This is a genomic window from Mesorhizobium sp. M1050, from assembly GCF_040318715.1.
Lineage (GTDB): Bacteria > Pseudomonadota > Alphaproteobacteria > Rhizobiales > Rhizobiaceae > Mesorhizobium.
Window position 1 is genome coordinate 57,672 of sequence record NZ_JAMYMV010000007.1, and the last position, 112,342, is coordinate 170,013.

Consider the following 112,342-nt stretch of genomic DNA (forward strand, 5'->3'; position numbering starts at 1 on the left):
TGGCGGCATCTCCTTCGCCCACCGCGAATCGCATGTCATCGAGGACGAATGCGGCGCGCCGTCATATTTTTCCGGCGGTTCGCGCCTGCATGAGATCGACGGCGCGCTTGGCAAGGTCGACCCGCACAATCTGGAACGGACCATCGGCCGTTTTGCGCCCGAAATCGTCCATTGGGGACGGCCGATGGCTGTTTCGATCACCCAGTCGACCGAGGTCGGCACCGTCTACGGGCTGCATGAAATCGAGACGATCTCGGCGATCGCCAAACAACATTCGGTGCCCCTGCACATGGATGGCGCCCGCTTTGCCAACGCGCTGGTCGCGCTCGACACCACGCCTGCCGAGATGACTTGGAAACGCGGCGTCGACATCCTCTCCTTCGGCGGCACCAAGAACGGCTGCTGGTGCGCCGAGGCAATCGTGTTGTTCGATCCTGATCGCGCCAAGGAATTGGCCTTCCTGCGTAAACGCGCCGCCCAGCTGTTTTCGAAATCGCGCTTCGTCGCCGCGCAGTTCGAGGCCTATTTCAAGGACGGATTGTGGCTGGACACCGCCCGCCACGCCAACGCCATGGCCGCGCGCCTTGCTGCGGCGATCGAGGATTCGGCCACGGCCAAGCTGGCATGGTTGCCGCAGGCAAATGAGGTGTTCGCAGTGATCAAGAAAGCCGAGGCCGAAAGGCTGCAGGCAGCCGGCGCTGCCTTCTACGACTGGAACAGGCCACATGGCTTTGACGGCCACATCAGTGAGGACGAGCTGCTCTATCGCTTCGTCACCAGCTTCGCGACGACCGCGGAAGACGTCGACCGGTTTGGCCTCATGCTCGCCTGATAGGTTTCTCCCGAAAGAGCTCGGAGCCCGTTTCGAATTAGCCTGGGCTGTGATAGGCAGACATAATGGTTGGCAAGGGATCGGGTTTCGGGAGACCGCTACGCCGTGCGCTACACTGGACAGTGCGGCTACGGGCAGTGCTGGTCATGATATTTCTCGTTTCCAGCTTGCAAGGGGCTTGGTCCCAGAGCTGCTCCGTCACTGCCGTCAGCGGGTCGTACGGCGCTGTCGATATCCTAAGTGGTGCCGTCGACGACACGACTGCGACCTTCTCGATCAGCTGCTCGGGCGTGATCTTCTCGACCGTGCGCCTGTGCGTCGAACTTTCGCCCGGCCAGACCAACACGGCCGGCAATCGCCGGCTGGCGTCGGGCACCCAACGATTGGTGCATGAGCTCTACAGCGACGCGGCGCGAACGACGATCTGGGGATCCTGGGGCCTGGCCACGACGGCCTATGCCCTCCATCCCATCGGCACGACCTACGATCTCAACATGGGCTTCTCCGGCAGCGCCAATGCCACGCTGACGGTTTATGGCAGGGTGGCCGCGAACCAGACCACCGCCGGACCCGGATCGTACATCTGGACCATGACCTCCGCGCCGACGATTGGCTACGACTACGTGACGGCAACGGCCTGTCCGACAGGCAGCCGACAAGCCGTCTCAAGCGGCTCCACCTGGACCGCGACAATCAACGCGAACTGCAACGTCTCGGCCACCAACGTGAATTTTGGCTCCGTCGGGGTACTGGCGTCGAATGTCGATTCGACGGGTTCGGTCACCGTCCGCTGCACCAATTCGACGCCTTACTCTATCGGACTCAGTGCGGGAACGGGTTCCGGAGCTACAGTCGCCAGCAGGAAGATGACGAGCGGCATCAAGCTCGTCAGCTATTCGCTTTACCGCGACAGCGGCATGGCTACGGTTTGGGGGAACACGATCGGCACCGACACCGCCAGCGGCACCGGCACCGGGTTGGACCAGCCATACACCGTATATGCCGAGGCGCCCGCACAGACGACCCCCGCGCCAGGAACTTACACCGACACGGTCGTCGTCACTGTCACCTACTGACATCCGGCGACCGCCGGCATCAACGGCAGGAAATCTCGACGACCACTTGCGCGTTCGCCTTCGGCGTATAGGTGAGCGCAGCGCTGCACGTACCGCTGGCGGTTTCGGCCACGACAGTGTTCTTGCGCGCCAGCCCCTTGACATAGGCACGCCCGTCATAGCCGATGACGAAGTCCTGCTTGCCGTTGATCGTGCCGTGCGATCCCGCCATGAGCGGCTGTCCGTCCGGGCCTGACAGGACCAGGACTGCCGCGTCCACATTCGTGCGAATCCGGAAATCGGCCTGTACACCGGCCCGGTCGGCCGGTGCGATGACGTCCTGCGTTGTCGATACGTCGGCGTCGATCGGCAGGTTGGTGGTGTCGATCGCGATTCTGTTTTTCTGATAAGAGCGCAGGCCCGGCACCAGCAGCCGGCCCTTGCCATCCGTAACGCCCACCGGTCTATTCTCGTAGAACACGCCGACATCGGGCACGCCTGTTTCGACGACGGCGAAACTGTCGTCGATGCGGTCCGTCAGGAAGACGCCGGATCCCATCGTTGCGATTGCCCCATCGAACTGGGCTGTCGCCGTGGTGCCCGAGATTGAACGGCCGACGGCGGCATCGGCACGGCCATGGGAAGAGCGATAGGCGACCGCCGCGGAGCCCTCCGCTGATCCGCCCTGGCTAAGGCTTGTCCGCCAGCCAACGCTGCCCGGTTCCTCGCCGAGCGGCTTGCTCACGTCGGCAATCATGTCGAGCCCGTCCTTGCCGGCGGAGACAGCCGTCGATGCCATGGCGTCGCCGCCGATCGGCATCGACAGTCCGGCAAAGAGACCGGCGCTCCTTCGCCCGCCAAGCTCGGCGAAGGCCGTGGCGTTGAGGTAACCGAAAGGCAGCGTGCGCGAATAGGACGCGGTGACGACCCTGGAGCTCTCGCCGTCGGCCGATGTCAGGTCGATGTAGCTTGCGCTGACGCTGCCGCTGTCGAAGGACAGTGGCGTTCCGACGGAAATGCTGTTCACTCTCTTCGGCGGCCTGGATCTGGCCACCGCGTCCGTAGCTTCCGGATCGAACGACGATAGATTGAAGAACACGTGACTGGGCGCTTCGCTATCCTGAAGCCGGTCGGTCACCGAGGCGAGATCGTCATAGGAGCCGAGGGTCATCTGCGAGCTGGCATTGACGCTGATCGTCCCGATCCTGATCTCGTAGGAGGCATAGGCCTGCAGCCCATTGCCGGCCCGGCCATGGCTGCCGGCCAGCGCGAACGAGGCGACGCCAAGCGAGCCGGTTCGCATCGCCATGCCTATACCGCCATTGACCAGATCCTTGCCGGCCTCCGCGTGGCTCTCCAGCGTCAACCAGTCGTAGATGCCTTTTCTCAGGCTTGCCGACATGACGGGCTGATTGACGGCGTAGGCATCCGACGTCGTCGCATACCCGAGCCTTGGCATGCCAGCCTCCAGCGAAAAGTCGAAGAGGCCCGGTCTCAGCAAACTGGGTGAGGCGTAGAACGGTACGCTCGTGCGCGTTTCATGGCCGGCGGCATCGCGCAGGCTGCACTTGAAGCGATTCCGCGTGCGCCTGCGCACCGCCGAACAACAATGCTCCCATCAAAGCCAAAGTCAGCCTTGCCAAATTCATTTGCACCCCCCGGGCGTCGACCGTCGATGCGGCAGACCTAGTAAGTGACCGTGACCGTCACCGTATCTGTGTAAAGGGCTGGCGCAGGTGTTGATTGCGCTGGCACGCGTCCATGCACGGTAAAGCTTTGTGAAGATCCGGTACCCGTCGAAGAGACCGTATTGCTTCCTATTGTGTTTCCCCAGACGGTCGTTCTGCCGATGTCGCTGTAAAGAGAATAGGTGACAGTGGCGGCGCCATTGGTCATCTTGCGCGCGGCAACCGTCGCGCCCGATCCAGTGCCGGCGTCCAAACCAATATTATAGGGGGTCGTGTTCGTGCATTGAACCTGAACCGTCGATGTCTGGTCGACATTGGCTGCAATGAGGCCCGATGAGCCGAAGTTCAGCGTCGATGCGCTGCCAATGGTGCAGGATGCGGTGATTGTCATCTGCACGGTCATGTTTAATGTCGTCGTCGTCGCGCGTGCCTCGGCGCCGAGAAGCGCCAGGATCGCCAGGCACGCTGCCGTTTTTCTTCGCCACATTCGTCGAGAGTCCTTTTTCGATGGTTCCGGAGAGAAGGTGAAACGGGCGTTGGAGCCTCCGGGGCCTGTGGACTGGCCGAGCTAAATATGTTCGAACTTGGTTAAAAAGGGATTACTTATTTAGATAACGCTAAAGTAACAATCGCGCTCGTTTCCCGCGAAATCCTTTGGTCGCCCCATCCGGCGAGCGCGATCACCCTCAAGTCAAAGACTACGCAGTTCCGGCCTCTCGTCGAGCGAACTGATACAAAAAAAGGCGACGCCTTTCAGCGCCGCCTTTGCCTTGGGAGGCTGCAGGTTTAATTGGCGGTTTTGGCCTCGATCTGCTTGGCCTTGGCCGGAGCCGAGGTGATCGCGATCTTGCGGGGCTTCAGTTCCTCGGGAATGTTGCGCTTGAGATCGACGAAGAGCAGGCCGTTCTTCAGCGCGGCGCCGACGACTTCGACGTGATCGGCAAGCTGGAAGCGGCGCTCGAAAGCCCTCGAGGCGATACCGCGATAGAGCAGTTCGGACCCTTCGCCGGTGCCTTCGTCCTTGCGCTCACCCTTCACGGTCAACACATTCCGATGGGCTTCGATCGAGATTTCCTCGTCCGAGAAGCCGGCAACCGCCATCGAGATGCGATAGGAATCCTCGCCGGTACGCTCGATGTTATAGGGTGGATAGGTCTGCGCGCCATCCGGCTGCGCAAGCGAATCGAGCATGGTGAAGAGACGGTCGAAGCCGACGGTCGAACGATAAAGCGGGGAAAAATCAACGTGACGCATGGGGTGTTCTCCTGTTGAGCAACATGGTTTGCGTATGGCCGGTGCGAAACCCTTGAGCGGCATTTCGGCTGGACCAGCGACCCCAACATTGGCGGCCGCATCAGACATTTGGGGAGCAATCGAATGCATTTCAAGATTACATCCGGCGGCAAAAAACCGTGTGGCTGATACCTTGATGAACGGCAGATGAACCGGCGCTTCGGCGCGCGTTCAGACAGCCGGCGCTAAAGTGCATTCCAGGATCAAGGACTGGCGGCGCCGACAGGCACCGCGACGAGGCCGACCGGGTGTCAACGTCCCTTCCTCCCGGATCGACAGGGGCCGGAAGCATGCTTTCAAGCGGCTTCCGGCCTTCCCCGTTACAGCCTCCGTTGCCGTGAATTGCTTTGCTTTTGGCGCATGGGCGTCTATCACCTTAGCAGAGCCGGCCGGCACAGGCAGGCATGCGAGACGCCAAGCACGAAGCGCCGAATGACGGATCTTTTCAACGACAACCGCCTTTTTCACGAAATTGAGGGCAATCCGCGGCCGGAAAACGCCTCTGCCGGCTTCTTCACCACGCGCGACGGCAAGAAGATCCGCTACGGCCTGTTCGGCGCGGTCGCCCGCCCGATCAAGGGCACCGTGGTCCTGCTGTCTGGCCGCAACGAGTGCATCGAGAAATATTTCGAAACCATCCGCGACCTCGCCGATCGCGGCTTTGGCGTCGCCACCCTCGACTGGCGCGGCCAGGGCGGTTCCGACCGGCTGATCCGCGATCGCCAGCGCGGCTATGTCAAGCGCTTCCGCGACTATACCGCGGACCTCGAACAGTTTTTCGAGGAGATCGTGCTGCCCGATTGCCGAGGGCCGTACTACATCCTGGCGCATTCGGCAGGGGCGTTGATCACGCTGCTTGCCGCACGGTCAATGATGAACCGCGTGCGGCGCATGGTGCTGATCGCGCCATTCCTGACGCTGCCCGACCTGCCGGTCTCGATATCGACGGTTCGCCGCGTCTGTTCGTTATTCTGCGCTGTCGGCCTCGGCCGGCTCTATGCCGCCTGGGGCCCGCGGCCGAAGGTGACGGCCCCGTTCGAGACCAACAAGCTGACGAGCGACCCGGTGCGCTATCGGCGCAACACGCGGATCTACGAAGAGTACCCGCAACTGGCACTTGGTGGACCCACGATCCGTTGGCTGCGGGCAGCCGCGAAAGCCTCTGAAGCCGTCAGCGACCCCGACTTCATGGCTCGGATCCAGATTCCACTGCTGATAATCGCAGCCGGCGCCGACCAGGTCGTCTCGACCAAGGCCGTGGAAGCCTACGCCAGGCGTCTGCGGCTCGGTTCGCTGCTGATGATCGACGGTTCCCGTCACGAAATCCTGCAGGAAGCCGACATCTACCGTGAGCAGTTGCTCGCCGCCTTCGATGCCTTCATTCCCGGCAGCGACGACCCGAGTGCCTGAAGCGCCGATCGCTGGTTCAGGACGCGCTGAGGCAATTTCGAGAGTCGCGTGAAGCGGTCAGCCGCGTAAGGCGGCCATGGCCGCGGCATGGAGCTCCGGCGTCGCCGCTGCCAGCACATCGCCACCCTGTTCCGCCGGCCCGCCGTCGAATGTGGTGACGACGCCGCCTGCCTTCTCGATGATCGGGATCAGCGCGACGATGTCGTAAGGCTTCAAGCCCGGATCGGCGACGATGTCGACGCTTCCTGAGGCTATCATGGCAAAGGCGTAGCAATCGGCGCCGTAGCGAGCGAGTTGGATCTGCTTTTCGAACTGGTCGTAGCGATTGCGCGCCTCGCCTTTGAACAGTGCCGGCGTGGTTGTGAACAGCGTCGCCTCGGCCAGCTTCGTCGTCTTGCGGGTTGTCAGTTTTCGCGAGCCACCTGGACCCTCATAGTGAGAACCCGAGGCGTTGGCGTAGAACAGTTCACCGGTGAAGGGTTGAGACATCATGCCGGCAACGGCGTCTCCGTCGACGGTGAACCCGACCAGCGTCCCCCACACCGGCAGCCCGGAAATGAAGGCGCGCGTGCCATCGATCGGGTCGATCACCCAGACATGCCGGCTCGAAATGTTCTCGCTGCCGTGCTCCTCACCGAGAATGCCATGGTCGGGATATTGCGCCGATATCAGCGTCCGGATAGCGCGCTCGGCCTCGCGATCGGCCTCGGTGACCGGGTCGAAACTGCCCATTTCCTTGTTGGCGACAGCGCCTTGGCTGCGAAAGCGCGGCAAGGTCTCCGCCGCCGCCGCCTGCGCGATGCGGCGCATGAAATCGATGCTGATGTCCAACTGATTCTCCCGCATTGCGGCATGCCCGAGCCGTGCTCTGCCGACAATTTTGTCCCAAAACAAGGGTGTTCGATGATTTTTCCGCGACGACATCTGTTGCCCGGATGTCACACAAGCATCTTCGAAACGCAATTTCCACATCACGGTGAATTAAAAAAACCTGAAGGTCGCTTGACATTTGTGCAGCGCACAATACCCTTGTTCTCGGACAGCTTATCTGTCCATGCCCTCCTTGGGCGTTTCCTCCCTAGACTTCGACCGTATCGTGCAAACGATGCGGTCTTTTTTTACGCCGGGATTTCCGAGGCATGTCGCCCAAAAGCATGCCCACGGTCTGACCCGAGGTGCGCAGCGGCTTTGCGCCAATGACATGCACCAACAAGGCGAATTTCACTCCGCAGCCAGCGGCAGGTCGACGAAATGATGGTCGGGCATCGACATCAGGTCGGCTGAAAATCGCGTCAAATCGTCGGCCAGAGCGTCGAAGCCGGCGACCTTCTCGAATGTCCGCTCGTTCATGTAGAGCCCGCGATTGACCTCGATCTGCAGCGCATGCAGATGGCGCGCCGGGCGACCGTAGTGCTCGGTGATGAAGCCGCCGGCATACGGTTTGTTGTGAGCGACTGCATAGCCCATCGCCGTGAGCAGGCCGATCGCGGCCTCGGTCAAGGCCGTGGTGGCCGAGATGCCGAAACGATCGCCGATGATGAAGTCGGGCCGCAAGCCGTTGTCGCCGACACGAATGCTCGCCGGCATCGAATGACAATCGATCAGCACGGCAAAGCCGAAACGCGCATGGGTCCTGGTCAAAAGCCGCTTCAGCGTCTCATGATAAGGCTTGTAGACGGCCTCGATCCGGGCGACCGCCTCGGCCAGCGGCAAGCGGCCGGGATAGATGTCGAGCCCCTCGCCGACCAGTTTCGGCACGGTGCCAAGTCCGCCGGCCACTCGCGCCGAGCGGATGTTGCAGAAGGACGGCACCGGCTCGGCGAACATGCGCGGATCGAGTTCCCAAGGCTCGCGGTTGACGTCGAGATAGGCGCGCGGAAAATTCGCCGCCAGCATCGGTGCGCCGAGCGCGACGGCGCCGCCGAACAACTCATCGACGTAGCAGTCCTCCGACCGGCGGATGGCGTTGCGATCCAGTCTTGCCATGGCCAGGAAGCGTTCGGGATAGTAGCGGCCGCTATGCGGTGAGTTGAAGAGGAAGGGGACGCGCTGCTCGGCGCCCGACCGGATTTCGAAGGGCGGAAAGACCGAAAAATCCTCGGCTGCCGTCTTCAATTTGAACGAACCCGAAAACACCAGTGCATCATGATGTGAAAGTGCCACCTTGCTGGCCGCGTGTCCAGCATTTCAGGGGTCGAGCCGCCGGGCAAATATGGATCATCGCCGTCCGCGTTCACTTGATGTTTACCCTCACCTCCTCATATACAGGATGGTTAACGGGCTTGCCCAACGGCAATCTCGGGCGGGTGATTCGGACGGGACATCATGGCACGCATTCTTCTGGCGGAAGACGACGACGATATGCGTCGGTTCCTCGTCAAGGCGCTGGAGCGCGCCGGTTACCAGGTCAGCGATTTCGACAATGGCGCCAGCGCCTATGAGCGGCTGCGCGAGGAGCCGTTCTCGCTGCTGTTGACTGACATCGTCATGCCGGAGATGGACGGCATCGAGCTGGCACGCCGCGCTACCGAGATCGATCCTGATTTGAAAGTCATGTTCATCACCGGTTTCGCCGCCGTTGCGCTGAACCCGGATTCCAAGGCGCCGAAAGACGCCAAGGTGTTGTCGAAGCCATTCCATCTGCGCGATCTCGTCAACGAGGTCGAGAAGATGCTTCAGGCGGCCTGAGCCGCTTTCCAAGCGAGGCGCCGCACCTCTTCGCCACTGCGGCGAGACGACGCCTTCTTTCCTTTTTCCTGCTATTGACGCGCTGGATCAAAAATGGTGTATGCGCGGCTTCGGATGGGCGTGTAGCTCAGCGGGAGAGCACTGCATTGACATTGCAGGGGTCACAGGTTCAATCCCTGTCACGCCCACCATCCAATCCAGACATTGGCGAGCGTGAGCGCAATGCGCCCGTCCTGGCACTGACCAGAACGGGCCTGCGTGAGATGCCCGCGTTAGAAGCCAGGACATTGGTTCCGTGAGGGACCATCCAGCTCAGACGCCCGCAACGGCGCAGAGGCTTCTCATCCTGGCAACCGCTAGGTCTGGATCGGCCAGCAATCCCGCTTGGTCGGCAAGGCGGAACACATCGGCATAGTGACGGATGCCGCGCGCCGACTGCATGCCGCCGACCATCGCAAAATGGTCCTGATGGCCGTTCAGCCAGGCCATGAAGACGATGCCGGCCTTGTAATATTCGGTCGGCGCCTCGAAGATTTTTCGCGATAGCGGCACGGTCGGCGCCATCAAGGCGTCATAGCCCGCGCGATTCCCATCCGCCAGTTTCGCCAAGGCCGCATTGGCGACCGGCGCTATCGCATCGAAAATGCCGAGCAGCGCATGCGAATGCCTTTTCTCGTCGCCGGCGATCAGTTCGGGGTAGTTGAAGTCGTCACCGGTGAACATCACGACGCCGTCAGGCAGGCGGGTCCTGAGCGCGATCTCCTTGCCGGCATCGAGCAGCGAGATTTTTATCCCTGCCACCTTGTCGGCGTGGCGTTCGATGATGGCGATGACGGTATCGAGCGCGGCCTCGAAATCGCTGCTGCCCCAGTAGCCCTTGAGCGCCGGATCGAACATGTCGCCCAGCCAGTGCAGGATGACCTTGCCGGAGGCCTGGCCGAGAATGCGGTCGTAAACATGCACATAGTCATCCGGGCCCTTGGCTGTCGCCGCGAGCGCCCGGCTGGCCATCATGATCGCCTTGCCGCCCAGCCCTTCGATAAAACCGAACTGCTCCTCATAAGCGGTGATGACATCGTCGAGCGTCTTGGCAGCGGCCGGCGCCAGATGGTCGGTGCCAGCGCCCGAGGCCAGGTCGGCGCCATCGACGGTACGCGCCTCGGCGATCGAGCGGCGGATCAATTCCTGCGCGTTTGTCCAGTCGAAACCCATGCCACGCTGCGACGTGTCCATCGCCTCGGCGATGCGAAAGCCTAGCCGCCACAGATGGTGCCGGAACGCCATCGTCCTGTCCCAGTCGACCATCGGCCTGGACCACGGATCGGTCATCGCAAGCGGATCGGCAACGACGTGTGCGGCGGCATAGGCGATGCGCGTAAACCGCGCGCCGATCACCGGCTGCACCGGCTGGCCGGCAAGCGCGTAGCGGGCACTGCGGCCATCCTCGCCAGGCAAGGAAATGTCCATCGATCTCTCCCTTTCCCGCGCCTATAAATGGAACGTTCCAATAAATCAAGAACCTTTAGGATTCAGAGTTCATTCACAGGCAAATGCTGCATTGCATCAGACAAAGCCTTATACAATATGGCATTGGAGTACGTACGATCGATCGTTCCCGACCGGGAAAAAATCTGGGGTTGACTCAAGATCCAACCGATGATTAGAACGTTCCAATAAAACGCGATCATAAAGTTGGAAGGATGCATCTGGATGGCCAGCCGGGCCAAGGCGACGATATTCGACATTGCCCGTGAAGCAGGCGTGTCCAAATCGACGGTATCGCTCGTGCTCCAGGGCAGCGGGCTGATCCGGCCTGAGACAGCAAGCAAGGTTCGCAAGGCGATCGAAGATGTCGGTTACGTTTACAACCGCGGCGCCGCCAACCTGCGCAAGGCTCACTCCAACGTCATCGGCATGGTCATCAACGATCTCACCAATCCTTTCTTCGCAGAACTGGCGGTCGGCATGGAACGCGTCTTCCAGTCGGCCGGGATCGTGCCTTTCATCGCCAACACGGCTGAAAATCCGGTGCGCCAGGAAGAAGTACTGAAATCGCTGATGGAGCAAGGTGTCGCCGGTCTCATCGTGTCGCCGGCCCGCGGCACGACGCCGGGCGCCTTTCGGAGGATCGAAACGGCGGGCCTGCCTGTGGTCTTCGCCATGCGCCGGCTGCCGGAAAGCCGCATCCCAGTGATCGCGCCCGACAATCATCGCGGCGCCTATCTCGCCACCGCTCATCTGATCGGCAAGGGACATCGCCGGCTGGTCTTCTTCGGCGGCTCGTCCGATCTGGTGGTCTATCACGAGCGGCTTGGCGGATTTCGCGAAGCCTGTGAGGCGCAGGGCATCGCCGCCGGTGACGCGCTTGTCGTCGAAGGCGAGACCAGCCGCAGAGGTGGTATCGCGTGCCTGGAGACCGCTCTCGCGATGGCTGAACCGCCGACCGCGGCACTCTGCTTTAATGACGCCGTCGCCTTTGGCGCGATGCTGGCGCTGCGCAAGCGTGGGCTTGAGCCGGGCGCTGATTTCGCCATCGTCGGCTTCGACGACGTGGCCGAGGCCGAGCATCATATGCCGGCTCTGACCAGCGTCGCGGTGGACTCGGCGGGCCTGGGCGAACGTGCCGCGCATGTCATGCTGAAAATGATCCAGTCGCGCACCACGCGGGCCGAGGACCATATCGGCGCGGTCAATCTCGTGGTCAGGGAAAGCTGCGGCCCGGATCGCCGCACCCGAAACAGCCCCGCAGGTTCGAGGAGCGCGACATGAGCGTCAAATGGGGCTTGATCGGCGCCAGCACGATCGCCAGACAGTTCATGATCAACGCCATCCGCGCGCAAGGCGACGGCGAGGTCGCGGCAATAATGAGTTCCAGCCCCGAGCGCGCCACCGCCTATGCCGGGGAAAACAACATTCCGCTTGCCGTTTCGACGCTTGATGGCCTGCTCGGCGCCGATATCGACGCCGTCTACATCTCGACCACCAATGAATTGCACCTCGAGCAGGCGATCGCCGCCGTCAGGGCGGGAAAGCACGTGCTGTGTGAAAAGCCGCTGGCGCTGACCAGCAGCGACGCCCGCAAGATGGTTGCCGCCGCCAAGGCCGCCGGCGTCGTGCTCGGCACCAACCATCATCTGCGCAACGCCGGCGCGCACCGCACCATGCGCGAGGCGATCGCCGCCGGCCGCATCGGCAAGCCGATTGCCGCGCGCGTCTTCCATTCCGTCTATCTGCCTGAGAATCTGCAGGGCTGGCGCATCACCAAACCCAAAGCGGGCGGCGGCGTGGTGCTCGACATCACCGTGCATGATGCCGACACGCTGCGCTTCGTGCTCGGCGACGATCCGGTCGAGGTTTCCTGCTTCACGCAGTCGGCCGGCATGGCCGGCAGCGGGCTGGAGGATGGCGCCATGTGCATCTGGCGCTTCAAATCGGGCGTCATTGCGCAGTCGCATGAGGGCTTCACCACCAAATTCGCCGGCACCGGCTTCGAGGTGCACGGTTCGGAAGGGTCGCTGATCGCCAGCAACGTGATGACTCAGAAGCCGATCGGCTCGGTGCTGCTGCGCACGGCAGCAGGCGAAGAGGAATTGAGCTTCGACCGCGAGGATCTTTATGCGCGCTCCGTGCGCCAGTTCCACACCGCGATCCGTGGCGAGGGCCGGCCTGCCGCAACCGGAGAGGACGGCATCTGGTCGCTGACCGCTGCCGAAGCAGCGCTGCAATCGGCAAGTTCCGGCAAGGCCGTCAAGATCGACCCGAAACTCGGGAGCATGAATTGAGCAAGGTCGTTTCCGCAACTGAAGCCGCCGGCCTTATCAAGGACGGCATGGTCGTGTCGGTGTCCTCGTCGAGCGGCCTCGGCTGCCCTGACGCCGTGCTGGCCGCGATCGGCGAGCGCTTCGATGGGGAAGGCCATCCGAAGAACATCACCACGCTGCATCCGATCGCCGCGGGCGACATGTATGGCGTCAGGGGTATCGACCATCTGGCCAAGCCCGGCCTGCTGAAGCGGACTTTGTGCGGTTCCTATCCGTCCGGCCCCTCCTCTTCCGAACCGCCGCAGATCTGGAAGATGATCGGCGACAATTCGGTCGCCGCCTACAACGTGCCGTCCGGCATCCTGTTCGATATGCACCGCGAGGCTGCCGCCAAGCGGCCGGGCGTGCTGACCAAGGTCGGTCTCGACACCTTCGCCGATCCCCGCCACCAAGGCTGCGCCATGAACGCCGCCGCCAGCGAGCCGATCGTTTCCGTGCAGCAGTTCGACGGCGAGGAATGGCTCTATTTCCGCTCCATCGTGCCGGATGTCTCGATCATCCGCGCCACCACGGCGGACGAGCGCGGCAACCTCACCTACGAGCATGAGGGCGCCTATCTCGGCGGGCTGGAGCAGGCGCTTGCTGCCCGCAACAATGGCGGCATCGTCATCGCGCAGGTCAAGCGCGTCGTCGAGAACGGCACGCTGAAGCCGCATGACGTACGCGTGCCCGGCGTGCTGGTCGACCATATCGTCGTCGCGCCCGACCAGTTGCAGACGACGCTGACGCCTTACGATCCGGCAATCTCGGGCGAGATCTTCCGGCCGCTGTCGAGTTTCCGCAACGCGGAGATGAATATCCAGAAGGTGATCGCGCGCCGCGTCGCCATGGAATTGCGCGACGGCATGGCCGTCAACATCGGCTTCGGCATTTCCGCCAATGTGCCGCGTATCCTGCTCGAGGAAGGCCAGCATGGCAAGGTCACCTGGGTCATCGAACAGGGCGCGGTCGGCGGCGTACCGCTGCTCGATTTCAAGTTCGGCTGCTCGTCGAATGCCGACGCCTTCATGCCCTCGCCGCACCAGTTCATCTATTTCCAGGCCGGCGGCTTCGATGCGTCACTGCTGTCCTTCCTGCAGATCGACCGTCATGGCTCGGTCAACGTCTCGAAGCTTTCGGCGCGGCCGCATGTGACAGCCGGCGCAGGCGGCTTTGTCGACATCACCGCACGGGCGAAGAAGATTGTCTTCTCCGGCTTTTTCAACGCTGGCGCCAAGCTCTCATTGGCCGATGGCGGCATCCGCATCGACCAGGAGGGCAAGATCAAGAAGGTCGTCGCGGAGGTCGAGCACATCTCGTTTTCGGGCAAGCGCGCGGTCGCGCAGGGGCAGGACATCACCTATGTCACCGAGCGCTGCGTGATGAAGCTGACGCCGGAAGGTCTGGTCGTCACCGAACTCGCCCCGGGCATCGACCTGCAGCGCGATGTGTTGGCGCAGGCAGAGATCCCGCTCGGCGTCGCCAAGGACCTCAAGACGACACCAGAGGCGCTCTACCTGGACCAGCCGATGGGCCTGTCGCTGAATGGCGGCGCCTCGCTCGGAGGCGCGCATGGCTGAACGTCTCGTCACCTTCGAGCAGCATGGCGCCGTCGGCACCGTCACGTTGCGCCGGCCGGAGAAATTCAACGCGCTCGACATCCCGATGCTGCGCGCGCTGGAGACGGCACTCGACGCGGCCGAGTTGGCGGAGGGCGTGCGTGTCGTGCTGCTGCGCGGCGAGGGCAAGGGCTTTTGCGCCGGCGGCGATGTCGAGGCCTGGGCACAGATGAGCGCGGCCGATTTCCAGGTGCAATGGGTGCGCTACGGCCACCGTGTGTTCGACCGGCTGGCGCGGCTGCGGCAACCGACCATCGCCGTCCTGTCCGGCCATGCGCTGGGCGGCGGCCTGGAGCTGGCTGTGGCTTGTGATTTCCGCGTGGCGGAAACACAGGTGAAATTGGGCTTCCCGGAAACCTCGATTGGAGTGGTGCCCGGCTGGTCCGGCACGCAGCGCGCGGTGCGTCGTTTCGGTGCACAGACGGTGCGTCGCATGGCGCTGGGCGGCGAGATCTTGCTCGCGCCCGAAGCGAGGGCCCTGGGTGTGGTCGACCGGGTGGTCGAGACCGGCAAGGCCCACGACGAAGCCAGGATTTGGGCCGAAAAGATCGCCGAGCGCGGGCCGCTGGCGACGGAGGCCGCCAAGCTGATGATCGCTGTCGCCGAAGGCGAGGAAAGTGCGGCCGCTACCGAAGCGCTGGCCAGCGGCTTCATCGCCCTGACCGGCGATCTCAAGGCCGGTGTCGGCGCTTTCAAGGCCAAGCACAAGCCGGCCTTTTTGAGATCCTAGAGGAAACACATGAACGCACCTCTCAAGATTTCCATGCCGGCCGAGGCGTCCGCGGCGCCAAGGGCGTACAAGCTGCTGATCGACGGCAAGCATGTCGATGCCCGCGACGGCCGCACGATTGCGCGCCAGAGCCCCGGCCACGGCTTCACCGTCTCGCACTATGCGCAGGCCGGCGAGGCCGAAGTGGAAGCCGCTATGCAGGCTGCGCACAAAGCTTTCGAAACGGGCCCATGGCCGCGCATGAAGGCTGCTGAACGTGCCGCGATTCTGCTCAAGGCGGCCGACTTGATCGAGGCGCGGCTCGAAGACATCGCCCGGCTCGACGCGCTGGAATCCGGCAAGCCGATTGCTCAGGCGCGCGGCGAGATCGGCGGCGCCGTCGACATCTGGCGCTACGCCGCCTCGCTCGCCCGCACGCTGCATGGCGAATCCTACGCCAATCTCGGCGATACGATGCTGGGTGTCGTGTTGCGCGAGCCGATCGGCGTCGTCTCGATCATCACGCCGTGGAATTTCCCCTTCCTGATCGTCAGCCAGAAACTGCCCTTCGCGCTCGCCGCCGGCTGTACGGCGGTGGTCAAGCCGAGCGAAATGACCTCGGCTTCCACCTTCGTGCTCGGCGACATCCTGATGCAGGCCGGCCTTCCTGCCGGCGTCGTCAACATCCTCGCAGGGCTGGGAGCAGACGTCGGCGCCCCGATGGTCAGCCATCCCCTGGTCGAGATGGTGTCGTTCACCGGATCGACCCGCGTCGGCAGGATGACGATGGCCTCGGCCGCACAGTCGCTGAAGAAAGTCTCGATGGAACTCGGTGGCAAGAACGGCCAGATCGTCTTCCCCGACGCCGACCTCAAGGCGGCCGCCGACGCGGCGGTGTTCGGCGGCTTCTTCAATGCCGGCGAATGCTGCAATGCCGGCAGCCGGCTGATCGTGCACGAGGCTATCGCCGACGACTTTCTCGACGCCGTCAAGGAGCTCACCGCCAGGGTGACGGTCGGCGATCCGCTCGATGACCGAACCAAGGTCGGCGCGATGATTTCATCCGACCATTTGGCAAAGGTGACAGGTTACGTGGCAGCAGCCGCGGCCGAAGGCAGCAGCGTCTACAGCGGCGGCAATCAGCTGGCCTCCAATGCCGGCCAATACCTCGATCCCACCATCATCCGCGGCGTCACCGAGGATATGGCCATTGCGCGCGAGGAAGTGTTCGGCCCGGTGCTCTCGGTGCTGACTTTTGGATCGATTGAAAAGGCGTTGCACATCGCCAACGACACGCCCTATGGTTTGTCGGCGGGCGTGTGGAGCGCCAGCATCGACACTTGCATGTCGATAGCGCGTGGGGTGCGTTCGGGGACCGTCTGGGTGAACACATTCATGGAAGGTTATCCCGAGCTGCCTTTCGGAGGCTACAAGCAGTCCGGTCTCGGACGCGAACTCGGCAAACGCGCCGTCGAGGACTATACCGAGGAAAAGACAATCCAGTTTCATCGCGGCCAACGCACCGGATGGTGGGTCGGCTGAGTTGAGAAGAACCCGGTGGGCCTCCACCGGTCGTGTAATGAAACAAGGGAGGAAGTACATGTTGCGCAAACTGCTTATCGGAACGGCTCTCGCATCGGGTCTGGCTTTCGCGGCCCATGCCGCGGACGTCAAGGAAGTCCAGATGCTGCATTGGTGGACGTCGGGCGGCGAAGCGGCTGCTCTCAACGTCCTCAAGGGCGACCTGGCCAAGGAAGGCTATGCCTGGAAAGACGTGCCGGTGGCCGGTGGTGGCGGCGACGCTGCCATGACCGCGCTGAAGGCGATGGTTGCGGCCGGCAATTACCCGACTGCCTCGCAGATGCTCGGCTACACCGTGCTCGATTATGCGGCGGCCGGCGTCATGGGCGATCTGACCGAGACGGCGAAGAAGGAAGGCTGGGACAAGTCCGTTCCGGCAGCCCTGCAGAAGTTCTCGGTCTACGAAGGCAAATGGGTCGCGGCTCCGGTCAATGTCCACTCGGTCAACTGGCTGTGGATCAACAAGGCCGTCATGGACAAGATCGGCGGCACCGAGCCGAAGACCTTCGACGACTTCGTTGCCCTGCTTGACAAGGCCAAGGCAGCAGGCGTGATCCCGCTCGCTCTCGGCGGCCAGAACTGGCAGGAAGCCACCATGTTCGACTCGGTCGTGCTGTCGACCGGCGGACCTGAGTTCTACAAGAAGGCCTTCAACGACCTCGACGACGCTTCGCTCAAGTCCGACACGATGAAGAAATCGTTCGACAATCTCGCCAAGCTGGTCACCTATGTCGACCCGAACTTCTCGGGCCGCGACTGGAACCTTGCCACCGCCATGGTCATCAAGGGCGATGCCCTCGTGCAGGTCATGGGCGACTGGGCCAAGGGTGAGTTCCACGCAGCCAAAAAGACCCCGGGCACTGACTTCCTGTGCTACCGCTTCCCGGGCACCGACGGCTCGGTGATCTACAACTCCGACATGTTCGGCATGTTCAACGTTCCGGACGACCGCAAGGCCGCCCAGATCGCATTGGCCACCGCTACCCTGTCGAAGAGCTTCCAGTCGGCCTTCAACGTCGTCAAGGGTTCGGTTCCGGCTCGTACCGACGTTCCGGACACCGACTTCGACGCTTGCGGCAAGAAGGGCATCGCCGACCTGAAGGCTGCCAACGAAGGCGGCACGCTGTTCGGTTCGCTGGCCCAGGGCTATGGCGCGCCTCCAGCGGTCGCCAATGCCTATAAGGATGTCGTCTCCAAGTTCGTCCATGGTCAGATCAAGACCTCGGACGAGGCCGTGACCGAACTGGTCAAGGCCATCGACGACGCCAAGTAAGCGCAACACAAGAAAACGCCTTCCCCGCTCCGGTGGGGAAGGCTCCGATCCGCGAAACCGGTTGGTCGCGCGTCGACGGGAGGAGCTTCATGAGCACGGTAGCGACAAGCCAGATCAAGCTGACGCCGGAGCACGCACGCCCGCGCGCCTCGGTGCGCTCGCGCCTGCAGGACGCGCTGCCGAAGATCGTGCTGGCGCCGAGCTTCGCCATCACCATCGTCTTCGTCTACGGCTTCATCCTGTGGACGATCTATCTGTCCTTCACCAATTCCAAGACCTTCCCGTCCTATGCCATCACCGGCTCGCGTGCTTATCAGCGGCTGTGGGGCTGGACCTTCGACACCGACCCGCCATCGAGCTGGTACACGTCGATCACCAACATGGGCATTTTCGGTTTTCTCTACATCTTCATCTGCCTGGCGCTCGGCCTGTTCCTGGCCATCCTGCTCGATCAGAAGATCCGCGGCGAAGGCGTGCTGCGGCCGATCTATCTCTACCCGATGGCGCTGTCCTTCATCGTCACCGGGGTTGCCTGGAAATGGTTCCTCGATCCCGGCCTCGGCCTCGAGCAGACCTTGCATCAATGGGGCTGGACGAGCTTCCATTTCGACTGGATCAAGAACAAGGATTTCGTCATCTACACGGTGGTCATCGCCGGTGTCTGGCAGGCCTCTGGCTTCATAATGGCGATGTTCCTGGCCGGTCTGCGCGGCATCGACGGCGAGATCATGAAGGCGGCGCAGATCGATGGCGCCACCACCTTCCAGCTCTATCGCCGCATCGTCATCCCGCTGCTGAGGCCGATCTTCCTGTCGGCCTTCATCGTGCTCGCGCACCTCGCCATCAAGTCCTACGATCTGGTGGTGGCGCTGACCAGCGGCGGCCCCGGCGGCTCGGCCTGGCTGCCGTCCAACTTCATGTATGAGTACACCTTCAAGCGCAACGAGATGGCCGTCGGCTCGGCCAGCGCCGTGATCATGCTGATGACCATCATCGCCATCATCGTGCCCTATCTCTATTCGGAACTCAGGGAGAAGCCGCGATGAGCGCCGTCACCACTCCCGCCCGTCAGGCCTCAGGCGGCGTCAACGTCAAGCTCATCAACCGCGTCGTCATCTACGGGCTCTTGGCGCTGTTTGCGCTGTTCTACCTGATGCCGCTGTTCGTCATGCTGGTGACCTCGTTCAAGACCATGGAAGAGATCCAGAACGGCAACATGCTGGCGCTGCCGCAAGCGCCGACCTTCGACCCATGGATAAAGGCGTGGAGCGAAGTTTGCTCGGGCCTGACCTGCGTCGGCATGAAGGGCTATTTCTGGAACTCGATCAAGATGGTGGTTCCGGCAGTCATCATCTCGACCCTGCTCGGCGCGCTCAACGGCTATGTGCTGACAAAATGGCGCTTTCGCGGGGCGACGCTGGTGTTCGGGCTGATGCTGTTTGCCTGCTTCATCCCGTTCCAGTCGGTGCTGTTGCCGATGGCGACCATCCTTGGCAGCATCGGCCGTTTCGGCGTGACTTTGCAGAATGCGACCGGAACGAGCTTCGGCCTCGGTAATTCGACAGTCAACCTTGTCTTCGTCCACGTCGTCTACGGCATCGGCTTCACCACGCTGTTCTTCCGCAACTACTACGAGACGTTCCCAACCGAACTGGTCAAGGCGGCGCAGGTCGACGGGGCAAGCTTCTTCCAGATCTTCCGGCGCATCATGCTGCCCAACTCACTGCCGATCATCGTGGTGACGGTGATCTACCAGTTCACCAACATCTGGAACGACTTCCTGTTCGCCTCCGCCTATGCCGGCTCCGGCGACGTAATGCCGATGACGGTGGCGCTCAACAACGTCGTCAACACCTCGACAGGCGTCGTCGAATACAACGTCAACATGGCGGCCGCGATGATCGCCGCGCTGCCCACCCTTCTCGTCTATGTGCTCGCCGGCCGCTATTTCGTGCGCGGTCTGATGGCTGGCGCCGTCAAAGGATAATCTGATGGCTTTTCTGGAAATTGATGGTCTGCGAAAGCGCTTCGGCCAGGTCGAAATCCTCAAGGGGATAGATGTCGAGCTCGAGAAAGGCGGCTTCCTGGTGCTGGTCGGCCCGTCCGGCTGCGGCAAGTCCACGCTGCTCAACACCATCGCCGGGCTGGAGACGATCACCTCGGGCGAAATTCGCGTCGACGGCCGCCAGATCAACGATCTGCATCCCTCCAAGCGCGACATCGCCATGGTGTTCCAGAGCTACGCTCTCTACCCGAACATGACGGTGGCCGGAAACATCTCGTTTGGCATGGAGATGCGCGGCGTGCCGACGGCGGAGCGCCAGAAGGCGATCGACAAGGTAGCCAAGGTGCTGCAGATCGGTCACCTGCTGCAGCGCAAGCCGAGCCAGCTTTCCGGCGGCCAACGCCAGCGCGTCGCCATGGGCCGGGCCCTGGTGCGCGACCCCAAACTGTTCCTGTTCGATGAACCCTTGTCCAACCTCGACGCCAAGCTTCGCGTCGACATGCGCATCGAGATCAAGCGCCTGCACGCCACCACCGGCACCACCATCGTCTACGTCACCCACGACCAGATCGAGGCGATGACGCTGGCGACCAAGATCGCTGTCATGCGCGACGGCGAGGTACAGCAGTTCGGCACCCCGGCCGAAATCTACAACAACCCGACCAATCTTTTCGTTGCCGACTTCATGGGGTCGCCGGCAATGAACCTGATCCCGGCGACGATTGGCACCAACGGCAACGCGCTGTCCGTCGTGCTCCAGCGCGAGGCGCGCGCGCCGATCAACCTGCCGATGGCCAATGCACCGGCCGGCCTGTCGGCATTCCAGGGCAAGCCGATCATCTTCGGCGTCCGCCCTGAAGCGCTGACCGATCCGGAAGGCGCCGAACGCAACGCCTCGAACATAGCCACGGCCGACTGCCATATCGAGGTCGTCGAACCGGCGGGCTCCGATACCTTCGCAGTCACCAATCTCGGAGGCAAGGGCGTGGTGGCTCGGCTGCGTGCCGACGCCAACATCCAGCCGGGCACCAACACGCCGCTCGCCTTCAACCTGACAAAGGCAGTGTTCTTCGATCCGGCGACCGAGAGCCGCATTCGCTGACGGCCATGACAAATCCGGACATCGTCATCATCGGCTCCGGCATAGGCGGCGCAACGATCGCCTGCGGCGTTGCCGGAAGCGGCGCCTCGATCCTGATGTTGGAACGCGGTGTGCCGTTGCCGGCGACGCCGCATGCGCGTGACACGCGTTCGATCTTCGTCAACGGCCATTACCGGCCGAAGGAGATGTGGCGCGAAGCCGGAGGTGCTGCCTTCAATCCCGGCAACTACTACTATGTCGGCGGCAATTCGAAATTCTATGGCGCTGTGTTGATCCGCTACCGCAAGGAAGACTTTGCCCCCATGGAGCATTTCGGCGGCGTCTCGCCGGCCTGGCCGTTTTCCTATGAGGAGTTCGAGCCCTGGTATTCGAAAGCTGAACAGCTGTTTCGCGTCCGCGGTGCACTGGGCGAAGACCCGACAGAGCCGTTCCACTCGATCCCGTATGCCTACAAGCCAGTGCCCGACGAGGCACCGATCGCCCGCGCCCGCGCCGAACTCAAGAGCCTCGGCCTGCATCCGGCCTCGCTGCCGCTCGGCGTCGACATCGACAGCTGGCTGAAGGATGGCAGGACCGGTTGGGACGCGTTTCCCAATACCGGTCAGGGCAAGATCGACGCGGAGACCGGACCGCTGACTGCAGCACTCAAGGACAGCAACATCCGGCTCGAGACCAGCTGCTATGTCGAGTACCTAGAAGCGTCACCCGACGGCAAAAGCATCGCCGCCGTCCACTATCGCCAGAATGGCGAGGCGAAGAAGGTCACGCCGAAGCTGGTCATCCTCTCCGCCGGCGCGGTCAATTCCGCCGTCATCCTGCTGCGCTCGCCCTCGCCAGACGGCAAAGGCCTCGCCAACCGCTCCGACCAGGTCGGCCGCAATTTCATGAATCACAATTCGAGCGCCATGCTGGCGATCGACCCGCGCCGCCGCAACGATGCCGTCTACCAGAAAACGCTGATGCTGAACGACTATTATCTGTCCGACGGCAAGGGCGGCAAGCCACTCGGCAATGTCCAGCTTCTCGGCAAGATCGACGGCAACATGCTGAAGGCCAATATAAGGTTCGCGCCGAAATTCGCGCTCGACTTCATGGCCGGTCATGCGGTCGACTGGTACCTGATGTGCGAAGACCTGCCCGATCCCGAAAGCCGCATCATGGTCGACGGCAACGACATCGTCATGCAGTGGCGGCGTTCCAACATTCAGTCACTCGATGGATTGACCAAGGTGATGCGCGAAAACTTCCGCGCTTGCGGCTATCCAATTGTTCTGTCGCGGCCTTTCGACAAGCGCACCCCCTCGCACCAGTGCGGTACGGTGAAGATGGGCGACGATCCGGCGACCGCACCGCTCGACCCCTTCTGCCGGTCGTTCGACCACAGGAACCTGTTCGTCGTCGATGCCAGCTTCCTGCCCAACTCGGCTGCCGTGAACCCGGCCCTGTCGATCGCGGCTCAAGCGCTGCGGGTGGCTGATCATATCCGCAAGATGGAGTTGACCGCATGACCCGCCCGGCGGCCATCGTCACCGGCGGCGCGCGCGGCATCGGCCTTGCCTGCGCCGGGGCGCTCGCCGATGCCGGCTTCGATATTCTGGTCGCCGATCTTGCCGAACAAGCGCCAGATGGTCTTGCTACTGATATCGCCGGGCGTGGCGCAAAGTTCGCCTACTCCCCTTGCGACATCGCCTATCTCGCCAACCACACCACGCTTGTCGATGCCGCGACGCGCGCCTTCGGCCGCATCGACTGCCTGGTCAACAATGCCGGCGTCGGCGCTGCCGTGCGCGGTGACCTGCTCGACCTCAAACCGGAAAATTTCGACCGCACGCTGAACATCAATCTGCGCGGCACTGTCTTCCTCAGCCAGGCCGTCGCCAAGGCGATGCTGGCCGCACGTAGCGATCATCCGAAATCGATCATCACCATTACCTCGGTCAGTGCCGAAATGGCATCGCCCGAGCGGCCCGATTACTGCATCTCGAAGGCCGGGCTTTCGATGTGGGTGAAGAACCTGGCGCTGCGGCTGGCGCCCGAAAACATCGGCGTCTTCGAGGTGCGGCCCGGCATCATCCGCACCGACATGACATCCAACGTCGCCGCCAAATACGATGCGCTGATCGACGGAGGGCTGGTGCCCGCCAAACGCTGGGGCGAAGCCTCAGACATCGGTGCGGTGGTGGCGACGCTCGCCGGCGGCAAGCTCGGCTTTTCGACCGGCTCGATCATCAATGTCGACGGCGCGCTCTCCGTGCCGCGACTGTAAGTGGACAGTGTCATGACCGACTACATCATCGTGGGCGCCGGTCCGGCCGGCTGCGTTCTGGCCAACCGATTGAGCGAGGATCCGGGCAATTCGGTCCTGCTGCTGGAGGCCGGCGGCAAAGACTGGCATCCCTATATCCATATGCCGGCCGGCTTTGCCAAGATGACCAAGGGCATTGCCTCCTGGGGCTGGTCGACCGTACCGCAGAAGCACATGAAGGACCGCGTCTTCTGGTACACGCAGGCCAAGGTGGTCGGCGGCGGCTCGTCCATCAACGCCCAGATCTACACGCGCGGCAACGCCCGCGACTATGATGCCTGGGAGAAGGAGGAGGGCCTCGCCGGCTGGGGCTATCGCGATGTGCTGCCTTACTTCAAACGCGCCGAGAACAACCAGCGCTACGCCAACGACTTTCACGGCGACCAGGGCCCGCTTGGCGTGTCGAACCCGATTTCGCCGCTGCCGATCTGCGAGGCCTATTTTCGAGCCGGCCAGGAAATGGGCATCCCCTTCAACCCGGACTTCAATGGCGCCAGCCAGGAGGGCGTCGGCTACTACCAACTGACCCAGAAGGACGCCCGGCGCTCCTCCGCGTCGGTCGCCTATCTCAGACCGATCCGCTCCCGCAAGAACCTCACCGTCAGGACCGATGTGCTGGTGACGCGCATCGTCGTCGAGAAGGGCCGCGCCATCGGCGTCGAAATCGTCGACAGGCCAGGCGGCGAGAAGAAAATCCTGCGCGCCGAGCGCGAGGTGATCGTCTCCTCCGGCGCCATCGGCTCGCCGAAACTGTTGATGCAATCGGGCATCGGTCCGGCCGATCATCTGAAATCGGTCGGCGTCACGCCGGTGCATGACCTGCCAGGCGTCGGCTCCAACATGCAGGATCATCTCGATCTGTTCGTCATTGCCGAATGCACCGGCGACCACACCTATGACAACTACGCGAAGCTGCACCGCACGGCCTGGGCCGGCCTGCAATACCTGCTGCTAAAGAAGGGGCCGGTGGCCTCCAGCCTGTTCGAGACCGGCGGCTTCTGGTACGCCGACCCGACGGCCGCCTCGCCCGACATCCAGTTCCATCTCGGCTTGGGCTCCGGCATCGAGGCCGGCGTCGAGAAGCTGAAAAACCCGGGTGTCACCTTGAATTCGGCCTTCTTGCGGCCACGCTCGCGCGGCACGGTGCGGCTGAAAAGTGCCGATCCCGCCGACCACCCGCTGATCGATCCGAACTACTGGTCCGATCCCTATGACGGCGCCATGTCGATCAGGGGGCTGAGACTGGCGCGTGAGATCATGCGGCAGAAGGCGCTTGCCCCCTATGTGCTGCGCGAGGTGCTGCCCGGCCCATCGCTCGCCAGCGACGACGAGCTGTTCGACTACGCCTGCCGCAGTTCCAAGACCGACCATCACCCGGTCGGCACATGCCGCATGGGTCATGACGACATGGCTGTCGTAACACCGGATCTGCGTCTGCGCGGCGTCGAGGGGCTGCGCGTCTGCGACGCCTCGGTGATGCCGCGCATCCCCTCCTCCAACACCAATGCGCCGACCATCATGGTCGGCGAAAAGGGCGCCGACCTGATCCTCGGCCGCGAGCCGCTGCCGCCGGCCGTGTTTTCTGGAAACCGGGCGGCTTAGGAGCAATTCCAGGAAAAGTGTAAAACGGTTTTCCGTCCGGAATTGCTTACAACAAAGGGATAGAGCAAAAAATGATCAGGCACTGTGTGTTCGCTAGATTCCGCAACGATGTTCCCGTCGCCGAGCGCATGGCGATCCATGCCGACCTCGAGGCGCTGCGACAGGTTATCGACGGCATGGACGCAGTAAATTTCAGCGCCAATGTCAGCCCGGAGCCGTTCGCGCGCGGCTTCACCCACGGCTTCACCATCGACTTTCGCGATGCCTCCGCGCGCGACGCCTATTTGGTGCATGGGGCCCATCAGCGCGCCGGCGCAAGACTGGTCGCGGCGCTCGAAGGCGGCACGGACGGACTGATGGTCTTCGACCTTAGGATTGCTCCTTAAGACAAGATGCTCACCTTCAATCGAAAAATTGGGGCACATTTGTAGATGTGCTTAGTTTCGTCGCCCCATTGGTGAAATGGGTGATCGCGAGACGACACCTGGACTAACCGAGCCTGAGCGCAACGACACCGGCGACGATGCTGAGCGCGGCGGCACCGCGCCAGCCCGTCATCTTCTCGCCGAGCGCGAAGACCGAGATCATCATGGCAAACAGGATCGAGGTCTCGCGCAGCGACGCCACCGAGGCGATCGGCGCCTTGGTCATCGCCCACATCACGATCCAGTAGGCCGCGCCGCTGAGCACGCCGGTGAACAGTCCTGCCTTCCAGTCGCGCGCCAGCACCGGCAGCGCCTTCGGCCCACGGAAGATAAGGCACAGCACCAAGGCGCCAAAAGCATCGCAGATGAACAGCCAGGCGGCATAGCTCTGCGCCGTGGCGGCCAGCCGTGCGCCGCTGCCGTCCGACAGTGTGTAGCTGGCGATGAAAATCGAGGTGGCCAGCGCAAAGCCGACCGCGCGCAAGTTGAGCCTCTCCAGATGCGCACCGCCGCGAAACGACATCACCAGCGTGCCGGCCGACAACAGAAAGATACCCAGAATGGCAAGCGGGGCCGGAACCTCGGCGACGACGAACATGCCGCCAAGCGCCGCCAGCAGCGGTGCGGTGCCGCGCGCCAGCGGATAGGTCTGGGCGAAGTCGCCGGCCCTGTAGGCGCCGATCAGGAAAGTCCGGTAGCCCATGTGGAAAAACACGGAGGCGATGATGTAGGGCCACACTTGCGCTTTCGGCATTTCGACGAAGGGCAGCACCAGGAGGGCCGCGGCACCCATGCCCAGCGTCATCAGCGTGATCGACAGGAAGCGGTCGAGATGAACCTTGACCAGCGCGTTCCAGATCGCATGCATGGCGGCGGCCGCAAGCACTGCGAAGAAGACGAAAAGTGTCATGGGGCGAAGCCGGGTGTTTCCAGATCGATGTCGACCCGGAGCGGGAAATGGTCCGACGCAACCTCGCCGATGTCGGCGCTGATTGAACGCACGCGCCCGGCTAGCATGCCGCCGACGAAACAATGGTCGAGCCGCCGCCTTGCCACCTTGCCGTCGATGGTCTTCACATGGGTGTGGAAGTCCGGGACCGGCTCGCCGGCCACGGCAGCGGCATCGACGAAGCCGTCGAGATAAGCAGCACCGCGATGGTAGGGCGAGCTGCCGACGATGCGATGGTATTCGGCACTGCCCGGTTCCATGTTGAAATCGCCCATCCAGATCGCCGCCAGTGAATTTTCCGGCTCAGCTTCGCCGCTGGTCCAATTGCGTACGGGCTCGTCGTCGACACCACTCCACGGCCCGCCATCCGACGGTGCCCGCCGGTGCTCGGCCATGAGATAGTCGATCTGCTCCAAGCGCTCCTCGACCGCGATATGGGCGAGATGCAGCGACAACACCCGCACCGGGCCCGCTGGCGTGCGGATCATGCATTCGAGTGCCGCATTGCGCGTGTTGAGCGGCCGCAGCGTACGGCGCATCGGCAGCGCATGCAGTCGCGACCAGACGATCGGCAGCTTCGACAGCACCATGGTGCCGAACTGCCGGCGCCGGTTGACCAGGCGGCCGTCGCGCCGCTCGCTGGCATCCATGTCGAAAGCTGGGCCGTAAACCCAGTGATAGCCCGGCAGCAGGCGCGAAAGCAGTTCCGGCTGGTCGTCGAAATTGCTGCGCTGCCAGTGCCGCTCGACCTCCTGCAAGGCGATGATGTCGGCGCCGGCAACGATGCCTGCGGCGCGCGACAGATCATAGCGGCCGTCGCCGCCGAACCCGTACTGGATGTTGTAGCTGACCAGCTTCATTGCTTATCCGGCTCAATGTTGAATGGCAGTAGCGGTTCGGCAGATTGGTTGCAATGTACCGGGCGAGCGACGGGGCTGGGCCAGCGGCCAAAGTTTGATCTCGAAAAGTGGAACCCGGTTTTCGGAATAGATCATGCTCAAACAGGAATCAGAGCCTGCTTCATCTTGAGTCCATCGGATGGAGCAGGCTCTATGTCGTCAGCGGTTGGAACCGGCCTGGTGGCGACGCCGCCAGTTCGGTCCAATCGATCTCTTCCTCGAGGCGGTGATAGGCTTCGTCACCGATCGTGCCGTTGCGGCGCAGTTCCTCCAGCACGTCGCGCTGGCTCTTGATGGCATAGAGGCGCAAGCGGTCATATTCGGTGGCCGCCTGGGCATCGTCAGGATTTTTGGCGATCTTGCGTTGAGCGGCATATTGCTCGCGCACCGCAGCCGCCGCGTCCGATGTCTTGCGGCTCAATATGTCGAGGGCGGCCTGCATGACCAGAACGCGTGCCTGCGCAACCTCTCGGTCGACCGTTTCATCCGGGTCGAGGTCGAGCAGGCGCAGCAGCGGTTTCAAGCTCATGCCCTGGAGCACCAGCGTACCTAGCACGACCGTGAAGGCAGCGAGCACGATCGGGTCGCGGGCGGGGAATTCAGCCGGCAAGGCAAATGCCGCCGCAAGCGTCACCAGACCACGCATCCCGCACCAGCCGATGAGCATGCCGCCGCGCAACGATGGCGCGTCTCGCTGACGATCCGCATTGCCGAAACGGGCCAACCACCTGATGGCCGCGCCGCAGCCCAGCACCCAGGCCAGACGGGAAACGATGACGATGGCAAGTACGGTCCCGGCCAGCAAGAAGGCATCGGTCTGCTGCTCGCCGGCAAGCCTGCCGACAATCGAACGTGCCTGCAGGCCCATCAGCACGAAAGCCAGCACGTTGAGCACGAACACCGCCGTTTCCCACACCGAATAGGAACTGATGCGGTTTCTGGCCGGCATGCGGCGCGGCGCGGTGCGAGCGATTGTCATTGCATAGACCACGATGGTGATGATGGCAGAAAGGCCCAGCCTGTCGGCCAGGATCCAGACCCCGAATGTGCCGGCAAATTGCACCACAGTGCCGCTCGCCGGATCTTCGATACGGTCCAGTGTCATCAGAGACAGCCGGCCAAGCAGATAGCCGGCCGCAAGGCTGCCCAGGGTGGACAGCAGGATCATCGGAACGGCGCTGCTCAGCAGGATGGAGCCTGCTGCCGCCGAAACCGCCATCCGGTAAATCAGCAGCGCGGTGGCGTCGTTGAGCAGGCTCTCGCCTTGCAGGATGGCTGTGATTCGATGCGGCACCTTGAACTGGCCAAGCACGGCCGACGCCGCCACCGCATCGGGCGGCGCCACAATGGCGCCGAGGGCTATGGCCGCGGCGATCGGCAGGCCTGCCATCGTCCACCCGACCAGAGCCACGGTCGCCGTCGTGAAAAGGACAGCACCGAGTGCCAGCAGCACAAGCGGCACCTTGTAACGATTGAGGTCGCGCAAAGACGTATCATAGGCGGCATCGAGCAGCACCGGCGCGATGAACAGGGCAAGCGCCAGTTCCGGGTCGATCTCGATCGTCGGCACGCCAGGCACGAAGGCGATGCCCACCCCTGCCAGCGCCAGCAAGGAGGGATAGGGAACCTGCACGCGCCGTGACAGCGCCGTCAGCGCAACGGCGATCAACAGCAGAAGGAGTGTCAGTTCGAAGAGGGCCATGGCTTGTTTATAGCCGGGAAGCGGGATTGTCGGCAGTGGCAAAGCAGCTGGAAAACGCTTGGCCAGCAAGCTCAGGATGGCAGGCAATGTACCCCCACCAGCTTTTCTTCCACACTCTACTGGTTTCGGCGAGCGCATCGACCCAAGGTCGAAATCACCGCGCCGCCGTTGGAAGCCACGCGAATGGAAGCCCTGCCGGTTCTTCAGGCGGTGTTGCGTCCATTCATGGTGCGAGCCAGAGGGAGCGCTGTCACGCCTAGTGCAGCACCAGCATATCGCTCGACGAGAACGATATCTCGGCCTTTTCACCCACTGCAGGGGGCGGCGTTGCCGGGCTGTTGAACGTATCGAGCGAGACCGTGCTGCCGCCGATGCCGACCCGAACCCGTATCACCGATCCGAGGAAATGCACTTCGGAAATTTCTCCCGAAAGGCTGGAGTCACGGCCGGGCTGGCGGCCCAGCGAGATCGCCTCGGGCCGCAACGCCAGCGACAGCGTGTCGCCCGACTTGGAACCGTTGAGCTTGCCCTGCAGCGATATCTGTTCGGAATTGACCCGCACCGTGCCCGCAGCGGGATCGGTGACGGTTCCCTCGAGCACGTTCAGCGTGCCGACGAAATTGGCGACGAACTTGGTTGCCGGGCGGTTGTAGATCTCGAACGGCGTGCCGACCTGCTCGGCCTTGCCGCCATACATGACGGCGATTCGGTCGGAGATCGACAGCGCCTCTTCCTGGTCATGCGTGACGAAGATGGTGGTGATGCCGAGCTTCTTCTGGATCGAGCGGATTTCCTCGCGCAGCGACACGCGCACCTTGGCGTCGAGAGCCGACAGCGGCTCGTCGAGCAGCAGCAGCTTCGGCTTCGGCGCGATGGCGCGGGCCAGCGCGATGCGCTGCTGCTGGCCGCCTGAGAGTTGGTAGGGATAGCGATCCGCCATCTGCGGCAGCTTGATGATGCCGAGCATCTCGGCGACACGGGCATCGATGTCCGCCCTCGGCATGCCGGCGACCTTGAGGCCGAAGCCGATATTCTGCGCCACGGTCAGGTTCGGAAACAGCGCATAGGCCTGGAACACCATGCCGACATTGCGCTGGTTGGGCTTCAGCCTTGTGATGTCCTTGCCGCTGACGACGATCTTGCCGGCGCTCGGCTCCTCGAAGCCGGCGACCATCCGCAGCACGGTGGTCTTGCCGCAGCCGGACGGGCCGAGAAAGGAGACGAATTCGCCGCTCTCGACGTCGAGATTGAAATCCTCCACCACCGTGGTGGCACCGAAGGATTTTCGAACGTGCTGGATGGACAGAAACGGATCGGCCATGGCTTTGACTTTCAGTTCGGACGGTTCGCCGATCTCGGCGCGAAGCGGGACAGGATCTGGATCAGCGACATGCAGCCCCAGGTAATGGCGAAGGCGATAATGGCGAGCGCTGCCGGCTCATAGGCGCGGTTGGCGCCGATATTCTGCAGATATGGGCCGAAAGCCGGCCGATTGAGCAGGCTCGCCATGGTGAACTCGCCAATGACGATGGCGAAGGTCAGGAAGGCGCCCGACAGCACCGCGATCAGCACGTTGGGCAGGATGACACGGGTGATGATCGTCCCCCAACCAGCACCAAGGATCTGTGCCGCTTCCGTGAGGGTACGCACGTCGATGGTGCGAAGCCCGGTGTCGACGGCGCGATACATATAAGGCAGCGCCAGTGTCGCATAGCCGATGACCAGCAAGGCATTGGTGCCTGTATCGGTCGCCAGGAACGGCAGCGGCGAATTCGACCCATACATTCTGATGTAGCCGAAGACGATGACGATGGCCGGGATGACCAGCGGCAGCAGCGTGATGAACTCGACGATCGGCCGCAACTGCGGCAACCGAAGCCGGATCCAGTAGGCGGCCGGCACCACGATGAGCACGCCGAGAACGATGGTGAAGACGGCGGCAAGCACCGAATAGCCGAAGGTCGCCTGGAAGCGCGCATCGCCGAGCACGACCTTGTAGGCGTCGAAGGAGTACTCGCCACGCCGCATGCGCATGGAGAACTCCACGGTCGCGATCAGCGGAATGAAGAAATAGGCCGAGCCAAGGGCGAAAACTAGCCAGGCCCAGAACTTTCCCGACTTCATTTCAGCCACCTCTCTGAACGGGTCCGGAACCAGATGTAGAAGACATTGGCCAGGCCGGTAATGAAGATCATGCCGAAGGCTATGGCATAGCCAAGATGCGCATTGTGCAGCACGTCACCGCGGATCTGCGCATAGAGCAGGATCGGCACGATGTTGAGCGACGAGCCAGTCAACGCATAGGCGGTGGCTATCGCGCCGAATGCGTTGGCGAACAAAAGGATGACGGTGCCGAGAAAGCTCGGCCAGATCACCGGGATGACAACCATGCGCCAGTATTGCGCCATGGTCGCCCCAAGCGTTGCGGCGGCCTCGCCCCATTCCTTCTTCAGACCATCGATTGCCGGTACGATGATCACCACCATTAGCGGAATCTGGAAGTAGACATAAGTCAGAGTCAGTCCCCAGAATGACAGGATGTTGAAGCCATGCGCATAGATGTTGAGACCGAACAGGGTGTTCAGGATCACCGTCGCAAGGCCGAGCCGGCCGAGCGTGGCGAGGAAGGCGAAGGCCAGCGGCACGCCGGCAAAATTGGAAGCGACCCCGGAAAAGGTCAGCGTCGCCGAGCGTATCCACTCCGGCAGGCCGCCGCGCACAATGGCGATCGCGATGGCGAGACCTGCGAAGGCGCCGATCAGCGATGAGGCGAGGCTGACCTTGATCGAAATCCAGTAGGCGGCAACGATCGAAGGCTGCGCCAGTGCGGCAATATTTTCGAAGGTGAATTCACCCGCCTCATTCTGGAACGCGCCTAGCATCAGATACAGCGTCGGCAGGATCAGGAACATGATGGCGAAGATGAAGAACGGCGCGACACCAAGCCATTGCGTGGGCAGCCGCATGCTACGTGCTTCGGCGGGAGGCGCGGTCTTGCCGGTAACAGCGTGGTCGGACAATGAGATATCGGTCATGCGCCGGCTACCGTCTTCGAGAGAAAGACCGGGCGACCCAGAGGCCGCCCGGCATGGCGTAACTTACTTGACGTTGGCGCCGACAACGGCATCCCAGTTCTTGGTGATGGCTTCCTTCGCCTTGCCCTGCTCGTCGAGCGTCGGGAACGCCGCGGCCGCATAGGACTCAGCCGGCGGCAGCTTGGCCAGCACGTCCGCCGGGATCTTGTTGTTCTTGGCAAGATCGTTGAAGCGGATCGGGTGGCAATAGCCCTTCAGCCAGGCGATCTGGCCTTCGTCGGAATAGAGGTATTCCAGCCAGAGCTTGGCTGCGTTCGGGTGCGGCGCGAAAGCGCTGATCGCCTGCACGTAGACGCCGGCGACGACACCGGTCTTCGGCACGACGACGTCGACGGGCGGGTTGCCCTTCAGCGTGTCACGGCCGGCGAGCGCGTTGTAGTCCCAGGTGACGAGGATCGGAGTCTGACCCTGGGCGAGCGTGGCGGCCTTGCCGATGACCGGCACGAAATTGCCGGCGGCGTTGAGCTTCTTGAAGAAGTCGAGGCCAGCGGTGCCGGCTGCCTCGCCAGCAGCCGCACCCGATGACAGCCCAGCGGCATATACCGCCTGGATGGCCTGGTTCGACGCGCGCGGATCACCGGCCAAAGCGACCGAGTTGGCGAATTCCGGCTTCAGCAGGTCGGCCCAGTCCTTCGGCGATTCCTTGACCAGATCCTTGTTCACCTGGAAGGACAGCACGCCGTAGTAGTCGCCGGTCCAGAACCCTTCGGCATCCTTGGCGCTGTCTGGGATCGAGTCCCAGGTCGACACCTTGTAAGCCTGGATCAGGCCATCCTTCTTGGCCGACGGGCCGAACGACAAGCCGACGTCGATGACGTCGGGCGCCTGCGGGCCCTTGTTGTCCTTGTTGGCCTTGATCGCCTCGACCTCGTCGCCGGATCCGGCATCGGGGTTGAGTTCGTTGACGGTAATCCCAGGATACTTGGCCTTGAAGCCATCGATGACGGCACCGTAGCCGCACCAATCATGCGGCAAAGCGATGGTAGTGAGCTGGCCTTCCGCCTTGGCGGCCTTGACGAGATCGTCCAGCGAAGCCGCGGACGAAATCACCGACGACACCATCAGGGTCGCGGCCGAAAGGGAAAGCACTTTCCCCGTGAATTTCAACATGTGTTCTCTCCGTTGAACTGACGCCGTTGGACGCCTGCGATGCGGTATCGTTTTCATGTGACAGCCAGATGAAAGCTTTATGAAACCGGCTGCTCGCAGTGCGAAAAGTAAACTCTTTTTAACCGGCTGTAGCAATCGCTTCGCGATTCTTTTTCCGGCTAACTAATTTCTGCCTTGCCCGTCATCCTCCCCCTTGTTTTTGTAGCCCCTTTTCAAATCACTTTGCGATGCGGAAAACGCCTCAGACCGTGCCGGCGATGGCGTTTTCGAGCAAGGTCAGCGCCGCCTTCTTGGTCAGCTTGACCGGGTTGCCGCCTGCGGTCGGATCGACCACGGCCATGTCGGCGATCAGCGCCTTGCGCTTCTTGTCCATGTCGAGCCCTTTGATCAGGCCCGGCAACGCGTGCGGTACCTTCAGTTCCTTGCGCAGCTTGATGACTGCCTTGGCAAAGCCGTCGAAGCCGCCCTTGATGCCGCAATAGGCGGCGAGCCGGCCGATACGCTCCTCAATGGGATCACGATTGAAGGCCAGCACATAGGGCATGAACACCGCGTTGGTCATGCCATGATGAGTGTCGTAGAGCGCGCCGACTGGATGCGACAGCGAATGGATGGCGCCAAGCCCCTTCTGGAAGGCGGTGGCGCCCATCGCGGCTGCGCTCATCATATGGGCGCGCGCGACGAGATCCTTGCCGTTGGCAAAAGCCTTCGGCAGGTTCTCGAAAACCAGCCTCACACCTTCGACAGCGATGCCATCGGCCATCGGATGATAGCCCGGCGCGCAAAAGGCTTCGAGACAATGGGCAAGCGCATCCATGCCGGTGCCGGCGGTGATGAAGCCGGGCATGCCGACCGACAGTTCCGGATCGGCGATGACGATGGCCGGCAGCAATTTGGGATGGAAGATGACCTTCTTGGTGTGGGTCGCCTCGTTGGTGATGACGCCGGCGCGGCCGACTTCCGATCCGGTGCCCGCGGTGGTCGGCACGGCGATGATCGGCGCGATGGCCTCCGAATTGGCGCGCGTCCACCAGTCGTCGACATCCTCGAAGTCCCACACCGGCCGCGTCTGCCCGGCCTGGAAAGCGATGAGCTTGCCGAGATCGAGCGCCGAACCGCCGCCGAAGGCGATGACGCCGTCATGCTTGCCCTTCTTGAACACGGCGATGCCGGCGGTCAGATTGGATTCGACCGGGTTCGGCCTGACCTCCGAGAAGACGCCATAGGGGACCTTAGCGTCGTCAAGAATCTTCAGCGTCGAGGCGACGACCGGCAGCTTCGCCAGGCCTGGATCGGTGACGAACAGCGGCCGCTTGATGCCGGTGGCCGCCAACGCCTCAGGCAATTCCTTGATGCGCCCGGCGCCGAAGCGGACGGTGGTGGGGTAGTTCCATTTGGAGATCAGCTTGGACATTTTTGTCTTTCAATAAATCAGATGGCTTCGCGCAGATGGAAAGATTTCGGCCTGGTCAGATTGTCATAGCCGATGGCCGACAAGCCCGCCCCCTTGCCGGTATCCTTGACGCCGGTCCAGACCAGCGCCGGGTCGAGGTAGTCGCAGCGGTTCATGAACACCGTGCCGGTCTCGACGCGGTTGCCGATCGCCACCGCATGCTCGGTATCGCGCGTCCAGATCGAGGCCGTCAGCCCGTAGGGACTGTCGTTCATCAGCGCGATCGCCTCTTCGTCGTTGCGCACCTTCATGATGCCGACGATCGGACCAAAGCTCTCCTCGCGCATGACGCTCATCTGATGGTCGACATTGGTCAGCACTTCCGGCGCCAGATAGGGCGAACCGGCTTTGTCGTTCGCCACCTTCATGTTGATGTGCGCCACCGCGCCTTTGCGCAGCGCCTCGGCCTTCTGCTCACGGATCAGGTCGGCGAAGCGCGCCTGCGCCATCGGCCCCATCGTCGTCGCCTGGTCGAGCGGATTGCCGACGACATAGTTCTTCGTCTCGGCGATGAAACCTTCGACAAACTCGTCATAGACTTTCTCGTGCACATAGACGCGCTCGATGCCACAGCAGCACTGGCCGGAATTGTAGAAGGCGCCGTCGACCAGATTGGCGACCGCATGGTCCATCTTGGCATCGGGCAGCACATAGGCCGGATCCTTGCCGCCAAGCTCTAGGCCGAGCGTCATGAAGGTGCCCGCCGCCGCTCTTTCGATGGCGCGGCCGCCGGCGACCGAACCGGTGAAATTGACATGGTCGATCTTGCCCGAGCCGAGCAGCTTCTCGGTCTGGGCGTGGTTGAGCACGATATTCTGGAACACACCCTTCGGCAGACCGGCCTTCTCGAAGGCCTGCTGAAAGCGCTCGCCAACCAGCAGCGTCTGCGCCGCATGCTTGAGGATGACGGTGTTGCCGGCCATCAGCGCCGGCACGATGGTGTTGACGGCGGTGAGGTAAGGATAATTCCACGGCGCGATCACCATGACCACGCCGAGCGGATCCTTCTTCACATAGCGGCGGAAGCCATCCTTCGGGTTAGAGGCCGGCACGGACTTGAGCGCCGCCTCGGCGATCTCGACCATGTAGTTGGTGCGTTCCTTGACGCCGCCGAACTCGCCGCCATAGCGAACAGGCCGCCCCATCTGCCAGGCAATCTCCGGCACGATCTCGTCGGTCATCGCGACCAGCGCTTCCAGCATCGCCAGCATGTACTTGCCGCGCTCGACGATCGGTGTCTCAGCCCACTTCTCCTGCGCCGCTTTGGCGCGCTCGACCGCGGCGTTGATCGCCAGGTCCGTTGCCACGGGCCTTTCAGCATAGATCGAGCCATCGACGGGGGATATGAGTTTCACGGTTTCCAATTAAACGTCTCCAAATCAACAAGGAACTGTTTTGACGAAGCCAGCCGAGCCATAGGCAAGGATCGCGCGATCGCGGGTGATGATTTCCAAATTCTTCGAGCGCGCCGTAGCTATGATGATCCGGTCTGTTGGATCATTGTGAACGACGCCGGGCAGGAACGAAGACTCGACCAAGAGCTCACTGTCGATTCCTTCAACACTCGTTGCACCAGCCTTCACGAACCGTTCAAACCATGCGAGCGGTGACTTGATGAACGGAAGCCGGCCTTTAGAAACCAGCATTCCGATTTCCCAAGCGGACATGACGGAAACGGCGATCACGTCGCCATTTTTCCGCGCGCTTGTCACCCTCTCAACCGCCGCTCTCGCGACCGGTTGTTCCGTCGACAGCCACAGTATGAAGCATGTGTCCAGGAGCACCCCATCAGTCGTCATACACCTTGCCCCAATCCGGATCCGCGGGTGCGGTGTAATCGACGTCCGGAAGAAGCGTGAGCGTCCCAGCCATGCATCCAAACAACGGATCGCCGCCTCGAGGCGGCACGATGTATTCTCCAGCGGTGTCGTTTACGTCTAACGCATTCTCGAAATCCACCTGCCCCTCCATGAAGCCGGGACGACGCTCCGCCGCCTTCGCATCCGAAGAGCCCAGGTGGACCAACACCTCGCTTTCCGGCTGGCCGAAAATTTCAGCGATCTTGCGTATTTCATCAACTTGCATACGCCGCTCGCCGTTCAGCGTCCGCGACAAGGCGCTGTAGTGCATGTTCATTTGGGTGGCCATGCGGCGCACCGTCAGGTTGCGCTCCTTCATCTGACTGTCAAACCACACCTTGTCGACATTGGCTTTGCCTTGGGGCAATCCTGCCTCCCGTATGTTGCGATGCCATAATTACAACATAGTGCGAAAACAGCAACACTGTCAATATCGCTCGAACCCTCTATGCAGTTCCCAATCCGTAATCCGGCGGTCGTATTCGAACTGCTCCCACTTGGCGGTATGGACATAGTGTTCAAGCACGTCCTCGCCGAGCGCCTCCTTCAGCATCATCGAGTTCGTCAGCGTCTCGGTGGCATCGCGCAGCGTCTTCGGGATCTCCGGCAGGCGAGATGCCTGATAGGCATCGCCGACAAACGGCTTTTGCAGTTCCAGCTTCTCGTCGATGCCGGCAAGACCGGCTGCGATCAGCGCCGCGAAGGCAAGATAGGGGTTGAGGTCGGCGCCGCCGATGCGGCACTCCATGCGGATGCCCTTGGTGCCCTCGCCGCACAGCCGGAAACCGGCGGTGCGGTTGTCCTCGCTCCACATGATCTTGGTCGGCGCGAAGGTTCCAGCCTGGAAGCGCTTGTAGGAGTTGACGTAAGGCGCCAGGAACCAGGTGAATTCGTTGGCGTATTTGAGTTGGCCTGCCGCCCATTGCTGGCCGAGCGTCGACAGCGTCCACTCCGCATTTTTGTCGAAGAACAGCGGCGTCTTGCCGTCGGCGCTCCACAGCGAATTGTGGATGTGGCTGGAATTGCCGGCGAGCCCGTAATTGTATTTGGACATGAACGAAATTGCCTTGCCCTCGGACTCGGCGATTTCCTTGGCGCCGTTCTTCAGGATGACGTGGCGGTCGGCCATGTCGAGCGCCTCGGCGTAGCGCACATTGATCTCTTCCTGGCCGGGACCCCATTCACCCTTGGAATTCTCGATCGGGATGCCGGCCGCTTCCATCTCGTTGCGAAGCCGGCGCATGACGCCTTCTTCCTTGGTGGTGATGCCGATCTGGTAATCGCCGATATAGGGCGATGCCGTGTCGAGGCCCTGCCAATGCTTCTTGCGGGCGGAATCGTAGGTCTCGTTGAACAGGTAGAATTCCAGCTCTGAAGCGAAATAGCCGATATAGCCGCGCTCCGTCAGCCGCTTGACCTGCTTCTTGAGGATGGCGCGCGGCGAGTGCGGCAGGTCGTCATGCGTGTGGTGGTCGAGCACGTCGCAGATCACAAGTGCGGTCTTTTCCAGCCAGGGAATGCGCCGAAGCGTGGCCAGATCCGGCTTCATAACGAAGTCGCCATACCCTTTCGACCAGCTCGCCGCCTTGTAGCCGGGCACGGGCTCCATATCGATGTCGGCGGCCAGCAGATAGTTGCAGCCATGCGTTTCGTCGTGCGCGGAATCGACGAAGTATTGCGCCAGGAACCGTTTGCCCGCCAGTCGGCCCTGCATGTCAACGATGCAGGCCAGCACCGTGTCGATCTCGCCGCTGGAGACCGCTTTCTTCAATTGATCGAACGAGAAATTTCCGGCCATTCCTTTGGCACTCCAGCGCTTGACGATTGAAAGGGGCTAACGAAACCATGGCCGGCAAAAACGCCGGCCATGGCCATGATGGTTGATGTCAGTAGCCGGTTTCGCCGACGGCCAGTTCGGCGGCCGCGATGGCAGCCTTGCGCTTGGCAATCTGGTCGCCGATCGGTGGACCCTGGAAGCGGCGGTTCTCGAAACCGAACCAAAGCACGGCGGTCAGCCCAATGAAGCCAATGGTGATGTATAGCACCTTGTCGTTCGGCGGCTGGATGGCGATGTAGAAGATGATCGCCATGCCGACAACCGACAGGACGCAAAACAGCTTGAACAGCCCGGCGCCGAGGTTCCACGGGCCCGGATTCGGCCATTTCGCCGTTCCGAAAGTCATCATGCCGAGCACGATCGGAATGATGAATGACAGGAACAGGAACACCAGCGTCGAATTGACGACGATGGTGTAGATGTTGGTGCCGCCGATCGAAATGAACTGCGCAAGAAAGACATAGATGATCTCAAGCACCGCAGCGGTCCAGATCGCGTTGACCGGCGTGCGCCAGGTCGGGCTGACTTTGGCAAGCGACGCGGAACCAAACGGCATGCCACCATCACGCGAGAAGGCAAACAACATGCGCGAAGCCGAGGTCACCGTGGCCAGACCGCACAGGAACTGCGAGAGCAGGATTGCGAGATACAGCAACGTCTTCAGCCAGACGGGCATGATCGCGTCCATGGTGGCGAAGAACACGTTCCAGCCCTGCTTGGCGCCGGCGGCCAGGTCGGGGATTGCCAGAACGATTGCGCACAGCATCACCCAACCGATTAGCGAAGACCAGAGCACGGACGAAACGATCGCCTGCGGCACCGAGTGTGCTGCTTTCTCTGTTTCTTCGGAGGTATGCGCTGACGCGTCGTAGCCGGTGATGGTGTAGACCGGCAGAAGCAGGCAGAGCAGGAACAGGTAGCTCATGGAGTCGGACTGCGGGAAGACACCGCCACCGGCGTCGCCCGAATAGTTGGTGAATGTCCACAACCGCGTGATATCGATCGCGGGCGCAAACACCAGGCAAGCCACGATCAGTACTGCCGTCGCACCCAGGATGAGGAAGCCCGAAGCATCCGTCAGCATGGCCGTGAGCCTGATGCCAAAATGGTTGAACACCGCCTGCAGCACCGTGATGAAAGTAACGAACCCGACGATCTCGCCAGGCGTTCCGGTGATGCCAAACCCGCTTCCGAACGTTCCGACAAAGAAGAATGCGGTGCCGATATTGATCGCCCCCAGCACGGTGATCAGGCCGAGCAAATTGAGCCAGGCGGTCAGCCAGCCGGTGAAGCGGTTTCCGAGGATCGAAGACCAGTGATAGAGGCCGCCAGCGGTCGGAAATGCCGAGGCAATCTGCGCCATCGCAAGGGCAAAGCAGGCCGAAACACAACAGCCGACGATCCAGCCGATGCCCGCCGCGGCGCCGCCGATCGACCCAGTGGCTTGTGCAAAGGAATTGATGCCACCCGAAAGGATGCAGATGATCGAGAACGAGATCGCGAAATTCGAGAAGCGGCTCATGCTTCGCGACAATTCCTGGGCATAGCCCATACCGTGGAGAACCTTGAGGTCCTCCTTCTTGTCAATGTCTGTGTAACCCGGTGCTATCATTGGAAGTCCCCTGTTGTTTCCGAGCGAGATGCGTCAATCTCATCTCGCTCTGGCTAGCCCATTGAACTGACTTTCCGACTGAATGCGATCTGGCCGACTGAATGCGATCTGGTCTGTCCTGCCTCCTCCGGCTCCAGATCCGAAAAAATGCCCGTGAGCAGATCCCCCCATTTCCGCTGCCCGGTCTCGCCGGAAATTTCATCATTGCGGATTTCGATCATCGCGCAAGGCAAGCCGCGCGAGCGCGCGTGGCGTTCCAGCGTGAAATAGACGCGGTCGGCCGGCGAATAGGGCTCGTTGACGCCGACGGTGACGCCGGCAAGCCGCTTCAGCGCCGATATCAGCGGTGACGCCAGCCGGCGATCCTCGTCGTGGATGATGCCTATATGCCAGGGCCGATTCTTACCCTTGAAGACCGGGGTGAAAGAATGGATCGACACCAGTCGCGTCTCTCGGCCCGACGCCAACCGATCCTCGATGGTCTTCTCGATAGTGTCATGGAACGGGCGCCATGCGAGCGCTACACGCGCCTCCCGCTCGTCGGCGGAGAGTCCCTGGTTCGCTGGAACGACGGTTTTCTCGCTGACACTGACACTCATTATGAGGTCGGGCGCGTCGAGCGGCCGGTTGCAGTCGATGACGAGACGCGAGATACGGGTTTCGATCAGCGTGGCATCGAGCGCCTCCGCCATGCGGCGGGCAACCGGCAGCGCGCCGGGATCCCAGGCGATGTGGCGCGACAGGTCCTCGGCGGCAAGGCCGAGCGTGCCGAATTCAGCGGGAAGGAAGTTCGAGGCGTGATCGCAAGTCAGCACAAAAGGGCTCGATCCGCCGGGGTTCGTCACCCTCACGGTATCAGACGCTGCAAGGCTGGCGGGCCGTGCTTTCTCCATAGTCTGCTGTCCCCGGGGACGCTGTATCGTATGTTACGTATTTTGTGTCATTGCGTCCCTATGGATGATTTCATACAGTTTGGGCGACTTTGTCAAATGCGATTTCGGAAAAGACCTTCGACCAGGCCGAAGCGTTTTGCAGCCAGGTAGAATCACTTGGCGTCGCAGAAATGGGACCAAGACAAACAGACGGAGCGGAATGGTTTACCATCCCGCTCCAAGGGTGGGGAAAAGATGATTTCCAGTATTGCCGAACTGATTGCCGACCGCATCGGCACGATGCCGGCCGGAGAACGGCGCGCGGCCCAGACGCTGATCGCCAGTTACCCGATGATCGGCTTGAAGACGGTTGCCGAATTCTCGGCCACGGCCGGTGTCTCTTCGCCGACGATCCTGCGTTTCGTTGCCCGGCTCGGCTTCCAGAACTATCCGGAATTCCAGTCGAGCCTGCAGGACGAACTGGCGGCGCAATTGCAGTCTCCGGCGACGAGGACGCTCAACCCGCCCTCGCCCGGCGGCGGCACGGTGTCACCAATGCTGGAAGCGACGCTCGACAATATGCGCGAGACGTTCAGGCACCTGTCCGACGGGCAGCTTGCCGACATCGCCGCCCGGCTCGTCGACCGGCGCGGCAAGACATTCCTGATCGGCGGCCGCTTCACCGATCCGCTGGCGCGCTACATGGCCGCCCACCTCGCCGTCGTTCAACCCGATGTCTTTCACCTTGCCGGCCAGGAAAGCATGTGGCGCGACAGGCTGATCGACATGGGCAAACGCGATGTGCTGGTGATCTTCGACATCAGGCGCTACCAGGACAGCCTCGCTCGCTTCGCCGAGAAGGCGCATCAGCGCGGCGTGCAGATCGTGCTGTTCACCGACCAGTGGCTGTCGCCGATCGCGCGTTTCGCCCGCCATGTCATCGCTGGACGAACGGCCGTGCCGTCGGCGTGGGATTCCTCCGCTGCCCTCTTCGTCGTTGCGGAAATGCTGATCGGCGCTGTCACCAGGGAACTGGAAGCAGAGGGCGCCAAGCGCATTCGCGAGATGGAAAGTCTGCGTTAGTGCATGTAACGACGACCCCAAAGGTTACGCATGTTTTCTCAAATGTTACATATATTTAATGTGCGCGGCCTTGGAGACTTGTCATAAAAACGCGATATCGGGGTGGCTTCTTGCCTTATAATAGCCTCGCTGCGTCTGCTTCATTTCGGGAAACCCGGTAGACGGAAGGATTGCTTTGCCAACCGGAGTGCCGATGGCCGCCTGGAAACAGATATTTTTCGCGCTTGTGGTGCTGGTGGTGGCAGCATCCGCCTGGCTGCGCTTTTATCCGGGCGCTCACGACGTGCTGGCACGCTGGGGCATTGACTGGGCTTATGCGGCAACGTCCCCGGCTGAAAGCGGCGCCGCCAACGCGAAGCAGGCAATCGGCCGCGAAGGTGGCAACCAGCGGGTGAACGTGGTGGCCCTGGCGGCCACGTCGGCCGTTATCAACGATCGCCTGCAGGCAATCGGCACCGGTCGTGCCAACGCCTCCGTGACCGTCAATCCCTACAGTTCCGGCCGCCTCGCCGAGTTGCTGGTCGAATCCGGCAGCCATGTCGACAAGGGACAGATCATCGCGACACTCGACTCCGAGACCGAAACGATCGCCCAGGACCGCGCCAAGCTCGCCTTGCAGGACGCGCAGGCCAAGCTCGACCGCGTCAAGTCATTGCGTGCTTCCAACGCCGCGACACCGGTTGCCGTGGCCGACGCCGAAGTGGTTTTGGCCGGCGCCAAGCTGGCGCTTCAGGACGCGGAACTTGCGCTGCAGCGGCGATCGATTCTGGCACCCATTGCCGGCACTGTCGGCATTCTGCCGATCTCCGCCGGCAATTACGTGACCAACCAGTCAGCGATCGCCACGCTCGACGACCGCTCCAGCATTCTGGTCGATTTCCTGGTGCCGGAGCGTTTCGCCGCCGCCGTCAAGGTCGGCGCGCAATTGACGGCGACGCCGATCGCCAATCCCAGCAATGCCTATACCGGAACGGTTTCGGCCATAGACAATCACATCGATGAGAAGAGCCGCACCCTTCTGGTCAAGGCCAAGATCGCCAATCCGGCCGATTCCCTGCGCGCCGGCATGTCGTTCGGCATCAGCATGAAATTCCCGGGACAGACCTATCCGGCCGTCAGCCCGCTGGCGATCCTGTGGGGTTCGGACGGCGCCTATGTCTGGCAGATCGAGGACGGCAAAGCCAGGCGAGTCCCCGTGCGCATCATCCAGCGCAACACCGAGACCGTGCTGATCGACGCCGAGATCGACAGCGGCGACATGGTGGTCACCGAAGGCACCCAGAGCGTCAGCGAGGGCGGCACCGTCCGCCTTGCCGGCGAAGAGCAGCGTGCCGTGGAGGCGGCCGAGGGCTCATGACCGGAACCATCAACGCAGCCAGCGATACCGGCTTCACTGCGCTGTTCATCCGCAGGCCGGTGATGGCCTTCGTTCTGAACACCCTCATTGCCGTTGCTGGCCTTGCCGCCTTCTATGGCGTCGAGATCCGTGAACTACCTGACGTCGATCGCGCGGTCGTTACTGTTTCCACCGCCTTTGAAGGGGCGGCGGCAGAAACCGTCGATCGCGAATTGACCGACACGGTCGAGGGCGCCGTCGCCCGCGTCTCCGGCGTCAAGTCGATCTCGTCTTCTTCCTCATTCGGTTCGAGCCGCGTCACCATCGAGTTCAACGACGGTGTCGATCTCGACGTTGCCGCCTCGGACGTGCGTGATGCCGTCGGCCGCGTCGCCAACCAGATGCCGGACACCGCCGACCCGCCGCGCATCGTCAAGGCCGACGCCAATTCCGAACCGGTGATGCGATTGGCGGTGACCTCGGACAACATGTCGATCCAGGACATGACGGTGGTGGTCCAGGACCAGATCGAGGACGAACTGGCCGCCGTGCCCGGCGTTGCCGATGTCCAGGTCTATGGCGACCGCGACAAGATCTTCCGCATCGACGTCAACCAGAACAAGCTGGCCAGCCTCGGCTTCACGGTTGCCGACCTCAGGACGGCGCTTGCCTCGGTCGCCTTCGATTCGCCGGCCGGTTCGATCACCACGACCAACCAGGACCTGATCGTCCGCACGACGGCCGACGTGACCACGCCGGAAGAGTTCGAAAACATCATTATCGGCGGCACGACACGCATCCGCGACGTCGCCACCGTCACGCTCGGCCCCGATGTCGGCCAAACCACGCTACGTTCGGACGGCAAGACCGGCATTGGCGTCGGCATCATCCGCCAGGCGGAATCGAACACGCTGGACATCTCGACCGGCGTCCAGGCCGCCGTCGCCAAATTGCAGCAAAACCTGCCCAAGGGCATGTCGATCAAGATCACCAGCGACGACGCGGTCTTCGTCAAGGGCGCGGTGCACGAGGTCGAGATCGCGCTTGGCCTGTCGGTGACCATTGTGCTGCTCGTCATCTATGTCTTCCTGCTCGACTGGCGCGCAACGCTGATCCCAGGGCTGTCGATGCCGGTCGCCATGATCGGCACCATCGCCGCGATTTATCTGGCCGGCTTCTCGGTCAACATCCTGACCCTGCTCGCCCTGGTGCTGGCGACCGGACTGGTCGTCGACGATGCCATCGTCGTGCTCGAAAACATCGTGCGACGGCGCAACGAAGGCATGGGGCCGCGCGCCGCCGCCGTGCTCGGCGCGCAGGAGGTGTTTTTCGCCGTCATTGCCACCACTTTGACGCTGGTCGCCGTCTTCGTGCCGATCTCGTTCCTGCCCGGCCAGACCGGCGGCCTGTTTCGCGAATTCGGCTTCGTGCTTGCCATGTCGGTGCTTCTGTCCTGCGTGGTCGCGCTGACGCTGTGCCCGATGCTCGCTTCGCGCATGCTGACCAGTGCATCCCTCCACCACGAAGGCGGTCACGGCGTCGGCGCCCGCATCGGCGGCGTGCTCAAAACTGCCTACAAGCGCAGCCTGCACGCGTGCCTCGATGCACCGTGGATCGTGCTCCTGGTCGCGGTGCTGTTTGCCGGCATCGCCTTCACGCTGTTCGGCACCATCCGCCAGGAACTGACGCCGACCGAGGACCGCGCCGCCGTGCTGCTGCGCATCAGCGCCCCGCAAGGCGTCAGCCTCGACTACACGACACAGCAGATGCAGAAGATCGAGAAACTGATCCAGCCGATGCGCGATTCCGGCGAGATCCGCAGCACTTTCGAGAATGCCGGCCAGAACGGCTCCTACAATTCCGGCTTCATGGTGATGACGCTGGCGCCGTGGAACGAGCGCAGCCGCAGCCAACAGGAGATCATGGCCGAGATCAGCCGATTGACCAAACAGGTGCCGAGCGTGCGCATCTTCCCGGTGCAGCCCAACAGCCTCGGCATCCGCGGCGCCGGCAACGGCCTGCAGTTCGCGCTGGTCGGCAACGATCGCAAGGCGCTCAGTGACGCAGCGGTGAAGATCATCGCCGAGATGCAGAAGGATCCGCGCTTCCAGACCCCGCGCCTGTCGATCGACCCGACGCAGCCGCAACTCGCCGTCGCGATCGACCGCGAGCGCGCCTCCGACCTCGGCATCGACATCACTGGGCTGGCCAACACCTTGCAGGCCATGCTCGACGGCAACGACGTCGTCGACGTCTACATCGCCGACCGCAGCTACGGTGTGAAGCTGGTCTCGACGACAAATCCGATCAACGACCCGACCGACCTGGAAAACATCTTCCTGAAAACGGCCGACGGACGCTTCGTGCCGATGTCGACAATCGCCACGCTGACCGAGCGTGCCGTGCCGCCATCGCTGTCGCGCGAACAGCAGCAGCCTTCGGTGGCAATCACATCCAACCTTGGCGGCGACTTCGCGCTCGGCGCCGCGCTGACCCGCGCCGAGGAGATCGCCACGCCGCTGTTGCCGCCTGGCAGCCGCATCCTGCCGCTGGCCGAGGCCGCGACGCTGGGCGAGACCAACAGCGCCATGGTCACCATCTTCGGCTTCGCCCTGGTGATCATCCTTTTGGTGCTGGCCGCCCAGTTCGAAAGCTTCGTCAGCGCCGTCATCATCATGGCGACGGTACCGCTCGGTCTTGCCTGCGCCATTTTCGCGCTGCTCTTCTCGGGTACCAGCCTCAACGCCTACAGCCAGATCGGCCTGGTCTTGCTGGTCGGTGTCATGGCCAAGAACGGCATCCTGATCGTCGAATTCGCCAACCAGCTGCGCGACCGCGGGCTTGGCGTGCGTGAGGCGATCGAGCAGGCCTCGATCATCCGCGTGCGGCCGGTGATGATGACGATGATCTGCACCGTGCTCGGCGGCTTGCCGCTGGTGCTGGCGAGTGGCGCAGGGGCGGAGGCGCGCGTCGCGCTCGGCTGGGTCATCGTCGGCGGACTGGGGCTTGCCACCGTCTCGACGCTGTTCCTGACGCCGGTCGCCTATCTCCTGCTTGGCCGCTTCGTCACCCCGAAGACCCATGAGGAGGCCCGGCTGAAGCGCGAGCTCGAGGAAGCCGTCTACACCAATGCGGAGCCGGCCGAGTAGAGACATTCCGGGAAAACTGAGAAGCGGCTTTCGCCGCTATTTCAGCAACCGGCCTTCGATCGACCAGCGCGCGGCGAGGAAATTAAGCACCGCGGCGATGACGACACCGGAAATCTTTGCCGGCCAAACTCCAACGGTCGTTGCGAACAGCGCGATCGAAAGGCTGGAGACGCCGAGCGAAATCAGACCCCCAAGCGAGGCGAAGCGAAGGAACGCATCATGCAGCCGGATGGCTCGATTGCGCTCGAACGACCAGAAGCCGTTCGCCGCGAACGAAAATATGACGGCGACAAACCAGGCACCGATGTTGGCGGGCAGCGGCGGCATCTGCAGCTTGAGCAGCAGGGAGAAGCTGGCAAGGTCAATCGCTGTGTTGGCGAGTCCGACAATGGCAAAGCGGACGATCTTGTTGCCGGTCGAACGCGGGGGCCGCTCGGCGTCGCTCATCCCTTGCCACCCATGATTGCGACACCGGCGCGGGCCAGGCTAGCGCCGAACGCATCCGATGCCAGGGTCGCGAATTCGACCTCGCGCACGCCTTGCATCGGGTCGCGCGCGCGCAGTGTCGCGTCGACATGGCCGGGGTGACACATGAACAGCCCATGTTCCGGCAACGCCTCGACGGCGGCCTGCAGCACCGAAGCGAATTTTTCGGGATGGCGCCAGTCATAGATGCCGGCGAGCGGCTCGAAAACAGCAAAGCCGGCGCGCCGCATCGACCGGTTGAAGCCGGAAGCGAGCGCGGCGATCGCGACGACTTTCGGCCCCGCAGTCAGGACCGGGGCGCCGCGCAGCGCCGGCTTGTCGCTCTCTTCGCCAAGACGCGCGCGCAGCCATTTGCGCACGACGGGAAGGAAATGCACATGCTGGTGCCCGTCGATGAAATCGGGGCGGCGCCCGAGTGCTTCGACGAAGCGCCTGTATTGGGCGTCGAGCTCGGCATGAACATCGCGATCATTGACGCGGCCGCGCAGGATCGGCAAGGCCAGCGCGCGGAGCGGCGGCAGCCGGCCTTCCGGTGCCAGGCTCGACCCGCCGGTGATGGCAGGCTGGTCGGTCAAGGTGAGATGCAGCCCGACCGCGACATGGCCGCAAAGTGGTTTTATGCGCGCCGCCTCCTTTGGCCATTCCGGAAAGCCGGACATACAGCTGGTGCCGGTCAGGCGGCCGCGATCGAGCAGATCGAGAATCCCATCGGAGACGCCGGGCGCCAGGCCGTAGTCGTCGGCGATCAGGCGGATGCGCCGCGTCATGTGTCGAGAGCGCCCGCCACCGGCCTGTCGGCGGAGACCTCACTGCGAACGACATCGCGCACCAGATAGACCGGCCGATCCTTGCTTTCGCTGAGCGTGACCCAGACATATTCGCCGATCAGGCCAAGCAGCGTCAGGTTGAGGCCGCCGAGCAGGACGACTGCGACCAGCAGGCTGGGATAACCCGGAACGGCAATGCCGTAGAAGATCACCTCGAAGAGCACCTTGGCCCCGTAAACCGCGCCCGCAAGTGCCGCAAGCAGCCCGCTGAGGCTGATCAGGCGCAGCGGAATGACGGAAAATGAGGTGAAGCCTTCCAGCGAGAAGGCGATCAGGTTGAGCCGGCTCCATTTCGACGTGCCGCTGGCCCGGCTCTCCGGCGAATAGGGCAACGCCTTCTGGTGAAAGCCCGCCCAGGCAAACAGGCCCTTGTTGAAGCGACGCTTGTCGCGCAGGCTGGTCAGCGCACGCGCCACGGCGCCGCGCATGACGCGGAAGTCGCCGGCATTCTCAGGAATGTCGAAACGCTGGCTGCTGTTGATCAGGCTGTAGAAAAGCCGGGCCAGCTGGCTGCGCCGCCAGCTCGCCTCGCGCCGGTCGTTTTGTGCATAGACGACATCGACATCAGGATGTTCCACCAGCTCGGCGATCAGCTTCAGGCTGATGTCCAGGGAATGCTGGAGGTCGGCGTCCATGATCAGCACCATGTCGCCGCGCGACCGATCGAGGCCGGCTAGCACCGCGACCTCCTTGCCGAAATTGCGGCTAAGGCGGACGATCTCCCACGACCCCGTCAGCGCCTGCGAAAACCGTTGGGCGCCATCGTCACGGCTGCCGTCATCGACCAGGATCTTGTGCACGGTCATGCCGAACCGCTGTGCCACGGCCGCTTCGAGTTCGCCGAGCAGGCGTGCGAAGGCCGATGCCGATTGCGCCTCGTTCAAGAACGGCGCGACGATGTCGAGTGTCGGCCGCAATTCAGTCATTTGCGATCCCTGCATTCACCACCTTTACCCGCGCCGTGGCCCAGAACCACCAGATCAGCGAACCCGCGATGAACGTAACCGCGATCGGCCGGAACCAGGGGTAGAGCAAGTCGTGCACATGGCGATCGATGCCGGTCAGTCCGGTCGCGAACAGCACCGTCGACAACACCGAGGCCAGAACGCCGCCGCGTTCTTCGCGCCACAAAAGCGCGATGGCGAGACCGGCGGGTAGCGCGATCATTGCATAGGTGTTGGGCTCGACGCGCGGGTTGAAGACGCACATGTAGAAAGTGGCCGTCAGGAAGATCGCCAGCCCCGCCGGTCCGCGTTCCAGCTTGCGGTCGAACCAGATGACCGCTGAAAGCGTAAACAGGGCCATGACGATGCGCACGATCGTGGCGCCCAATTCCGGAATGGGCAGCCCTATCCTGGTGAACGGCGCCGTAAAATCAGTCGGCACGAAATGGCTGGCGTTCTCGACGGCCATCGAGGTCAGCATCTGGGCGAAGACGCGATACTGATCGTTGAGATAGCCGGCGGGAGCGAAAGCGTAGGGCAGGGCGAGGACGAACAGTAAAGAAAGCAGCAGCACCGGTATCAACCGGAGCCGAAGGGCTCCTACCAACAACAGCATGATGATCGCGGTCGGCTTGGCGATGACGGCAAGCGAAGCCCAGAAGAACGTCTCCACCCGCCGTCCTTCCAGCGCCGACAGGGTGAGAAGCCAGCAGGCACCGGTCAAAAGGATCGTCGCCTGGCCGTTGCGGATCGCCCCCGCTGCCATCGGCAAGGCGAGGAAAAGACCGAAAGAAAGCAGCCACGTCAATTCGCCGCCGCCGAGCTTGCGCACCTGTCGCATCGCGGCATAGGTCAGCACCGCAAAGCCAAGGCTGTGCCAAACCACGCCGCCCAGCTGCGGACCGAGTTTGGCTATTGGAATATACAGCGCGGCAAAGGCTGGCGCGTAAAGATACCCCATCTCGGATTGGGTGTCGTAGAGTGGCAGACCGGCCAGAAGCGCCTCGCTGCCGTCTATATAGGCCTTCCATACCGTGCGCGTATGGGGTGACCACAGGACCAGGACAAGAACGACCAGGAACGCTCCGATCCACAGGCTGAACCCCAAACGGTCGAAGACCGGCTTGGATATCGTCATCAAATCACCCTACACCCGCCCGGATCAGGCGCTTGCCCACGTCGTCCGGAATTCGATGGCGGCGACATATCACGGACAAAGCGGCGTGGCATAGGGGGTCGCAAGATGGGAACAGAGGCCGACGATCCGGGCAGCGGCCAGATACCGGACATTCTTCCGGCTCATGTCCAAGTTTCTCGCGTCTTTCGGATTGGGCCAAGGCTGGATGAACACCTTGCCGTTGGGCCTGGCCAGTTCCGCGCCATGGCCTCGGCAAGCGGTCGCCGGAAGGTGATGCAGCGCTCAGACCTTTTCCTGCGTGTATTTCTTCAGCTCCGTCCGCGCCACCTGCCGACGATGAACGGCGTCAGGCCCGTCGGCAAGGCGCAATGTCCGCAGATGCGTCCACGACCGCGCCAGCGGCGTGTCCTGGCTGATGCCTTGGGCGCCGAACATCTGCACCGCCTCGTCGGTGACCTTGAGCGCGACGCGGGGCGCTACCACCTTGATCTGGCTGATCCAAGGGGCGGCGGCCCGCGCGTCGCCCTGATCGATCATCCATGCCGCCTTGAGGCAGAGCAGGCGGGCCATCTCGATCTCCATGCGGCATTCCGCGATGATGTCGAAATTGGCGCCGAGCTTTGCCAGGGGCTGGCCGAAGGCCTCGCGGCGCACGGAACGCTGGCACAGCATCTCCAGCGCCATCTCGGCTTGGCCGATGGCGCGCATGCAGTGATGGATGCGGCCGGGGCCGAGCCGCCCTTGCGCGATCTCGAATCCCCTGCCCTCACCCAGGATCAGGTTCGACGCCGCGATCCGCACATTGTCGAAGCGAAGGTGCATGTGACCATGCGGCGCGTCATCGTCGCCATAGACCTGCATGGCGCGGAGCTTGATGACGCCTTTGGTGTCGGCAGGCACTAGAATCATGGAATGGCGGCGGTGCTTTGGCTCGCTGCCGCCGCCGGTCCGGACCATGACGACGTAGATGGCGCAGCGCGGATCGCCGGCGCCCGATGCCCACCATTTCTCGCCGTTCAGCACATAGTCGTCGCCCTGCCGCTCGCAGCGCATTGCAATGTTGGTGGCGTCGGACGAGGCGACATCCGGCTCGGTCATCAGATAGGCCGAGCGGATCTTGCCCTCGAGCAGCGGCTCCAGCCACGCTTTCTTGTGATCGGCCGAGCCGTAGCGTTCCAGCACCTCCATATTGCCGGTGTCCGGTGCCGAGCAATTGAAGGTTTCCGCACCGAGATGCGACTTGCCCATCTCCTCGGCCAGATAGGCGTATTCGACCGTGGAAAGGCCGTAGCCGCGCTCCGAGCCGGTCAGCCAGAAATTCCACAGGCCGCGCTCTCTCGCGGTCCCTTTCAGCCCTTCGAGGATCTCGCTCTGGCGCGCCGTATAGACCCAGCGATCGCCTTCCTTGCCCCCTTCGGCGAGAAATTCCTTGTCGAGCGGCATGATCTCGTCGCGCACCATGGCAGCGACGCGCGCGTGGATCGGCTTCAGCCGCTCCGTCATGCCGAGATTCATGTCCGTCATCGGTCGCTAACCCTTCATGGATGCCAGGCATTTTGTCGGTGGCAAGGATGACTGTACTTCGGATAGCCTTGTCAACGCGAACTGTTTGCCCGCATGCCGAGCGCGGAGGACTGTGATGAGCTATCTGGACGAGTTGTTTTCGGTGGCCGGCAAGACCGCGTTGGTGACGGGTGCTGCAACCGGCATCGGCCGCATGGCGGCGACGGCGCTGGTGCAGGCCGGCGCCGGCGTGATGATCGCTTCGCGCAAGGGCGAAGACTGCATCAAGGTCGCCGCCGAACTGAATGGACTTGGCGCACCCGGCCGCGCCGAAGGGTTTGCGGGTGATGTCTCCAGCGAGGCCGGCATTGCCGCACTCGTCGCCGAGGTCAAGGCGCGGACCGATAGGCTCAACATCCTGGTCAACAATGCCGGCGTTTCCTGGGGCGCACCGCTCGAAAGCTTTCCCTATTCGGCGTGGGCGAAAGTGTTCGGCGTCAACGTCACCGCGGTTTTCCATCTGACCCGTGAATTGTTGCCGCTGCTCGATGCCGCCGCCAGCGATGCCGATCCGGCCAGGGTCATCAATCTCGGTTCGGTGATGGGCACGCAACCGCTGGCCGACGACGCCTATTCCTACACGGCTTCGAGGGCCGCGGTTCACCATCTGACACGCACCCTGGCGCTTGAGTTCGCTGCTCGCCGCATCACCGTCAACGCTTTCGCCCCTGGCCCCTTTCAGAGCCGGATGACGGCGTTTGCCACCGGCACGGAAGAACAGGCCAGACATGTCGGAAACCATGTTCCGATCGGCCGTATCGGCGCACCGGATGACATTGCCGGCGCAACGCTCTATCTGTGCAGCCGTGCAGGAAGCTACGTCACAGGCGCCGTCCTGCCGATCGACGGCGGACAGTCGGTGCAGCATGGGCTGACGCTGTTCAAGGAATAACATTTTCCGGCCACAGAAGCCGGAGGTGAACTGGAGGACATGAGCGTGGAACCGATCAGTCTCGATGTGCTTCTGGCCAATGTCGGCAAGGAGGTTGGCGTGTCGCCGTGGCGGGTGGTCACGCAACGCATGATCGACCAGTTCGCCGACGCCACCGACGACCACCAGTTCATCCACTGCGATCCGGAGCGGGCCATGCGCGAGACGCCGTTCGGCGGCACCATCGCGCACGGCTTCCTGTCGCTGTCGCTGTTGTCGGCGATGACCTTCGAGACCATGCCGCCGCTGGAAAACAGCAAGATGGGCGTGAACCACGGCTTCGATTCACTGCGCTTCCTGGCGCCGGTGAAGACCGGCGCGCGCATTCGCACCCGTTTCGTGCTGGCCGATGTCAAGGTCAGGCCGTCGGGCTGGGTGCAGACGGCGCATGACGTGACGATCGAGATCGAAGGCTCGAAGAAACCGGCGCTGACGGCACGCTGGTTGACGCTGACCTTGATCGAACGCCAGCCCGAGACGGCATGAGCGATACGAACGTCCTCGACCAGGCGGCGCTCGCGCCTTACCTCGAGGCAAACATACCGGGCTTTTCCGGGCTTGCCGCAATCGAAAAATTCAAATCCGGCCAGTCGAACCCGACCTATCTGCTGACGGCGGCAAGCGGCCGTTACGTGCTGCGTGCCAAGCCGCCGGGCAAATTGCTGAAATCGGCGCATCAGCTCGACCGCGAATTCAGGGTGATGAACGCGCTTGCCGGCACCGCCGTGCCCGTGCCGGAGATGCTGCATCTCTCGTCGGAGGACTCGCCGATCGGACGTATGTTCTACGTCATGGATTTCGTCGACGGCCGCATTTTCTGGGATCCGGCGCTGCCGGAGGCCGGCGATAACGATGAACGCGCCGCCATCTACGATGCCATGAACGACACCCTCGCCGCGCTGCATGATGTCGACGTCGGGGCCGTGGGTCTCGGCGATTTCGGCCGGACGGGCAACTACTTCGAGCGCCAGCTGGCGCGCTGGACCAGCCAGTACCGTGCCTCGGAGACCGGCACCGTGACCGATATGGACCGGCTGATTGCCTGGCTGGAAACGCACATGCCCGAAGATGACGGCAGCGTCTCGCTGGTGCATGGCGACTACCGGCTGGACAATCTGATCTTCGCTTCCGATCGGCCTCAGGTGGTGGCGGTGCTCGATTGGGAACTGTCGACATCAGGCCATCCCTTTGCCGATATCGCCTATCAGTGCATGCAATGGCGCCTGCCTCACGCCTCAGGTTTTCGCGGCCTGGGCGGTATCGATCGTGCCGCACTCGCCTTGCCTTCCGAGGAGGATTACGTCGCCAGCTACTGCCGGCGGCGCGGGCTCAGTGGTATCGGCAACTGGACGTTCTTCCTCGCCTTTTCCTTCTTCCGGCTGGCGGCAATCTGTCAGGGCGTCTTCAAACGGGCGCTGGACGGCAACGCCTCCAATCCCGAAAAGGCGAGAACCTATGGCGAGGCGGTGAAACTGCTTTCGCATCTCGCTGCCCGACTGATCGACAAGGAGGCGTGACGATGGCCGCTTCGACGCAGCAACAATGCCGGTCGCGGATGCCGCCGGCGGGCTTGGCCGGGGCGTCGCGAAAGGCTTTGCCGCTTTTGCCGCTGAAGACGCCCTACTGATGCTCTCGGATATGGACGAGCGTCGGCGCGAGCTGAGGCATGTTGCCGTTTGGGAACCTGTCACGCCCTTGTCCGTTTTCGTACAGCGTATATAATTTGGCCAGCACCAACCCGAACAAAGGACCGATCTTGCCGCCGAGTGTCCAGACACGCCGCGAGAAACAAAAGGCCGAACTGCGCTCCGAACTGGTCGAGGCCGCGCACAAGCTCGTTCAGGAGGAAGGCTATGAAGGCCTGACCATCCGCAAGCTGGCCAAGCGGGTCGGCTACGCACCGATGTCGGTCTATTCCTATTTCGCCGACAAGCAGGACATCCTGTTCGCACTCGCCGAGGATGCGTTCGAGACGCTAGCCCGCCGCATCGAGGAGCACCCATCCGACGATCCGATCGAGGCGTTGCAGGCTGTCATGACCGAATATGCCGCCTTCGGGCTCGGCAATCCCAACGAATACCGCACCGTGTTCATGACCGAGAAGACGAAGCTGCCGGAAGGCAGGAGCTACGAGGACATGGAAGAGGGCAACCCGGCGATGAAGGTGCTGATCAGCAGGGTCGAGGCCTGCGTGGCCGCCGGCAAATTGCAGGGCGACCCGCGCGCCATCGCCACCATGCTGTGGGCAGTCGGCCACGGCACGATCTCGCTGCTGATCACCTTTCCGTTCTACCCCTTCGGCGATCCGCAGGCTTTCGTGAAGCGCATGTGCGATTTCACGCTTGCCACGCTCAGCACGCAAAACGTGCCGCCGCTGACCGACACACCGGTCAACTGCTGAACGCCAGTTTCCTTTCGAATTCTTGGTTAACAAAAAGTTTAGCGTACGCGTACGGTTTTATCTTGAACTTCGCGATCGACGGACGTATGTGTACAGTGCATCGTACATGTACGACAAGAATTCACCCGTCGAAAACGGAGACAGACTATGAAAAAGACACTCTTCACCCTCGCAGCCGTGCTGGCACTTTCGGGCTCGGCCTTCGCCGCCAGCGCGCCCCACATGGTCAAGCACGCGTCCGCTACAACCTGCGTAGACACGAAGACCAACGTGAAGCTCGATTGCGCCTCGACCGGCTCGGTCGAGAAGAAGGGCGCCACGGAAAATACCGCTGAAGGCAAGGGCCCGCGGCTCGGCATCAGCATCGACCCGTGGATCGTGCCGAGCTCGTTCTAATATCCGCAGAAATCGCGTACGGCCGGCAAAAGCCGGCCAGCTTCAGGCGACCAGGATCGGCAGCTTGGCCGCTGAACTCTCGAAGGCCGCGTCTATCAGTTTCTGCATGTCCGCGGCGCGCCGGAAGGACGGATCGCCATTTCGGCCTGCATCGAGCGCGTCGGCAAAGCGCCGGGCGTTTCGCTTGACATTGGGCAGCGCCAGCGTTCGCCAGCGCTGAAGATCAACATCGCCAGCCAGGCAGGCCGACAGGTTCGACACCTTGCCATTGGTCTCGACCTTGATGGCGCCCTTGGTGCCGTGCAGGGCCAGCGACAAATCGTTGGTATGGCCAGTCATGTAGCGGCTTGCCACGATCGTGGCGAGCGCGCCGGAATCGAGACGCGCCGTCATCGCCACGCTGTCATTGGCATCCAGCACATAGTCGCCGATGCGCTCGCCCTCGGCCTTCGGAAACGTCACCAGATCGGCATGCAAGCTGACGATATCCTGGCCGGCGCCATACGTGGCGAAGTCTAGGATGTGAATGCCGACATCGCCGAGCACGCCGGTCGAACCGTGCCGGCTCGACAGGCGCCATAGCCATTTGTCCTCGACCCGCCAGTCGCCCCATGATTTGCTGATCAGCCAGCTCTGTCGGTAGCTCGCCTCGACATGACGCAGCTCGCCGATCTCGCCGGCCTGCACCATGCGCCGCGCTTCCTGGATTGCCGGTGAGTTGCGATAGGTCAGGTTGACCATGTTGACCACCCCGGCTGCCTCTGCCGCTTCGGTCATTGCCAGCGCGTCGGCGTGGTTCGGCGCCAGCGGCTTTTCGCAAAACACATGCTTTCCCTCGGCAAGCAGCGCCAGCGTCGTCGCCATGTGTGCACCATCCGGCGTCGCGTTGATGGCGGCATCGAAATGGCCCCAGGCGACCGCCGCCTCCAGGCTCTCGAAGAAATCTCCGATCTTGCTGGCAGCGGCGAACGCGGCCGCACGGCCGGGCACCTGATCGACGCAGGCGACGATGCCGCAGCCGGCAATCCCGGCGAACTCCTCGACATGATGCCCGGCGATGCCGCCCGTGCCGAGCAGAAGAATTCGATGCATCAGTTCAGGCCCCCAATCACCTCACGCCGCAATCGACTCACGCGCCGATCAGCCAAGACCCCTGTCGCCATCGGCATGCAGGCGCAGGCCTTTTTGGACGATCTTCTCCTTGGCGGCATCCGTCGGCACGTTCAGGGCATTGGTGATGCCGGACCAGGCCGGCGCCGGGTTGCGCGCCCAGTGCACCGCATTGCGCAGCACCTGCTGCACGCCCTCGTTGTGATAGATTGGATAGGTCTCGTGGCCCGGCGAGAAGTAGAAGATCCTGCCGGCGCCGCGCTGGTAGGTCAGCCCGGACCGGAACACCTCACCGCCCTCGTACCAGGAGACGAACACCGTCTCGAGCGGCTCCGGCACGGCGAAGGGCTCGCCATACATTTCGGTCTCGCCGATCTCCAGGCACTCGCCGATGCCTTGCGCGATGGGGTGGCTGCGGTTGATCGCCCAGACGCGCTCGCGCTCGCCCGCCTCGCGCCATTTCAGCGAACAGGGCGTGCCCATCAGCCGCTTGAAAATCTTCGAGTAATGCCCGGAATGGAGCACGATCAGCCCCATGCCTTCCCACACCTTTTTCTGCACCCGCTCGACGATCTCGTCCTTGACCTCGCCATGCGCCGCATGGCCCCACCACAGCAGCACGTCGGCGGCCGCCAGGCGCTTTTCGCTCAAGCCATGTTCGGGTTCCTGCAAGGTGGCGGTGGTCGCCTCGATGCCCTTGTCCTGGTTGAGCGCCGCGGCAATGGTGCCATGCATGCCCAAGGGGTAGAGGTCGCGCACGGCGGCATTGGTCTGCTCGTGGACGTTCTCGCCCCAGACGATCGCTTTTGTCGGCATTTTTATCTCCCAAAGCGCTTCAAGTAGCATGTCCAATGGGATTGAGAAGGTCCGATGCCGCCTGGCCCGATGGAAAACTACGCCTTGCGCTTCTTGCGCCCGGGCACGGTCTTGGCCTGGCCCGGCTTCGCCGGAGCGCCCGAGATGGACGATCCAGTGATCGACACCGGATCGCTGGCCGGGAACGTGTCTTCGAGGCCTTCCTCGAGTTCCTCTTCGGCGCTCGGCGCTTCGTGCCGCACCTGTTCGAGCGAACGGACGGCCGACGTCTTTTTGACCGGCGACTTGGGCGCGGAATTCGACGGCATCGGCATTCTCCCTCGGCGTGAGGATGCAGAACGAGCCTGCCCTGCAAACGTTCCGGGTTCAGACCGCTGCGTCGCGCGATCCCTCGGACAAAAAAGTAAAGACATAGTCCGAGAAGGAACGCCAGCATTCAACCCTGAAGGCGTCCGGCGCCGTGCGCAACAGCACGATCTCGGTCTTGCCGAGGATGGTTCGCGACGCCGCTCCAACCGGGAAGCCATCGGGCGACAGGTCCTGCGGGCAACCCGCATTGATCGTCGCTGCTGCCCCGGTGCCCGTCACGGCGATAGCGATGTTGCGATGCGAGATGCCGACCGCCGAGTGCAAGGCGGAAACCCCAGCACAATCGGCCAGCGGATCCTTGCCCGCCTCATCGATGACCAGCCATTCGTCGGGGCCGAGCCACAAGGCGGTTCGCCCGCCCTTCGAAGCGGACGTCTTCGGCTTTTTCGGCAAGGTCACGCCGAGCGCCTTGGAAAGCGCTGCAAGCGAGGCCTCCGGTGCGCGCAATGAAATGCGCTCGGCCGGCGGCAGCACCTCGACCTTGACGCCGGTACCGGTCGTGCTGCGTCCGGCCAGCGCCGGACGGCGTTCTACCGAAGGCGATGTCACCGGTGCCGTCTTTCTTGCAGCAGCCTTAGCCATTGAGGCGCCCTCCCGTCTCGTCGAAGAACACCATGCTGGCAACCTCCACTTCGATCGCGCCGTTCGGCATCGGCACAAAGAGCGTGTCGCCCATGCGGTCGCGTCCGCCAGCGACCAGCGCCAGCGCGATCGAGCGGCCGCAATTTTCCGACCAATAGCTCGAGGTGACATGGCCGATCATCTTCATCGGGATCGCCTGCCGGGGATCCTCGACGATCTGCGCGCCCTCTTCCAGCACCACTTTCGGGTCTTTCGTTTTCAGGCCGACCAACTGCTTGCGGCCCTTGGCGACAAGGTCAGGTCGCGTCAAGCCGCGGATGCCGACGAAGTCCGTCTTTTTCTTGCCGACCGCCCAGTCGAGACCGGCATCGTTCGGCGTCACCGTGCCGTCGGTATCCTGGCCGACGATGATGTAGCCCTTTTCGGCGCGCAGCACGTGCATGGCCTCGGTGCCGTAGGCGGCAGCGCCGTGCTTCTGGCCCTCGGCCCACAGTGCTTCCCAGACAGCCTGCCCGTAATCGGCAGGCACGTTGACCTCGAAGCCGCGCTCGCCGGTGAACGACATGCGAAACAGCCTGGTCGGCACGCCGCAGATCTTGCCTTCGCGCACCGACATATGCGGCAGCGCCTCGTCCGACATGTCGATGCCTTCGACCAGCGGAGCGATGATGTCGCGGGATTTCGGTCCCTGCACCGCGATGACGGCCCATTGCTCGGTGATCGAGGTCAGCCAGACGTTGAGATGCGGGAACTCTGTCTGGAGATAATCCTCCATGTGGTTCATGACGCGCGGCGCGCCGCCGGTCGTCGTCGTCACATGGAAACGGTCTGGCGCCAGCCTGCCGACTACACCGTCATCATAGATGAAGCCATCCTCGCGCAGCATGATGCCGTAGCGGCAGCGGCCGGGCTCCAACTTCTCCCATGGGTTGGTGTAGAGCAGCTCCATGAATTTCGCTGCGTCCGGACCGACCACTTCGATCTTGCCCAGCGTCGAGGCATCGAACAGGCCGGCCGTCTTGCGCACCGCGACGCATTCGCGGTCGACCGCGGCGTGCATGTCCTCGCCAGCCTTGGGGAAATACCAGGCGCGTTTCCACTGGCCGACATCCTCGAACACGGCACCTTGCGCCTCGGCCCAGGGATGGATCGCGGTCTTGCGCGTCGGGTCGAACAGCGGACCGCGCGCATGGCTGACGATCGCGCCGAAGGTCACCGGCGTATAGGGCGCCCGGAACGTGGTCAGGCCGACTTCCGGGATCGGCTTGCCCAGCGTTTCGGCGGCAATCGCCAGGCCGTGCATGTTGGAGGTCTTGCCCTGGTCGGTCGCCATGCCGTTGGTGGTGAAGCGCTTGACGTGCTCGATCGAGCGCATGCCTTCATGCACCGCCTGGCGGATGTCCTTGGCGGTGACGTCGTTCTGGAAGTCGACGAACGCCTTCACCGTCGTGTCGGGGCCAGCGCCAGGCGCTGCACCCAGCATGCCGCGCGACCAGCTTTCCGAGGCGTCGACCTTCGGCTTCGTACCCTTCGCGGTTTTCGCGCCCGCATCCTTGGCCGCCTTGGCGCCCGCCGCATAGGCTTCGTCGACCGCCGCGGATAGCCCGTCGGTGCCGTTGCAGGCGCCGACAGAGACGCAGTCCTGCGCATAGGTGCCCGGCACGAAGCGCTTGGTCTCGTCGTTGAAGGCGACCTTGCCGCGCGACTGCGAGAACAGATGCACCGAAGGCGTCCAGCCGGCCGACATCAGGATCGCATCGACCGGGATGGTGCGTTCGCCGCCGCCATTCTTCGGCTGCACGGTCATCGACGACACCCGCAACTTGCCGCCTGCGCGGATAACGGCACGGCCGAAATTCACCTCGATGCCGAGCGCCCTCGCCTCGTCGATCAGCGGACCGGTCGGGTTGTCGCGCAAATCGATGATCGCCGCCACGTTGACGCCGGCCTTCTTGAGGTCGATTGCCGCGGCATAGGCGGAATCATTAGCGGTGTAGACGCCGACATTCTTGCCGACCGCAACGCCATAGTGGTTGAGATAGGTGCGCGCCGCACCTGCCAGCATGACGCCCGGCCGGTCATTGTCGGCGAACACCATGTGACGCTCGATGGCGCCGGAGGCCAGCACCACGCGCTTGGCCCTCACCTGCCACAGCCGCTCGCGCGCCAGATCGTGGCCGGGAGCCTTCAAATGATCGCTGACACGCTCGACCAGCCCGACGAAATTCTGCGCATAATAACCGAACGCCGTCGTGCGCGAGAGCACGCGGACATTGTCCATGGCGGCGAGCTTCGCCACCGCACCTTGAGCCCAGGCAAAGCCATCCTGGCCGTCGATTTTCGCACCGCTCTCGAACCGTAGGCTGCCGCCGAACTCGGCCTGTTCGTCGGCAAGGATGACGCGCACGCCGGTCTCGGCTGCGGCAAGCGCCGCCGCGACACCGGCGGCGCCGCCGCCCAGCACCAGCACCTCGCAATGCGCATAGCGCGACGAATAATGGTCCGGATCCGGCTGGTCCGGGGAAACGCCAAGTCCGGCCGCGGCGCGGATCTTGGGTTCGTACAGGCTCTTCCATGCAGCCTTCGGCCACATGAAGGTCTTGTAGTAGAAGCCGGCCGAAAACAGCGGCGAAGCAAAGTCGTTGACCGCGCTGACGTCGAAGGACAGTGACGGCCAGCGGTTCTGCGACTGCGCGTCCAGCCCGTCATAGAGTTCCTGCACGGTGGCCCGCACGTTCGGCGTCTTGCGTGCCGCGTCGCGCTTGATCTCGACCAGCGCGTTCGGTTCCTCGGCGCCCGCCGACAGGATGCCGCGCGGACGATGGTACTTGAACGAGCGGCCGACAAGATGGACGCCATTGGCGAGCAGCGCCGAAGCCAGCGTGTCGCCCTCGATGCCGGTATAGGACTGGCCATCGAAGCTGAACCGCGCGGTCTTCGCCTGCTTGAAGCGACCGGCGCCAGGAATGCGGAACGCGCCGATCATTTGGCTACCACTTCGTTGGAGTTTTTGGGCAGCTTGGAGGGTTTCGGCTCGCCGGCCTTGTAGGTCATGACGAACTTGTCAGTGACGGTGTCGCGCACGGCGTTGAAGAAACGCGCGCAGCCATGCATGTGCCGCCAGCGCTCATAAATGATACCCTTGGGGTTCGAGCGGATGAAGAAGAACTTCTCGAAATCGTCGTCGCTCTCGCCGGCCATGTTGGCCGAGCGCGCGATGTGCGCCTCGCCGGCGTTGCGGAACTCGAGCTCCGGGCGCTCTTCCTCGCAATAGGGGCAGCGGATCAACAGCATGGGTCAGCTTTTCTCGTCAGGTTCGATATAGAGCCCAAATGCCTTCGTATTGCGAAGACCGACACGTTCCATCCGTCGTCGCCAACCTTGTGATGCATATGGACCAACTTCCTTCTCAGGCTCCGCCGCGTAGTCGGCGCGAAATCCTTTGGTGTTTTGGACGGGATATTTCAGGCCGAACGTTCCCGCCCACGGTGCGATTCCAAGGACGACCACGAAGATAAAAGCGGCGAACATGAAGCCCCCCACCAGATAGTAGGCAACTTCAGAGCCCGTCTGCTGATGCACTTGCGCAGCCAATAATGTGAGAAGCACTGCGCCGGCGCCCATCATGAGAAATCGTCTGTTCGTTTTCTTCGTCAACACACGCCCCTTAGTGCGCCACCGCCGCCGCCGCCGCCTCGTCGATGAGCCGGCCGGTGCGGAAGCGTTCGATGGTGAAGGGCGCGTTGATCGGGTGCGGATCGTCCTTGGCGATCGTGTGGGCAAAGACATGGCCCGAACCGGGTGTCGCCTTGAAGCCACCCGTGCCCCAGCCGCAATTGACGTAGAGGCCGGGCACTGGCGTCTTGGCCAGGATCGGCGAGCGGTCCGGCGTCACATCGACGATGCCGCCCCAGGAGCGCAGCATCTTCATGCGCGTGAAGATCGGGAACATCTCGCAGATGGCGTCGAGCGTGTGCTGCAGGATGTGCAGGCCGCCGGTCTGCGAATAGGACACATACTGGTCGGTGCCGGCGCCGATCACCAGTTCGCCCTTGTCGGACTGCGAGATATAGGCGTGCACTGTGTTCGACATGACAACGCAAGGCACCACCGGCTTGACCGGCTCCGACACCAGCGCTTGCAACGGATAGCTCTCCAGCGGCATGCGCACGCCGGCCATGTTCATGATCACCGAGGAATGGCCGGCCGCAACGACGCCGACCTTCTTGGCGCCGATGAAGCCGCGCGTCGTGTCGACGCCCATGACGGCGCCATTGGCGGCCCGCTTGACCCCGGTGACTTCGCAGTTCTGGATGATGTGCACGCCGCGCGCCGAAGCGCCGCGCGCATAGCCCCAGGCAACCGCATCGTGCCGCGCCGTGCCGCCGCGCCGCTGCAAGGCCGCACCGACGACCGGATAGCGCGCATCCTTGGAGGTGTTGAGCGGCGGGCAGAATTCCTTCGCCTGCTCCGGCGTCAGCCATTCATTGTCGATGCCGTTCAGCCGGTTGGCGTGGACGTGGCGCTTCAGCACCTGGACGTCGTGCACGTTGTGGGCGAGCATCATGACGCCGCGCGCCGAATACATGACGTTGTAGTTGAGCTCCTGGCTCAGCCCATCCCACAGCTTCAGCGCGTGGTCGTAAATGCCGGCGCTCTCGTCATAGAGATAGTTGGAGCGGATGATGGTGGTGTTGCGGCCGGTGTTGCCGCCGCCGAGCCAGCCCTTTTCCAGCACCGCGACATTGGTGATGCCGTGCACCGTGGCGAGATAGTAGGCGGTGGCAAGGCCATGGCCGCCGGCGCCGACGATGATGACGTCGTATTCCTTCTTGGGCTCAGGCGAGGACCACTGCTCCTCCCAGCCCTTGTGGCCGCGCATGGCCTCGCGGGCGATGGCGAATACCGAATATTTCTTCAACGTCCCAACCTCGCCCCAGAAAAGGCCTCGCGAATAACGGCCGGGCGTTCATTCGATCCCGGCGCGCGAGGTGTATCACTAGCGAAACAGCGCTTCCACCCTTGCGCTGTTTGCGACGGCGCTTGCCGTTTTGCGCCACGGCGAAAAAGCCGCATGCGATCTGGCAGCTAAGGCACCGTTCGGTCACACTGTCTGTCGCGAGACTCTGGAGGATTATTTATGGGCAATGCCTGGTGGAATCTGACGTTGCGCTTCCTGCTGGAGCTTGCCGCCTTGCTCGGGCTCGGCATCGCCAGCTGGAGCCTCTCACACGATTGGTGGCGCTGGGTCGCTGCGTTGGCCACACCGCTCGTTGCTGCTGCGCTGTGGGGAACCTTCGCCGTGCTCAATGATCCGAGTCGGTCGGGCCGCGCCCCTGTGCGGGTTCCGGGCGCGGTGCGGCTGGTGCTGGAACTCGTCATCCTGTTCGGCGGCGCGGTCGGGTTCTATCTGGCCGGCCAAACGACCACGGGCATCGCCATGGCCCTGCTGATCGTCATCAGCTACGCATTCTCGCTCGATCGCCTGGCGTGGTTGTTGCGGCAATAATTCGCCCCACTGGCCTCCCTGTTTGGCGAGCGACGAGGAAGGCGCGGCGTGTCGATCAACCGGACGTGGAGTTTTTTTGCGGCCAGGACGAATGTTCGTAGTCACAACGCAGACCGCCGGTCTTGCTTTTTCCACGCGATTTGGCGATGCCATTTCGAAACGGGTCTTCTTGCCAAAACGGGTCCTGCCAACATGATGCTGATCAGAACCTACGTGGCTGCGAGCGCGATCGAGGGCGTCGGCATGTTCGCCGCCGAGCCGATCAGGAAAGGCGCTTCGATCTGGCGGCTCGATCCGGATTTCGACCGGTTGATCCCGATGGACAAATACGAGGCGGCACCGCCACCTCTGAGGGAATTGCTCGAGCGCTATGCCTATCCGAGCCCGGACCGGCCTGGCTTCATGGTCTATGAGGTCGACAATGGGCGCTTCATGAACCATTCGGCCAACCCGAACACGGATTTTTCGCAGTATGGCGGGGCCACCGCGACCCGCGACATCGCCGAGGGCGAGGAGATCACCTGCGACTACGGCGAGTTTTTCGAGGATTTTGAGCGGCTGCATTTGGCAACGGCATAGAGATCTGCTGGGGAGTGGGAGGCAAGCTGGCCTCGGCTTGGCCGCCATCATTCGTCTGAAGCGACTGCCTTGCCGACTTGGCCAAAGCTTGCCCGGTGACGGCAACTATGCTAGTGTTTTGAGTATGGTGCTGATTTGCGCCGGGACCCCGCCTATGAGGCGGGTTTTTTGTTTCGGCTTCGGCGCCATTCTTCCATTTCGACTGTGGACAGCGCGGCCTGATTCTGCTATCAGCCGCCCCAATTCGTGGTGTAAACCGCCGCGGAGGCTGGTGGCTATGGCCGCTTGCCTGTTGACATCAAACCCGAAAGACAGGATTGCCCGTGCAGGTACTCGTCCGCGACAATAACGTTGATCAGGCGCTTCGCGCTCTCAAGAAGAAGATGCAGCGCGAAGGCATTTTCCGCGAAATGAAGATGCGCGGTCACTACGAGAAGCCGTCCGAAAAGCGCGCCCGTGAAAAGGCTGAAGCTGTCCGCCGCGCCCGCAAGCTGGCCCGCAAGCGCGCCCAGCGCGAAGGCCTGCTGCCGATGACGCCGCGCCCCGTTGCTGCTGGCGCCGCCGGCGGTGCAGGTGGTGCTCCGCGTCCGCCGCGGTTCTAACGCCAATTTTTCGTCCTTTTCGAAGGATATCAGAGGTGGCGCGATGCGGAATCGCCGCCACCTTTTTGTTTTGGTTGTGACCCGGCCCGGAGGGGGAACCGGACCAGAGCGACGCGGCTTGAAGTGAGGACAGGGCAGACATGAACGCAACAAGCGTGGAGCGCGGGACCGCATTGCGTGGTTTCGCCCTGACAGTGGCTCTGCTCTCCGGACTGGCGCTTGCCGGCTGCCAGACGTCAGGCCCGACCGGCGAATTCAACAACATCGACAAGGCGCAGGGGTCGAGCGAGAACATCTCGTCGCTGTCGGCGGTCATCCAGCGCAGTCCCCAGGATCCCGAAGCCTACAACGTGCGTGGCTCGGCCTATGGCCGCGGCGGCCAGTACCAGGCGGCGCTCAAGGATTTCAACCAGGCCATCCAACTCAACCCGAATTTCTTCCAGGCCTATTCGAACCGCGCGCTCATCCAGCGCTTCCTCGGCAATCAGACGGCCGCGCTCGAGGACTACAACCGTTCGATCCAGATCAATTCAAACTATGACGCCGCCTACATTGGGCGCGGCAACCTTTATCGCAAGGCGGGCCGCACCCAGGACGCTTTCAACGACTTCCAAAAGGCGATCCAGCTCGACACGACCGACGCGCGCGCCTACCACAATCGTGGCCTGATCTATCAGAGCCAGGGTCAGCACAAATTCGCTATCGAGGACTTCTCGACGGCGATCTCGCTGGCGCCGGACGCTGCCGAACCCTACAATGGCCGCGGCCTTTCCTATCTGGCAACCAACGACGAAGACAACGCTTTCTCCGACTTCAACATGGCGATCAAGCTCGACGGCAACAATGCCGAAGCCTGGGCCAATCAGGCGTTGATCTACGAGCGGCGCGGCGACAAGGCCAAGGCGGCGAAATCCTATCGCGAAGCCGTTCGCCTGAACCCGGCTTACCAGCCGGCCAAGGACGGCCTCGCCCGCGTCAGCTGATCGATTTCGGCAGCATTCCGACACAATCTGCGTGGCATCCAAGTGCCGCGGCGTCCTTTGCGTGTCAGGAAAGACGCACCTCGGCAACTGTGCGTTAACCCCGGCAGCAAGGGGTTGACCCGTGCCTTGTTCGCGCCAAGTTTTCAGCGGAACGGTCTGCCCACCCAATCCGTTGTCAAAAAGCTATTTGCGAAAGGACCTCCCATGATCAAGAAACTCGCCTGCGCCGCTGTCCTCGCCATGACGGCATTTGCCGTCGCCCCGGCCAGCGCCGGCAAGCTGCAACTCGGCACGCTCGACTGCACAATCGATGGCGGCACCGCTTATATCGTCGCGTCCAACAAGGGTGTGTCCTGCGTCTTCCGCCCCCATCATCACGGACCGTCCGAGGTTTACACCGGCGTGATCTCCAAGGTCGGCCTGGATGTCGGCAAGACGCATCAGGGCCAGCTCGTCTGGGCCGTGCTGGCGGCAACGCGCGACCGCGACGGAGGCGATCTGGCCGGCAGCTACTACGGCGTCAACGCCGAGGCGAGCGTCGTGACCGGCGGCGGCGCCAACCTGCTGGTTGGCGGCCTGGACAGCGCCTTCATGCTGGAGCCGCTCAGCGTCCAGGCGCAGACCGGCGTCAACCTTGCTGTGGCCGTGACCTCGCTCCAGCTCATCCATTCGTTCAAGTGAATGCAGTGGAGCCATGCGCTCCACGACCCCTCACACTGCGGCGCGGAACCGGATAGGATGGTTCCGCGTCGTTTGTTTTTGAGGGGGACCGCCATGCCCAAAGCAACCATACCGCAGGCAGCCATTGCCGCTGCGAGGATCGCAACTTTGCTCGCCGGGACGGCGCGGGCGCGGGACCAAGGGATAGAACTCGGCACGCTTGATTGCGCCATCGGCGGCGGCACCGGTTTCATTTTCGGCTCGAGCAAGGATTTGAGCTGCACGTTCAACCCCGCCGACAAGAGCTTCGCTCCGGAAGCCTATTTCGGCGCGGTCAACAAATACGGCCTCGACATCGGCACGACGAAGCAGACGTTCATGCAGTGGATCGTGCTGACGCCGCTGAAGAACATCTATGCCCCGGGTGCGCTGGCCGGCGACTATATCGGCGCCAGCGCCGAAGTGACGGCTGCCGTCGGAGCCGGCGCCAATCTGCTGGTCGGAGGATCCTCGCAGGCCTTCACCTTGCAGCCGCTCAGCCTGCAGACGCAGACCGGCATGAACCTCGCGATCGGCGTCAGCCAGTTCCAGTTGCGCAGCACCGAGAATTGACCGCGCCACCCGACCGCAATCCTATCTCTAAAAATTCGCTTGAGCTCAACCCCGGTTGAGGTTTTACAAGCCTGCCCCGACCGGAGCAGCGCGCTCGATGCGGCGCGCGATATACGCTCCTGCCTGCGCATGGTCCTGCCGGAAACCGGTACTGGCTTCTGGCGTCCTGCTCTGGCGTCAGGATATGGAAAGCAGGGGTGGACATGACCGAAATCAGCACAAACAGGGTCGACTGGCGCGCTTTGTGGGCAAGCGGCGACCTGGCGCGCTTCTGCTTCATCAGCCTCGGCATCCTGCTGCACGCCACCAACGAAACCATGGTGGCCACGGTGATGCCGGCCATGGTCGGCGAACTGGCCGGCGTGCAACTCGTCGGCTGGTCGCTGGCTATCTACGAACTCGGCGCCATCGTCGCCGGTGCGGCCGCTGGACGTCTGGTGAGCTATGTCCCGCTGCGCACCAACATGGTGGTCGCCGCGCTCCTTTACGCAGCCGGAGCGCTGATCTGCTCCACCTCGCCTTCCATGCAACTGTTCCTTGCCGGCCGCCTGATCGAGGGGCTTGGCGGCGGTGCGCTGGTGTCGCTGGCCTTCGTCTCGGTCGAGCGGCTGTTCTCGCGCGCCATCTGGCCACAGCTTTTCGGCATCATGTCGGCGATCTGGGGCGTCGCCGCCTTCAGCGGACCATTGCTCGGCGCGATCATGACCGAGCTGTTGTCATGGCGCTGGGCCTTCGGCGTCTTCACCCTCGGCGGCACCGCCATGGCGCTGGCAAGCTTCATCGTGCTCGACACGCCGGAGGCGACGAAACCCAGGACGAGCATAGGCAAGGCGCCGCCCTTCCCGTTCGCAGCCCTTGGCTGCCTTGCCGTCGCCGTGGTGCTGATCGCCTCGGCCGGCGTGGACATCGCCTTGCTGCGCTCCTCGCTGCTGATGGTCCTTGGCCTGGCTGGCCTGGTGCTGTTCTTCTCCATCGACGCGTTGAAGCCGCGCTCGCGGCTGTTTCCGGCGCAGCTGTTTTCGTGGCGCACGCCGGTCGGCGCCGGCATGACCATGGTTGCCGCCTTTTCGGTGGCGACCTGTTCCTTCGGCGTCTACGGCCCGCTGCTGCTCACCAGCCTGCACGACATTCCGCTGCTGACCACCGGCTACATCATCGCCGCCGAATCGATCGCCTGGTCGATCCTGTCGATCCTGGTCGCCAACGCACCACCGCAACGCGAGCGACTGATCATCGTCGGCGGCGCGGCGATGATCGCGGCCGGTATTGCCGGCTTTGCCTATACGATACCCCTAGGCTCCATCCCGCTGATCCTGATCTGCGCGCTGCTGCAGGGCGGTGGCTTCGGCGTCTCATGGCCCTTCCTGACGCGCGTCATCGTCGCCTCAGCGCCTGAAAGCGAGCAGACCATCGCCTCGGCGGCGGTGCCGACCATGCAGCGGATCGGCTATGCCGTGGGTGCCGCACTCGCCGGCATCGTCGCCAACGCCAGCGGCTTTTCGCAAGGTTTGAACCATGACGCGGCGGCGAATGTCGCGTCCTGGTTATTTCTCGCCTTCGTGCCGCTCGGCATTGTCGGCTGCCTGGCGGCCTTCCGGGCATCCACGCCCTTCGGTCAGCCGCGGGAAGCGATCGGCTAGATCTTGGCCGCTCACTCGACCTCGCGCAGGCGGTAACCAACGCCGGTCTCGGTGGTGATGTAGCGCGGCTGGTCAGGGGTCTTTTCGATCTTCTGCCTGAGCTGCCGGACATAGACCCTGAGATACTGCACGTCGGTCGAATCGCCCCAGACCTGCTTCAACAGGAAATGATGGGTCAGCACCCTGCCGGCGTGCTGCACGAGAATGCGCAGGATGTCGTATTCCTTCGGCGAGAGCTTTACGTCCTTGCCCTCGACCTTGACGATGCGCTTGACCAGATCGACGGACAGGTCGCCGGTCTGGAAAACGGGCTTCTCGCCCTGTTGCTGGAATTTGTGCCGCAGCGCCACACGGATGCGCGCGACCAGTTCGTTCATGCCGAACGGTTTGGTGACATAGTCATCGGCGCCGAGTTCGAGAGCCTGGACGATGCCGGCCTCGTCGGTGCGGCTGGACAGGATGACCACCGGAATGTCGACGCCGTCGCCACGCCATTTGCGCAACAGCTCATGGCCGCTCATGCCGGGCAGGCCTAGGTCGAGCAGGACAAGGTCCGGCCTCTCAGTCTCCATCAGCTCGATCGCTGCTTTGGCGTTCGGCGCCTCGCTGATCGCGTAGCCCTGGCTGCCGAGCCCGACACGCAGCAGCTTTCGGATCGGCGGCTCGTCATCGACGACCAGTATCCTGACGTTCGAGTTTGTCATGCCAAGTCGCCCCCATCATCCGTGGCAGAGGCGTCGAGATCGGGCGTGTTGGCCGGCTTCGGCATCTTGATGGTGAAGACCGCGCCCGAGCGATCGGTCCGGTTTGCCGCCGTGATCGTCCCGCCCATCGCCTCGATGAAACCACGACAAATCGACAGCCCGAGCCCGGTGCCGGCGCGAACCTGGTCGCCCTTGCGCACCCGGTAGAAGGTGTCGAAGATCCGTTCCAGATCGCCGGTGGGAATGCCCGGACCTTCATCCATGACCTGCAGGAGGACCGAGCCGTTGTCGGTCCAGCCCTGAACGCGGATCGTCGAGCCGGATGGCGCGTATTTCGCTGCATTGTCGAGAAGATTGAACAGCGCCTGCTCGAACAGGACGGGATCGACCTTCAACATCGGCAAATCCGAGGTGATGTCCATCTCGATCTTGTGCTCGGCGATGATCTTCCTGGCACGCTGCAGGGCGGAGCCGACGATGTCGCCGACATAGTGGAAGGCGTAGTTCGGCTCCATCGCGCCGGACTCGATCTTGGTCATGTCGAGCAGATTGGCGATGAAGCGGTTCAGCCGCTCGGATTCGTCGAGCACGGTCGACAAAAGCTCTGCCCGATCCTGTTCGGGAAGTGCCGGGGCGAATTCCCGCAGCGTGCCGGCCGCGCCCATGATGGCTGCGAGCGGCGTCTTCAGATCATGGGAGATGGAGGTGAGAAGGGCCGAGCGCAGCCTGTCCGCCTCGGCGGCAAGCTTGGCGCGGTCGACGTCGGCGACCAGCTGGATGCGCTCGATGGCGACCGCCGCCTGATCGGCCAGTGCGTCGAGCAGGCGCCGTTGTTCGGGCGTCAGCAGCGGCCCCTGTTTGTCATTGTCGAGGCCGACGACTCCGAGTGCCGTGCGCCCCGTGCGCAACGGAAGATAAAGCCGCTTGGCGCCGGGAAGCGTGTCGGCGCCACGTCCGGCGGCCCGATTATGCTCCCAGGCCCAGCGGGCGGCGGCGATGTCGGCTTCGGCCAGCGTGTCGTCTGGCGGATAGCCGGCCTTGACGGTGATCGTTCCGTCCTCCGGCAAGAGCAGCACCACCCGTAGCTTCAGCATCGAGGCGATCTGGAAAGCGGTGGCCCAGAGTACATCGTCGAGGGTGCCGGCACCGGCAAGCTTCTTCGAAAAGAGGTAGATATCCTCCGTGGCCCGCGCCCGTGAGCGGGCGGCGACCGCCTGGCGCTGCACGCGCGCCGTCAGATTGCTGGCGATAACGGCGACAACCAGGAAGACGCCGAGCGCGACAATGCTTTCCGGATCCCGGATGGTCAGCGTGTAGCGCGGTTCCAGGAAGAAATAGTTGAAGGCAAGGGCGCTGACGAAACAGGCATATAGAGCCGGCCATAGGCCACCGGTCACCGCCGATGCCAGCACCGCGATGAGAAAGATGATCGCCAGATTGCGGACGTCGAGAAACTGGTCGAGAACGACGGCGAAGGCGAGCGAGCCCATGAGATAGGCCGTGGCCTTGAGATAGGGCCAGATCTCGAACTGCCGCTGCTCGTCCGCCGCCCTGACGCTTCTCGACGCCGCCTCGGTGCCGCGTTCGTTTCCCGAAATGACATGGACGCTGATGTCGCCGGCATTGCGGATGAGATCATAGGTGAGCGAGCCTTCGATCAATTCCCGCCAGCGCGACCGGGTCGGCCTGCCCACCACTATATGGGTGAAGTTGTTCGCCGTCGCGTAACGCACGATGTCCTGCGCCACATTCTGACCCGGTATGGTCGTCACCTCGGCGCCAAGCTGCTGGGCGAGGCGCAGGTTGTTTGCGAGCCGGTCCTTGTCCTCCTCGGGCATACTGGCCAAGCGCGGGCTATCGACATGCAGCGCCGTCCAGGGGGCACGCAGCCGGTCGGCCAGCCTGCGCGCATAGCGGACGCGGGCCGCTCCTCCCCGACGCGCGTCGAGGCAGACGAGAACCCTTTCCCCGGCTGCCCATGGTCCGGGAATGGCATGCGCCTGCATATGGATCAGCAACTGGTCGTCGACGCGCTGCGCGGTGCGGCGCAGCGCCAACTCCCTGAGCGCCGTCAGATTGCCTGATGAGAAATAGTTCTCGATCGCGCGCCGGGCGGTGTTGGGGAAGTAGACCTTGCCTTCCTCGAGCCGTTTGATCAGGTCGTCAGGGGTAAGATCGATGATCTCGACATCGTCGGCCTGGTCGATGATGGAATCGGGAACCGTTTCGCGCACCCTGACCTTGGTGATCTGGGCGACGACGTCGTTCAGGCTTTCGACATGCTGGATGTTGAGCGTCGTGTAGACGTCGATGCCGTGCGTCAGGATTTCCTGAACGTCGAGATAGCGCTTGGGGTGGCGACTGCCGGGCGCGTTGGTGTGGGCGAGTTCGTCGACGAGAACCAGCGCCGGGCGCCGGGCAAGGATGGCGTCGATATCCATCTCGTCGAGGATGCGCCCCTTGTAGTCGACCTTGCGGCGCGGAATGACCTCATAGCCCTCGACCAGGGCCAGCGTTTCCTTGCGGCCATGCGTCTCGACGATGCCGATGATCACGTCCACGCCGTCGGCCACCCTGGCGCGGCCAGACATCAGCATTTCGTAGGTCTTGCCGACGCCCGGTGCCGCGCCGAGGAATATCCGCAGACGGCCGCGCCCTTCCCGCTCGGCATGATCGAGCAGTGCGTCGGGAGAAGGTCTGGTGTCGTTGCTTCTGTCGTCCGGCATCATTATCGATCATGGATGGAGCCGGGGATACTGTCGATCCCCGGCCCGAGCCATTCACTCTTTCGCTGCGTCCAGTGCAAGATTGAGACCCAGCACATTGACCACCGGTTCGCCCATGAAGCCGAGCTCCCTGCCCTCGACACGGGCGTCGACCAGCGCCTTGATCCTGGCCTCGTCGATCCCCCTGGCCTTGGCCACCCTTGCGACCTGGAAGTACGCGGCTTCCGGGCTGATGTCAGGATCGAGGCCGCTGCCTGAGGTGGTTACAAGGTCGATCGGCACTGGCTGGCTCGGATTCTGCTCCTTCAGCTTTTCAGCATCGCCCTTGATGCGGTCGATCAGCTTGGGATTGGTCGGACCTAAATTGCTGCCGCCCGAGGCAGCGGCATTGTAGCCGTCGCCGGCTGCCGAGGGGCGGCCGTGGAAATACCGGTCGCTGGCAAAGCCCTGGCCGATCAGTTCGGAGCCGATGACTTTGCCGTCCTTCTCGATCAGGCTGCCATTGGCCTGGCGGGGGAACAGTACCTGGGCGATGCCGGTCATGCCCAAGGGATAGATCAGGCCGGTTAGCACCGTGAAAAAGACGATCATGATAATCGCGGGTCTTATCTGGGTAAGCATGGGGATATTCCTTAAGCGAGGCCAAGCGCGATGACGATCATGTCGATCGCCTTGATGCCGACGAAGGGCACGATGATGCCGCCGAGACCATAGACGAGCAGGTTGCGGCTGAGCAGCGCGCCGGCACCGATGGCACGATATTTGACGCCTTTCAGCGACAGCGGGATCAGCGCGATGATGATCAGCGCGTTGAAGATGATGGCCGACAGGATGGCGCTTTGCGGCGTGGCCAGATGCATGATGTTGAGCGCCTGCAACGGGCCGGTGGTTTGCCCCGGCGCGATGTAGAAGGCAGCGAACATCGCCGGGATGATGGCGAAGTACTTGGCCACGTCGTTGGCGATGGAGAAGGTCGTCAGCGAGCCGCGCGTCATCAGCAGCGCCTTGCCGATCTCGACGATCTCGATGAGCTTGGTCGGATCGCTGTCGAGGTCGACCATGTTGCCGGCCTCGCGGGCGGCGACCGTGCCGGTGTTCATGGCGACGCCGACATCGGCCTGGGCAAGGGCCGGCGCATCGTTGGTGCCGTCGCCGCACATGGCGACCAGCTTGCCCTTGGCCTGCTCGTCACGGATCAGCTTCAGCTTGTCCTCGGGCGTCGCCTGGGCGAGGAAATCGTCGACGCCGGCTTCCGCGGCAATGGCCGCCGCTGTCATCGGATTGTCGCCGGTGATCATCACCGTGCGGATGCCCATCTTGCGCAGTTCGGTGAAGCGTTCCCTGATGCCGCCCTTGACGATATCCTTGAGGTGGACGACGCCGAGCAGGCGCCCGTCGCGCTCGACAGCCAGCGGCGTGCCGCCCGATTTGGCGATCTCGTCGGCGATCGCCTGCAGGTCGCGGACGGTATCGCTGCCGGGCCGCGTGGCGTGTGCGGCGACCGTCGACTGGCTGACATGGGCGAGCACGGAATCGACCGCGCCCTTGCGCACCGAGGAGCCGTCGATGTCGACGCCGCTCATACGGGTCTGCGCGGTGAAAGGCACGAAGGTGGCGTGCAGCGTGGCCATGTCGCGGGCGCGGATGGCGTATTTCTCCTTGGCCAGCACGACGATCGAACGGCCTTCCGGCGTTTCATCTGCAAGCGAGGCGAGTTGTGCCGCGTCGGCCAGCTCCTGCTCGGTGACGCCCTTGACCGGGCGGAACTCGGTTGCCTGGCGGTTGCCGAGCGTGATCGTGCCGGTCTTGTCGAGCAGCAGCGTGTCGACGTCGCCGGCAGCCTCGACGGCGCGGCCCGACATGGCCAGCACATTGAAGCGCACCAGGCGGTCCATGCCTGCGATACCGATGGCAGACAGCAGCGCGCCGATCGTGGTCGGGATCAGGGTGACGAACAGGGCGACGAGCACGGTGACCGAGATATAGCCGCCCGAATAGGTCGCAAAGCTCGGGATCGTCGCGGTGGCCAGCACGAAGATCAGTGTCATGCCGACGAGCAGGATGTTGAGCGCGATCTCGTTCGGCGTCTTCTGGCGCTCCGCACCTTCGACCAGCGAAATCATCCGGTCGAGGAAGGTGTGGCCGGAAGCCGCCGTGATGCGCACGCGGATCCAGTCGGACAAAACCTGCGTGCCGCCGGTGACCGCCGAGCGGTCGCCGCCGGATTCACGGATGACCGGCGCGGACTCGCCGGTGATCGCCGCTTCATTGACCGAAGCGACGCCTTCGATCACCTCGCCGTCGGACGGGATGATGTCGCCGGCCTCGACCAGCACCGCATCGCCGACCTTGAGGCTGGTGCCGGGCACAAGTTTGTATCTGGTGCGGTCTTCGCCGGTCAGAAGCTTGGCCTGGGTCTCGGTGCGCGCTTTGCGCAGCGAATCCGCCTGTGCCTTGCCGCGGCCTTCAGCAACCGCTTCGGCGAAATTGGCGAACAGCACGGTGAACCATAGCCAGATGATGATCTGCAGCGTGAAGCCGAGATTGCCGCCGCCGGTGACCAGGTCCTTGACGAACAGCACCGTGGTGAGGGCCGAGACGACGGCGACGACGAACATCACCGGGTTCCTGGCCAGCGTGCGCGGGTCAAGCTTGCGGAAGGCGCCGCCAATGGCGGGAAGCAGGATGCGGGCATCCATGATGCTTGCTGATTTCGAGCGGCTCATTTTGAAGCTCCGGCTTCGGTGTTGTTGGACGGCACTGGATGATCGGATGCCGAAAGGAAGTGCGGCGGCCCGTAGACCAGCAACCAGAGGACGAGCATGACTGCCGCGAGGCCGAGAAAGGTCGACAGGGTCGGGAAAGGAGGAGGTCTCTCCTCCTTCCCGTGATCGCCACTGTGGCTGATGTTGCGGCGCTTGGTGCTGAACCAGGGCATGACAGCCTCAGAAGGTCTGCCCGTGGATCATTGCCAGGTGTTCGATGATCGGCCCGACGGCGAGCGCCGGGAAGAAGGTCAGACCACCGACGATGAGGATGACGCCGACCAGCAGCCCAACGAACAGCGGGCCATCGGTCGGGAAGGTGCCGGCGGAAGCCGGAACCGTCTTCTTCGCCACCAGCGAGCCGGCGATGGCCAGTGCCGGGATGATGACCAGGAAGCGGCCCATCAACATTCCGATGCCGATGGTGATGTTGTACCAGGGCGTGTTGCCGCTGAGTCCGCCGAAGGCCGAGCCATTGTTCGCCGCAGCCGATGTGTAGGCATAGAGAACCTCGGAGAAGCCGTGCGGGCCGGCATTGCCCATCGACGCCACACCGGTCGGCAGCACGACCGCGATGGCGGTGAAGATCAGCATCGCCAGCGGCAGGCACAGGATGGCCAGCATCGCCATCTTGACCTCTTTGGCCTCGACCTTCTTGCCGAGATATTCGGGCGTGCGGCCGACCATCAGGCCGGCGACGAAGACGGCGATGACGATGTACATCAGGATGCCGTAGAGACCGGCGCCGACACCGCCGACGATGACTTCGCCAAGCTGCATGTTGATGATCGGGATCATGCCGCCGAGCGCGGTGAAGGAGCCGTGCATGGCATTGACGGCGCCGCAGGAGGCGGCGGTGGTGATGACGGCAAACAGCGCCGACAAGGCGACGCCGAAGCGCGTCTCCTTGCCTTCCATGTTGCCGCCGTCGATGCCGAGCGCATGCACCAGCGGGTTGCCGGCGGCTTCCGCCCAGTAGCAGATGATGACGCCGGCGATGAACATGACGCCCATGGCCGACAGGATTGCCCAACCCTGGCGCTGGTTGCCGATCATGCGTCCGAAGACGTTGGTCAAGGCTGCACCGATGGCGAAGATTGACACCATCTGGATCAGGTTGGAGATCGCGTCGGGATTCTCGAAGGGATGTGCGGCATTGGCGTTGAAGAAGCCGCCGCCATTGGTGCCGAGCATCTTGATGGCAACCTGCGAAGCGACCGGGCCGACGGCGATGGTCTGCTGTGCCCCTTCGAGCGTGGTGGCGTTGACGTAGGCGCCAAGCGTCTGCGGCATGCCGAGCCAGACAAAGACCAGCGTCAGCACGATGCTGAACGGCAACAGCAGATAGAGTGTTGAACGGGTCATATCGACCCAGAAATTGCCGATCGACTTGCCGGAAGCCCGGGCAAAACCGCGGATCAGAGCAATGGCAATGGCGATGCCCGTGGCCGCCGAAAAGAAGTTCTGCACAGTCAGGCCAGCCATCTGCACGAGGTAGGACATCGTGCTCTCGCCGCCATAGTTCTGCCAGTTGGTGTTGGTCATGAAGCTGGCGGCGGTGTTGAAGGCCAGACCTGGCTCGACCGCGGTCATGCCGGCGGGATTGTAGGGCAGGCTGCCTTGCAGGCGCTGCAGGACATAAAGCACCAGGAAGCCGGCAAGGTTGAACAGCAGCAGCGCCGCCGCGTAGGTGGTCCAGTGCTGCTCCTCGCGTTCGCTGGTTCCGCAAACGCGGTAGAGCCCGCGCTCGAGCGGGCCGAAGAGTGGCGAGAGCAGCGTGCGGTCGCCCTTGAAGACGCGGTGCATGTAGCCGCCGAGCGGCTTCACCAGCAAAATGATGATCCCGCAATAGACCAGGATCTGTATCCAACCGTTCAGGGTCATGTCTGTGCTTTCGGTGCCTTCAGAAGCGTTCAGGACGAACGAGCGCGTAGGTCAGGTAGGCGAGCAGGAACAAGGTCACGCCACCGCTGAGGATGTAGTCGAGAAGCATGGTCTTATCCTCAGCTCAAATTCTGTCGCATGCTTTGACGAAGGTGAAGAACAGGGCGAAAGACAAAACCCCGATCCCGAGAACAATGATGTCCATTGTGTTTGTTCCTATCTGTACTTTGCGCCCTTGAGGAAAAGGTTCGCAAAATCGTGAAAACGGCCCGCCGCACACTTTGCCGCCGACGAAACCGGTTGTGTTTTCTCAAGGGGGATATGGACCCGATCGCCATAAAGGTTCGAGACGGAGCGGGGCGGAAAGAAATAGGAATTTCATAAAGGTTTTGGCCTGGCGACCATCCAAGGCGTCGCGGCCGGTGCGTCGTGCACGCTCTACCGGCTGGCCGTCACGCCGGCCATGCGGGGCATCATGGTGCAGCCGGTCCGAAACGCCGAAAAGGCCCGGAGGCAAGCCGAGCCGGGCTTTCTATGGCCGGGATGGCTTTCACCCCAAAGATGGCAGGCGCCGTCATTGCTGAACGGATTTGGCCGGCATTCCAATGTCGTTCTGTATTCCTATGGCATCCGAGGGCCATTCCCGCATTTCCGGGGAGGCATCGCTGGACTTGAGGATCGACACTGCCTGCGCTGCCATATCGGCCGGCGGTTTTTAGTTGGCGGCCATAGCGGCCATATAGGCGAAATAGCCGGCTGTGACGGCACACCCTATCGAACGATGTACTGCTCGCAGCCAGTGGGCTGGACGGGACGTAGCGGTTGAATTGATATTTACCGAAGCTGGATCTTGATTGCCGCCTTGAGGGTCACGCCTTCTTCACGAACTCGGTTTTGAGCACCAGGCCCTTCACTTGCTTGGTGTTGCATTCGATCTCGCCGGGATTGCCGTTGAGGCGAACGTTCTTCACCAACGTGCCCCGCTTGATCGTCTCCGAAGTGCCTTTGACTTTGAGGTCCTTGATCAGCGTGACGGAATCGCCGTCATTCAATTGAGCGCCATTGCTGTCGCGCACGATTACATCGTTTGGCATGCCGTCTCCTGTGATTTGGATCACCACTACCAGATCGCGTAACAATTCCAAAACCGGCTTGTGGGCGTTCACACATGCACCCTTGCTAGCCGACAAGATCACCGCGAATTTGGACACCAGAATAGGGCATTGATCCTTCTGGCGCCCCTTACGAAACGCAACGATATCAGACGATTCTACCATTTTTGTGGAATGGCGGAGAGAGCGGGATTCGAACCCGCGTTACGGTCTCCCGTAAACACACTTTCCAGGCGTGCGCCTTCAACCACTCGGCCACCTCTCCGTCCATGCATGTCACGCCGGCCGGTTTCGCCGCGCGGGTTGGGGAGATGCACCTCCCTTGGGGCGGAGGCGGAACTTCCGCCATCGGCGTCGCCAACCAGCGAACGCCCTTCCCCTGTACCTGAGCCGTCGAAGCAACAGGTGCGGGGCTCATCTAGTCGATCCGGCGCCGAATGCCAAGCCATAACGGCAGTCTATTCGCTTTGCCGGCCACACAGCGTTTCGCGAAGCCGCCAGCGCCGCGCAAACGCAAGCCGGCGGTATAGCTACGACCGGACAAAGCGCCGGAATTCGCGCAGGACGATTGCGAAGTGGGCAGACCCATTCTATCTCTCGTTTCGAAACGTGCCGGAAGGCCCTCCGGAGGAGCTTGAGGACTGACCCGGGAGGAAGGTCGCTGATGTTTCGCTTCATCTTTCGTCTTGCCGCCATGGTCGCCCTGTCGATTTCCGTCATCATGGCGGTGCTCGACGCGACGCGTACCGTGGCGGCCTCAGCACTGGTGCTGACGCCGCTCAACACCAGTTGGCTGGCGGTCTCGCCGGACACTCGGGCCGAATTCGAAACCTTCGTGCGAACCAAGGCCAGCCCTCTGCTGTGGGATGGCGCCGTCGCCTGGGTGCTCAACCAGCCGGGCTTCGCCGTGTTCGCGGCGCTGGCCTTCCTGCTCTATGCGATCGGCTACAGACGGCAACCGCGCGGACGGTTCGCCGCGAACTGATTCCCTTCCGCGTTCCACTCAGAGGAAAGCCGCGAATGTTCTTTCTCAGCGACATGCTGAACAAGAAGCTCAAGCTGCCGAAGCCGACCGAGGCGTTGCCGGGCCGCGCCAGGGCGATCCCGACCGCACGACGGCACCAAGTCTCGAAAAGACCGCTCAAGGGTCCTTATCCCGAGGGGCTGGAGACGGCGATGTTCGGGCTCGGCTGCTTCTGGGGTGCGGAGCGGCTGTTCTGGCAGATCGAAGGCGTCTGGGTCACGGCGGTCGGCTATGCCGGCGGCATCACGCCCAATCCGACCTACCAGGAAACTTGCACCGGCCTCACCGGCCATGCGGAAGTGGTGATGGTCGTCCATGATCCCAGGATCGTCTCCTATGCCGCGCTTCTGAAGCTGTTTTGGGAAAGCCACGACCCGACGCAAGGCATGCGCCAGGGCAATGATGTCGGCACCACTTACCGCTCCGCAATCTACACGCTCAGTGATGCGCAATTGCAGGCGGCGAGCGCCTCACGCGATGCCTATGAGGCTTCGCTGCGCGGCGCCGGCCACGGCGGAATCAGCACCGAGATCGCGCCGGCGACCGAATTCTACTTCGCCGAAGCCGATCACCAGCAATATCTGGCGAAGAACCCCTACGGCACTTGCAACTTGAAAGGCACGGGCGTCGCTTACGGCATTCCGGCCGCCGCCTGAGGTCTTTGGCGCAAAGATCAAGCTGCTGCGCGGCTGCCCTTCGCCATGCTTTTCCAAAAGGTCAAAATTCCGCGTGAATTTTGTTTCGGGCCGTGCCAGATTGCCGCCGAGCGGGAGGGGAATACACTCCTGGCTGACGTCGCATGCCTGCCGGAGAACCGGGCCGGTATGCGGTGCATAACGGAAAAAATAACCGACAGGGTGTGGATCACATGAAACGTATCGTTCTCGGCCTCCTGGCCGCAACCGCAATGGTTCTTCCGGCTTTCGCCGCGGATGTCCAGCCGGCCATCCTCTATGATCTCGGCGGCAAATTCGACAAATCCTTCAACGAAGCTGCCTTCCACGGCGCCGAAAAGTTCAAGACCGAAACCGGCACGGCCTATGTCGAGTTCGAGGTTTCCAACGCCTCGCAGCGCGAGCAGGCGCTGCGCCGCTTCGCCGAGGACGGCCGCAACCCGATCGTCATGGCCGGCTTTGCCTGGGAGGACGCGCTGAAGAAGGTTGCGGCCGAATATCCTGACCTCAACTTCGCCATCATCGACGACGCCGTCGATCTGCCCAATGTCCGCTCGCTGGTATTCAAGGAGAATGAAGGCTCCTATCTGGTCGGCATCCTGGCGGGGATGGCTTCGAAGTCGAAGAAGGTCAGTTTCATCGGCGGCATGGACATCCCGCTGATCCGCAAGTTCGAATGCGGCTATGTCGGCGGCGCCAAGGCGGCCGGCGCGACGGACGTCATCCAGAACATGACCGGTGACACGCCGGCCGCCTGGAACGACCCGGCCAAGGGCGGCGAGATCGCCAAGACGCAGATCGACCAGGGCTCCGACGTGGTCTACGCCGCGGCCGGCGGCACCGGCGTCGGCGTGCTGCAGGCGGCGGCCGATGCCGGCAAGCTTGGCATCGGCGTCGATTCCAACCAGAACGGCCTGCAGCCCGGCAAAGTGCTGACCTCGATGATGAAGCGCGTCGACGTTGCCGTCTACAACGCCTTCATGGACGGCAAGAACGGCACCTTCAAGGGCGGCCTGCAAAACCTCGGCCTCAAGGAAGGCGGCGTCGACTACGCCATGGACGACAACAACAAGGCACTGGTGACCGACGAGATGAAGGCGGCCGTCGAAAAGGCCAAAGCCGACATCATCTCCGGCAAGATCCAGGTGCACGACTACACCACCGACAACGCCTGCCCCTATTGAGCGGCATCCTGCCATGATCTGCAAACCGCCGGGCGCAAGCCTGGCGGTTTGTCCTTTACCGGATCGAGCGAAATGGTCACCGCTCCGCCACGGATGCCACTTCGAGACAACGATGCAGCCGATAATCGAACCCATGGCCGAGCGCGATGTCGAAACGATCGCGCAACTGCGCCTCGCCACCTTTTTCGAGGGGACCGCAAGGACTTTCGAAGAGGACGCTGCAGGCCTTCGCGAACTGCTCGCCGGCGACGGCTTCGAGGCGGCATTCGTGGCCCGCATTGGCGATGTAGCCGTTGGCTCGTGCCTGCTGGTCCGCCACGAACTGGAACCGGCGCATGATCTGACACCATGGCTGGCAGGATTGGCTGTCGATGGTGGCCACAGAAACAAGGGAATCGGCGGTGCGCTAGTCAGGGCGACTGAAGCCCATGCAGTTGGGCAGGGTGTCGAGATGCTCTATCTCTACACATGGGAAGCACGTGATTTCTACGCAGCCCTTGGCTGGAACATGATTGAGGTTTTTGGACAGAACAGCGAAACGATGGCTCTGATGTCGTGCCGGCCGCGAGCGTGATCCCAAAATAAACCCCTAAAACTTGCCCGCCAGATACCCCAGCGCAAAAGCCACGATCAGGCCGACGGCCACTGCAAATCCGCGCCGGCCGCCAAGCGCGTGCAAGCCGCTGCCGTGCGCCCGCTGCGACAGGCTTTGGATCACGGCTGGCGACCCGGCATCGATGAGCCCTGAGTTGCGCATCTGCGGCAGGTCGCCGATGCGCTGCGTGATCTGCTTCCAGCGCTCTTCAGGTTCGGCATGGTCGAAGACATGCATGCGTTCGGCAAGCTGCACGACCGCGTCGCGGAAGGCCGGGTCGATTTCCAGATCGCGCTCGGCCCGTTCGCGTTCCGTGTCGTTCATCAGGCCGAGCACATAGTCGCCGGCCCGCGCGATGCGGTCGCTTTCACTTGCCACGGCATGCACCCTCCCCCTCTTTCCTCACCAGTGCGGCGGCTTGGTTACAGGCACTTCGTCTCCTGCCTGCTCCTCCAGCGCCAGGAACCGTTCGGTCAGCGCATCGAGCTTGCGCTGCATGCGCTCGATCACCTTCCACTGCTCGGCAATCTGACCGGACAGTTCCTCGATGGTCTTCTCCTGTTCGGCGGCGCGAATCTCCAGCGTCGTCAGCCGGTCGGCGGGCATGGTCATTCAAAATCCCCAGTCTTGCAGCGTAAAGCCTTTGCGCCGTGACGCGAATTTCGGCTTCGCCATATTAGCGAATGTGAAGGCCCCGGCCACGTTGGAAATTGACAAGCGCACCGGGATTTGTCGAGAGTGGCCCTGCTCCGGCCAATTGGCACGGGCGGAGCGTCATGCTAGGCGTTTTGACCAAGCGATAAAAAAATAAGAGTGGGACAGGCTGCATGGCGCAAGCCGCAATCGAGCTGATCGGCATCAACAAGAGTTTTGGCGCCGTGCGCGCCAACCGGGACATCAATCTGGAGATCGCGCGCGGCACCATCCACGGCATTGTCGGCGAGAACGGCGCGGGCAAGTCGACGCTGATGTCGATCCTCTATGGCTTTTACCAGGCCGATAGCGGCGAGATCCGAGTCGGCGGTCAGCCGACGGCTATCAAGACGCCCAATGACGCCATCGCGCTCGGCATTGGCATGGTGCATCAGCACTTCATGCTGGTCGACAACTTCTCGGTGCTGGAAAACGTCATCCTCGGCGCCGAGAGCGATGCCCTGCTGAAGAAGAGCATCGCCAAGGCGCGATCCGAACTGGAGCGGCTGGAGCGCGAATACGGACTGGAAGTCGATCCCGATGCGATTATCGAGGAACTGCCGGTCGGCCTGCAGCAGCGTGTCGAGATACTGAAGGCGCTTTATCGCGGCGCCGAGATCCTGATCCTCGACGAGCCGACGGGCGTGTTGACACCGGCCGAGGCCGACCATCTTTTCCGCATCCTCAAGCAGCTGAAGAACCAGGGCAAGACGGTGGTGCTGATCACTCACAAACTGCGCGAGATCATGGACATCACCGACACCGTGTCGGTCATGCGCCAGGGCACGATGGTGGCGACGCGCGAGACGGCCAAGACCACCGTCGAGGAACTGGCGGAGCTGATGGTCGGGCGGCGCGTGCTCCTGAGGGTCGAAAAGGGCGAGGCGGAAGCCGGCGGCGTCAAGCTGGCGGTCAAGAACCTGACGGTGAAGGACACACGCGGCGTCACCATGGTCGACGACATCTCCTTCGATATCAGGGCCGGCGAGATTGTCGGGATCGCCGGTGTCGCCGGCAACGGACAATCCGAACTGCTCGAGGCGATTTCCGGCATCAGGCGAGCCGTCTCCGGCTCGGTCATGCTCGACGGCAAGCCGATCGACCTGACCGGCGCCGCTGATCCCGGCGAATTGCGTGACCGCGGGCTCGCGCACGTGCCGGAGGATCGCCATCACGTCGGGCTGGTGCTTGCCTTCGAGGAGAATGAGAATTCCATCCTCGGCTATCATGACGATCCGCGCTATTTGAAGGGTCCCTTCCTCAACATCGATGCCATCCGCAACGATGCCAAGGACAAGATCGCCAAATACGATATTCGCCCGACGGACTGCCGGCTCAAGACCGCCAATTTTTCCGGTGGCAACCAGCAGAAGATCGTGCTCGCGCGCGAAATGGAACAGGATCCCGGCGTGCTGATCGTCGGCCAGCCGACGCGCGGCGTCGACGTCGGCGCCATCGAATTCATCCACAAGCGCCTGATCGCCATGCGCGACCAGGGCAAGGCAGTGCTGGTGGTATCGGTCGAACTGGATGAGATCCGTTCACTCTCCGACCGCATCCTGGTGATGTTTGCCGGCCGCATCGTCGGCGAGCGCGGCCCGGAAGCGACCGAAGGCGAACTCGGCCTGCTGATGGCCGGCGTCGAACACCAGGAGGCCGCAGAGTGAGCACGCCTTACGCCAAGCTGCCGGCCTGGGCCGACTACGGCCTGATCCCGCTGATCAATCTGTTCGTTGCCTTCGTGGTCGCCGGCTTCGTCGTGCTTCTGGTCGGCGAAAACCCGCTGCGCGCCGCCGTCATCCTGGTCGAGGGTGCCTTCGGCAAGGGCACAGGCATTGCCTTCACCCTTTTCTATGCCACCACGTTCATCTTCACCGGGCTTTCGGTGGCCGTGGCGGCACATTGCGGCCTGTTCAACATCGGCACCGAGGGACAGGCCTACATAGCGGGCCTCGGCATAGCCGTCGTCTGCCTCAGCTTCGACACGACGCTGCCATGGTGGCTGACCTTTCCGCTGGCCATCGTCGCGGCAGCGGTCGTGGGCGCTTTGTGGGCACTGATCCCCGCCTATCTGCAGGCCAAGCGCGGTTCACACATCGTCATCACCACCATCATGTTCAACTTCATCGCCGCCTCGATCATGGTTTACCTGCTGGTCGGCCCGTTGAAGCCGGCAGCCTCGCAAGCGCCGCAGACACGCAACTTCTTCGCCGGCGCGGAATTGCCGAAGCTCAACTGGATCATCGAACTGTTCGGCGCCAAGATCCGTTCGGCGCCGCTCAACATTTCCTTCCTGCTGGCGCTGGCCATGGCCTTCCTGGTCTGGCTGCTGATCTGGCGCACCAAGCTCGGCTATGAGATGCGCACCTATGGCCACAGCCCCAAGGCGGCGCGTTATGCCGGCATTTCCGAAACCCGCATCATCATCACCGCCATGATGATCTCGGGGGCGCTGGCCGGCATGATGGCGCTCAATCCGGTGATGGGCGACCAGCACAATGTTGCGATCGACTTTGTTTCAGGCGCCGGTTTCGTCGGCATCGCGGTGGCGCTGATGGGCCGCCTGCACCCGGTCGGCATCGTGCTGGCGGCGATCCTGTTCGGCATGCTCTATCAGGGCGGCGCCGAACTCGCTTTCGAGATGCCGGCGATCAGCCGTGACATGATCGTCATTATCCAGGGGTTGGTGATCCTGTTTGCCGGCGCTCTCGAGCACATGTTCAGGCCCTACATCCAGGCGCTGTTCGCCTCGTTCAACCCGAGGTCGGTCGGCATGGAAGCGATCAAGGGGAAGGGTGCCTGAGATGGATGTGTTCAACGCAATCGTCCAGACACTGGACTCGACCATCCGGCTTTCGGTGCCGCTGCTGCTCGCTTGCCTCGCCGGCCTCTATTCGGAACGCGCCGGCATCTTCGACATCGGCCTCGAAGGCAAGATGCTGGTCGGCGCCTTCGCCGGCGCGGCGGCGGCTTCCGTGTTCCATTCGGCCTTTCTCGGCCTCGGCATGGCCATCCTGATCTCGGTCGCCTTTGCCATGATCCACGGCTTTGCCTCGATCACCCATCGCGGCAACCAGATCGTCTCCGGCGTGGCGATCAATTTCATCGCCGCCGGATCGACCATCATCCTCGGCCAAGCCTGGTTCCAGCAAGGCGGGCGCACGCCGGCGCTGCAACCGGGCGAGCGCTTCGAGGCCATCATCTGGCCCGGCGCCGATGCCATCCACGATGTGCCGATCATCGGACCGATCTATGCCGAGCTGCTGTCGGGCCACTCGATCCTGGTCTATCTCGCTTTCCTGATGGTGCCGTTTACCTGGTGGGTGCTGTTTCGCACCCGCTTCGGCCTGCGCCTGCGCGCCGTCGGCGAGAACCCGGCCGCCGTCGACACCGCCGGAATCTCGGTCGCCTGGCTGCGCTACCGGGCGCTGATCTGCACCGGCATCCTCACGGGCATTGCCGGCGCCTATCTGTCGATGGTGCAAAATGGCGGCTTCGTGAAGGACATGACCGCCGGCAAGGGCTATATCGCGCTGGCCGCGCTGATTTTCGCCAAGTGGAAGCCGGTCAACGCCATGTTCGCTTGCTTGCTGTTCGGCTTTCTCGACGCGCTGTCGATCCGCCTGCAAGGCTCGCCGCTGCCCATCATCGGCAAGGTGCCGGTGCAGTTCATGCAGGCGCTGCCCTACATCCTCACCGTCATCCTGCTCGCCGGCTTCATCGGCAAGGCGATCCCGCCGCGCGCCGGCGGCGTCCCCTACGTCAAGGAACGCTAAGGTCGAAACGCCGCTCGGCGCAAGCGCCGGGTTTTGGACATGATCCTCGGAGAGAACATCTGAATGTCGCATGATCTGTTCGAGGCCGCCAAGACCGCCATGGCCAAGGCCTACGCGCCCTATTCGAAGTTTCCCGTGGGCGCTGCCTTGCGCACCGAGGACGGTCGCGTCTTTGCCGGTGCCAATATCGAGGTCGCCTCCTACCCGGAAGGCTGGTGCGCGGAGACCACCGCGCTCGGCCATTACATCATGGGCGGCGGCGGCAAGATCGTGGAAATCGCCGTTATCGCCGAACGCATGGCCAAATGCTCGCCCTGCGGCGGCTGCCGGCAGCGGCTGGCCGAATTCTGCCGGCCCGAAACCAAGCTCTATCTCTGCGACGATGCCGGCGTGGCCGAGACCGTGACCATGGGTGACATGCTGCCTTACGGCTTCCGGGGCGACATTTTGAAATGAAGAGGCGGCTGTGATGACGGAAAAGGCGCTGGATCATCTCATCGAAAGACTGGACGGCCTGGCGCCGTTGACGGCGGTTGTGCTGGGTTCGGGCTTGGGCGGGCTGGTCGATCAGATCGAGGATCCGATCCGCATCTCCTATGGCAAGCTGCCGGGTTTTCCCCGAAGCGGCGTCACCGGTCATGCCGGCGAAGTGGTGGCGGGGCTGTTTGCCGGCGTGCCGGTGCTGATGCTGTCCGGCCGCGCCCACTATTACGAGCACGGCAACGCGGCAGCGATGCGGCCGGTGCTGGAAGTGCTTGCCGGCATCGGCATCACGAAACTGATCCTCACCAACGCCGCCGGCTCGGTCGATCCGGAAATGCTGCCGGGATCGGTGATGCTGATATCGGACCACATCAATTTCTCGGGCAGCAATCCGCTGATCGGCGAACCCACCGACCGCCGCTTCGTTGGTCTTACCGAAGCTTATGATGCCGGCATCCGCAGGGCGCTCGAACGCGCGGCGGAGGCGACCGGCACCGCATTGCACACGGGCGTCTACATGTGGTTCTCCGGCCCGTGCTTCGAAACACCGGCCGAGATCCGGATGGCGCGAATCATGGGCGCCAACGCGGTCGGCATGTCGACCGTACCGGAGGTCATTCTCGCGCGCTTTCTCGGGCTGCGCGTCGCCGCCTGCTCGGTCATCACCAACCTGGCAGCCGGCATGACCGGGGCCGAGCTCTCGCACCAGGAGACCAAGGACATGGCACCGGTTGGAGGCGCGCGGCTGGCAACGATCCTGCGGCGCGTGTTCCGCGACGGACTGCTGGAGAGCTGATGCTTCCGCAGGAAATCATCCGCCGCAAGCGCGATGGCCTGAGGCTGTCGGAGCAGGAGATCGCCGGCTTCGTCGAAGGGGTGACATCAGGCGCCGTTTCGGACGGCCAGGTCGGCGCCTTCGCCATGGCGGTGTTCTTCAACGGCATGAACCGCGACGAAGCGGTGGCTCTGACGCTCGCCATGCGCGATTCCGGCGATGTGCTCGACTGGTCGGACCTGCCCGGCCCGGTTACCGACAAGCATTCGACAGGCGGCGTTGGCGACAATGTCTCGCTGATGCTGGCGCCGATCGTCGCCGCGTGCGGCGCTTATGTGCCGATGATATCGGGCCGTGGCCTTGGCCACACCGGCGGCACGCTGGACAAGATGGACGCGATCCCAGGCTATGTCAGCCAGCCTGACATCGCAATGTTTCGCAAGGCGGTGCTTGAAACCGGCTGCGCCATCATCGGCCAGACCGCCGACCTCGCACCCGCCGACCGCCGGCTCTATGCGATCCGCGATGTCACCGGCACGGTCGAATCAGTGCCCTTGATCACCGCTTCGATCCTGTCGAAGAAGCTGGCGGCCGGGCTGCAGTCGCTGGTGCTCGATGTCAAGGTCGGCAACGGCGCTTTCATGGAAAAGTCGCGCGACGCGACGGCTCTGGCGAACAGTCTGGTCGAGATCGCCAATGGTGCAGGGCTGAAGGCCTCGGCATTGATCACCGGCATGAACGAGCCGCTGGCCTCGGCCGCCGGCAACGCCGTCGAGGTGCGCAATGCCGTCGATTTCCTCACCGGCCGGTTTCGTGACCATCGGCTGGAGGACGTGACGCTGGCGCTGGCCGCCGAAATGCTGCAGTCGGCGGGACTGGTGTCGTCCAATCAGGATGGCATGCGGCGCGCCACCGAGACGCTCGCCAGCGGCCGTGCCGCCGCCACGTTCGCGCGCATGGTGGCCGCGCTCGGCGGCCCCGCAGATTTCATCGAGAAGCCCGAAAAATACCTCGCTCCGGCTGCGACCGAATTTGCCGTCAAGGCGACCGCGAACGGCTTCGTCAGCGGCATTGCCACTCGCGACATCGGGCTCGCCGTGGTTGCCCTGGGCGGCGGACGCACGCGGCCGGACGACAAGGTCGACCCTGCGGTCGGCATCACCAGGCTGTTGCCTGTCGGAGCGGAGGTCAGGCTCGGCGAGCCCTTGGCTCTGGTCCATGCCCGCACGATGTCGGATGCCGAGGCTGCGGCGGCAGCCGTGCTTTCGGCCTACGCGATCGGGGCCTCGAAGCCAGCGGCCGACAAGTCGGTCATCCGCCGGATTCTGCCGCGCGGCTAATTACTGAACAAGCAGCAGCGTGCCGTTCTCGACCTGATATTTGTCGAGCCGGTTGAGGAAGCTCATGCCGATCAGGTTGGTGCGCAGCGCCTTGTCGTCGAGCACGATGGTCTGGACGTCGTTGACGGTGATGCTGCCGATCTGCAGGCGGTCGATCACTGCCACGGCTGCCTTGATGGTGCCGTTGGCGGTGCTGACCTCGTGAGTGAACTCGGAAGGGTTCAGCGACAGGCCGATCCTGCGCGCCGTCGAAATGTTGATGGCGACCAGCGTGGCGCCGGTGTCGATCATGCCGTCGATCTGACGTCCGTTGAGCTTGAAGGCCGACGAGAAGTGTCCGCGATCGTCTGCCGCAACGACCACCCTGCGGCCCATCGGCAGCGGCGCCGCCGGCTTGTCGGGCACCGAAGCCAAATTGACGTCAGGCCGGGCTCCGACCGCCTGTTTGCCCGGTGCCGCCGATCTCAGCAGGCTTTCAACGAGTTGCGGATTCGACTGATACACGATCGGTATCGATGCCGACGTGCCGGCGAAAACGCCAAGGATGAGAAGTTTGCGCAGCATGGACCGGCCTCGCCGCATGACCCCGAAAATCGGGATCGATTTTCGGAAAGGATCATGCGCAAAATCAAAGTGCTACAGCGTTATTTGCGCGTCCGAATGGTCGCGCGGCGCTGTAGTGAGCCGATCCTTAAGCCCGGATGGTGTTTGCCGCTTTAACACGCGCCAAAACCCCGCCTTTGCGTAAATATTTGGTAAATCGTACCAGGCAACTTTGGCTGGTACTATTTGGTCCCGTACATGCGATCACCGGCATCGCCGAGGCCGGGCATGATGTAGCCCTTCTCGTTGAGCTGGCGGTCGATGGAAGCCGTGAATACGGGAACGTCAGGATGCGCCTTGGTGAAGCGCTCGATGCCTTCGGGCGCCGCCAGCAGGCAAAGGAAGCGGATGTTGGTGGCGCCGCGCTCCTTCAGCTTGTCGATCGCCGCGATCGCCGAATTGGCGGTTGCCAGCATCGGATCGACGACGATCACCAAACGGTCGGCGAGGTCGCTCGGCGCCTTGAAGAAATATTCCACCGCTTCCAGCGTTTCGTGATCGCGATAGAGACCGACATGGGCGACGCGGGCCGCCGGCACCAGGTCGAGCAGGCCTTCCAGCAAGCCGTTGCCGGCGCGCAGCACCGAGGCGAAGACCAGCTTCTTGCCCTCCAGCGTCGGCGCCTCCATCGTTTCCATCGGCGTTTCGATCGTCGTCGTCGTCAGTTCGAGGTTGCGGGTGACCTCGTAGCCAAGCAGCAGCGAGATTTCGCGCAGCAGCCGGCGGAAGCCGGCCGTCGAGGTCTCCTTCTTGCGCATGATTGTCAGCTTGTGCTGGACAAGCGGATGATCGATGACGGTGACGCCCTGCATGGTGTTCTCCTGATGCTGCGCCCGAAAGTGCGCGCATGGTCCTTATGAGACGCGCCGCGCTTCAAGCTGCTTGAGCGAACCCTAGCGACAATGCGGCGGCCAAGGAACCGCCTGGCCCAACCCGACCACAGTTTTGTCGGCAGAAATCAGCGTGCCGCGCTGTTTAACCGGGCAAGAAGTGCTGACTTGGTTTTTTTGTCGACGAAAGCAGCTTCGATGGCGGTCCGGGTAACGGCGACCAGCGCCTTTTCGTTCATCGCGAAATGCTCGGCCGCGATGTCGTATTCGCGCTTCAGCGAGGTCCAGAAATAGGGCGGATCGTCGGAATTGAGTGTCACCTTGCAGCCGGCCGCCTGCAGCGCCGGAAACGGATGGTCGGCAAAACTGTCGAACACCTTGAGCGCGACGTTGGAGCCGGGGCAGCATTCGAGCACGACGCCCTCGTCGGCAATGCGCCGGACAAGATCCGGATTCTCGATGGCACGCACGCCATGGCCGATGCGAGAGGGACGGATGTGATCGAGCGCCGCCTGGACGGTCTCCCAGCCCGTCAGTTCGCCGGCATGGATGGTGATGCCGAGCCCAGCCTCGCGCGCGATCTCGAAAGCCCTGACATAGTCATCCATCTCGCCGATGCGCTCATCTCCGGCGACGCCGAAGCCGGTGACCAGCGGGTGCTCGCAGCGCGCCGCGAAACGCGCCGCCTGCTCGATCGACTCGACGCCGACATGGCGCACGCCGGTGACGATCATGCGGCCCTCGATGCCCGTCTTGGCCTTGGCACGCGCCATGCCTTCGCCAAGCGCGTCGGTATAGGCCTTGGGTGAAAGCCCGGCCTTCCTTGCGTGGTCCGGCGAGGTGAATATCTCGGAATAGATAGCCCCGTCGCGGGCAAGGCTGGTCAGATAATGATCGGCCAGCCGCGCATAGTCCTCCTCGGTCCGGAACAGATCGGACGAAAAGTCGTAAGCGGCGAGGAAGGACGTGAAATCGTGCCAGACGAACGAACCGTTCTGGATATAGGGCGAGGTGTCCTTGCCGTATTTCTGCGCTTGGCGGATGACGAGCTCTGGCGACGCTGCCCCTTCGATGTGGCAGTGCAGTTCCGCTTTCAAAGGCATTCAATCATCCCGTCGGTCAGTCCAGGTCTCGAAAACCGCCACCTGGAAGCGCGGCTGAACACCGCGCCTTAAACAATAGCGCCCACACTATCGATCGGCTATGGTCCCGCCGGTTTTATGACGGATCAAAAAAATGTCAGTTGAGAGAACCACGGCCACGGGCGGCATGGAAACTTCCTATGGTTTCAAGCGTGTAGGAGCTGGCGACAAGCAGTCTCTGGTCAACGATGTTTTCCACAAGGTCGCCAACCGCTACGACCTGATGAACGATCTGATGTCGGCCGGCCTGCACCGGCTGTGGAAGGATGCCATGGTGACATGGCTCAATCCTCCAAAAAGGATCGGCTGGCGCGTGCTCGACGTTGCCGGCGGCACCGGCGACATCGCCTTTCGCATCGTCGATGCCAGCCACGGCAATGCTCATGTCACGGTGCTCGACATCAATGGCTCGATGCTGGCCGTCGGCCGCGATCGCGCCGAAAAGAAAGGCCTGTCCGCCAACACCGATTTCGTCGAGGCCAATGCCGAGGAACTGCCCTTCCCTGACGCCTCATTCGACGCCTACACCATCGCTTTCGGCATTCGCAACGTGCCGCGCATCGATGTCGCGCTCAGCGAAGCGTTCCGCGTGTTGAAGCCGGGCGGGCGATTCCTGTGCCTTGAATTTTCCGAAGTCGAGATGCCGCTGCTCGACAAGGTCTACGAAGCCTGGTCATTCAACGCCATTCCGAAGATCGGCAGGATGGTGACCGGCGACGGCGAGCCCTATTCCTATCTGGTCGAATCGATCGCCAGGTTTCCCAACCAGCAGAATTTCGCGACGATGATTTCCCGCGCCGGCTTCGATCGCGTTTCCTTCCGCAACTATTCCGGCGGTATTGCCGCGCTTCATTCGGGCTGGAAGCTTTGAGGCCGGGGCGCATTTCTCACATTCGACATGCGCTGTGCCGGTTCGAAGAGCCGGCAGGACGAGCGCGGCCATGAGCACCGCCGGCGCTGGATTTCGGCTTATGCGCGCCGGCTGGGTGCTTATGCGCGAGGGCGTCGTTGCCGCCTTGCCAGGCGAGGAACTGTCCGGCCTGCCGAAATTCGGCTGGCGGCTGGCGCGGCTGTTCACCCGCCGCCGCGCGCTTGCCTATGAGCGCAGCGACCGGCTGGCCAAGGCGGTTGTCCGGCTCGGACCGTCCTATGTCAAGCTCGGCCAGTTCCTGGCGACACGGCCTGACGTCGTCGGCAACGACATGGCGCTCGATCTCGCCATGTTGCAGGACAAGATGCACACCTTCCCGAAGGTCGAGGCTATCGCGGCTATCGAGGCTTCGCTCGGGCGCAAGATCGGCGATCTCTATTCGCAGTTTGGTGATCCGGTCGCTGCCGCCTCCATCGCCCAGGTCCATGCCGCCGACGCGGTCCATGACGGCGTTACGACCAAGGTGGCGGTCAAGGTGATTCGGCCGGGCGTGCGCCGCCGCTTCTTCCAGGATCTCGAAAGTTATTTCCTCGCCGCCCGCCTGCAGGAAAAGTACATCGCATCGTCCCGTCGCCTGCGGCCGGTCGAGGTCACCGAGACGCTGGCGCAGACCACCAAGATCGAGATGGATCTTCGCCTCGAGGCGGCCGCGCTTTCCGAGCTCGGCGAAAGCACCAGGAAGGACCCCGGCTTTCGTGTGCCATCTGTCGACTGGGAGCGCACCGGCCGCGATGTGCTGACGATGGAATGGGTCGACGGTGTCAAGATGAACGACATTGCTGGCCTCGAAGCCGCCGGCCATGACCTGAAGGCGATCGCCGCCAACCTCATCCAGTCGTTCCTGCGCCACACGTTGCGTGACGGCTTCTTCCACGCTGACATGCATCCGGGCAACCTCTTCGTCGAAGCAAACGGCACCATCGTCGCCGTCGATCTCGGCATTGCCGGACGCCTCGGCAAGAAAGAGCGCCGCTTCCTCGCCGAAATCCTCTACGGCTTCATCGTGCGCGACTATCTGCGCGTCGCCGAGGTGCATTTCGAGGCCGGCTACGTGCCGCGCCAGCACAATGTCGCAGCCTTCGCGCAAGCGATCCGGGCTATCGGTGAGCCGATCCATGGCCAGCCGGCCGAGACCATTTCGATGGCCAAGCTTTTGACGCTGCTATTCGAGGTGACCGAACTCTTCGACATGGCGACGCGGCCGGAACTGATCCTGCTGCAGAAGACCATGGTGGTGGTCGAAGGTGTCGCGCGCACGCTCGACCCGGCCTTCAACATGTGGAAGACGGCCGAACCGGTGGTAAGCGGCTGGATCGCCGGTAACCTCGGGCCGCGTGGCATGATGCTCGATGCGCGCGATGGCGCCAAGGCGCTGCTGACGCTCGCCCGCCAGGCGCCCGAGCTTGCGGCGCGCACCGATCGGCTGTCGCGCGAGATCGATCTGATGGCCGAGCACGGCCTGCGCTTCGACGAGACCACCGCGCGCGCCATCGGCAAGGCCGAGGCGCATTACAGCCGCTCCGGCCGCCTGGCGCTGTGGGTGATCGCGCTGGCGCTGGTCTATATCGCCTGGAAGATCGTCTAGTACTTAGCTTCGGACTCCGAGGCTGCAACTTGCGCCAGCTTGATCGCATTGCTATCATTGCATTCGCCTATCTCAGCCGAGTGCAATCACATGGCCAGCATCACGATCCGCAACCTGGACGATGAGGTCAAGGAGTTGCTGCGCCGGTTGGCGGCGGAGAACGATCGCTCCATGGAAGAACAGGCGCGGGTGATGATTCGTGCCGCCGTTGACGGGCAGATCGGTCCGGTGGGTCGCATCGACCGGATCGAGAAGACGCTGCGCGAACTGACCAGCGCGCACGGCGCGGCGATCCCCGCTAACGCACCGGCAGGCAAGAGGCTGCAGCACGGTCTCTCCGGCAAGCGTATCCTGCTCATCATCGGCGGCGGCATCGCCGCCTATAAGGCGCTCGATCTGATACGTCGGCTGCGCGAGCGTGGGGCTGCGGTTCGGGTGGTCATGACATCCGCTGCGCAGGAATTCGTTACCACGCTGTCGGTCGGCGCGCTCTCCGCCGATCATGTCTTCGCCGACCTGTTCAACCGCCAGGACGAGCACGATGTCGGTCATATCAGGCTGTCGCGCGAGGCCGATCTGCTGGTGGTGGCTCCCGCCACCGCCGACCTTATGGCCAAGCTTGCCAATGGCCATGCCAACGATCTTGCCTCCACCGTGCTCATCGCCACCGACAAGCCGGTGTTGATGGCGCCTGCGATGAACCCCAGGATGTGGGCGCATCCGGCCACCCGCCGCAACCGAGCGACCCTGCAGAAGGACGGCATTGCCTTCGTCGGCCCGGCCAAGGGCGAGATGGCCGAAAGCAACGAGGCGGGCGAAGGCCGCATGGCCGAGCCGCTGGAGATCGTCGCCGCCATCGAGGCGCTGCTCGACATCGGCCCCAAGCCGCTGTCGGGGCGCAAGATCATCGTCACCTCCGGCCCGACGCATGAGCCTATCGACCCAGTGCGCTATATCGCCAACCGTTCCTCCGGCAAGCAGGGCCATGCCATCGCCGCGGCACTGGCGAGACTCGGCGCCGATGTCCGTCTCGTCTCCGGCCCGGTCGGCATTGCCGATCCCGCCGGGGTCAAGACCATCCATGTCGAACGAGCGCAAGAGATGCGCGATGCGGTCGAACAGCTCCTGCCCGCCGACGCGGCGGTGTTCGTCGCCGCGGTTGCCGACTGGCGCAGCGAAAATTCGGCCGGTGAGAAGATCAAGAAGGTTTCGGGCGAAGGGCCGCCGGTGCTGCGCATGGTCGAGAACCCTGACATTCTCGCCGGGGTTGGCCATCACAGCCAGCGACCCGGCCTTGTGATCGGCTTCGCCGCCGAGACACAGGATCTCTTGCGCAACGCCGAGGCCAAGCTGCGGAAGAAAGGTGCCGATTTCATCGTTGCCAACGACGTGTCGCAGTCCAGCGGCGTTGGCCCTTCAGGCGTGATGGGCGGCGATCGCAATCGGGTGCGGATCGTATCGAAGTCCGGCGTCGAGGAATGGCCCGAGATGAGCAAGGACGAAGTGGCGGCGCGGCTCGCCGCCCTGATCGCCGAAAGGCTGAAAACGATCGTCGTTTGAGCCGATGCGAAGACGTCCGGCCACTGCGTTCTGCTGCGGCGACGCACCGCCTTCAAGCGCCGCGCTTCAGGTCCTGCGGCTCCACATGACCTTTGCGGTCAATTGGTCAAAAGCTCCGCGGTTCGGGCAAGCGCGCCGGCGAAGCCGTTGAGCGGAATGGAAAAGCTCACCGCCTGTCCGGTGTCGGCCGCGAAGGCATCGATCTTCAGTGTGGTGCCTGACTTCAGCAGCGGCGTGACCGTCGCATCGAGCGCCACCGGCACCAGACATCCGACGACCTGACAGGTGTTGAATGCCAGGCTGCCGTCCAGTTTCTGGTCGTCGATGGACAGACTGACCCCCTTGGCCAACGCCAGCCCGAACGGCAGTGCAATCGTTCCCGTGGCATCCTCGCCGGTCTTGCTCGACAGCTCGATCGCCAGCAGGCGCTGGTTGCTTTGCTTGTTGAATTGCTGATGCGACAGACTGCAGATCTTGGTCGTGCCTGATATCTGGCAATTGACGGTCCAATCGCCATGGGTTTCGGACAGGGCGGACGCTCCACCAGGCAACTGCGGCGCATCGGCGGCGGGCGGCGCCGCCACCTTGTCGCCCTTGGTCTGCGCCGCCGCGGCCGGCACGCCGATGGCACAGGCAACACCCAGCATCGCCACGAGATACGCGTACTTCCTCATCAAGTCCTCCCGCCCGGCTCCGCCTCGGGCCAGAAGCTGACCTTGAGAGACGCGCTGATCGCGTTCTGTTTAACCGTTTCGCCGAAGGCGCCATCATACCCGACGGCCACCATTGACGCATCCAGCACAAGGCTGACGCCGACCCGATAGAGCGGCGAATCGACGGCCTCCGTCAAGTGCAATGCGGGGTTGCCAGGCAGATTCTCCGCCACCGGAGAAGGGTCACCCAACGGTCGACAAGCCGATGTCGCTTGGAACGGCGCCTGGATATGGCGCCGCTGGGCAGACGCCCTATATTAGGCGAGGATTTTTGCGCGGGAATGAACGGATGTTAGCACTTCGACCATCAATGATTTTCAGGTCGGCAATGCTGGCTACGGCAATGCTGGTGGGCGCTTGCCTGCCCACTTTCGCGCAAGCCATCGATTCCGCCGCCGGCGACAACGCGTTGATCCGGCAGAACGACCTGCAAATTCTGGAAAACAGGATACAGCGTCAGCAATTCCAGCAGCAACAGCAGCAGTATCGTGCCCAGGACCGCCAGATCGTTCAGCAACCGCCACCGATCGTGCAACAACTCAATCCAAGCTGCCAGACGCAGATAATCGGCACCACCGCGGTGCGCAATTGCCGCTGACATCCAGTCGTTTTTCGTTTATTTAGCCGACTTATGTATTCGGAGCGCCCTGCGGCACAAGCGAAATGTTTGGTTTGCAACGATGCCTGGTCGCGGCTATGCGGCATTGCATCGACTGGATGACGAATGGCAGCCCCCAAGAAAAAGGCCGTCCGCAAGGCAAAGAAGGGCGACAGGATCCGCCAGGTGGCTGCTATTCCCTTTCGGCTGAACGCGCGCGGCGATATCGAGGTCATGCTGGTCACGTCGCGAACCACCAGGCGCTTCATCGTGCCCAAGGGATGGCCGATGAAAGGCAAGAACGGACGCAAGGCGGCGACCATCGAGGCGCAGGAGGAAGCTGGCGTGCTCGGCAAGGCGCTGAAGCAGCCGGCGGGCATCTATTCCTACTGGAAGCGGCTGGCCAACCGCTTTGTCCGCGTCGACGTCATCGTCTACCTGCTTGAGGTGACCGAGGAACTGGCCGACTGGCAGGAAGCAAAACGACGCCAGCGGGCCTGGCTGACCCCGGCCGACGCAGCCATGCTCATCGATGAACCCGACCTTTCGACGCTGGTGAAAAGCTTGAAGGTCCCCCAGCCCGTGACGGTCGATCAGGCCTAGAGCAAGATCAATCAGGCCTTGAGCAAAGAGCTCCGAGCCTGACTCGTCGGCGTCCGCCCGCGCCACCCGCCCCTTCGCGAGGACGCCTCCATGCTCGAGCAGTCGAGCCTCGCGGCGGACGCGCTGTCGTAGAACGCGTTTCTCGTTGGGAAGGCTCGCTCAGTTCAACTTGACCAGAACCACTCGGCGGTTCTTGGCGCGGCCCGCGTCGTCATCATTGCTGGCGACAGGCGCCATCATGCCGGCGCCGGCCGCGGTGAGCCGCGCCCCGTCGATGCCGTATTTCGCCACTAGCGCTGCCTTGACGGCTTGTGCCCGTCGCGACGAGAGGTCGAGATTGTAGTCGAAGGCGCCCTGGTTGTCGGTGTGGCCGACGACGATCACGGCCATCTTCGGGTCGTTGGCCAGCAGCGTCGAAATTTCCTTCAGTGTTGGTTCCGACTCCGGCTTGATGTCGGCCTTGTCGGTGTCGAAGAGGATGCCGTAGAGCGAAATGCTGCCGGTGGCGGAAAGCGAATCCGCCATCTTGGCCGCCTCGACGACCACCATCTTCTTGTCGCGTGCCTTGGGTTCCAGCACCTGGACGATGGCTATGGTGCGGCCGTTGAGTTCCTTGCAGTAGAGATCGCCGGTCATCGAATAGGTCTGCACGGTCACATAGGCGTCGCCGCCTTCCTGCGGCACCTTGGCCGAGAAATAACGCTGGTCATTGATGCCGGAGGTCAGTGCGCAGGCGCCATTCGAGAAGGCTGCGTCCTTCAGATCGCTCTCATGAAAGGAATACATCGTCAGGCTCATGTCGCCACCGCCGCCACTCGACGAACGGTCGGCGGCGCCGCCGCATTCCTCCTTCTTGCATTCGAACAGGATTTCGCCGCCCGCCGCCGCAATCACATCCTGATAGTTGCGCAGCACTTCGAGCGGCGAGCGCTCGGCCGGCAGCACATAGGCAATGCGGGTCAGGGCGCCTTCGACCTCGGCCTTCTTGTCAGGTGCAAAGACACGATTGTTCATCGCATCACGCGCATCCGGGTCGGCGCTCGGCTTGAGTGGCGACAGCGGCACGCTGAAATCGGTGAAGGCTAGTTTCTCGTATGAGACGATGAATGAGCCTTCGTAGCGCTTGGCGAGATGGTTGTCGGCGGCACCCTTGATATCGGCGGTCGGCACCGTCGCGTCGGCAGCGGCCAACCGCAATGTCAGCACGAGAACAAACCCCGCCCAGAAAAACGCCATGGCTATCGTCTTGAATGCACGCATCGATCATCCCCCTTCGCACTATGATCGATGCTAGCAGACCGGGTATGTCCAGTCGATGACGCCGCCGAGAGCATGATGCCGAAAAGTGCGAAGCGGTTTTTCGGGCGACATCATGCTCTATCCCTTTGATTTAGAGGCAGATTCAGATCTCAGGTCGGTCGATTCGACCTGAGATCTGAATCTGTCGCTAAGGTCACCGCGCCAGCAGGATGGTCGGGGCGTTATGGTAGGTGGTCTGCACCACTTCCCGGTAGCCGCACTTCGCCGCAACCCTCAGCGAAGCGGCGTTCTCCGGATCGATGATGCAGACGGTCTTCGCCCGCCCGAACGCGTCTTCGCCCCATGCGAGCACGCGGCCTACCACCTCGGTGGCGAAGCCTGCGCCGTGAACAGTCGGAACCAGCGCCCAGCCGGCCTCGGGAATGCCTTCGATCGACGGCTCCATATCGCGCTTCAGATCGTGAAAGCCGGCCTCGCCGATGAAACGGCCCGTCGCCTTCTCCTCGACTGCCCAGAAACCGTAGCCGAGCAGCGACCACAGGCCGGCGTGACGCAGGAAACGCATCCAGCTCTCCTCGCGCGTGCGCGGCTTGCCTCCGATGAAACGGGTGACGACGGGCTCGGTCCACATCGCGGCATAGGTGTCGAAATCGCCCAGCCGGTGTGCTCGCAGGATGGTTCGCTTCGTCTCGATGACCGGAGCGCTGGTCGCTTGTGGATTGTTCATGAGATCTGTCTCGCACGGATAGTCAGCGCTTAGCAAATCGCCGGCGCGGTGCAAGGGCCAGGGGCGATACGGGCCATCATTCAGGCGCCGCTCCTGGGATTTTCGCGCGACGGTGTTACTTTGACCGCAGTCTGATTCAGCACCTGCCGACGCCTCCCCTTTTAGGCGCGGCGGTGCCGTCAAACCAAGGGATAGAGCATGGACACCACCGATCTTGTGCTTGCCATTGCCCATCATGTGCTGGTGTTTTCGCTGGCGGGGATCATCGGCGCCGAATTCGTGCTGATCCGTGGCGATCTGGCCGCCGCGACGCTCAAGCGGCTCGCAGGCATCGACCGCCACTATGGCATCATCGCCGTGCTGATCATCGTCGTCGGCATCGGCCGTGTGTTCTATGGCCTCAAGGGCTGGGAATTCTACGTTTACAACTGGGTGTTCTGGGCCAAGATGACGGCGTTTGCCGTCGTCGGCCTGTTGTCGATCATCCCGACGATCCGCTTTGTTTCCTGGAATAGACAGGCGAGCGCCAGTCCCTCGTTCCAGGTGCCGGCGGCCGAGCTTGCGTCCGTGAAGAGCTACATCCGCGCCGAGGCCTTCATCTTCCTGCTCATCTCGGTCTTCGCTGCGGCGATGGCGCGCGGCTACGGCTATTAGCTAGAATAGGCCGTTTGGAGAGTTATGCCGTTGAGGCGAGCGGCGCGAGCTCGATCAGCGGTGCCGGCACATCGGTCGTCTTCACCTCTGCCTTGCAGATGTCGGCGATGACGCAGGCCGGGCAATCCGGCTTGCGCGCCTTGCAGACATAGCGGCCATGCAGGATCAGCCAGTGATGCGCGTGCCGCATATATTCGTCCGGGATGATCTTGAGCAGCCCCTGCTCGACCTGTTCCGGCGTATTGCCAGGGGCCAGCCCGAGCCGGTTGCCGAGGCGCAAAATATGGGTGTCGACCGCCATCGTGTGCTGGCCGAAAGCCATGTTGAGCACGACATTGGCGGTCTTGCGCCCGACGCCGGGCAGCTTGACCAATTGATCGCGCTCGTCGGGCACCTCGCCGCCATGGTCGCGGATCAACGCCTGCGACAGCGCAATCACATTCTTGGCTTTGTTGCGCCAGAGCCCGACGGTGCGGATATGCTCGCCGACCTTGGCTTCTCCCAGTGCCAGCATCTTCTGCGGCGTATCGGCGGCCCTGAACAGCGCCCGCGTCGCCTTGTTGACACCGGCGTCGGTTGCTTGCGCCGACAGCACCACCGCGACCAGCAGCGTGAACGCATTGACATGTTCGAGTTCACCCTTCGGCTCCGGCCGCTGGATCGAAAAGCGCCGGAATATCTCGTGCACTTCCGCCGGGCTGTAGCGCGAAGTGCTCCGCACCGGCTTCGGGCGCGGCTTGGCGTTCGACCCCTCGCGCCGGCCGGGCAGCAATTCTTTTTTGGACATGGAAGAATCTTTGGACTTGGGGCTCGCCATTTCCCTCCTATAATATCCCGCCATGAGCGACACAAACGCCTCGTTTCAGGCCGACGAACCATTCTTTCAGGCGCTACTGACCCCGCACCGGTCGCTGGGCCGGACAGGCTTCTTCATCCTGATGGGCGCGCTGCTGTTCGGCTGGCTGGTCACAGGCGCGTTTTTCCTGTCGCGCGGCGCCTGGCCGGTGTTCGGATTCTTCGGCCTCGACGTGGCCGGCGTCTACATCGCCTTTCGCCTCAACTACCGTGCTGCCCGCGCACGCGAGGAAGTGTCGGTTTCGCGCACCAGCCTCGACATCCGCAAGACGGCACCATCCGGTAAATCGGAAGCGCATCGCTTCAATCCGTTCTGGACGCGGTTTTCGATCGCCCGTCATGCCGAGATCGGGATCACAAGGATGACGGTGGAAGGCCAAGGCCAGAACGTGCCGATCGGATCTTTCCTGGACCCTGACTCCCGAGAAAGCTTTGCCACTGCCTTTTCACGCGCGCTGGCCACAGCCAAGGCGCGCTAAAGCAAAGCAACTCCGGAGAAAGCGCTGCGCGCTTGATCCCCGAGCAGCGAATCCGGCATCCGGCTCTCCAGCGCCTTGCCGTAGAGCGTAATCAGCAAGGTTTCCTTAGCGCCGGTGAGGGCTACTTTTTCGCCAGCCATGAGCGACTCCTGGCTCAAGATCCGAGTCTATCTGGGTATGCGCGGCCAGAAGGCAAGTTTCGGGTGGCGGTCACCGCCGCAAGGGGCGATATTCCGGCTCAAGGAGATAGTCCATGAGCACACACACAGCGGTCCTCAAAAAGGACATCACGCCTGAAGGTAGCGACTACGAAATCGTGCGCCGCGCCATCGAGAAGATCAGCCTCGACTATCGCGATCAGCCTTCCCTCGAAGAGCTGGCCGAGGAGGTCGGCGAGACGCCCACCGGCCTGCAAAAGCTCTTCACACGCTGGGCCGGCCTGTCGCCCAAGGCCTTCCTGCAGGCGGTGACATTGGATCATGCCCGCAGGCTGCTCGATTCAGGCATGCCGCTGCTTGAAACCTCGTTCGAATTGGGCATGTCGGGCCCTGGCCGGCTGCATGATCTTTTCGTCACCCACGAGGCGATGTCACCAGGCGACTACAAGACGCGCGGCGCCGGTCTCACCATCCGTTACGGCTATCATCCCTCGCCGTTCGGCACCGCCCTGATCATGTCCACCGACCGCGGACTTGCCGGCCTCGCCTTCAGCGATCCCGGCGAGGAGCGTGCTGCCTTCGCCGACATGTCCAGCCGTTGGCCAAACGCCATCTATGTCGAGGACATGGCTGCTACGGGCCCCTATGCCGCGCGCATATTCGACCCGACGCTGTGGCGCCCGGACCAGCCGCTGCATGTCGTCATGATCGGCACCGACTTCCAGGTTCGGGTCTGGGAGGCGCTGCTCAAGATCCCGATGGGCAAGGCCCGCACCTATTCCTCGATTGCTGCCAGCATCGGTGCGCCGTCCGCCAGCCGTGCGGTCGGTGCGGCGAACGGCGCCAACCCGCTCTCTTTCGTGGTTCCCTGCCACCGCGCTATCGGCAAATCCGGCGACCTCACCGGCTATCACTGGGGATTGACGCGCAAGCGCGCTATCCTGGGCTGGGAAGCGGGACAGGTGTCGTGAAATATCGATTTTTCGAGCTTTGCCGGAGAGATGTATAGATACCGATATATTACCAAGTATAAGTGCGATATCCGCGTCAATTTTATTTCTTGCAACCGGGGGCAACCTCCGGTTTTCCTGTTTGTTGTTTTTAGCATTTATTTCAGTTAACTCAAAATTAACTACGACAAAGTGATGATGACCCCTATTAATTCGGGCGATCCGAATTGATAGGAGGTCTCGATGACATGGTTTCGCGCCGCCCTCGGCGCAGCAATGCTGTTTGCCTGTCTTGCCCAACCCGTATTGGCCACGACGCAAAATGTCATTTTCAACGGCACGATCACGCCGACCTGTACGCTTGTTATTGCCACCAATGGCACGATGACAGTCAGCCCCGACCTGCAGTCACTCAGCTCCCACAACAGCGGCGGTTCTGCCGGAACCGTGACGCTGACAACTACCGGAGGCGTGTCGCTCAGCGTCGATCCGGTCACCACGACGACGGTACCTTCGGCGGACGTAACGTCGACGACCTGGACACCGACCTACTCCGCTGCGGGCACGCATTCTATCGTTGAAACCGGCTCGGCCACCAGCATCGGAACACCCGGCGCCGACCTCGTCTCGGTCAATCTCGCCGGCACCAAGGGTGGCAGCAACCGCTTCGCCTCCGGCAACTATCAAGCAACGGTAACGCTGCGCTGCGAATGACGCCGTAGCGATGGAGGGGTCCTTGAAACATGCTCGAATCCTGACGACGGCACTGGCCGTCGGATTGGCCCCCATTGCCGCCGAAGCCCAGTCGATGTCGCCGATGCGTGGCGAGGTCAACAGCTTCAGTGACGCCTTCGCTGTCCGCGTTTTCCCCGCCAATCCCTATGACCGGAAGATCCGGGTCGAAATCCACGTCTACGATCAGGATTTTCAGCCAGTAGACGCCAGGATCTCTCCGAATGTCTTCCAATTGGCTTCGCAGGCTTCACGTCCTGTCCTTGTGGTCGTGCCCTTCGACGGTGCCCCCGAGCGTAAAGTGCGTATCTGTACCGAAAGCATCCCCTTCCCCAATCAACAGACGCAGATAAGGGCACAGATATGCGGAAAGTTCTTTGGGCGCCGCAAATCCTGATAGTCGCGCTCGCGGCTGCTTCGGCGGGCATCTCGCCTGCGGTGGCCGAGGATGTCTACAACCTCAACCAAAACGAGAGCGGTTTCAACCTGCCCGGCGTCACCTTGCCCCAGGGCCAGGACGAGGTCCATGCCGCGGACGGCACCACTTGCCGTTCCGCAGTCTCCGGCACCGGCGCCTATGTCGATCTCGGCGTCATCAGAGGTAACAGCCAGTCGGACAACAGCGTTGCCACCTATGGCCGGGTTGTGATCCCGATCGGGCGTACGCCGAAGCGCGTCGACTGCAGCCGGCTCTACGAACTCGAGGTCGACCGCCTGCAACTGGAACTGAAACTGCTGAAGATGGGCCTTGGCGCCGACGGCCAGACGGCGAGCGTGGCCGCCAGCGCTCCCGCGGCCCCATCACCCGGATGGGCAAACGAAGGCTGGAGCATCAGGACCGGAAACGGCGATGGCAAGAAAAAGAAGAAGAAATAACCGTGCGCTGCTTGCGATGGCAGCATTTGCCGGCTTCTGCCTTCCGGTGCAAGCGGCGATCACCGGCACCTGCACCATCATGGTCGGGACGTCGGGAACAATGACCGCAAATCCCGCTATCGGCATACTGGGCTCCAAACAGGCTGGTGGATCCAGCGCCAGCGCCACCATCGTGGCAAGCTCACTGCTGTGCTCCTTGCTCGATCTGCTGGACTGCTATTCGGTTTCGGCGCCGGCGCCGGCCGCATTTACGTCCGCACCGAGCGGCGGCGACACCAACGTGACCTTCGCCTCAGTCTTCCGCCTCGATGGCTCGGGGGCCGACATCAACGGAAGTGCGCCGCAGCGGGTCGTCAACGGCACTCACACCATGCAGGTCGACCTCACCGCCACCAAGTCGAGCGGCATCTTTCCCGCCGGCAACTATCAGGGAGCGGTCACTGTGCGCTGCGAATAGGCCATGACGCATCAAATCGAGCTGGACCCTTCGCGCGGTCTGGCAAGCTGCGGCCTTACAGGTTAGCTTTCGCGCACGATTGGAAACGACCTTCGCCCGCGGGGACCAACGAGGACGCTCCGACACTTTGAATTTGGACTGCCAGGAGGCCTTGCTTGATTATCGTCATCGGCTCGATCAACCTCGACCTTATCGCCAATGTCGACCGCCTGCCGAGCCCCGGCGAGACGGTAGCCGGCTCGGCCTTCACCACCGCGCCCGGCGGCAAGGGCGCCAACCAGGCGCTGGCCGCCGCGCGCGCCGGCGCCTCGGTGCGCATGGTGGGGGCTGTCGGCAAGGACAGCTTCGCTGCCGACGCGCTGGCGCTGCTGCGCGACGGCAAGGTCGACCTGTCCGGTGTCGCTGAGACCCACGCCTCGACTGGCACGGCGCTGATCATGGTCGGCGACGACGGCGAGAACATCATCGCCGTGATACCGGGCGCCAACGCGTCCGTGGTACCCGGCGATCTCTCAAAGGCCTTCTTCAAACAGGGCGATGTCGTGCTGCTGCAGCATGAGATTCCGCTGGCGACCGTTGAAGCCGCCCTCGGCCAGGCAAGAGCGGCGGGGGCCATCACCGTGCTCAACACTGCACCCTTCCAGGGCGATGCAGCCGGCTTTCTCGGCAAGGCGGACTATGCCGTCGCCAACGAGACCGAATTCGATCTCTATGGCGAAGCACTGTCACTGCAAGGCCGCGACCGGGCGGCGCGCATGCGCGACTTTGCCGGGAAAACCGGCCGCACCATCGTCGTCACGCTTGGCGGCGACGGCGTGATGGCGGCGACGCCAAGCGACTTCCTGACCGTTCCGGCACTGAAGATCACGCCTGTCGACACGGTCGGTGCCGGCGACACGTTCTGCGGCTATTTCGCCGCCGGTCTGTCGTCCGGCCTTACGCTCGAACAGGCACTGGCGCGCGCCGGCGCGGCCGGCTCGCTAGCTTGCCTGAAGCCGGGCGCTCAGCCGGCGATCCCGCCGGCCAAGGATGTCGATCAGGCGCTGCAGGAAACCCGTTGAGATGCTGCGCCCTCGGACAAAGCATGCCGTGACGCCGGCCGGTGACATCTGCCGCCTGTCCGCCATCGAGCTCGCCGACGCGATCCGCCGGAAGACACTTTCCGCGCGCGAGGTGGTCACGGCATTCCTCGACCGCATCGAGGCGGTCAATCCGCTCGTCAACGCCATCGTCTCTTTGCGCGATCGCGGCGACATCCTGCGCGAAGCCGATGCGGCCGATGCCCGGCGGCAAGCAGGTGTCGAAACCGGGGCGCTGTTCGGCCTGCCTATCGCCATCAAGGACCTCGCCTCGACCACGGGCCTCAGAACCTCCTTCGGCTCGCCGATCTTCGCTGACTTCGTGCCGCAAGACGACGATTTCTTCGTCGAACGCATCCGCGACGCCGGCGCCATCATCATCGGCAAGACCAACGTCCCCGAATTCGGGCTTGGCTCCAACACCTACAACACCGTGTTCGGGCCGACGCTCAACGCCTTCGATCCGGCCCTGACAGCCGGCGGCTCGAGCGGCGGCGCGGCGGTGGCGCTGTCGCTCGACATGGTGCCGGTCGCCGATGGCAGCGATTTTGGCGGCTCGCTGCGCAACCCGGCCGCCTGGAACAATGTCTTTGGCTTCCGCCCGTCACAGGGACTTGTTCCCGGCGGACCGGACTTCGAGGTCTTTCATGCGCAGATGGGCGTCGACGGACCGATGGGCCGCAGCGTTCGCGACATGGCGTTGCTGCTCGATGTGCAGGCGGGCTACCATCCGCAGGCGCCTTTGTCCTATGAGAAACCGACGTCATTCCTCGGAGGGCTTGCAGCAAAAGCGACTGGCGGCCGCATCGCCTGGTTTGGTGACCTCGGCGGTTATCTGCCGGTCGAACCCGGCATCCTCAGCCTGTGCGAGGCAGCACTTGGCCGCTTTGCGGATGCGTCCTTCCCCAGCGAACCCCTGCTGCCGGATTTCGATTTCGAAGCGTTGTGGCAGGCCTTCGTGACGCTGCGGCAAGCCAGCAGCGGCTGTGCGCTCAAGACACACTATGACGACCCCGCGAAACGCCGCCTGCTCAAGCCCGAAGCCATCTGGGAAGTGGAGAACGCGATACGGCTGACGGCGCCGCAGATCCGCGCCGCCTCCGTCATCCGCACCTCCTGGCATCGAACGCTGCTGTCGCTCTTCGACCGCTATGATCTCATTGCGCTGCCGACCGCGCAGGTCTTCCCGTTCGATGTAAGCACGCATTGGCCCCGTGAGGTCGCCGGACGCGCGATGGACAGCTACCACCGCTGGATGCAGGTATCGGCGTTCGCCACGCTGGGCGGCTGCCCGGCGGTCAACGTGCCGGTCGGCTTCGACGACAAGGGCCGGCCGATGGGCATGCAGTTGATCGGCCGGCCGCGCGGCGATCTCGCCGTGCTTAAGGCGGCGGCGGCCTACGAGGCAACGATGCCCTGGCAGGCCGGCGCCTGAGCAGCATCGCGGCGTTTCGCGCACCGGCTTGCACCGTCAGCGCTGCCATGCATTGATTATCCTCAGCTGCGCCGCATCGGCGGCATTCCTAGAGCATGATCCCGAAAAGTGGGAACCGGTTTTCGGAAAAGATCATGCTCCAACAAACAGGGAAAAATCATGTCGCTCGAACTCTACGCCGCCTATGTCGTCGCTTGCATCGTCATCATCCTGGTGCCCGGTCCGACGGTCACGCTGGTCATCGCCAACAGCATCCGCCATGGCACCCGCGCCGGTCTCGCCAATGTCGCCGGCACGCAGGCCGGGCTTGCCGTGATGATCGCCATCGTCGGCATCGGCCTTAACACGCTGATTTCGGGCATGGGCCACTGGTTCGAATGGGTGCGGCTGATCGGCGCCGCCTATCTGATCTGGATGGGTGTCCAGATGTTCCGCTCAAAGGGCAAGTTGAACGCTGACGGGACCGCCAAGAAGCCGCGCGGGGGCTTCTTCCTGCAGGGTCTGCTGGTGGCGCTCAGCAACCCCAAGACGCTGATTTTCTTCGGCGCCTTCTTTCCGCAGTTCATTTCGCCACAAGGCAACTATTCGCTGCAGATCGCCGTCATGGGCCTCACCGCCATGATCTTCGCGGCCATGTCGGATTCGACCTATGCGCTGGCCGCCGGCCGCGCCGGACGCCTGCTATCGGCCAGCCGCATCAAGCTCATGTCCAGGATCAGCGGCAGCTTCATGGTCGGTGGCGGCCTGTGGCTGGCGTTCTCACGGTCGAAGTAGGACCGCCTCACCTTCTCCCCTTGTGGGTCCCATAAGGGGAGAAGGCAAAGAGGGCCCTAAAGCCGCCCCAACCTCTCCACCAGCAGGGCGAAAAACCCATCATGGTCGATGTCGCGCATCACCATGGCGTTCTTCGGCCGTTTGGTGACGCCCCACCAGTCGATCACGGTCATGCCCATGGTCAGTTCCGAGGCGGTTTCCACGCTGACATTGCAGTTGCGACCCCTGAAGAGTTCAGGCTTCAGAAGATAAGCGATGACGCAGGGGTCGTGCAGGGGTCCGCCATCGGTGCCGTATTTCTCCTCGTCGAAGCGCTCGAAGAATTCCAGCATTTCCGCGGTTGCGGTGCCGACCTTTGTGCCGAGCGCACGGAAAGTCTGCGTGCGCTTGGCGGTGGTCAGCGCCTTGTGGGTGACGTCGAGCGGCATCATCACGATCGGAATGCCGGATTTAAGCACGACATCGGCGGCATGCGGATCGACATAGATGTTGAATTCGGCGGCCGGCGTGACGTTGCCCCCTTCGAAGAAGCCGCCCCCCATCAGCACGATTTCCTTGATGCGCGGTGCGATGCGCGGCTCGCGGATCAGCGCCAGCGCAATGTTGGTCAGCGGACCGAGCGGGCAAAGCGTGATCGTGCCGCTCTCTTCCTTCATCAGCGTCTCGACGATGAAATCGACCGCATACTGGTCCTGCAGCTTCATCGTCGGTTCGGGGAGTTGCGGGCCATTGAGACCGGTTTTGCCATGCACTTCCTCGGCGGTGACCAGTTCGCGCATCAGCGGTCGGATAGCGCCGGCATAGACCTTGATATCCGGGCGGCCAGCCAGCTCGCAGATCTTGCGGGCATTCTTTTCGGTAAGTTTCAGCGGCACGTTGCCGGCAACGGCGGTGATGCCGACGATCTCCAGCTCGGAGCTGCCGAGCGCCAGCAAAATGGCGACGGCATCATCCTGGCCGGGATCCGTGTCGATGATGATCTTGCGTGATTGGGGCATTTCAATTCCTTGTTTGGCGAGGCCATGGACTTTGAATGGATCTGATCGAAACATCCAAACGACGCCGAAGCGGCCGCGAGCTGCCACGTCGAACCGCTCGACCTGGGAAGACAATCCCGGCCTGCGCGCTTCTCCCTGCATCTGCTCGCCGTTTCAAGCGCCATGCCGATCATTCCTGTGAGTCCACGACCTGGTCTTTTTGGGCGGGTCTATTGACGGCTTGAACTTGGTCGCGGGGCGGACCATATCAAGGCCATCGGGAAAAATGCCATCTGGGTTTTTCCACTTGATGTCGCTCTTGAGAGGACAGTGTAACATGAGCCGAATGACGCCTTTTTCCAGCCCGCTTCTCCTTGGTTTCGACGCCATGGAAAAGACCCTGGAACGTTTGGCGAAGTCCGGTGACAGCTATCCTCCATACAACATCGAACGCCTAAGCGGCGCCGACGGCAAGACCGAAAGGTTACGCATCACATTGGCGGTCGCCGGTTTCGCCGAAAGCGATCTCGATGTCACAACGGAGGAAAACCAGTTGGTCGTGCGAGGCCGTCAGACTGACGACACCGAGCGCGAATTTCTTCATCGCGGCATCGCCGCGCGCCAGTTCCAGCGCTGTTTCGTGCTGGCCGACGGCATGCGGGTGATCGCGGCGGAGCTGAAGAACGGCCTTTTGTCGATCGATCTCGATCGGCCGGAGTCCGAACGGCTGGTACGGAAAATAAATATATCGGTGAAAGACTAATCTTTACCGATGGCTCTCATGCGGGATGGCCTTGAGCGGCGTCCTCGCGCCAAGGAGGCTTTGAAATGACCAGAACTGAAAATATCACCATGACCAATGGCGAATTCGCGCATCTCGGCGAGGGCTCGGTCGCTTATCTCAGAAAGGTCTCGAGCGACGAATTGCTCGGCCGGTTCCCCAACCTCGGCGAAATCGCGCCCGGCATGGAACTGTGGGCGCTGTTTGCCGCCAATGGTCAGCCGATCCTGCTTTCCGATGCGCGTGACCGTGCACTGGCCGGCGCCATGGAAAACGACCTGACCACGGTCGCCATTCACTGAGGTGATCCCAATCGAAACGAGCAGGGCCGTCCGTGGCGGCCCTTGCGAGGATTTCGTCCTGAGTTCAGGCCGCGTGTGAGGCCTGGGTGTCCGACAAAAGCGCGTGAATTGCCGCGGCGTCGCGTGTGCCCCTGATCTTGGCCACAGTGTCGGCGTCGCGCAGCACCCGCGCGATGCGCGACAGGGCCTTGAGATGATCGGCGCCCGCACCTTCCGGCGCCAGCAGCAGGAACACCAGGTCGACCGGCTGATCGTCGAGCGACTCGAAATCCACCGGCGTCTCCAGCCGCGCCAAAACTCCCGCGATGCGCTTCACGCCGGCCAGCTTGCCGTGCGGAATGGCGATGCCGTTGCCGACGCCGGTCGAGCCCAGCCGTTCACGCTGCAGGATGGTGTCGAACACCTCCCGTTCCGGAATGCCGGAAATCGCCGCTGCCCGTTCGGACAGCAGTTGCAGCAGCTGCTTCTTGGAGTTCGCCTTCAACGCCGGCAGTATCGCCGGAACGTTGATAAGATCGCTCAGATCCATGCTTGAAATCCCTTGTTCGCCTGCCGTCACCGGTCCCCACCCCTCGTGCGGCCGGCTCTTATCCCAGTGCGACCGTGGTCGTCACGTCCGTGCGATCCTTGTCGTCACGCTTGTGCGACCTTGGTCGTGAACGGGTCGATCCAGCCGATGTTTCCATCGGGCCGGCGATAGACGATGTTGAGACGGTCGTTTCCGGCGTTGCGGAAGACGAAGACCGGGCTGTCCTTGTTGTCGAGCTCGATGACCGCCGACGCCACCGACATGGTCTTCAGCGTCATGGTCGATTCGGCGACGATAGCCGGTGCGAAATTCTCCGGAATATCCTCGTCGTCGTCCGCAAGCGGCGCCATCACCGTGTAGGCAATGTCGGTCGGTTCGCCATTTGCGGCACCCGAACTGTGCGACTTCAGTCGCCGCTTGTAGCGCCTAAGGCGGGTCTCCAGACGATCCGCCGCGGCCTCGAAGGCCAATGTCGGATCCTGGGCATCGCCGGTAGCCTGCAGCGAAGCGCCGGAATCCAGCCGGATCATGCAATCCGCCGAATAGCGCGAGCCCGATTTGATGACCGTGACGTGACCGGCAAAGCCGCGATCGAAATATTTGCCGATCGCTTCGCCGACACGATCATTGATGCGTGTGCGGAACGCATCGCCGATATCCATGTGTTTTCCCGATATGCGCAGATTCATCTGAAAACTGACCTTCCTTGCTCAGGCTTCAAACTGGCCCGAGTTTATACTCGTGATCCGTGCGCACAAGCTTTGCGGCGTCACTCGCGCCGATTTTAAATCCGAACTTTCCGGTTGATCACAAGCCGCCTTTTGACCGTCCCGAGGCCAACGTCGTGACGGACCATCCGCATGCAGGCATCTAGCCCGTCTCATGCGGGCGGGCTTCTAGCCACTTCACCGCGGCTTGTCAATGAAGTGCTGGCCTGAGGAAAGTCGAACCGCGTCAGCGCCCGGCGCTGGCCATTGCCCGTTTCTCGCGCCGGCGCTGCACCGAGGAGGGAATATTCATTCCTTCCCGGTACTTGGCGACCGTACGCCTGGCAATATCGACACCACTCTCCCGCAGCATGTCGACGATCGCATCGTCGGAAAGTACGTCGACGGGTTTTTCCTCGTCGATCAGTTGCTTGATGCGGTCACGCACGGCTTCCGAGGAATGCGCGTCACCGCCGCCCGACGCCGCGATCGAGGCGGTGAAGAAGTAACGCAGTTCGAACACGCCGCGCGGCGTCAGCATGTATTTGTTGGCGGTGACCCGACTGACCGTCGATTCGTGCATGCCGATGGCATCGGCCACCGTGCGTAGGTTGAGCGGCTTCAACTGGCGCACGCCATGGACGAGGAAGGCATCCTGCTGACGCACGATTTCCGAGGCCACCTTAAGAATCGTCTTCGCCCGCTGGTCGAGACTGCGTGTCAGCCAGTTGGCGTTCTGCAGGCATTCGGCCAGAAAATCCTTTTCGGCCTGGTTCTTCGCCTGCGGCGAGACCTGGGCGAAATAGATATGATCGACCAGCACGCGCGGCAGCGTTTCGGCATTGAGTTCTACCGTCCAGCTGCCGTCATTGGCGGCACGCACCTCGACATCGGCGACGATCGCATCGCTGGCGCCACCCGAAAATGCCATACCGGGCCGGGGATCGAGCGCCCGGATCTCGGCCAGCATGTCGAGCAGATCCTCCTCGTCGACGCCGCAGATCCGTTTCAGCGCGTGGAAATCACGCCGCGCCAGGAGTTCGAGATTGGCGATCAGCGCCGTCATCGCCGGATCGAGCCGGTCCCGCACGGCAAGCTGCAGCGACAGGCATTCGGCAAGGTCGCGGGCAAACAGGCCGGCCGGCTCGAAGGTCTGGCACACCGCCAGTACCTTCCCCACTGCGGCGGCGTCCGTACCGATACGGGCGGCGATCTCGGCCAGGTCGGCGCGCAGATAACCGGCCTCGTCGAGGCCATCGGCCAGGTCGGCGGCGATCGACCGTGCCGTCGTATCGGCAAAGGCAAGCGCGACCTGTTCGCCGACATGGTCACGCAGCGTGATCGCCGCGGCCGCCATGTCGCCGGCGTCTAAACCTTCGGATGAGGAACTCGCGCCATTGCCGGAAGCAGATTTCCATTGCGCCGTCAGGTCGGGACCGAGCCGCTCGCTGGTTCCCGGGTCGTCGGGAAACAGGTTTTCCAGCGATGTGTCGAGCTTGTCCGAAATCGCTTCGGCGCTCCACTGCATTTCGTTTTCGAACCAGTCGCCTTCGGTGGTGGCCTGCGGCTCCGCCTCGACCTTCTGCGCCTGTTCGCTGGCGGCATCGTCCTGCGGCTCGGCGCGCTCAAGCAGCGGGTTGCGCTCGATTTCCTCGTCGATGAAATGCTCGAGTTCGACATGGGTGAACTGCAGCAGCCGAATCGACTGCATCAGCTGCGGCGTCATCACCAGCGACTGTGATTGTCGTAGCTGTAGTTTGGCCGCCAATGCCATGGTTCGGTTTCAAACGCCTCGTCTACGCATCCGGACTTCCGGAGA

114 protein-coding genes, 2 tRNA genes and 1 pseudogene (1 of these 117 running past the window's edge) are annotated in these 112,342 nt (G+C 62.9%); 60 read left to right on the plus strand and 57 right to left on the minus strand.

The genetic code is table 11. The annotated features are described in order from the left end of the window. A protein-coding gene (locus NKH57_RS06210; RefSeq protein WP_352942648.1) for a threonine aldolase family protein crosses the window boundary here: on the plus strand, positions 1–832 show its 3' portion. It extends 218 nt beyond the left edge of the window; only the last 832 of its 1,050 coding nucleotides appear in the window; its start codon lies off the left edge, out of view; its stop codon occupies positions 830–832. Positions 833–978: 146 nt separating this feature from the next. Continuing rightward, positions 979–1,908, plus strand: a complete 930-nt coding sequence (locus NKH57_RS06215; protein ID WP_352942650.1) for a Csu type fimbrial protein — start codon at positions 979–981, stop codon at positions 1,906–1,908. Between the two features lie 19 nt (positions 1,909–1,927). Here NKH57_RS06215 and NKH57_RS06220 read toward each other — a convergent pair whose 3' ends face one another. The 3 genes from NKH57_RS06220 to NKH57_RS06230 form a co-directional block, all read right to left on the minus strand. Continuing rightward, positions 1,928–3,484 carry a fimbria/pilus outer membrane usher protein gene (locus NKH57_RS06220; protein ID WP_352942653.1) on the minus strand — a complete coding sequence of 519 codons (1,557 nt, stop codon included), beginning with the start codon at positions 3,482–3,484 and terminating at the stop codon, positions 1,928–1,930. An 89-nt stretch (positions 3,485–3,573) separates the two neighbouring features. After that, positions 3,574–4,062, minus strand: coding sequence for a Csu type fimbrial protein (locus NKH57_RS06225; RefSeq protein WP_352942655.1), 489 nt, complete (start codon positions 4,060–4,062; stop codon positions 3,574–3,576). A gap of 299 nt (positions 4,063–4,361) precedes the next feature. Continuing rightward, positions 4,362–4,829 carry an Hsp20 family protein gene (locus NKH57_RS06230; protein ID WP_023759726.1) on the minus strand — a complete coding sequence of 156 codons (468 nt, stop codon included), beginning with the start codon at positions 4,827–4,829 and terminating at the stop codon, positions 4,362–4,364. A gap of 471 nt (positions 4,830–5,300) precedes the next feature. Here NKH57_RS06230 and NKH57_RS06235 point away from each other — a divergent pair, with 471 nt between their 5' ends. Continuing rightward, on the plus strand, positions 5,301–6,278 hold the full coding sequence (locus NKH57_RS06235) for an alpha/beta fold hydrolase (protein WP_352725275.1): 978 nt from the start codon (positions 5,301–5,303) through the stop codon (positions 6,276–6,278). Between the two features lie 57 nt (positions 6,279–6,335). Here NKH57_RS06235 and hisN read toward each other — a convergent pair whose 3' ends face one another. Then, positions 6,336–7,109 carry a histidinol-phosphatase gene (hisN, locus tag NKH57_RS06240; protein WP_023759724.1) on the minus strand — a complete coding sequence of 258 codons (774 nt, stop codon included), beginning with the start codon at positions 7,107–7,109 and terminating at the stop codon, positions 6,336–6,338. Between the two features lie 390 nt (positions 7,110–7,499). Then, entirely contained in the window at positions 7,500–8,441 is a 942-nt protein-coding gene (locus NKH57_RS06245; protein ID WP_023759723.1) for an N-formylglutamate amidohydrolase, read from the minus strand. A gap of 162 nt (positions 8,442–8,603) precedes the next feature. On the opposite strand from NKH57_RS06245, the gene cpdR reads away from it, so the two are divergent. Continuing rightward, positions 8,604–8,966: a cell cycle two-component system response regulator CpdR gene (cpdR, locus tag NKH57_RS06250; protein WP_006199474.1), complete on the plus strand. Its 363-nt coding sequence runs from the start codon at positions 8,604–8,606 to the stop codon at positions 8,964–8,966. Positions 8,967–9,082: 116 nt separating this feature from the next. Then, positions 9,083–9,157: transfer RNA gene (locus NKH57_RS06255), tRNA-Val, on the plus strand. 121 nt (positions 9,158–9,278) lie between these two features. Here NKH57_RS06255 and NKH57_RS06260 read toward each other — a convergent pair. After that, positions 9,279–10,433: a dihydrodipicolinate synthase family protein gene (locus NKH57_RS06260; RefSeq protein ID WP_352942659.1), complete on the minus strand. Its 1,155-nt coding sequence runs from the start codon at positions 10,431–10,433 to the stop codon at positions 9,279–9,281. A gap of 243 nt (positions 10,434–10,676) precedes the next feature. Here NKH57_RS06260 and NKH57_RS06265 point away from each other — a divergent pair, with 243 nt between their 5' ends. The 13 genes from NKH57_RS06265 to NKH57_RS06325 all read left to right on the plus strand — a co-directional run bounded on the left by NKH57_RS06265 (position 10,677) and on the right by NKH57_RS06325 (position 25,348). Further along, the gene (locus NKH57_RS06265) at positions 10,677–11,735 is read left to right on the plus strand and encodes a LacI family DNA-binding transcriptional regulator (RefSeq protein WP_352942662.1); all 1,059 of its coding nucleotides are present in this window, start codon (positions 10,677–10,679) and stop codon (positions 11,733–11,735) included. Further along, positions 11,732–12,748, plus strand: a complete 1,017-nt coding sequence (locus tag NKH57_RS06270) for a Gfo/Idh/MocA family protein (protein WP_352942665.1) — start codon at positions 11,732–11,734, stop codon at positions 12,746–12,748. Before NKH57_RS06265 ends, NKH57_RS06270 begins: the two co-directional genes overlap by 4 nt. Next, positions 12,745–14,346 (plus strand): acyl CoA:acetate/3-ketoacid CoA transferase, encoded by a 1,602-nt coding sequence (locus NKH57_RS06275; RefSeq protein WP_352942668.1) that lies wholly within the window; start codon positions 12,745–12,747, stop codon positions 14,344–14,346. The genes NKH57_RS06270 and NKH57_RS06275 overlap by 4 nt, the downstream gene beginning before the upstream one ends. After that, positions 14,339–15,115, plus strand: coding sequence for an enoyl-CoA hydratase/isomerase family protein (locus tag NKH57_RS06280; RefSeq protein WP_352942671.1), 777 nt, complete (start codon positions 14,339–14,341; stop codon positions 15,113–15,115). Before NKH57_RS06275 ends, NKH57_RS06280 begins: the two co-directional genes overlap by 8 nt. A 9-nt stretch (positions 15,116–15,124) precedes the next feature. Continuing rightward, a complete protein-coding gene (locus NKH57_RS06285) occupies positions 15,125–16,636 on the plus strand; it encodes an aldehyde dehydrogenase family protein (protein ID WP_352942673.1) in 1,512 nt (503 codons plus the stop codon). Positions 16,637–16,694: 58 nt separating this feature from the next. Beyond that, positions 16,695–17,948: an ABC transporter substrate-binding protein gene (locus NKH57_RS06290; RefSeq protein ID WP_352942676.1), complete on the plus strand. Its 1,254-nt coding sequence runs from the start codon at positions 16,695–16,697 to the stop codon at positions 17,946–17,948. An 89-nt stretch (positions 17,949–18,037) separates the two neighbouring features. Next, positions 18,038–18,994: a carbohydrate ABC transporter permease gene (locus NKH57_RS06295; protein WP_023759717.1), complete on the plus strand. Its 957-nt coding sequence runs from the start codon at positions 18,038–18,040 to the stop codon at positions 18,992–18,994. Then, positions 18,991–19,935 (plus strand): carbohydrate ABC transporter permease, encoded by a 945-nt coding sequence (locus NKH57_RS06300; protein WP_023759716.1) that lies wholly within the window; start codon positions 18,991–18,993, stop codon positions 19,933–19,935. Before NKH57_RS06295 ends, NKH57_RS06300 begins: the two co-directional genes overlap by 4 nt. Before the next feature lie 4 nt (positions 19,936–19,939). Next, a complete protein-coding gene (locus tag NKH57_RS06305; RefSeq protein ID WP_023759715.1) occupies positions 19,940–21,055 on the plus strand; it encodes an ABC transporter ATP-binding protein in 1,116 nt (371 codons plus the stop codon). Between the two features lie 5 nt (positions 21,056–21,060). Continuing rightward, entirely contained in the window at positions 21,061–22,563 is a 1,503-nt protein-coding gene (locus tag NKH57_RS06310; protein WP_352942680.1) for a GMC oxidoreductase, read from the plus strand. Then, entirely contained in the window at positions 22,560–23,321 is a 762-nt protein-coding gene (locus tag NKH57_RS06315; protein WP_352942683.1) for a 3-ketoacyl-ACP reductase, read from the plus strand. The genes NKH57_RS06310 and NKH57_RS06315 overlap by 4 nt, the downstream gene beginning before the upstream one ends. Before the next feature lie 12 nt (positions 23,322–23,333). Next, the gene (locus NKH57_RS06320; RefSeq protein WP_352942686.1) at positions 23,334–24,962 is read left to right on the plus strand and encodes a GMC family oxidoreductase; all 1,629 of its coding nucleotides are present in this window, start codon (positions 23,334–23,336) and stop codon (positions 24,960–24,962) included. Positions 24,963–25,033: 71 nt separating this feature from the next. Then, entirely contained in the window at positions 25,034–25,348 is a 315-nt protein-coding gene (locus NKH57_RS06325) for a Dabb family protein (RefSeq protein ID WP_023759712.1), read from the plus strand. 103 nt (positions 25,349–25,451) lie between these two features. Here the strand turns inward: NKH57_RS06325 and NKH57_RS06330 are convergent, their stop codons facing one another. From NKH57_RS06330 to NKH57_RS06395, 14 genes are all read right to left on the minus strand, one after another. Next, positions 25,452–26,297, minus strand: a complete 846-nt coding sequence (locus NKH57_RS06330; RefSeq protein ID WP_023759711.1) for an EamA family transporter — start codon at positions 26,295–26,297, stop codon at positions 25,452–25,454. Then, positions 26,294–27,196: an endonuclease/exonuclease/phosphatase family protein gene (locus NKH57_RS06335; protein WP_352942691.1), complete on the minus strand. Its 903-nt coding sequence runs from the start codon at positions 27,194–27,196 to the stop codon at positions 26,294–26,296. The genes NKH57_RS06330 and NKH57_RS06335 overlap by 4 nt, the downstream gene beginning before the upstream one ends. 190 nt (positions 27,197–27,386) lie before the next feature. Beyond that, complete coding sequence (locus NKH57_RS06340; RefSeq protein WP_023759709.1) at positions 27,387–28,937, minus strand: cation:proton antiporter; 1,551 nt, start codon at positions 28,935–28,937, stop codon at positions 27,387–27,389. A 256-nt stretch (positions 28,938–29,193) separates the two neighbouring features. Continuing rightward, positions 29,194–30,258: an ABC transporter ATP-binding protein gene (locus NKH57_RS06345; protein ID WP_352725244.1), complete on the minus strand. Its 1,065-nt coding sequence runs from the start codon at positions 30,256–30,258 to the stop codon at positions 29,194–29,196. A gap of 11 nt (positions 30,259–30,269) precedes the next feature. Further along, complete coding sequence (locus NKH57_RS06350; protein WP_352942695.1) at positions 30,270–31,061, minus strand: ABC transporter permease; 792 nt, start codon at positions 31,059–31,061, stop codon at positions 30,270–30,272. Further along, positions 31,058–31,972: an ABC transporter permease gene (locus NKH57_RS06355; protein WP_352942698.1), complete on the minus strand. Its 915-nt coding sequence runs from the start codon at positions 31,970–31,972 to the stop codon at positions 31,058–31,060. The genes NKH57_RS06350 and NKH57_RS06355 overlap by 4 nt, the downstream gene beginning before the upstream one ends. 63 nt (positions 31,973–32,035) lie before the next feature. Then, a complete protein-coding gene (locus NKH57_RS06360) occupies positions 32,036–33,142 on the minus strand; it encodes an ABC transporter substrate-binding protein (RefSeq protein WP_352725241.1) in 1,107 nt (368 codons plus the stop codon). Positions 33,143–33,383: 241 nt separating this feature from the next. Further along, positions 33,384–34,556: an iron-containing alcohol dehydrogenase gene (locus NKH57_RS06365; protein WP_352830534.1), complete on the minus strand. Its 1,173-nt coding sequence runs from the start codon at positions 34,554–34,556 to the stop codon at positions 33,384–33,386. 17 nt (positions 34,557–34,573) lie between these two features. Next, positions 34,574–35,959 (minus strand): aldehyde dehydrogenase family protein, encoded by a 1,386-nt coding sequence (locus NKH57_RS06370; protein WP_352830537.1) that lies wholly within the window; start codon positions 35,957–35,959, stop codon positions 34,574–34,576. A 15-nt stretch (positions 35,960–35,974) separates the two neighbouring features. Further along, complete coding sequence (locus NKH57_RS06375; RefSeq protein WP_352830540.1) at positions 35,975–36,394, minus strand: type II toxin-antitoxin system VapC family toxin; 420 nt, start codon at positions 36,392–36,394, stop codon at positions 35,975–35,977. Next, entirely contained in the window at positions 36,384–36,821 is a 438-nt protein-coding gene (locus NKH57_RS06380) for a helix-turn-helix domain-containing protein (protein ID WP_352942703.1), read from the minus strand. Before NKH57_RS06380 ends, NKH57_RS06375 begins: the two co-directional genes overlap by 11 nt. Before the next feature lie 60 nt (positions 36,822–36,881). Next, positions 36,882–38,252 carry a glutamine synthetase family protein gene (locus tag NKH57_RS06385; protein ID WP_352725235.1) on the minus strand — a complete coding sequence of 457 codons (1,371 nt, stop codon included), beginning with the start codon at positions 38,250–38,252 and terminating at the stop codon, positions 36,882–36,884. 88 nt (positions 38,253–38,340) lie between these two features. Then, positions 38,341–39,903, minus strand: a complete 1,563-nt coding sequence (locus tag NKH57_RS06390; protein ID WP_352942706.1) for an amino acid permease — start codon at positions 39,901–39,903, stop codon at positions 38,341–38,343. Positions 39,904–39,956: 53 nt separating this feature from the next. Further along, positions 39,957–40,796, minus strand: coding sequence for an N-formylglutamate amidohydrolase (locus NKH57_RS06395; RefSeq protein WP_352942708.1), 840 nt, complete (start codon positions 40,794–40,796; stop codon positions 39,957–39,959). 234 nt (positions 40,797–41,030) lie between these two features. Here NKH57_RS06395 and NKH57_RS06400 point away from each other — a divergent pair, with 234 nt between their 5' ends. From NKH57_RS06400 to NKH57_RS06410, 3 genes are all read left to right on the plus strand, one after another. Further along, a complete protein-coding gene (locus tag NKH57_RS06400) occupies positions 41,031–41,858 on the plus strand; it encodes a MurR/RpiR family transcriptional regulator (RefSeq protein ID WP_352942711.1) in 828 nt (275 codons plus the stop codon). Positions 41,859–42,051: 193 nt separating this feature from the next. Further along, positions 42,052–43,215, plus strand: a complete 1,164-nt coding sequence (locus NKH57_RS06405; protein WP_352725231.1) for an efflux RND transporter periplasmic adaptor subunit — start codon at positions 42,052–42,054, stop codon at positions 43,213–43,215. Next, complete coding sequence (locus NKH57_RS06410; RefSeq protein ID WP_352942713.1) at positions 43,212–46,343, plus strand: efflux RND transporter permease subunit; 3,132 nt, start codon at positions 43,212–43,214, stop codon at positions 46,341–46,343. The genes NKH57_RS06405 and NKH57_RS06410 overlap by 4 nt, the downstream gene beginning before the upstream one ends. A 36-nt stretch (positions 46,344–46,379) precedes the next feature. On the opposite strand, the gene NKH57_RS06415 is transcribed toward NKH57_RS06410, so the two are convergent. From NKH57_RS06415 to NKH57_RS06435, 5 genes are all read right to left on the minus strand, one after another. Continuing rightward, complete coding sequence (locus NKH57_RS06415; protein ID WP_023759695.1) at positions 46,380–46,790, minus strand: GtrA family protein; 411 nt, start codon at positions 46,788–46,790, stop codon at positions 46,380–46,382. Further along, on the minus strand, positions 46,787–47,596 hold the full coding sequence (locus NKH57_RS06420) for a ChbG/HpnK family deacetylase (protein ID WP_352942715.1): 810 nt from the start codon (positions 47,594–47,596) through the stop codon (positions 46,787–46,789). The genes NKH57_RS06415 and NKH57_RS06420 overlap by 4 nt, the downstream gene beginning before the upstream one ends. Further along, positions 47,593–48,582: a glycosyltransferase family 2 protein gene (locus tag NKH57_RS06425; protein WP_352942718.1), complete on the minus strand. Its 990-nt coding sequence runs from the start codon at positions 48,580–48,582 to the stop codon at positions 47,593–47,595. Before NKH57_RS06425 ends, NKH57_RS06420 begins: the two co-directional genes overlap by 4 nt. Continuing rightward, positions 48,575–49,738 (minus strand): glycosyltransferase family 87 protein, encoded by a 1,164-nt coding sequence (locus tag NKH57_RS06430; RefSeq protein WP_352942720.1) that lies wholly within the window; start codon positions 49,736–49,738, stop codon positions 48,575–48,577. The genes NKH57_RS06425 and NKH57_RS06430 overlap by 8 nt, the downstream gene beginning before the upstream one ends. Positions 49,739–50,020: 282 nt before the next feature. Further along, the gene (locus NKH57_RS06435; RefSeq protein ID WP_352942723.1) at positions 50,021–51,262 is read right to left on the minus strand and encodes an acyl-CoA dehydrogenase family protein; all 1,242 of its coding nucleotides are present in this window, start codon (positions 51,260–51,262) and stop codon (positions 50,021–50,023) included. Positions 51,263–51,377: 115 nt separating this feature from the next. On the opposite strand from NKH57_RS06435, the gene NKH57_RS06440 reads away from it, so the two are divergent. From NKH57_RS06440 to NKH57_RS06460, 5 genes are all read left to right on the plus strand, one after another. Further along, the gene (locus NKH57_RS06440) at positions 51,378–52,193 is read left to right on the plus strand and encodes an SDR family oxidoreductase (RefSeq protein WP_352942726.1); all 816 of its coding nucleotides are present in this window, start codon (positions 51,378–51,380) and stop codon (positions 52,191–52,193) included. A 39-nt stretch (positions 52,194–52,232) separates the two neighbouring features. Continuing rightward, complete coding sequence (locus NKH57_RS06445; protein ID WP_263495443.1) at positions 52,233–52,718, plus strand: MaoC family dehydratase; 486 nt, start codon at positions 52,233–52,235, stop codon at positions 52,716–52,718. Beyond that, positions 52,715–53,749: a phosphotransferase family protein gene (locus NKH57_RS06450; RefSeq protein WP_352942729.1), complete on the plus strand. Its 1,035-nt coding sequence runs from the start codon at positions 52,715–52,717 to the stop codon at positions 53,747–53,749. The genes NKH57_RS06445 and NKH57_RS06450 overlap by 4 nt, the downstream gene beginning before the upstream one ends. 239 nt (positions 53,750–53,988) lie before the next feature. Then, on the plus strand, positions 53,989–54,633 hold the full coding sequence (locus NKH57_RS06455; RefSeq protein ID WP_352599535.1) for a TetR/AcrR family transcriptional regulator: 645 nt from the start codon (positions 53,989–53,991) through the stop codon (positions 54,631–54,633). A 147-nt stretch (positions 54,634–54,780) separates the two neighbouring features. Next, positions 54,781–55,029 (plus strand): DUF680 domain-containing protein, encoded by a 249-nt coding sequence (locus NKH57_RS06460; RefSeq protein ID WP_352725214.1) that lies wholly within the window; start codon positions 54,781–54,783, stop codon positions 55,027–55,029. A gap of 42 nt (positions 55,030–55,071) precedes the next feature. Here the strand turns inward: NKH57_RS06460 and NKH57_RS06465 are convergent, their stop codons facing one another. From NKH57_RS06465 to NKH57_RS06500, 8 genes are all read right to left on the minus strand, one after another. Continuing rightward, positions 55,072–56,121 (minus strand): Gfo/Idh/MocA family protein, encoded by a 1,050-nt coding sequence (locus NKH57_RS06465; protein WP_352942733.1) that lies wholly within the window; start codon positions 56,119–56,121, stop codon positions 55,072–55,074. A 48-nt stretch (positions 56,122–56,169) separates the two neighbouring features. Further along, on the minus strand, positions 56,170–56,955 hold the full coding sequence (locus NKH57_RS06470) for a ThuA domain-containing protein (protein ID WP_352942736.1): 786 nt from the start codon (positions 56,953–56,955) through the stop codon (positions 56,170–56,172). Between the two features lie 77 nt (positions 56,956–57,032). Further along, positions 57,033–57,263 carry a hypothetical protein gene (locus NKH57_RS06475; RefSeq protein ID WP_352942739.1) on the minus strand — a complete coding sequence of 77 codons (231 nt, stop codon included), beginning with the start codon at positions 57,261–57,263 and terminating at the stop codon, positions 57,033–57,035. A 58-nt stretch (positions 57,264–57,321) separates the two neighbouring features. Beyond that, positions 57,322–57,906: a sarcosine oxidase subunit gamma gene (locus NKH57_RS06480; RefSeq protein WP_352725206.1), complete on the minus strand. Its 585-nt coding sequence runs from the start codon at positions 57,904–57,906 to the stop codon at positions 57,322–57,324. Then, entirely contained in the window at positions 57,899–60,892 is a 2,994-nt protein-coding gene (locus NKH57_RS06485; RefSeq protein WP_352942743.1) for a sarcosine oxidase subunit alpha, read from the minus strand. The genes NKH57_RS06480 and NKH57_RS06485 overlap by 8 nt, the downstream gene beginning before the upstream one ends. Next, a complete protein-coding gene (locus NKH57_RS06490; protein ID WP_023759679.1) occupies positions 60,889–61,200 on the minus strand; it encodes a sarcosine oxidase subunit delta in 312 nt (103 codons plus the stop codon). The genes NKH57_RS06485 and NKH57_RS06490 overlap by 4 nt, the downstream gene beginning before the upstream one ends. Before the next feature lie 3 nt (positions 61,201–61,203). Continuing rightward, a complete protein-coding gene (locus tag NKH57_RS06495; RefSeq protein WP_352725202.1) occupies positions 61,204–61,563 on the minus strand; it encodes a hypothetical protein in 360 nt (119 codons plus the stop codon). A 10-nt stretch (positions 61,564–61,573) separates the two neighbouring features. Continuing rightward, complete coding sequence (locus NKH57_RS06500; RefSeq protein WP_127416521.1) at positions 61,574–62,827, minus strand: sarcosine oxidase subunit beta; 1,254 nt, start codon at positions 62,825–62,827, stop codon at positions 61,574–61,576. 219 nt (positions 62,828–63,046) lie between these two features. Between NKH57_RS06500 and NKH57_RS06505 the strand changes: the two genes are divergently transcribed. The 7 genes from NKH57_RS06505 (at position 63,047) to NKH57_RS06535 (ending at position 68,491) form a co-directional block, all read left to right on the plus strand. Then, a complete protein-coding gene (locus tag NKH57_RS06505) occupies positions 63,047–63,415 on the plus strand; it encodes a YrdB family protein (protein ID WP_352599523.1) in 369 nt (122 codons plus the stop codon). Positions 63,416–63,607: 192 nt separating this feature from the next. Beyond that, entirely contained in the window at positions 63,608–63,994 is a 387-nt protein-coding gene (locus NKH57_RS06510; protein WP_352725199.1) for an SET domain-containing protein, read from the plus strand. A gap of 323 nt (positions 63,995–64,317) precedes the next feature. Then, complete coding sequence (gene rpsU, locus NKH57_RS06515) at positions 64,318–64,596, plus strand: 30S ribosomal protein S21 (protein WP_023810129.1); 279 nt, start codon at positions 64,318–64,320, stop codon at positions 64,594–64,596. A 140-nt stretch (positions 64,597–64,736) separates the two neighbouring features. Next, positions 64,737–65,579, plus strand: coding sequence for a tetratricopeptide repeat protein (locus tag NKH57_RS06520; protein WP_352725197.1), 843 nt, complete (start codon positions 64,737–64,739; stop codon positions 65,577–65,579). A gap of 204 nt (positions 65,580–65,783) precedes the next feature. Beyond that, a complete protein-coding gene (locus tag NKH57_RS06525) occupies positions 65,784–66,260 on the plus strand; it encodes a DUF992 domain-containing protein (RefSeq protein WP_352725195.1) in 477 nt (158 codons plus the stop codon). 93 nt (positions 66,261–66,353) lie between these two features. Then, positions 66,354–66,851, plus strand: a complete 498-nt coding sequence (locus tag NKH57_RS06530) for a DUF992 domain-containing protein (RefSeq protein WP_352942750.1) — start codon at positions 66,354–66,356, stop codon at positions 66,849–66,851. A gap of 203 nt (positions 66,852–67,054) precedes the next feature. Continuing rightward, complete coding sequence (locus NKH57_RS06535; RefSeq protein ID WP_352942753.1) at positions 67,055–68,491, plus strand: MFS transporter; 1,437 nt, start codon at positions 67,055–67,057, stop codon at positions 68,489–68,491. Positions 68,492–68,502: 11 nt separating this feature from the next. Here NKH57_RS06535 and NKH57_RS06540 read toward each other — a convergent pair whose 3' ends face one another. The 9 genes from NKH57_RS06540 to NKH57_RS06580 all read right to left on the minus strand — a co-directional run bounded on the left by NKH57_RS06540 (position 68,503) and on the right by NKH57_RS06580 (position 77,947). After that, positions 68,503–69,195, minus strand: a complete 693-nt coding sequence (locus NKH57_RS06540) for a response regulator transcription factor (RefSeq protein ID WP_352942757.1) — start codon at positions 69,193–69,195, stop codon at positions 68,503–68,505. Beyond that, a complete protein-coding gene (locus NKH57_RS06545; RefSeq protein WP_352942759.1) occupies positions 69,192–71,921 on the minus strand; it encodes a DUF4118 domain-containing protein in 2,730 nt (909 codons plus the stop codon). Before NKH57_RS06545 ends, NKH57_RS06540 begins: the two co-directional genes overlap by 4 nt. Before the next feature lie 54 nt (positions 71,922–71,975). Then, a complete protein-coding gene (kdpC, locus tag NKH57_RS06550; RefSeq protein WP_352942762.1) occupies positions 71,976–72,542 on the minus strand; it encodes a potassium-transporting ATPase subunit KdpC in 567 nt (188 codons plus the stop codon). A gap of 11 nt (positions 72,543–72,553) precedes the next feature. Continuing rightward, positions 72,554–74,647: a potassium-transporting ATPase subunit KdpB gene (gene kdpB / locus NKH57_RS06555; RefSeq protein WP_352942765.1), complete on the minus strand. Its 2,094-nt coding sequence runs from the start codon at positions 74,645–74,647 to the stop codon at positions 72,554–72,556. After that, positions 74,644–74,859 carry a hypothetical protein gene (locus tag NKH57_RS06560; RefSeq protein WP_352599503.1) on the minus strand — a complete coding sequence of 72 codons (216 nt, stop codon included), beginning with the start codon at positions 74,857–74,859 and terminating at the stop codon, positions 74,644–74,646. Before NKH57_RS06560 ends, kdpB begins: the two co-directional genes overlap by 4 nt. A 7-nt stretch (positions 74,860–74,866) precedes the next feature. After that, positions 74,867–76,570 (minus strand): potassium-transporting ATPase subunit KdpA, encoded by a 1,704-nt coding sequence (gene kdpA, locus NKH57_RS06565; protein WP_352725185.1) that lies wholly within the window; start codon positions 76,568–76,570, stop codon positions 74,867–74,869. Between the two features lie 19 nt (positions 76,571–76,589). Next, positions 76,590–76,679 (minus strand): K(+)-transporting ATPase subunit F, encoded by a 90-nt coding sequence (gene kdpF / locus NKH57_RS06570; RefSeq protein ID WP_023759665.1) that lies wholly within the window; start codon positions 76,677–76,679, stop codon positions 76,590–76,592. Positions 76,680–77,439: 760 nt separating this feature from the next. Then, positions 77,440–77,664, minus strand: a complete 225-nt coding sequence (locus NKH57_RS06575) for an alkylphosphonate utilization protein (protein ID WP_352942770.1) — start codon at positions 77,662–77,664, stop codon at positions 77,440–77,442. 193 nt (positions 77,665–77,857) lie between these two features. Continuing rightward, positions 77,858–77,947 (minus strand) — tRNA-Ser (locus NKH57_RS06580). 399 nt (positions 77,948–78,346) lie between these two features. Between NKH57_RS06580 and NKH57_RS06585 the strand changes: the two genes are divergently transcribed. The 4 genes from NKH57_RS06585 (at position 78,347) to NKH57_RS06600 (ending at position 81,138) form a co-directional block, all read left to right on the plus strand. After that, a complete protein-coding gene (locus tag NKH57_RS06585) occupies positions 78,347–78,667 on the plus strand; it encodes a hypothetical protein (RefSeq protein WP_023759662.1) in 321 nt (106 codons plus the stop codon). 35 nt (positions 78,668–78,702) lie between these two features. Continuing rightward, entirely contained in the window at positions 78,703–79,362 is a 660-nt protein-coding gene (gene msrA / locus NKH57_RS06590) for a peptide-methionine (S)-S-oxide reductase MsrA (RefSeq protein ID WP_352942773.1), read from the plus strand. A gap of 212 nt (positions 79,363–79,574) precedes the next feature. Next, on the plus strand, positions 79,575–80,564 hold the full coding sequence (locus tag NKH57_RS06595; protein ID WP_352599493.1) for a BMP family lipoprotein: 990 nt from the start codon (positions 79,575–79,577) through the stop codon (positions 80,562–80,564). Positions 80,565–80,676: 112 nt separating this feature from the next. Continuing rightward, a complete protein-coding gene (locus NKH57_RS06600) occupies positions 80,677–81,138 on the plus strand; it encodes a GNAT family N-acetyltransferase (protein ID WP_352942776.1) in 462 nt (153 codons plus the stop codon). A 15-nt stretch (positions 81,139–81,153) separates the two neighbouring features. Here NKH57_RS06600 and NKH57_RS06605 read toward each other — a convergent pair whose 3' ends face one another. Both NKH57_RS06605 and NKH57_RS06610 read right to left on the minus strand, forming a co-directional pair. Then, positions 81,154–81,537 (minus strand): hypothetical protein, encoded by a 384-nt coding sequence (locus NKH57_RS06605; protein ID WP_352942779.1) that lies wholly within the window; start codon positions 81,535–81,537, stop codon positions 81,154–81,156. A 24-nt stretch (positions 81,538–81,561) separates the two neighbouring features. After that, positions 81,562–81,771 carry a SlyX family protein gene (locus NKH57_RS06610; RefSeq protein ID WP_352599487.1) on the minus strand — a complete coding sequence of 70 codons (210 nt, stop codon included), beginning with the start codon at positions 81,769–81,771 and terminating at the stop codon, positions 81,562–81,564. Between the two features lie 215 nt (positions 81,772–81,986). On the opposite strand from NKH57_RS06610, the gene NKH57_RS06615 reads away from it, so the two are divergent. The 6 genes from NKH57_RS06615 to deoA all read left to right on the plus strand — a co-directional run bounded on the left by NKH57_RS06615 (position 81,987) and on the right by deoA (position 88,226). Next, positions 81,987–83,519, plus strand: a complete 1,533-nt coding sequence (locus NKH57_RS06615; protein ID WP_352725145.1) for an ABC transporter ATP-binding protein — start codon at positions 81,987–81,989, stop codon at positions 83,517–83,519. Continuing rightward, a complete protein-coding gene (locus NKH57_RS06620; protein ID WP_023759654.1) occupies positions 83,516–84,655 on the plus strand; it encodes an ABC transporter permease in 1,140 nt (379 codons plus the stop codon). Before NKH57_RS06615 ends, NKH57_RS06620 begins: the two co-directional genes overlap by 4 nt. Position 84,656: 1 nt before the next feature. After that, a complete protein-coding gene (locus tag NKH57_RS06625) occupies positions 84,657–85,628 on the plus strand; it encodes an ABC transporter permease (protein WP_023759653.1) in 972 nt (323 codons plus the stop codon). Between the two features lie 63 nt (positions 85,629–85,691). After that, positions 85,692–86,084 (plus strand): cytidine deaminase, encoded by a 393-nt coding sequence (gene cdd, locus NKH57_RS06630; protein WP_352942784.1) that lies wholly within the window; start codon positions 85,692–85,694, stop codon positions 86,082–86,084. Positions 86,085–86,097: 13 nt separating this feature from the next. Next, positions 86,098–86,907, plus strand: coding sequence for a purine-nucleoside phosphorylase (locus tag NKH57_RS06635; protein ID WP_352942787.1), 810 nt, complete (start codon positions 86,098–86,100; stop codon positions 86,905–86,907). Then, entirely contained in the window at positions 86,907–88,226 is a 1,320-nt protein-coding gene (gene deoA, locus NKH57_RS06640) for a thymidine phosphorylase (RefSeq protein WP_352942790.1), read from the plus strand. Before NKH57_RS06635 ends, deoA begins: the two co-directional genes overlap by 1 nt. On the opposite strand, the gene NKH57_RS06645 is transcribed toward deoA, so the two are convergent. The 3 genes from NKH57_RS06645 to NKH57_RS06655 all read right to left on the minus strand — a co-directional run bounded on the left by NKH57_RS06645 (position 88,227) and on the right by NKH57_RS06655 (position 90,762). Continuing rightward, on the minus strand, positions 88,227–88,790 hold the full coding sequence (locus NKH57_RS06645) for a TIGR02281 family clan AA aspartic protease (protein ID WP_352942793.1): 564 nt from the start codon (positions 88,788–88,790) through the stop codon (positions 88,227–88,229). A gap of 221 nt (positions 88,791–89,011) precedes the next feature. Next, complete coding sequence (upp, locus tag NKH57_RS06650; RefSeq protein ID WP_023759649.1) at positions 89,012–89,641, minus strand: uracil phosphoribosyltransferase; 630 nt, start codon at positions 89,639–89,641, stop codon at positions 89,012–89,014. 146 nt (positions 89,642–89,787) lie between these two features. Continuing rightward, the gene (locus tag NKH57_RS06655) at positions 89,788–90,762 is read right to left on the minus strand and encodes an adenosine deaminase (RefSeq protein WP_023759648.1); all 975 of its coding nucleotides are present in this window, start codon (positions 90,760–90,762) and stop codon (positions 89,788–89,790) included. Between the two features lie 133 nt (positions 90,763–90,895). Here NKH57_RS06655 and ubiE point away from each other — a divergent pair, with 133 nt between their 5' ends. The 3 genes from ubiE (at position 90,896) to coaBC (ending at position 94,877) form a co-directional block, all read left to right on the plus strand. Further along, complete coding sequence (ubiE, locus tag NKH57_RS06660; RefSeq protein WP_352942797.1) at positions 90,896–91,672, plus strand: bifunctional demethylmenaquinone methyltransferase/2-methoxy-6-polyprenyl-1,4-benzoquinol methylase UbiE; 777 nt, start codon at positions 90,896–90,898, stop codon at positions 91,670–91,672. A 70-nt stretch (positions 91,673–91,742) separates the two neighbouring features. Next, a complete protein-coding gene (gene ubiB, locus NKH57_RS06665) occupies positions 91,743–93,317 on the plus strand; it encodes a 2-polyprenylphenol 6-hydroxylase (protein WP_352725132.1) in 1,575 nt (524 codons plus the stop codon). A 90-nt stretch (positions 93,318–93,407) separates the two neighbouring features. Next, the gene (gene coaBC / locus NKH57_RS06670; protein WP_352942800.1) at positions 93,408–94,877 is read left to right on the plus strand and encodes a bifunctional phosphopantothenoylcysteine decarboxylase/phosphopantothenate--cysteine ligase CoaBC; all 1,470 of its coding nucleotides are present in this window, start codon (positions 93,408–93,410) and stop codon (positions 94,875–94,877) included. Positions 94,878–94,975: 98 nt separating this feature from the next. Here coaBC and NKH57_RS06675 read toward each other — a convergent pair whose 3' ends face one another. After that, positions 94,976–95,551: an invasion associated locus B family protein gene (locus NKH57_RS06675; protein WP_352942803.1), complete on the minus strand. Its 576-nt coding sequence runs from the start codon at positions 95,549–95,551 to the stop codon at positions 94,976–94,978. Continuing rightward, the gene (locus NKH57_RS06680; protein WP_156938556.1) at positions 95,551–95,763 is read right to left on the minus strand and encodes a hypothetical protein; all 213 of its coding nucleotides are present in this window, start codon (positions 95,761–95,763) and stop codon (positions 95,551–95,553) included. Before NKH57_RS06680 ends, NKH57_RS06675 begins: the two co-directional genes overlap by 1 nt. Before the next feature lie 170 nt (positions 95,764–95,933). On the opposite strand from NKH57_RS06680, the gene NKH57_RS06685 reads away from it, so the two are divergent. Together NKH57_RS06685 and NKH57_RS06690 are read left to right on the plus strand one after the other, a co-directional pair. Then, positions 95,934–96,188, plus strand: a complete 255-nt coding sequence (locus NKH57_RS06685) for a hypothetical protein (protein WP_352942806.1) — start codon at positions 95,934–95,936, stop codon at positions 96,186–96,188. A 126-nt stretch (positions 96,189–96,314) separates the two neighbouring features. Next, positions 96,315–96,791, plus strand: a complete 477-nt coding sequence (locus tag NKH57_RS06690; RefSeq protein ID WP_352942810.1) for an NUDIX hydrolase — start codon at positions 96,315–96,317, stop codon at positions 96,789–96,791. Positions 96,792–96,950: 159 nt separating this feature from the next. Here NKH57_RS06690 and NKH57_RS06695 read toward each other — a convergent pair whose 3' ends face one another. Then, positions 96,951–98,051, minus strand: a complete 1,101-nt coding sequence (locus NKH57_RS06695; protein WP_352942813.1) for an OmpA family protein — start codon at positions 98,049–98,051, stop codon at positions 96,951–96,953. A 193-nt stretch (positions 98,052–98,244) separates the two neighbouring features. Beyond that, on the minus strand, positions 98,245–98,778 hold the full coding sequence (locus tag NKH57_RS06700; protein WP_352942816.1) for a GNAT family N-acetyltransferase: 534 nt from the start codon (positions 98,776–98,778) through the stop codon (positions 98,245–98,247). A 198-nt stretch (positions 98,779–98,976) separates the two neighbouring features. Here NKH57_RS06700 and NKH57_RS06705 point away from each other — a divergent pair, with 198 nt between their 5' ends. Next, entirely contained in the window at positions 98,977–99,432 is a 456-nt protein-coding gene (locus tag NKH57_RS06705) for a DUF2214 family protein (protein ID WP_352942819.1), read from the plus strand. Between the two features lie 22 nt (positions 99,433–99,454). Here NKH57_RS06705 and nth read toward each other — a convergent pair whose 3' ends face one another. Then, positions 99,455–100,249 carry an endonuclease III gene (gene nth / locus NKH57_RS06710; RefSeq protein ID WP_023759637.1) on the minus strand — a complete coding sequence of 265 codons (795 nt, stop codon included), beginning with the start codon at positions 100,247–100,249 and terminating at the stop codon, positions 99,455–99,457. A 22-nt stretch (positions 100,250–100,271) separates the two neighbouring features. Here nth and NKH57_RS06715 point away from each other — a divergent pair, with 22 nt between their 5' ends. Beyond that, a complete protein-coding gene (locus tag NKH57_RS06715; protein WP_023759636.1) occupies positions 100,272–100,766 on the plus strand; it encodes a DUF2244 domain-containing protein in 495 nt (164 codons plus the stop codon). A gap of 32 nt (positions 100,767–100,798) precedes the next feature. Here NKH57_RS06715 and NKH57_RS06720 read toward each other — a convergent pair. Further along, positions 100,799–100,906: pseudogene (locus NKH57_RS06720) on the minus strand (class I SAM-dependent methyltransferase); the annotation flags it as partial. Between the two features lie 113 nt (positions 100,907–101,019). Here NKH57_RS06720 and NKH57_RS06725 point away from each other — a divergent pair. The 8 genes from NKH57_RS06725 (at position 101,020) to NKH57_RS06760 (ending at position 107,227) form a co-directional block, all read left to right on the plus strand. Then, positions 101,020–101,895: a methylated-DNA--[protein]-cysteine S-methyltransferase gene (locus tag NKH57_RS06725; protein WP_023759634.1), complete on the plus strand. Its 876-nt coding sequence runs from the start codon at positions 101,020–101,022 to the stop codon at positions 101,893–101,895. Positions 101,896–102,117: 222 nt separating this feature from the next. Then, positions 102,118–102,588, plus strand: coding sequence for a hypothetical protein (locus tag NKH57_RS06730; protein WP_352725119.1), 471 nt, complete (start codon positions 102,118–102,120; stop codon positions 102,586–102,588). A 22-nt stretch (positions 102,589–102,610) separates the two neighbouring features. Next, on the plus strand, positions 102,611–103,003 hold the full coding sequence (locus NKH57_RS06735; protein WP_352725479.1) for a hypothetical protein: 393 nt from the start codon (positions 102,611–102,613) through the stop codon (positions 103,001–103,003). Then, positions 102,970–103,482 carry a hypothetical protein gene (locus tag NKH57_RS06740; protein WP_352942824.1) on the plus strand — a complete coding sequence of 171 codons (513 nt, stop codon included), beginning with the start codon at positions 102,970–102,972 and terminating at the stop codon, positions 103,480–103,482. Before NKH57_RS06735 ends, NKH57_RS06740 begins: the two co-directional genes overlap by 34 nt. Then, positions 103,457–103,939, plus strand: coding sequence for a hypothetical protein (locus NKH57_RS06745; protein WP_352942827.1), 483 nt, complete (start codon positions 103,457–103,459; stop codon positions 103,937–103,939). Before NKH57_RS06740 ends, NKH57_RS06745 begins: the two co-directional genes overlap by 26 nt. Positions 103,940–104,094: 155 nt before the next feature. Beyond that, positions 104,095–105,000 (plus strand): ribokinase, encoded by a 906-nt coding sequence (locus NKH57_RS06750; RefSeq protein WP_352942830.1) that lies wholly within the window; start codon positions 104,095–104,097, stop codon positions 104,998–105,000. Position 105,001: 1 nt separating this feature from the next. Next, positions 105,002–106,453 carry an amidase gene (locus NKH57_RS06755; protein ID WP_352942833.1) on the plus strand — a complete coding sequence of 484 codons (1,452 nt, stop codon included), beginning with the start codon at positions 105,002–105,004 and terminating at the stop codon, positions 106,451–106,453. A gap of 159 nt (positions 106,454–106,612) precedes the next feature. After that, entirely contained in the window at positions 106,613–107,227 is a 615-nt protein-coding gene (locus NKH57_RS06760; RefSeq protein ID WP_352942836.1) for a LysE family translocator, read from the plus strand. A gap of 56 nt (positions 107,228–107,283) precedes the next feature. Here the strand turns inward: NKH57_RS06760 and NKH57_RS06765 are convergent, their stop codons facing one another. Next, entirely contained in the window at positions 107,284–108,225 is a 942-nt protein-coding gene (locus tag NKH57_RS06765) for a nucleoside hydrolase (protein WP_352599446.1), read from the minus strand. 316 nt (positions 108,226–108,541) lie between these two features. On the opposite strand from NKH57_RS06765, the gene NKH57_RS06770 reads away from it, so the two are divergent. Together NKH57_RS06770 and NKH57_RS06775 are read left to right on the plus strand one after the other, a co-directional pair. Then, positions 108,542–108,967 carry an Hsp20 family protein gene (locus NKH57_RS06770; protein ID WP_023760739.1) on the plus strand — a complete coding sequence of 142 codons (426 nt, stop codon included), beginning with the start codon at positions 108,542–108,544 and terminating at the stop codon, positions 108,965–108,967. A 65-nt stretch (positions 108,968–109,032) separates the two neighbouring features. Next, entirely contained in the window at positions 109,033–109,287 is a 255-nt protein-coding gene (locus NKH57_RS06775) for a BQ00720 family protein (RefSeq protein WP_023760740.1), read from the plus strand. A gap of 64 nt (positions 109,288–109,351) precedes the next feature. On the opposite strand, the gene ptsN is transcribed toward NKH57_RS06775, so the two are convergent. The 3 genes from ptsN to rpoN form a co-directional block, all read right to left on the minus strand. After that, the gene (ptsN, locus tag NKH57_RS06780) at positions 109,352–109,816 is read right to left on the minus strand and encodes a PTS IIA-like nitrogen regulatory protein PtsN (protein ID WP_352942840.1); all 465 of its coding nucleotides are present in this window, start codon (positions 109,814–109,816) and stop codon (positions 109,352–109,354) included. A 104-nt stretch (positions 109,817–109,920) separates the two neighbouring features. Further along, positions 109,921–110,505: a ribosome hibernation-promoting factor, HPF/YfiA family gene (gene hpf, locus NKH57_RS06785; RefSeq protein WP_352942843.1), complete on the minus strand. Its 585-nt coding sequence runs from the start codon at positions 110,503–110,505 to the stop codon at positions 109,921–109,923. Positions 110,506–110,770: 265 nt separating this feature from the next. After that, complete coding sequence (rpoN, locus tag NKH57_RS06790) at positions 110,771–112,297, minus strand: RNA polymerase factor sigma-54 (RefSeq protein ID WP_023760742.1); 1,527 nt, start codon at positions 112,295–112,297, stop codon at positions 110,771–110,773. Positions 112,298–112,342: the final 45 nt, after the last annotated feature.

What these genes read in the sequence shown, in the direction of transcription:
- NKH57_RS06520 (WP_352725197.1), top strand. Translation starts at nt 64,737, where the DNA reads ATGAACGCAACAAGCGTGGAGCGCGGGACCGCATTGCGTGGTTTCGCC.
- NKH57_RS06645 (WP_352942793.1), bottom strand. Translation starts at nt 88,790, where the DNA reads ATGCTGCGCAAACTTCTCATCCTTGGCGTTTTCGCCGGCACGTCGGCA.
- NKH57_RS06280 (WP_352942671.1), top strand. Translation starts at nt 14,339, where the DNA reads ATGGCTGAACGTCTCGTCACCTTCGAGCAGCATGGCGCCGTCGGCACC.
- kdpC (WP_352942762.1), bottom strand. Translation starts at nt 72,542, where the DNA reads ATGCTTACCCAGATAAGACCCGCGATTATCATGATCGTCTTTTTCACG.
- NKH57_RS06405 (WP_352725231.1), top strand. Translation starts at nt 42,052, where the DNA reads ATGGCCGCCTGGAAACAGATATTTTTCGCGCTTGTGGTGCTGGTGGTG.
- NKH57_RS06385 (WP_352725235.1), bottom strand. Translation starts at nt 38,252, where the DNA reads ATGGCCGGAAATTTCTCGTTCGATCAATTGAAGAAAGCGGTCTCCAGC.
- NKH57_RS06420 (WP_352942715.1), bottom strand. Translation starts at nt 47,596, where the DNA reads ATGACGCGGCGCATCCGCCTGATCGCCGACGACTACGGCCTGGCGCCC.
- NKH57_RS06320 (WP_352942686.1), top strand. Translation starts at nt 23,334, where the DNA reads ATGACCGACTACATCATCGTGGGCGCCGGTCCGGCCGGCTGCGTTCTG.
- NKH57_RS06345 (WP_352725244.1), bottom strand. Translation starts at nt 30,258, where the DNA reads ATGGCCGATCCGTTTCTGTCCATCCAGCACGTTCGAAAATCCTTCGGT.
- NKH57_RS06770 (WP_023760739.1), top strand. Translation starts at nt 108,542, where the DNA reads ATGAGCCGAATGACGCCTTTTTCCAGCCCGCTTCTCCTTGGTTTCGAC.
- NKH57_RS06525 (WP_352725195.1), top strand. Translation starts at nt 65,784, where the DNA reads ATGATCAAGAAACTCGCCTGCGCCGCTGTCCTCGCCATGACGGCATTT.
- NKH57_RS06235 (WP_352725275.1), top strand. Translation starts at nt 5,301, where the DNA reads ATGACGGATCTTTTCAACGACAACCGCCTTTTTCACGAAATTGAGGGC.
- NKH57_RS06675 (WP_352942803.1), bottom strand. Translation starts at nt 95,551, where the DNA reads ATGAGGAAGTACGCGTATCTCGTGGCGATGCTGGGTGTTGCCTGTGCC.
- NKH57_RS06685 (WP_352942806.1), top strand. Translation starts at nt 95,934, where the DNA reads ATGCTGGTGGGCGCTTGCCTGCCCACTTTCGCGCAAGCCATCGATTCC.
- NKH57_RS06285 (WP_352942673.1), top strand. Translation starts at nt 15,125, where the DNA reads ATGAACGCACCTCTCAAGATTTCCATGCCGGCCGAGGCGTCCGCGGCG.
- NKH57_RS06365 (WP_352830534.1), bottom strand. Translation starts at nt 34,556, where the DNA reads ATGTCCAAGCTGATCTCCAAATGGAACTACCCCACCACCGTCCGCTTC.
- NKH57_RS06225 (WP_352942655.1), bottom strand. Translation starts at nt 4,062, where the DNA reads ATGTGGCGAAGAAAAACGGCAGCGTGCCTGGCGATCCTGGCGCTTCTC.
- NKH57_RS06360 (WP_352725241.1), bottom strand. Translation starts at nt 33,142, where the DNA reads ATGTTGAAATTCACGGGGAAAGTGCTTTCCCTTTCGGCCGCGACCCTG.
- NKH57_RS06415 (WP_023759695.1), bottom strand. Translation starts at nt 46,790, where the DNA reads ATGAGCGACGCCGAGCGGCCCCCGCGTTCGACCGGCAACAAGATCGTC.
- nth (WP_023759637.1), bottom strand. Translation starts at nt 100,249, where the DNA reads ATGGCGAGCCCCAAGTCCAAAGATTCTTCCATGTCCAAAAAAGAATTG.
- NKH57_RS06260 (WP_352942659.1), bottom strand. Translation starts at nt 10,433, where the DNA reads ATGGACATTTCCTTGCCTGGCGAGGATGGCCGCAGTGCCCGCTACGCG.
- cdd (WP_352942784.1), top strand. Translation starts at nt 85,692, where the DNA reads ATGTCGCATGATCTGTTCGAGGCCGCCAAGACCGCCATGGCCAAGGCC.
- NKH57_RS06395 (WP_352942708.1), bottom strand. Translation starts at nt 40,796, where the DNA reads ATGGAGAAAGCACGGCCCGCCAGCCTTGCAGCGTCTGATACCGTGAGG.
- NKH57_RS06375 (WP_352830540.1), bottom strand. Translation starts at nt 36,394, where the DNA reads ATGACGACTGATGGGGTGCTCCTGGACACATGCTTCATACTGTGGCTG.
- NKH57_RS06425 (WP_352942718.1), bottom strand. Translation starts at nt 48,582, where the DNA reads ATGACTGAATTGCGGCCGACACTCGACATCGTCGCGCCGTTCTTGAAC.
- kdpA (WP_352725185.1), bottom strand. Translation starts at nt 76,570, where the DNA reads ATGACCCTGAACGGTTGGATACAGATCCTGGTCTATTGCGGGATCATC.
- NKH57_RS06310 (WP_352942680.1), top strand. Translation starts at nt 21,061, where the DNA reads ATGACAAATCCGGACATCGTCATCATCGGCTCCGGCATAGGCGGCGCA.
- NKH57_RS06775 (WP_023760740.1), top strand. Translation starts at nt 109,033, where the DNA reads ATGACCAGAACTGAAAATATCACCATGACCAATGGCGAATTCGCGCAT.
- NKH57_RS06445 (WP_263495443.1), top strand. Translation starts at nt 52,233, where the DNA reads ATGAGCGTGGAACCGATCAGTCTCGATGTGCTTCTGGCCAATGTCGGC.
- NKH57_RS06435 (WP_352942723.1), bottom strand. Translation starts at nt 51,262, where the DNA reads ATGACGGACATGAATCTCGGCATGACGGAGCGGCTGAAGCCGATCCAC.
- upp (WP_023759649.1), bottom strand. Translation starts at nt 89,641, where the DNA reads ATGCAGGGCGTCACCGTCATCGATCATCCGCTTGTCCAGCACAAGCTG.
- NKH57_RS06560 (WP_352599503.1), bottom strand. Translation starts at nt 74,859, where the DNA reads ATGCCCTGGTTCAGCACCAAGCGCCGCAACATCAGCCACAGTGGCGAT.
- NKH57_RS06295 (WP_023759717.1), top strand. Translation starts at nt 18,038, where the DNA reads ATGAGCACGGTAGCGACAAGCCAGATCAAGCTGACGCCGGAGCACGCA.
- NKH57_RS06470 (WP_352942736.1), bottom strand. Translation starts at nt 56,955, where the DNA reads ATGCCGACAAAAGCGATCGTCTGGGGCGAGAACGTCCACGAGCAGACC.
- NKH57_RS06505 (WP_352599523.1), top strand. Translation starts at nt 63,047, where the DNA reads ATGGGCAATGCCTGGTGGAATCTGACGTTGCGCTTCCTGCTGGAGCTT.
- NKH57_RS06265 (WP_352942662.1), top strand. Translation starts at nt 10,677, where the DNA reads ATGGCCAGCCGGGCCAAGGCGACGATATTCGACATTGCCCGTGAAGCA.
- NKH57_RS06530 (WP_352942750.1), top strand. Translation starts at nt 66,354, where the DNA reads ATGCCCAAAGCAACCATACCGCAGGCAGCCATTGCCGCTGCGAGGATC.
- NKH57_RS06475 (WP_352942739.1), bottom strand. Translation starts at nt 57,263, where the DNA reads ATGCCGTCGAATTCCGCGCCCAAGTCGCCGGTCAAAAAGACGTCGGCC.
- NKH57_RS06535 (WP_352942753.1), top strand. Translation starts at nt 67,055, where the DNA reads ATGACCGAAATCAGCACAAACAGGGTCGACTGGCGCGCTTTGTGGGCA.
- deoA (WP_352942790.1), top strand. Translation starts at nt 86,907, where the DNA reads ATGCTTCCGCAGGAAATCATCCGCCGCAAGCGCGATGGCCTGAGGCTG.
- NKH57_RS06460 (WP_352725214.1), top strand. Translation starts at nt 54,781, where the DNA reads ATGAAAAAGACACTCTTCACCCTCGCAGCCGTGCTGGCACTTTCGGGC.
- NKH57_RS06330 (WP_023759711.1), bottom strand. Translation starts at nt 26,297, where the DNA reads ATGACACTTTTCGTCTTCTTCGCAGTGCTTGCGGCCGCCGCCATGCAT.
- NKH57_RS06635 (WP_352942787.1), top strand. Translation starts at nt 86,098, where the DNA reads ATGACGGAAAAGGCGCTGGATCATCTCATCGAAAGACTGGACGGCCTG.
- NKH57_RS06700 (WP_352942816.1), bottom strand. Translation starts at nt 98,778, where the DNA reads ATGAACAATCCACAAGCGACCAGCGCTCCGGTCATCGAGACGAAGCGA.
- NKH57_RS06480 (WP_352725206.1), bottom strand. Translation starts at nt 57,906, where the DNA reads ATGGCTAAGGCTGCTGCAAGAAAGACGGCACCGGTGACATCGCCTTCG.
- NKH57_RS06510 (WP_352725199.1), top strand. Translation starts at nt 63,608, where the DNA reads ATGATGCTGATCAGAACCTACGTGGCTGCGAGCGCGATCGAGGGCGTC.
- NKH57_RS06270 (WP_352942665.1), top strand. Translation starts at nt 11,732, where the DNA reads ATGAGCGTCAAATGGGGCTTGATCGGCGCCAGCACGATCGCCAGACAG.
- NKH57_RS06490 (WP_023759679.1), bottom strand. Translation starts at nt 61,200, where the DNA reads ATGCTGTTGATCCGCTGCCCCTATTGCGAGGAAGAGCGCCCGGAGCTC.
- NKH57_RS06725 (WP_023759634.1), top strand. Translation starts at nt 101,020, where the DNA reads ATGAGCACACACACAGCGGTCCTCAAAAAGGACATCACGCCTGAAGGT.
- NKH57_RS06730 (WP_352725119.1), top strand. Translation starts at nt 102,118, where the DNA reads ATGACATGGTTTCGCGCCGCCCTCGGCGCAGCAATGCTGTTTGCCTGT.
- NKH57_RS06610 (WP_352599487.1), bottom strand. Translation starts at nt 81,771, where the DNA reads ATGACCATGCCCGCCGACCGGCTGACGACGCTGGAGATTCGCGCCGCC.
- NKH57_RS06340 (WP_023759709.1), bottom strand. Translation starts at nt 28,937, where the DNA reads ATGGCCCTCTTCGAACTGACACTCCTTCTGCTGTTGATCGCCGTTGCG.
- NKH57_RS06695 (WP_352942813.1), bottom strand. Translation starts at nt 98,051, where the DNA reads ATGCGTGCATTCAAGACGATAGCCATGGCGTTTTTCTGGGCGGGGTTT.
- NKH57_RS06325 (WP_023759712.1), top strand. Translation starts at nt 25,034, where the DNA reads ATGATCAGGCACTGTGTGTTCGCTAGATTCCGCAACGATGTTCCCGTC.
- NKH57_RS06655 (WP_023759648.1), bottom strand. Translation starts at nt 90,762, where the DNA reads ATGCCTTTGAAAGCGGAACTGCACTGCCACATCGAAGGGGCAGCGTCG.
- NKH57_RS06230 (WP_023759726.1), bottom strand. Translation starts at nt 4,829, where the DNA reads ATGCGTCACGTTGATTTTTCCCCGCTTTATCGTTCGACCGTCGGCTTC.
- msrA (WP_352942773.1), top strand. Translation starts at nt 78,703, where the DNA reads ATGTTCTTTCTCAGCGACATGCTGAACAAGAAGCTCAAGCTGCCGAAG.
- ubiE (WP_352942797.1), top strand. Translation starts at nt 90,896, where the DNA reads ATGTCAGTTGAGAGAACCACGGCCACGGGCGGCATGGAAACTTCCTAT.
- NKH57_RS06625 (WP_023759653.1), top strand. Translation starts at nt 84,657, where the DNA reads ATGGATGTGTTCAACGCAATCGTCCAGACACTGGACTCGACCATCCGG.
- NKH57_RS06350 (WP_352942695.1), bottom strand. Translation starts at nt 31,061, where the DNA reads ATGAAGTCGGGAAAGTTCTGGGCCTGGCTAGTTTTCGCCCTTGGCTCG.
- kdpF (WP_023759665.1), bottom strand. Translation starts at nt 76,679, where the DNA reads ATGCTTCTCGACTACATCCTCAGCGGTGGCGTGACCTTGTTCCTGCTC.
- NKH57_RS06315 (WP_352942683.1), top strand. Translation starts at nt 22,560, where the DNA reads ATGACCCGCCCGGCGGCCATCGTCACCGGCGGCGCGCGCGGCATCGGC.
- NKH57_RS06585 (WP_023759662.1), top strand. Translation starts at nt 78,347, where the DNA reads ATGTTTCGCTTCATCTTTCGTCTTGCCGCCATGGTCGCCCTGTCGATT.
- NKH57_RS06745 (WP_352942827.1), top strand. Translation starts at nt 103,457, where the DNA reads ATGGCAAGAAAAAGAAGAAGAAATAACCGTGCGCTGCTTGCGATGGCA.
- NKH57_RS06305 (WP_023759715.1), top strand. Translation starts at nt 19,940, where the DNA reads ATGGCTTTTCTGGAAATTGATGGTCTGCGAAAGCGCTTCGGCCAGGTC.
- NKH57_RS06595 (WP_352599493.1), top strand. Translation starts at nt 79,575, where the DNA reads ATGAAACGTATCGTTCTCGGCCTCCTGGCCGCAACCGCAATGGTTCTT.
- rpoN (WP_023760742.1), bottom strand. Translation starts at nt 112,297, where the DNA reads ATGGCATTGGCGGCCAAACTACAGCTACGACAATCACAGTCGCTGGTG.
- NKH57_RS06705 (WP_352942819.1), top strand. Translation starts at nt 98,977, where the DNA reads ATGGACACCACCGATCTTGTGCTTGCCATTGCCCATCATGTGCTGGTG.
- NKH57_RS06485 (WP_352942743.1), bottom strand. Translation starts at nt 60,892, where the DNA reads ATGATCGGCGCGTTCCGCATTCCTGGCGCCGGTCGCTTCAAGCAGGCG.
- NKH57_RS06690 (WP_352942810.1), top strand. Translation starts at nt 96,315, where the DNA reads ATGGCAGCCCCCAAGAAAAAGGCCGTCCGCAAGGCAAAGAAGGGCGAC.
- NKH57_RS06765 (WP_352599446.1), bottom strand. Translation starts at nt 108,225, where the DNA reads ATGCCCCAATCACGCAAGATCATCATCGACACGGATCCCGGCCAGGAT.
- NKH57_RS06450 (WP_352942729.1), top strand. Translation starts at nt 52,715, where the DNA reads ATGAGCGATACGAACGTCCTCGACCAGGCGGCGCTCGCGCCTTACCTC.
- NKH57_RS06440 (WP_352942726.1), top strand. Translation starts at nt 51,378, where the DNA reads ATGAGCTATCTGGACGAGTTGTTTTCGGTGGCCGGCAAGACCGCGTTG.
- NKH57_RS06430 (WP_352942720.1), bottom strand. Translation starts at nt 49,738, where the DNA reads ATGACGATATCCAAGCCGGTCTTCGACCGTTTGGGGTTCAGCCTGTGG.
- NKH57_RS06575 (WP_352942770.1), bottom strand. Translation starts at nt 77,664, where the DNA reads ATGCCAAACGATGTAATCGTGCGCGACAGCAATGGCGCTCAATTGAAT.
- ubiB (WP_352725132.1), top strand. Translation starts at nt 91,743, where the DNA reads ATGAGCACCGCCGGCGCTGGATTTCGGCTTATGCGCGCCGGCTGGGTG.
- hpf (WP_352942843.1), bottom strand. Translation starts at nt 110,505, where the DNA reads ATGAATCTGCGCATATCGGGAAAACACATGGATATCGGCGATGCGTTC.
- NKH57_RS06615 (WP_352725145.1), top strand. Translation starts at nt 81,987, where the DNA reads ATGGCGCAAGCCGCAATCGAGCTGATCGGCATCAACAAGAGTTTTGGC.
- NKH57_RS06715 (WP_023759636.1), top strand. Translation starts at nt 100,272, where the DNA reads ATGAGCGACACAAACGCCTCGTTTCAGGCCGACGAACCATTCTTTCAG.
- NKH57_RS06215 (WP_352942650.1), top strand. Translation starts at nt 979, where the DNA reads ATGATATTTCTCGTTTCCAGCTTGCAAGGGGCTTGGTCCCAGAGCTGC.
- NKH57_RS06540 (WP_352942757.1), bottom strand. Translation starts at nt 69,195, where the DNA reads ATGACAAACTCGAACGTCAGGATACTGGTCGTCGATGACGAGCCGCCG.
- NKH57_RS06755 (WP_352942833.1), top strand. Translation starts at nt 105,002, where the DNA reads ATGCTGCGCCCTCGGACAAAGCATGCCGTGACGCCGGCCGGTGACATC.
- NKH57_RS06300 (WP_023759716.1), top strand. Translation starts at nt 18,991, where the DNA reads ATGAGCGCCGTCACCACTCCCGCCCGTCAGGCCTCAGGCGGCGTCAAC.
- NKH57_RS06390 (WP_352942706.1), bottom strand. Translation starts at nt 39,903, where the DNA reads ATGATAGCACCGGGTTACACAGACATTGACAAGAAGGAGGACCTCAAG.
- NKH57_RS06600 (WP_352942776.1), top strand. Translation starts at nt 80,677, where the DNA reads ATGCAGCCGATAATCGAACCCATGGCCGAGCGCGATGTCGAAACGATC.
- NKH57_RS06400 (WP_352942711.1), top strand. Translation starts at nt 41,031, where the DNA reads ATGATTTCCAGTATTGCCGAACTGATTGCCGACCGCATCGGCACGATG.
- cpdR (WP_006199474.1), top strand. Translation starts at nt 8,604, where the DNA reads ATGGCACGCATTCTTCTGGCGGAAGACGACGACGATATGCGTCGGTTC.
- NKH57_RS06410 (WP_352942713.1), top strand. Translation starts at nt 43,212, where the DNA reads ATGACCGGAACCATCAACGCAGCCAGCGATACCGGCTTCACTGCGCTG.
- NKH57_RS06760 (WP_352942836.1), top strand. Translation starts at nt 106,613, where the DNA reads ATGTCGCTCGAACTCTACGCCGCCTATGTCGTCGCTTGCATCGTCATC.
- NKH57_RS06355 (WP_352942698.1), bottom strand. Translation starts at nt 31,972, where the DNA reads ATGACCGATATCTCATTGTCCGACCACGCTGTTACCGGCAAGACCGCG.
- ptsN (WP_352942840.1), bottom strand. Translation starts at nt 109,816, where the DNA reads ATGGATCTGAGCGATCTTATCAACGTTCCGGCGATACTGCCGGCGTTG.
- kdpB (WP_352942765.1), bottom strand. Translation starts at nt 74,647, where the DNA reads ATGAGCCGCTCGAAATCAGCAAGCATCATGGATGCCCGCATCCTGCTT.
- NKH57_RS06465 (WP_352942733.1), bottom strand. Translation starts at nt 56,121, where the DNA reads ATGCATCGAATTCTTCTGCTCGGCACGGGCGGCATCGCCGGGCATCAT.
- NKH57_RS06335 (WP_352942691.1), bottom strand. Translation starts at nt 27,196, where the DNA reads ATGAAGCTGGTCAGCTACAACATCCAGTACGGGTTCGGCGGCGACGGC.
- NKH57_RS06740 (WP_352942824.1), top strand. Translation starts at nt 102,970, where the DNA reads ATGCGGAAAGTTCTTTGGGCGCCGCAAATCCTGATAGTCGCGCTCGCG.
- coaBC (WP_352942800.1), top strand. Translation starts at nt 93,408, where the DNA reads ATGGCCAGCATCACGATCCGCAACCTGGACGATGAGGTCAAGGAGTTG.
- NKH57_RS06290 (WP_352942676.1), top strand. Translation starts at nt 16,695, where the DNA reads ATGTTGCGCAAACTGCTTATCGGAACGGCTCTCGCATCGGGTCTGGCT.
- NKH57_RS06545 (WP_352942759.1), bottom strand. Translation starts at nt 71,921, where the DNA reads ATGCCGGACGACAGAAGCAACGACACCAGACCTTCTCCCGACGCACTG.